Here is a 112832-nt window from a genome sequence, read left to right as displayed (position 1 = left end):
CGGTCCGGTCGGTCACCCGCACGTGGACGCTGCGGCGCCCCCCGCGCCCCAGCGTGGTGCGCACGGTCTGGCTGTGCCCCGTCGCGTCGTGCACCCTGCCCCCGAGGAACCCGCCGCGCTCGCCCACCCGGACCCGGGCGTCGGCCAGCAGGTCGCTGGCGCCGATGGTGAGCGTGAGGCGCTGGGGATGGCCGAGGCGGACGCCCTCGGAGGCGCGCAGGGCCAGGTGGATCTTCTCCTCGCCCTCCGGGACCGCGTCGTCGAGGACGGTCAGCGGGATCGTCCGGACCGACTCCCCCGCCCCGAACCGCAGGGTGCCTGGGGTGAGGGCGTAGTCCTCGCCGGGGGTGGCGGTGCCCCCGACCACGTCGTAGGCGACCGAGGACGGACCCGAGGACGCGAGCACCCGCACCGGCACCTCCAGCACCTGGCCGACCTCGCTCACCGTCGCCGCGGCCTGGTCGAAGGCGACCTCAGGTGCGCTCATCCAGTCGATCCGCTGGGTGAGCCACCGGTGGAGGAAGTCCACCTCGCCGTCGAAGTCCTCGGCGTGGACCGCTCCCGGGATGGCGGCGCCGGCGGTGTGCCACAACGACCAGTCGGCGAGCGCGGAGGGCCGCACCGCGTCGGCCACGGCCGGGATCTGCGCGACCAGCTCCTCCACCACGGGACGCAGCTGGAGGATCCGGTCCTTGACCTGACGCGAGAAGGCGGGGTCCTCCATCAGCCGGGAGATCCAGTGCCGACCCTCGCGGGTGTGCCACCCCTGGGGCGTGGTGGCGCCGTTCCACCGGGTGCCGGCGCTCTGGTCGAAGTCCCAGAGCGGACCCATCCCGATCAGGCCGTCCGGCGTCCAGGTGACGTAGACGCTGGAGTGGAAGTTTGAGTCCTGGTTGCGGAAGAGCTCCTCGACCACGTACCAGTCGACGAACGAGGCCACGTCGACCAACGGGGCGTAGCCGCGCACCGGGTCCGCGAAGTCGTCACCGTAGAGGACGTCCTCGAAGGCGTTGACGGCCTTCTTGACCCGCCGGCTCGCGCGCCGGGTCAGCTCGTCGGGGTCCTTGAACGAGATCGGCGTGCGACGGCGGGTCCGGAAGCCCGGGTCGCCGCTGGCCCGGAAGCGCTGGTCGACCTCGAGGAGGTGTCCCTCCTCGGCCAGCGCCACCCGGTCGGGCGACTGCTCGACCTGGTCGGTGAGGAGGTACAGACCCACCGGGCGGCCGTTGAGGACCAGGTCGACGAACCTCGTGTCGGGGGTCCAGGCGAGCCTGGTGCGCCGGCCAAGCTGGAACGCCAGGTGGTTGCGCAGCGCGCTGCGGTCCGCGTAGTCGGCCAGCAGCACCCACTCGTCGTGGGCCGGCATCCCGAGCAGGCTCGCGGGCGCCGAGAGCTTGATCTTGTAGGGCTTCTTGTCCCACTTCCAGGTGGAGTTGCCCCGCCCCTTGATCTCCAACTCGTAGGGGACACCGGCCAGCTGCATGGTCCCCTTGACGTAGTCGTCCTTGCTCACCACCGGCGCCCCGCCGCGGGTGTCGACGGCCAGGGGCTGGGGGGCCGCCGGAACCGCCCAGGCGGCGTCCGCCGCGTCCCGTCCCCCTGACGCCGCCCGCTCCCCCGGCACGGCGGCCGCACCGGCCGGGACTCCCAGGGCGAGGACCAGCAGGCCCGCCACCACTCCGCGGACCGGGCGTGATCGTCGTCCGAGCATGTTCTCCCCCTCGTGTCGCGCGCACCTCGACACGGGCGTCGGCTGCGGCAGGGCACACCCTGCTCCTGCGCCCCGGATCGCGCAAGAGGCCCCTCGTGCCGGTGGTCCTGCGAGACGCGTCGGACACACCCCGGGCACGCAGAGAGCCCCTGACCTGTGTGCAGGTCAGGGGCTCTCGTCGGCTCCCCCGGTTGGACTCGAACCAACAACCCTCCGGTTAACAGCCGAATGCTCTGCCAGTTGAGCTACAGGGGATCGGCCGCTCTGCGAGCGGCGCCAGAGAAGACTAGCAAGCCGGTCCCCACCGGGCGAATCCGGCCCCGGCCCCGCCGTTCAGTCCAGCCCGACCTCGGCCTGCATCCGAGCCAGGGCGTCCTGGGCGACCCTGCTGACCTCCGGGTCCTCGGGGTCGACCCCCTCGTCGAACTCGTAGACCCACTGCACCTGCGCGCGGCCACCCGGTGCGCGCCGGGCGATCACCCGGATCCCGCGGCGTCCCCTCACCGGGACGTGCCGCTGGAGCACCACGCTGGCCGTCACCCGCTCGCGCACGAGCTCGAGCAACCGCCCGGGCTCGGTCAGCGTGAGCTCGTGGGCGACCCGGGGCTCCCCCCAGGAGCCCACCTCGGTGAGGCGGAAGGTGTCGGACTCCGCGTCCCAGTCGGCGGCCTCGACCTCTTCCCACGCCACCCTGCGGGCCGGGACCGGCGACCCCGCACCGGTGGGGCCCTCGGTGAGGTAGAACGCGTCCCGGGTGCCGGCCGCGACGCGCCCGTCGGCGCTCACGGACCAGGCCAGGACCTTCTCGCCGGGGAGGACGCGGACCGCGACGGGAGGCCGTCGGCGCCGGGCGGGCTTCAAGGAGAGCTTCACCCGCTCAGGCTCCCACGGCCTTGTCGCGCAGCTCGCGACGGTGCTGCTCCAGCGCCACCAGCTCACCGAACATCCTGTTGTACTCCGTCGCGTGCTCGACCGGGTTGGTCCGCTGCAGGCGGGACTTGAGGTCGGCGATGCGGCGCATCGCGGTGAGCTCCCGCAGCCGGTAGACGTGGGCGTTGACGTAGGACTCCCCCGGCTCGCCCGCCGAGCGGACCGGCTCGACCCCCAGCTCGCTGATCGCCGAGGAGACCAGGGGGTTCTCCACCGCCCCGCGGAGCCGGGCCGCCCACCCGGGGTCGGTGGCGCCCTGGGACGCTCCCCCGGCCCCCACGATCGCCTCCCAGACGTGCCGGTAGGTCGGGTGGCTGAAGTCCTCGACGCCGATGCCGGCGACGGCACGGCCGACGGCCGAGGGGTGCTGGAGCACCAGCTTGAGGGTCTCGCGCTCGATCGAGAAGCGGGGGTCCCGCAGGTCGGGGACGTCGGGCCGCGGGCGGGCCGGACGGCCGCCGGCCCCTTCGCCCCGGACGCCGGCCTCCCCGCGCCGGTCGCCGCGGCGCTCACCCGACCGGTCGTCCGAGCGACCGCGGGCAGACGCCCGGCGGACCTCGGCCCGAGCCTCGTCCACGTCGATCCCGATCATCGCGGAGAGCTCCCGGGTGAAGGCCTCGACCTTGGACCGGTCGCGGATGCTGGAGACCAGCCCGGCCGCCTCGCGGAGCGCGTCGACCCTGCCGTCCGCCCGGTCCAGGTCGTAGCGGGAGGTGATGTTGCCCAGCACGAAGCGGTAGAGCGGCTGGCGGCGGGCGACCAGCTCGCGCACCGCGGCGTCCCCCTCCGCGAGGCGCAGGTCGCACGGGTCCATGCCCGAGGGCTCCACGGCCACGTAGGTCTGGGAGACGAAGTTCTGGTCGCCGCCGAAGGCACGCAGCGCGGCCTTCTGGCCGGCGGCGTCGCCGTCGAAGGTGAAGATCACCTCGCCGCGGAACTCCTCGTGGTCGTGCAGGAACCGTCGCAGCACCCGGGCGTGCTCGTCGCCGAACGCCGTGCCGCAGGTCGCGACCGCGGTCCCGACGCCGGCGAGGTGGCAGGCCATCACGTCGGTGTAGCCCTCCACCACCACCGCCTGGGAGCTGCGCGCGATCTCCCGGCGGGCCAGGTCCAGGCCGTAGAGCACCTGGCTCTTCTTGTAGATCGGGGTCTCGGAGGTGTTGAGGTACTTCGCCTCGATCCGGTCGTCGTCGAAGATCCGGCGGGCACCGAAGCCGATGGTGTCGCCGTTGGCCTCCCGGATCGGCCACATCAGGCGCCCGCGGAACCGGTCGTAGGCCGACCTGCCCACCGCCACCAGGCCGGAGACGGTCATCTCCTCCTCGGAGAACCCGCGCTGGCGCAGCAGCTTGGTCAGCTCCTCGCCGCCGCGCGGGGAGAACCCGACGCCGAAGAGCTCGGCCGCCTCCTGGTCGAAGCCGCGCTGGGAGAGGAACTGGCGCGCCGCCAGGGCCTCGGGGCGGGAGAGGTGGTCGGCGTAGAACTCCTGGGCGACCTTGTGCGCCTCGAGCAGCCGGCCCCGGGCCGGGCCTCGGGGGCGCTGCTGGGCCGGCCCGTCGCCATCCTCGCGGCGCAGCGCGACGCCGTACTTGTCGGCGAGCTGCTCGACGGCCTCGGAGAAGCCGAGCCCGTCGACCTTCATCAGGAAGCTGATGACGTCGCCGCCCTCCTGGCAGCCGAAGCAGTGGAAGAAGCCCCGTGACGGCGTGACGTGGAAGGAGGGCGACTTCTCGTCGTGGAAGGGGCACAACCCCTTGAGGGATCCGCCCCCGGCCTTGCGGAGCGTGACGTAGGAAGCGACGACGTCGTCGATCCGAGCCTTCTCGCGCACCTGCGCGATGTCGTCTTCTCGAATCCTGCCGGCCACGGGCGGAGTCTACGGGGTTTGACCCCGTGGAAGCCCGGGCACGGGGGGCTCATGACCACACCGCAGCCCCCCCAGGCTCAGGGGGCGAGCGCACCCGGGCAGCAGCCGGAGCCGACGCTCGGGGCACTTGTTCACGACCTCACCCAGCAGGTCCCCGACCTCATCCGCTCCGAACTCCGGCTCGCGCAGGCGGAGATGACCGCCAAGGGCAAGCAGGCGGGGATCGGCCTCGGCATGTTCAGCGCGGCGGGCCTGCTCGCCTTCTTCGGGATCGCCGCCCTGCTGACCGCGGTGACTGCCGCGCTGGCACTGGTCCTGCCCACCTGGGCCGCGGCCCTGATCGTCGCGGCCGTGCTCTTCGTCGCCGCGGGCGTCGCCGGCCTGGCGGGCAAGAAGAAGGTGGCCGGGGCGACCCCCGCCAAGCCCGAGAAGGCGCTGGGCGGGCTCAAGGAGGACATCGAGACCGTCAAGGGAGGACACCATGGTTGAGCAGGACGGCACCACCCACACCCCCTCCCAGGACGAGCTGGAGGCCGAGATCGAGCGCAAGCGGCTCGAGCTCGCGCGCACCCTGGACGAGCTGGGGACGCGGCTGGACGTGAAGAAGCAGGTGCGTGAGCGGGTCGAGCCGCAGCACCTCGCCATCGCCGGAGCCGTCCTGGTGGCCCTGGTGGCCCTCGTCGTCTGGCGGCGTCGCCGGTGAGCATGGACAAGCTCGATCGCCGCTCACTGAAGTACGTCCTCAAGCGGGCCTTCCGGGAGTTCTCCCGCGACCAGTGCACCGACCTGGCCGCCGCCCTCACCTACTACGCGGTGCTCTCGATCTTCCCCGCGGCGATCGCCCTGAGCGCGCTCCTCGGCGTCGTCGGGCAGGACCCCGAGAAGTCGGTCGACACGCTCCTGGAGGTCCTGGCCCCGCTCGTCTCGGACAGCATGCTGGGCTCGGTGGAGCCGACGCTGCGCGAGCTGGCCACCTCCCAGGGCGCCGGCCTCGCCCTGGTCGCGGGTCTCGCGGGCGCCCTGTGGACGGCGTCGGGCTTCGTGGGCGCGTTCTCGCGGGCCATGAACCGGATCTACGAGATCGACGAGGGCCGGCCGATCTGGAAGCTCCGCCCTCAGATGCTGCTGCTGACCGCCGTGCTCCTGGTGCTGATGGCGCTGGTGCTGGTCATGCTGATCGTCTCCGGCGACCTGGCGCGCTCGATCGGTGACGTCATCGGTCTCGGCGGCACGGCCGTGACGGTCTGGAACATCGCCAAGTGGCCGGTGCTCGCGGTGATCGTGATGGTGATGATCGCCCTGCTCTACTACTTCACCCCCAACGTGAAGCATCCCAAGATCAAGTGGCTCTCGCCCGGCGCCGTGGTGGCCGTGCTGGCCGGGGTGCTGGCCTCGGTCGGCTTCTCGTTCTACGTGGCCAACTTCGCCAGCTACAACAAGACCTACGGCTCCCTGGCCGGCGTCATCGTCGCGCTGCTCTTCCTCTGGATCATGAACCTCGCGCTGCTGCTGGGCGCCGAGATCGACTCCGAGCTCGAGCGCGGCCGCGAGCTCGAGGAGGGCGTGCCGGCGGAGGTCGACCTCCAGCTGCCGCTGCGCGACCACCGCAACGTGGACAAGGCCGCCGCCAAGGAGCAGCAGGAGATCGAGGAGGGCCGGGCCATCCGGCTCGCCTCCGGCGAGGACCCGCAGGAAGACCCTCATACCGAACCGGGCGTCCGGACCCGGGCCTCGGACTGACCCACACGAAAGGTGGAATCCACGATGAAGAAGTCCATGCTGCTGATCGCAGCCGGCGCCGGCTACGTGCTCGGCGCCAAGGCGGGGCGCGAGCGCTACGAGCAGATCCGCACCGGCTTCAACCGCTTCAAGTCCAACCCGCAGGTGCAGGCCGGGGCCCAGCAGGCCGCCGACCTGGCCAAGGAGAAGGCGCCGCTGGTGAAGGAGAAGGTCTCCGGGGTCGCTGGCGCCGCCGCCGACAAGGTCCGTCCCGGGGGCGGCAGCGACAGCGGCAAGGACGACCTGGTCGACCAGCTCAACCCGGACAGCACCGCACGCCAGGACGACCCCTACCCCAAGGGCGACCTGCCCTGAGCCGAACCGGTTCAGCTACCGGCCAGGGCGGCCAACCGTGAGACCGCGCTCGAGTCGGTCAGCGAGGCCACCTGGTCGATGACGACCCGGAGGCGGCCCGCCTCGTCGACCGCCCTTTCCCAGTCCTCGGCGAAAGGGCGGTCGAGTGCGTCCGGCCCCCGCGCCAGGAGGGTCTCGACGAGCTCGGCCATCAGCTCGCGCTGCCGGACCATCAGCGCGACCCGGTCGTCGGCGCTCATCACGTAGTGCGCGGCGATCCCCTTGAGCACGGCGATCTCGAGGCGGGTCCGCTCCGGCACCACCAGGTCGCCGCGGTAGCGCACGAACGGGCCCCCCGAGGCCGCGAACGTCGCCTGCTGGACGCTGCCGCAGAAGCGCCCGATCAGGTCGCTGGTGAGGTTCTTGAGCGAGGCCAGCCCGCGTCGGCCGTGGTCGTAGGCGGCGGTGGGCCAGCTCTCCTGGGCCCGCAGCCCCGCGAGCACGTCGTCGAGCACGTCGTCGGTGGCGTCCGGGGTGTACCACCCGCGCACGGTCTCCCAGAGCGCGTCGCGATCCAGCCGGGTCAGGTCGACCCGACCGGCGACCACGCCGTCCTCGACGTCGTGGACGGAGTAGGCGACGTCGTCGGCGAGGTCCATCACCTGGGCCTCGAGGCACTGACGGGTGCCGCTCACGCCTCGCCGCATCCACTCGAAGACCCCGAGGTCGTCGGTGTAGACGCCGAACTTGACCACCACCCGGGGAGTGCCGTCGCCGTGGACGCCGGCCGGCGGCTGGGCCGACTCGCGCGTCCAGGGATATTTGGTGCAGGCGTCGAGGGTGGCCCGGGTCAGGTTGAGACCCACGCTGGCCCCCTCGGCGTCGAAGGTCTTAGCCTCCAGCCGGGTGAGGAGCCGCAGCGTCTGGGCGTTGCCCTCGAACCCGCCGCATGCCTGGCTCAGCTCGGCCAGCACCCGCTCGCCGTTGTGACCGAACGGCGGATGGCCCAGGTCGTGCGCGAGCGCCGCGGTCTCGGCCAGGTCGGGGTGGCAGCCCAGCGCCTTGGCCAGGTCACGTGCCACCTGGGCGACCTCGAGGCTGTGGGTGAGCCGGTTGCGCACGAAGTCGTCGGTCTGCGGACCCATCACCTGCGTCTTGGCCGCCAGCCGTCGGCTGGCGGCCGCGTGCACCACTCGGGCGCGGTCGCGCTCGAAGGGCATGCGGACGGGGGCGTCGACCCTCTTGGGCGGCTCGGGAACGAGCCGCTCGCGCGCGGCTTCGTCGTACAGGTGCTCCATCGGACGCGACGTTACCGGCCGCCGCCGACGCACGACCCCGCGGGCGGGAGAGGCCGGGCGCGAGGCCGGCTCAGTAGACCGTGACGTGCACGTGGTCGTAGTGGTTGGCGGTGGTCGAGCCGCGGTTCGACATGCCCCGCCAGCCCTCGCCCGCCCGGTCCACCGACCAGATCTTCTGCGCGTAGATGAGGTACTCGATGCCGAGCCCGACGTAGTTGGCGCGCAGGTACTCCGCGATCTCCCAGCCGAGGGCACCGCTCACCATCACGTCGACGGCCCGGCCCTGGCCGTGCTCGCCGTCGCTGCGGAAGGTGCCGTAGGAGGTGATCTGCGGGAACCGGGCACACACGGCCTGGTGGACCTTCGTGATGTCGGGGTCGACCCCGGACGGCACCGAGGTGCCGTTGCGGCAGTCGCCGCCGATGCCGGCCACGGGCCTCTCCTCGTCGAGGTAGCCGGCGGTGACCCAGCGCGACGTGCCGTCGACGACGACCTCGACCCGGCCCTCCTGGGAACGTCCGGTGACCAGGACCCGCTCCCCGGAGTCCAGGACGCCCGTCTTCTCGGCGGATGCCCCGGCGTCGGTCCACAGGTTCAGGGCCTCGGTGGTCCACAGCCGGGTGTCGGCCTGCTGGACGGCCAGGGCCGTCACCTGGGCCTGGCGCTGGCGGGCCTGGGCGGCCCCCTTCCTCTGGTCCGCCTTGCGGGCCGCCCGCTTGGCGGCCTTCTTTGCGGCCTTCTTGGCCGCCTGCTTGGCCGTCTGAGTCCCGTCGCCGGTGCGGGACCCGCTGCGGGTGACCGGGGCGGAGCGCTCCGGGAGTTCGACGACACCGCCGATCGAGGTACCGGCGAGCAGGTCGCGGGACGGGTCGGGGTGCTGCGACACGACGCCGAGAGCGACAGCGGAGGTGGTGGTCAAGAAGGCGACCGGTGCCGCGAAGAGAGCGGCTCGGGCCAGGGGGGTGCGGGCATTGGTCTCCCGCTTGTGGCGATGCTTTGCCACAGCGTTTGTTCCTTTGCTGTTGCTGACAGGTCGTGCCGGCGTGCAGATCGTGCACGGGCGGCGCGGTCGATGAGTCAAGCACACTGTCGGCCAGATCTAGACATTTCAACTGCCTGTCTCAGGGTGTCTCCCCTCACCCTCCGCTATCCGGACGACGGACCCGCGCCACCGCTCACACCCGGCCCGGGCGTCACCCGCCGGTGGCCTCGTCGGCGTCCTCCCGGACGTGGCCGCCCCGTCCGTCGGTGTCGTCGAGCCAGCCCTCGGGAAGCACCACCCGCTTGCGGGGCGACCCCTGACGACCCCGCGGCGCCCCCAGCTCGGTGACCGGGAAGCGCTCGTCCGGGTCCAGCTCCTCGAGCAGCCGGTCGAGCGCGGCCAGGGAGTCGACCAGGGCCAGGGAGTGCCGAAGCGGCCCGCCGGCCCGGAAGCCCTTGAGGTACCAGCTGACGTGCTTGCGGAACTCCTTGCACCCGCGCTCCTCCCCCATGTGCTGGCAGAGCAGCTCCGCGTGGCGCCGCATCATCGTCCGCACCTCGCCGAGGGTGGGCAGCGTCGTCTCGACCGGCGTCTGGGAGAAGGCCGCGGCCAGGTCCCTGAAGAGCCACGGCCGCCCCAGGCAGCCCCGGCCCACGACCACTCCCGCCGCACCCGTCTCGCGCACCATCCGCACGGCGTCGCCCGCCTCCCACACGTCCCCGTTGCCGAGGACCGGGATGTCGACGTGCTCGACCAGGCGGGCGATGGCCTCCCAGTCGGCCGCGCCGGAGTAGGCCTGCTCCACGGTGCGCCCGTGGAGCGCGATCGCGGCCACCCCCGCCTCCTGGGCGATGCGGCCGGCGTCGAGGTAGGTGAGGTGGTCCTCGTCGAGCCCCTTGCGGGTCTTCATGGTGACCGGCACGCCGTACGGCGCGGTCGCCGCCACCGCGGCCTCGAGGATCTCCGCGAGCAGCCCCCGCTTCCACGGCAGGGCTCCGCCACCGCCCTTGCGGGTGACCTTGGGCACCGGGCAGCCGAAGTTGAGGTCGACGTGGTGCACGCCGTACTCGGCGCACAGGATCTCGGCGGCCTTGCCGACGTAGCCGGGGTCGGTGCCGTAGAGCTGGACCGAGCGGACCGTCTCCAGCTCGTCGAAGACCAGCATCTTCCGGGTCGTCTCGTCGCCCTCGACCAGCCCGCGGGAGGTGATCATCTCGCAGACGTAGAGCCCCGCCCCCTGCTCGGCGCAGAGGCGGCGGTAGGCGGCGTTGGTGATCCCGGCCATCGGGGCGAGCACGACCGGGGTCGCGATCCTGAGGTCCCCCAGGACCAGCTCGGTGGGCAGGGCGGGGTCGAGCACCGGGCCCTCCTTCCTCGCTGCGGTGGACGCGGTCGTCAGCAGCCGAGCAGCCGCTCGGCGAAGTAGCGGGTGATCCCGTCCAGGCTGATCCGCTCCTGGTTCATCGAGTCGCGCTCGCGCACCGTGACCGCGCCGTCCTCGAGGGTGTCGAAGTCGACGGTCACGCAGTACGGCGTGCCGATCTCGTCCTGGCGGCGGTAGCGCCGGCCGATCGCGCCGGAGTCGTCGAACTCGACGTTCCAGTTCTCCCGCAGCTCGGCGGCCAGGCCCTTGGCCTTGGGGCTCAGGTCGGCGTTGCGGCTCAGCGGGAGCACCGCGACCTTGACCGGAGCCAGCCGCGGGTCCAGCCGCAGCACGGTGCGCTTGTCCACGCCGCCCTTGGTGTTGGGCGCCTCGTCCTCGGCGTAGGCGTCGACCAGGAAGGTCATCAGGCTGCGGGAGAGGCCCGCTGCCGGCTCGATGACGTAGGGGACGTAGCGCTCGTTGGCCGCCTGGTCGAAGTAGCTCAGGTCCTGGCCGGAGTGCTGGGAGTGGGTGGTCAGGTCGAAGTCGGTGCGGTTGGCCACCCCCTCGAGCTCGCCCCACTCCGAGCCGGCGAACCGGAAGCGGTACTCGATGTCGACGGTCCGCTTGGAGTAGTGGCTCAGCTTCTCCTTCGGGTGCTCGAAGTGGCGCAGGTTGTCGGGGTTGATCCCGAGGTCGGTGTACCAGCGGGTGCGCTCGTCGATCCAGTACTGGTGCCACTCCTCGTCCTCGCCGGGCTTGACGAAGAACTCCATCTCCATCTGCTCGAACTCGCGGGTGCGGAAGATGAAGTTGCCCGGCGTGATCTCGTTGCGGAAGCTCTTGCCGATCTGGGCGATGCCGAACGGGGGCTTCATCCGGCTCGAGGTCACCACGTTGGCGAAGTTGAGGAAGATGCCCTGCGCGGTCTCGGGACGCAGGTAGTGCATGCCGGACTCGTCCTCGGTGACACCGAGGTGGGTCTTGAGCATCCCGGAGAACTGGCGCGGCTCCGTCCACGCGCCACGGGTGCCGCAGTTGGCGCAGGCGACCTCGCGCAGGTCGACGGCGTCGGGGTCGTCGAGGCCCTTCTTCTCCGCGTACGCCTCCTGGAGGTGGTCGGCGCGGTAGCGCTTGTGGCACGACTGGCACTCGGTCAGCGGGTCGTTGAAGGTGTCGACGTGGCCGGAGGCCTCCCAGGTCTGACGCGGGAGGATGATGCTGGAGTCGAGGCCGACGACGTCCTGGCGGCGCTGCACCACCGAGCGCCACCACTGCCGCTTGATGTTCTCCTTGAGCTCGACACCGAGCGGGCCGTAGTCCCAGGCCGACCGGGTGCCGCCGTAGATCTCCCCGCAGGGGTAGACGAAGCCCCGCCGCTTGGCGAGCGAGACGACGTTGTCGACGGGCGTGGGGGGCGGCTTGGCCACGGGTGAGCTCCTGAGCGCACGGCCGGCTGGCTGCCGACCTCGAAGGATCAGGGTATCGAGCGGCTCCGCGCCTCGTTGAGGGCGGCTCCCGGCAGCACGGTCTCGTAGGCGCTGGGCTCGTCGATGGCCCGGCTCAGCACCGGGACGGCGGTGAGCTTGACCTCGTAGGAGGAGAGCGCGCGGCGGTAGGAGCCCACGTCGCGCCACTCGCTGTGCAGCACCCACAGCTCCGGGTCGTCGAGGTTGCGGCCGACGCCGCCGCGGACGTAGCCCGGCCGCTGCGCCAGGGTCTCCAGCGCGCGCTGGAGGTCGTCGCGGAACTGCTCCGCGGCCTGGGCGGGCACCTGGAACCTGTTGATCACGATCACCGGGCCAGCCTAGGCGCCGGCCGACCCGGGGGTGGGGCCCGAGGTGGCACGCGCTGGCGACCGGTGTGAGAATGGTTCTCATGAACACTCGCACCACCCTCGCACTGCTGCTCCCGACCGCCCTCCTCGCCGCCGGGTGCGGCACCTCGGACGACCAGGGCCGGGCCGCGGACGCCCCCGTCGAGGTGGCCGCCGGGTTCTACCCCCTGGCCTGGGTCGCCGAGCAGGTCGCCGGAGACCGGGCCGACGTGGTCAACCTGACCAAGCCGGGCCAGGAGGCGCACGACGGCGGGCTGACGATCGAGAAGACCGCGGACCTCGCCTCGGCCGACCTGGTGCTCACCCACGCCGCCCTCCAGCCCGAGGTGGAGGAGGCGGCCGAGCAGAACGCCGAGGGCGCCGTCCTCGACGTCGAGGACGTCATCGACCTGGCCCCCGCCGCCGAGGGCCACGACCACGAGCACGCCGGCGACCACGCCGACCAGGGGCACGACCACGGCGAGGACGACCCCCACTTCTGGCTCGACCCGCTGCTGATGGCCGACCTGGGCGACGCCGTGGCCGACGAGCTCGCGCAGGTCGACCCCGAGGGCGCCGAGGAGTACGCCGCCGGCGCGGCTCGGCTCCGCAGCCGGCTGGAGGAGCTGGACCAGGAGTACGCCGACGGGCTGGCCGGGTGCGAGCGCAACGTGGTGGTGGTGAGCCACGACGCCTTCGGCTACCTGCGCAAGTACGGGCTGGAGTTCGAGCCGATCGCCGGCCTCTCCCCCGACGCCGAGCCCACGGCCGCCGACCTCCAGCACCTCCAGGAGCTGATCCGCGAAGAAGGACTCACCACCGTCTTCAGCGAGACCCTGGGCTCCGCGGCGCCGGCCCGCACCCTGGCCGAGGACACCGGGCTGACCACCGACACCCTCGACCCGATCGAAGGGCTGGCCGACAGCAGCGCGGGGGCCGACTACCTCTCCCTGATGCGCGACAACCTCGCGGCGCTCCGGCGGGCCGACGGATGCTGAGCGACCCCGGCCAGCCGCCGGTCGAGCTGCGCAACGTGTCGGTGTCCATCGACGGCCGCCCGGTGGTGCGCGGCGTCGATCTCACCGTGCGGACCGGGGAGTTCGTCGCCCTGATGGGCGCCAACGGCTCCGGCAAGTCCACCCTGGTGCGCGCCACCACCGGCCTGCGCCCCCTGGCCGCCGGCTCGGCGTCCCTGTTCGGCACCCCGCTCGCGACCTTCCGCGACTGGCACCGGGTGGGCTTCGTCCCGCAGCGCGCCGGGGCCGGCTCGGGCGTGCCCGCCTCGGTCTGGGAGGTGGTCGCCTCCGGCCGGCTCACCCGGCGGCGCCTCTTCCGGCCCCTGGGCCGCCACGACCGCCAGGTGATCGAGGACGCCCTGCAGGTGGTCGGCCTCGAGCAGCTGTCCCGCACCGGGATCACCGCCCTCTCCGGGGGGCAGCAGCAACGCGCGCTGATCGCCCGGGCGCTGGCCGGCGAGCCGGAGCTCTTCCTGCTCGACGAGCCGACGGCCGGGGTGGACCTGCCCCACCAGGAGGCGCTCGCCGACGCGCTGCGCACCCTTGCGCGACGCGGCGCGACGATCATCCTGGTCGCCCACGAGCTGGGCCCGATGCGCCCGCTGGTGGACCGCGCCGTGGTGATGCGCAGCGGCCGGATCGCCTACGACGGCGCCCCCCTGGACGACCACGAGGTGCACTCCCCCCATCTCGGCGAGGCGCACACCCACCACCACGTCGAGCCCCAGCAGGACCACGTCCCCTTCGTCGCCTCGCCCCTGGACCCGCCGGAGGGCGACCGATGAACGACCTTCTCGAGCTGTTCTCCCTGCCCTTCATGCAGCGCGCCCTGCTGGCGGCGATCTTCACCGGCCTCGCCGTCCCCGCGGTCGGCACCTACCTGGTGCAGCGCCGGATGTCCCTGATGGGCGACGGCCTCGGCCACGTCGCGGTCACCGGCGTCGCGATCGGCCTGGTCACCGGCTTCTCCCCGACCTGGACCGCGGTGCTCGCGGCCGTGCTCGGCGCGGTGGCGATCGAGGTGATCCGTGAGCGCGGCAACACCAACGGCGACCTCGCCCTGGCGCTGCTCTTCTACGGCGGGCTGGCCGGCGGCATCTTCGTGGCCGGCGTCGGCGGGGAGAGCACCGCGCGTCTGCAGCAGTACCTCTTCGGCTCCCTGCTCAGCGTCTCCCGCGGGGACGTCGTCTTCACCCTCGCCTTCGCCGTGGTGCTGACCGTGCTCTGCCTGGGTCTCTCACCCCAGCTCTTCGCCGTCTCCCAGGACCAGGAGTTCGCCCGGGTCGCCGGGCTCCGGGTCCGGGGCTACAACCTCCTCGTCGCGGTGCTGGCCGCGGTCTCGGTGACCGTCGCGATGCGCACCGTGGGCCTGCTGCTGGTCTCGGCGCTGATGGTGGTGCCGGTGGCCACCGCACAACAGCTGGCCCGCTCGTTCCGCGCCACCCTGGTGCTGGCGATGGGCGTGGGCCTGGCCGCCTCCTTCGGCGGCCTGGTGATCGCGGCCGCCGCCTCCTACCGCGCCGACGTGGCCCCCGGCGCGTCCATCGTGCTGCTGAGCCTGCTGCTGTTCGGGCTCACCTGGCCGGTCGGGGCGCTGCTGCGCCGACGCCAGCGGCTCCGTCTCCCCTTCGTCGACGAGGGGCCGGAGCCGCAGGACGCGGCCCACCTGCGCCCCGAGGACCACCCGCACCGGCACGGCGAGGGTTGCGGTCACCGCGGGGTGGCGCACGGCGACCACGTCGACTACCTGCACGACGGACACCGGCACGCACCGCACGAGGCCCACTATGACGAGCACTGACAGCACCCGGCCCGAGCCCGGCCTGCGCCCCACCCGGCAGCGGACGGCCGTCTCGGAGACCCTCGCCACGTTCGACGACTTCCGCTCCGCCCAGCAGATCCACGACCTGCTTCGGGCCCGAGGGGAGAAGGTGGGCCTGGCCACCGTCTACCGCACCCTGGCCGCCCTCGCCGACGCGGGCGCGGTCGACGTGCTGCGCAACGAGGACGGCGAGGCGATGTACCGGCGCTGCTCGGCCACCCACCACCACCACCTCGTCTGCCGCGGGTGCGGGGCCACGGTGGAGGTGGAGGGCCCGGCGGTGGAGCGCTGGACCCAGGCCATCGCGCGCGAGCACGGCTATGCCGACCTCAGCCACGAGCTGGAGATCTTCGGGACCTGCCCGGCCTGCCTGACCGCGCCGGCCGGCGACGACGACCACACCGGGTCCGGCGGCTAGGCTCCCGCTGTGCGTCCCGGTGCGAAGCGTGAGGTCCGACGTCCGACCCCCCATCCCTCGGGCGCCCGGCCCCCGGCCGTCCCGGCCGAGCTGGTGCCGCGTCACGTCGCGGTCGTGATGGACGGCAACGGCCGGTGGGCCAGGGAGCGGGGCCTGCCGCGCACCCGCGGCCACGAGCAGGGCGAGAGCTCCCTGTTCGACGTGGTCGAGGGCGCCATCGAGATCGGCGTGAAGGCGATCTCGGCCTACGCCTTCTCCACCGAGAACTGGTCCCGCTCGCCCGAGGAGGTGCGCTTCCTCATGGGCTTCAACCGCGACGTCATCCGCCGCCGGCGCGACGAGATGCACGAGCTCGGGGTGCGGGTCAGGTGGGCCGGCCGGGCCCCCCGTCTGTGGCGGTCGGTGATCAAGGAGCTGAAGACCGCCGAGGAGCTCACCCGGGACAACGACGTGCTGACGCTGACCATGTGCGTCAACTACGGGGGCCGGGCGGAGATCGCCGACGCGGTCCGGGCCATCGGCCGCGAGGTCGCGGCCGGCCGCCTCAACCCGGACCGGATCGACGAGCGGACCATCGCCCGCCACCTCTACGTGCCGGAGTGGTCGGAGGCCGACATGGTGTGGCGCACCTCGGGCGAGCAGCGTCTGTCCAACTACATGACCTGGCAGTCGGCCTACAGCGAGTTCGTCTTCTCCGACGTGCTGTGGCCCGACGTCGACCGGACCCACCTGTGGGCCGCCGTGGAGGAGTACGCCCGCCGCGACCGGCGGTACGGGTCGGCCTGACCTGGCCGCTCAGCGCTCCACGTGCTCCAGGGAGCGCAGTCCTCGCTCGACGTGCCAGGCCAGGTAGGCCGAGACCAGGCCGCTGGCCTCCCGCAGGTGACGCGGCTCGGCCGCGTGCACGACCGGCCAGTCGCCGGCGAGCAGCGCGCCGAGCAGCCGCAGGGTCTCCGGCGCCGGGGTCGCCGACCCCGGCAGCTTGCACAGGGTGCAGAGCGCGCCCCCGGCGGCGGGGCTGAAGAACCGGTGCGGACCCTCGGTGCCGCACCGCACGCAGTGGTCGAAGGAGGGCGCGTAGCCCGCCACCGACAGGGAGCGCAGGAGGTAGGAGTCGAGGACCTGCCCGGGCGCGTGCTCCCCCGACACCATCGCCCGCAGACCTCCCACCAGGAGCAGGAACTGCTGCACCGCCGGCTCCCGCTCCTCCACCACCAGCCGCTGGGCGGTCTCCAGCATGACGGTGCCCGCGGTGTAGCGGTCGTAGTCCAGCCCCAGCCGGGAGTGGAAGGGCGTCAGCGTCTCCGCCTGGGTGATCACGTCCAGCGAGCGTCCCTCGGCGAGCTGGAGGTCGACGTGGGTGAAGGGCTCCAGCCGGGAGCCCCACCGGGAGCTGGTCCGGCGTACGCCCTTGGCCACCGCCCGCACCAGCCCGTGCTGGCGGGTCAGCAGGGTGATGATGCGGTCGGCCTCCCCCAGCTTGTGGGTGCGCAGGACGACCGCCTCGTCGCGGTACAGGGGCACCGGACCATTGTGCCCGACGGGGCCGGTGATCAGCGGCTGCTGCTGCGCCTGCGGGTACGGCGCGTCCCGCGGGCCTCCCAGACGTCCAGCGCGAAGGAGAGCGCCTCGGCGTCCATCCGGGCGGGCTCGAGCCGCCACTCCCATGGGCCCCGGGTCCGCACCAGGCGGGCCTGGGGCAGCTCCTGGGTCAGCATCCGGGCGTCCGCCAGGGGCCTGGCCGGGTCGCCGCGGTGGGACAGGACCAGGGCCGGGGCGGTGACGGCCCGGCGCTGCGCGGCGTCCGGGGCGAGGCGGCCGAAGAGCACCCCGTGGAGCATTGCGGCGACCGAGTCGGCTCGCTGGTTGCCGGTGTCCAGGGCCACCCCCACCCAGAAGGGGACGAGGCCCCGGGGCACCGCCCGGCTCGCCTTGCGCACCCCCGAGAAGACCGCCGGCGCCACCCGCGCGCCGACCATCAGCGGCGCGAAGCAGGCCAGGGCGGCGGCGAACCCGTTGTCGAGCAGCGGCGCCTCCAGCAGCAGCCCCCGCACCCGCTCGGGTGCCTGCACCGCCACCTCCAGGGCCACGTTGGCCCCCAGGGAGACACCGCCGACCAGCGCCCGCGCGGCTCCGAGGTGGTCGAGCAGGGCCACCACCTGCTCGCCGAAGGCGGTCACCGAGTAGGCCAGGGGGTCTGCCGGCCGGTCGGAGCGGCCGTGGCCGAGCAGGTCGAGGGTGACCACGTGGAATCCCTCGGCCGCCAGGGTCCTGGCCAGGGGCTGGTGCATCCGCCGGGAGAGCAGCTCGCCGTGGAGCAGCACCACCCACCGCTCGCCTCCGCCGTACTCGGTGAACTCCAGTCGGTCCCCCGACGGCAGGAAGAGCTGACCGATCCGCTCAGAGACCAACATGAGGGCAATCTAGCGACCGTGGGCGCGAGTACCGAGGAATGCCCACCAACGGGCCGCCTGACTGGAACACTGTGCCCATGTCCACGCGAGTCCGCGAGCTCGAGCGGCGCAGCACCGTGCTCGGACTCGTCGTGCTCATCCTGGCCACGGGCATCCTGACCCTGACCATCTCGTCGGCCGGCTCGTCCGCGCTGGTCACCTGGTGGCCGCCGGTCGGCATCGCGTGCACCCTCGTGGTGGTGACCCCGCGTCGCTGGTGGTGGTGGACCGTCCCCCTGGTGGTGCTCGCCAACGCCGGCGCCAACCTGGCCGGTGACCGCCCGGTGCCCCTCGCCCTGGTCCTCAGCCTCCTGGTGGGGCTGGAGGCGGTCGTCTTCGCCCTGGTCATGCGCCTGCGTCACGGCGGGCTCGCCGTCCTCGCCGACCAGACCGACTTCCTGCGCCTGGTCGGGGCGACGGCCCTGACCAGCGCCGTGGGCGGGGTCGTGGCGGCGCTGATCGTGCCCCTGGCCGGCGGGGGCGACAGTCCGCGGCACTACCTGCTCGCGATCTGCTCCTCGCACGCGGCCTCGATCCTGGTGATCGCCCCCGTCCTGCTCAGCCTGCGCCTGCCCCTGATGCCGATCCGGCTCTGGGAGCTGGTCCTGCAGACCACCGGGGTCACCCTCGCGGCCCTCGTCGTCTTCGGCTTCGGCAACGTGCTGGCCATGACCTTCGTCCCGTTCCCCTTCCTGGTGTGGGCCGCCTTCAGGTTCGGGCTCCGGGTGGTCGCGGTCGAGGTCGTCGTGATGGCCGTGGTCGCCTCCGCGGCCACCACCCGGGGCCAGGGTCCGTTCGCCGTACGCATCGGGGGGCCCGCGCTCGACCGGATGGACGCCACCTCGCTCCTCCAGACCTTCCTCATCTGCCTGGTGCTCATCTGCGTGCCGCTGGCCCTCAACGTGGAGCAGACGCTGCGCCTGACCGAGCGGCTGCGGGCCAGCAGCGACCTCTTCCAGCGCAACTTCTCCGAGTCCCTGGTGGCGATGCTCGTCCTGCGGATGGACCGGGACCGCTTCACGGTCTACGACGCCAACCAGCAGACCACGACCCTGCTGGGCCTCGAGCGCGGTGAGGTGGTGGGGCGTCCCCTCGACAAGATCCTCCGCACCGAGACCTCCCTGACCGACATCGCCGCCCAGATGGCTGCCCCAGGAGTCACCGGGTGGCGGGGCGAGGGTCGCATCCGCCACCGCCCCGAGCGTCAGGTGCTGCTCAGCATCACCAGGCTCTCGGGCTCCTCCGGCGAGCCCATGTTCAACGCCCAGCTCCTCGACCTGACCAGCGAGCGGGAGGCGCGCGCCGACCTCGACGCGGAGCGGCGGCTCACCGACATCACCTTGGCCACCACCGCCTGCGTGATCGTGGTGAGCGACCTGCAGGGCACCCTGGTCCGGGCCAACCCCGCCCTCGGCAGGCTGCTGGGGATGCCCGTCGAGAAGCTGGTCGGGCGGCCGGTCTGGGACGTGCTCGTGATGCCCGAGCACCGCGACCTGGCACGCGAGCTGTTCTCGGGGGGCGGCCTGCCCGACGTCCCCGCCAGCATCGACGGGGTCCTGCTCGACGGGGAGGGGCGGGAGCGCCGGCTCGCCTGGACCAGCGGGATCGCCACCGACCCCGAGGGCCAGGCCTCCTACGTGGTGATGACCGGGATCGACATCACCGCCGAGCTCAACGCCTCCGAGATGACCCAGCACCTGCTCGCCGCGGCGCTCGACACGGCCATGATCGGGGTCGACCTCGAGGGTCGGATCACCCTCTTCAACGCCGGCGCGCAGAAGCTGCTCGCCGTGGCCCCCTTCGAGATGATCGGCACCCCCTTCGTCGACCTCCTCGTCCCCGACGAGCTCGCCGCCTGGGCGCACGAGCACGGCTCCTCCCCCTCGTTCCTGACCCTGCTGCACCAGCTCGTCGACGCGCCGTCGCAGGACTGGTCCTGGCGACGCTCGGACGGCAGCCGGGCCCTGGTCTCGATGTCGTTGACCCGGGTCACCGACCACAGCTCCTCGCTGATCGGCTACCTGTGCGTGGCCACCGACGTGACCGAGTCGCGCCGGACCCAGGAGATGCTGGCCACCGCCCTGGAGAAGGAGCGGATGGTCGTCGAGCGCCTGCGCAACCTCGACTCGGCCAAGGACGAGTTCGTCTCCACCGTCAGCCACGAGCTGAGGACCCCGGTGGCCAGCATCGTCGGCTACACCGAGCTGCTCCAGGACGGCGACTTCGGGGAGATCCCCGAGCAGCAGACCCCGGTGGTCGACGCGATCAACCGCAACGGCGAGCGACTGGTGACCCTCGTCGACAACCTGCTGGCCCTCAACGGCATCGCCGACGACGTACCCGGGTGGGAGCGGTCCAGGATCGACCTGGTCGACCTCGTCGACGCGCTCGAGCACAGCGCCGCCGCGTCGGAGGCCGCCCGGCGCCTCACCCTCTGCTTCGACCGCCCCGACGAGCCGGTGCTCGTCGACGGGGACTGGTCCCAGCTCGAGCGCGCCCTGGAGAACCTGCTCAGCAACGCGATGAAGTTCACCGAGGCGCGGGGACGGGTGACCTGCTCCCTGGCCGTGGAGGACGACACGGCCGTCCTCACCGTGGCCGACACCGGTCTCGGCATCCCGCGCGAGGAGCAGAGCAACCTCTTCACGCGCTTCTGGCGCAGCACGACGGCCCAGTCACGCCACATCCAGGGCACGGGACTCGGCCTGTCGATCGTCCACGCCATCGTCACCTCCCACGGGGGGACGGTGACGCTGGAGTCGGCGCACCTGGCGGGGACCACCGTCACGGTGCGGCTGCCCGTCAGCTCCCCCTGAGGCCGGGCCGCGCCGGCCCGGCCTGTGGGGGTGGCGCTCAGGCCCGGTTCACCGCGCTGATCACGGCCTTGAGGGAGGCGGTGACGATGTTGGCGTCCAGGGCGACGCCCCACAGGATCTGGTCGCCGACGGCGCACTCCACGTAGGCGGCGGCGATCGCGTCCCCGCCGGCGGAGAGCGCGTGCTCGTGGTAGTCCAGCACGCGCACGTCACCGCGGTCGGCGTAGTCGGGGTTGCCCTTGGCCTGCTCCTCGGCGACCAGGTCGTTGAGGGCGTTGGTGAAGGCGTTGATGGGCCCGTTGCCGATGCCCTCCAGGGTGCGCTCGGCGCCGTCGACGTAGACCTTGACGCTCAACCGGTCCTTCTCCCCCGCGGCGGAGGAGGTGTGGACGGAGTTGAGCGACAGCGGGGAGGTCCGGTCCAGGTACTCGCTGCGGAAGACCGACCAGATCTCGTCGGGCGTGACCTCGCCGCCCTCGGCGTCGGTGCGCTGCTGGATCACCCGGCTGAACTCGATCTGGGCGCGCCGCGGCAGGTCCAGGTTGTGCTCGGCCTTCAGCAGGTAGGCCACGCCGCCCTTGCCGGACTGGCTGTTGACCCGGATGACCGCCTCGTAGCTGCGGCCCACGTCCTTGGGGTCGATCGGCAGGTACGGCGCCTCCCACGGCATCTGCTGGACCGGGACGCCCTGCTGGGCGGCGCGGCGCTGGAGGTCCTCCAGCCCCTTCTTGATCGCGTCCTGGTGCGACCCGGAGAAGGCGGTGTAGACGAGGTCGCCGGCGTAGGGGTGTCGCGGGTGGACCGGCAGGTTGGTGCAGTACTCGACGGTGCGGCGCACCTCGTCGATGTCGGAGAGGTCGACCTGCGGGTCCACCCCCTGGCTGAAGAGGTTCATCGCCAGGGTGACGAGGTCGACGTTGCCGGTGCGCTCCCCGTGGCCGAAGAGACAGCCCTCCACCCGGTCCGCCCCCGCCATCAGGCCGAGCTCGGTGGCGGCCACCGCGGTGCCTCGGTCGTTGTGCGGGTGCAGGCTGATCGCGCTGTGCTCCCGGCGGGTCAGCCCGCGGGAGAAGTACTCGATCTGGTCGGCGTAGGTGTTGGGCGTGGACATCTCCACGGTCGCCGGCAGGTTGAGGATGATCTCGCGGCCCGCCTCCGGCTGCCACACGTCGGAGACGGCCTCGCACACCTCGAGCGCGAAGTCGGTGTCGGACTGGGTGAAGATCTCGGGGCTGTACTGGTAGCCGAAGCTCCCGGAGCCGACGACGTCCCCGAGCAGCTCCTCGGCGTACTTGACGACCAGCTCGGTCCCCCGGGTGGCAATGCTGCGGCACTCGTCGGGGGTGACCTGGAAGACCACCCGCTGGAAGAGCGGGGCGGTCGCGTTGTAGAGGTGGACGGTCGCCCGGTCCGCCCCGACCAGCGACTGCACCGTGCGCTCGATGAGGTCCTCACGCGCCTGGGTCAGCACCGAGATCTGCACGTCGTCCGGGATCCGGTCCTGCTCGATCAGCTCGCGCACGAAGTCGAAGTCGGTCTGGCTGGCGCTCGGGAAGCCGACCTCGATCTCCTTGTAGCCCATCTTGACCAGCAGCTCGAACATCGCGTGCTTGCGGGCCGGGGTCATCGGGTCGATCAGGGCCTGGTTGCCGTCGCGCAGGTCGGTGGAGAGCCACCTCGGGGCGCGCTCGATCTTGCGGGTCGGCCACGTCCGGTCGGGCAGGTCGACGGGGACGAACGGCCGGTAGCGCTCGAACGGCATCGGGGTGGGGCGCTGCCGGTTGTGGGTGTTGCTCAGGTCAGTCATGGTTTCTCTCTCGTCGCAGGAGATGGGGCGACCGGCACGCAGCACGCACTCCGCAACGAGGTGGCCGGTGGGTCAGGCCTCGTTGCGGCGGCGAAGGAGGAGAAGAGAGCTCGTCATGACGCCCACACCCTAGCCCATCGACCTCCCGGGGCGGGCGGTCGTCCTAGTCTCGGGCCCATGGCCCGCCTGCTGATCGTCCACCACTCCCCCACACCGTCGGTCCGTCGACTGACGGACGCCGTGGTGGCCGGGACGCGCGACGAGGCGATCGAGGGCGTCGAGGTGACGGTGCGTCCGGCCCTCGAGGCGAGCGCGGCCGAGGTGCTGGCCGCCGACGGCTACCTCCTGGTCACCCCGGCCAACTTCGGCTACATGTCGGGCGCCCTGAAGCACTTCTTCGACTCCGTCTTCCTCGAGGCCGGCGGCGCGCTCACCGACGACGGCGCAGCCGGTGCCGCGGAGGGCGGGCGGAAGCCCTACGGCCTACTGGTCCACGGGCGCTACGACACCACGGGGGCGGTCCGCTCGGTGCAGTCGATCGTCGGCGCCCTCCCCTGGCGGCAGGCGGCGGAGGTGGTGGAGGTCCTCGGCGACGTGGACGACGGTCATCGCGAGGCGGCCTACGAGCTCGGGGGAACGGTCGCGGCCCTGCTGATGGGCTAGGCAGGCGACGGGCTGGGAACGCCCCGCCGCCGGAGGGCGTCCGCGCTAGTGTCGGGAGCGGTGAACATCGTGACGACTCTCCCGCCCACGCGACACCCCGCACCGGTGCCGGTGGAGGCCGGATGACCCGCCGGGCGCTCACGGTCGGCTGCCTGCTGCTCCTGCTCCTGTCGGGCTGCTCAGGGGGCGGCGGGTCCGACCCGGCCGACTCCGACTCCCCCAGCGCTGCCGGCAGCGCGGCGGCGCAGGAACGACCCAAGCCGCCGCGGGCCGGCCGGTGCTACCGGCTGCGCCACCGCGATGCCCTGGCCGCGGTCGTCGACCGCCCCGCCGTGCCGTGCCGGCGCAAGCACACCTCGGTGACCTTCCACGTCGGCAAGCTCGACCTGCGCCACCGGGGCCGCCGGCTGCGGGTCGACGCACCCCGCGTCCAGCGCCAGGCGGCCCAGACCTGCTCGCGACGCCTGCGTCGCCACCTGGGCGGCACCGAGGAGCAGCTCCGGCTCAGCATGCTCACCACCGTGTGGTTCACCCCCACGGTGGAGGAGGCCGAGCGGGGTGCCCGCTGGCTGCGCTGCGACGTGGTCGCGCCCGGGCCCGACCGCTCCCTGGTCCCGCTGCCGGCCCCGGGCGCGCTGGCCGGGATCCTCGACGACCCTGGGCGGCGCGACGCCTTCGCCACCTGCGCCACCGCCGAGCCGGGCACCCGCGCGTCCCGGCGCGTCCCCTGCTCGCGCCGGCACACCTGGCGGGCGGTGGCCAGCGTCGACCTGGGCGACGGGCGCTATCCCGGGGCCGCCCGCACGAAGCGGCTGATGGACGGCCCGTGCACCGAGGCGGCTCGCGAGCGCGCCGACGACCCCCTGGACTTCTCCTGGGCCGAGGAGCGCCCGACCCGGGAGCAGTGGCGCGCGGGCCGGCACCACGGCCTCTGCTGGACCGCCGTCACCGACTAGGGGACCGTCGCGCCGGCAGCGGGACTAGAAGCCGAGCTTGCGCAGCTGCCTGGGGTCGCGCTGCCAGTCCTTGGCGATCTTGACGTGCAGGTCCAGGTAGACCGGGGTGCCGAGCAGCGCCTCGATCTGGAGCCGGGCGGCCCGGCCGACGTCGCGCAGGCGGGCGCCCTTGTGGCCGATCATGATCCCCTTCTGGGAGTCCCGCTCGACGTAGAGGTTGGCGTGGATGTCGAGCAGCGGCTTGTCCTCGGGCCGGTCCTCACGCAGGTTCATCTCCTCGACCGTCACCGCGATCGAGTGCGGGAGCTCGTCGCGCACGCCCTCCAGCGCCGCCTCACGGATCAGCTCGGCCACCAGGATCTCCTCCGGGGCGTCGGTCAGGTCGCCGTCGGGGTAGAGCTGCGGCCCTTCCGGGAGCAGCCCGACGAGCAGGTCGGCGAGGAGGCCGACCTGGCTGCCGGCGAGCGCCGAGACGGGGACGATCTCGGCCCACTCGGTGCCCGTCTCCTCGCCCAGCGCCTGGATGGCGAGCAGGTGCTCGCCGATCTGCTCGGGGGTGGCCAGATCGGTCTTGGTGGCGATGGCGACCTTGACGGTGCGCCTCACCTTGCCGAGCTCCTTGACGATGAACCGGTCGCCGGGGCCGATCTTCTCGTTGGCCGGGAAGCAGACCGCCACCACGTCCACCTCGGCCCAGGTCGTCTTGACCAGGTCGTTGAGGCGCTCGCCGAGCAGGGTGCGGGGACGGTGCAGTCCCGGGGTGTCGACCAGGATCAGCTGGGCGTCGGGACGGTGCACGATGCCCCGGACCACGGTGCGGGTGGTCTGTGGCTTGGAGGAGGTGATCACCACCTTGCTGCCGACCAGGGCGTTGGTCAGGGTCGACTTGCCCGCGTTGGGACGGCCGACGAACGACACGAAGCCGCTGCGGTGGGCCGGGGTGGTCTCTGTCATGTGTCCTCCCGGGCGGCGTCGTAGTCCGCCCAGATCTCCTGGTCGCTCTTGCCGGCGGCGATCCCCGCCCGGTGGATCGGTCCTGGGTCAACGGACCTCGGCTGGCGCCCGGCGGTCGACCGCCAGTAGCCCATCACGTCGTAGTGGCTCGAGGGCATCCGCACCACGCGCATGAGGTGCTTGCGGATCGCCCGCATCTGGGCGGACTCCCCCGCCATCCAGAAGTAGCCCTCACCCGGGGGCCATTCCAGGGACTCGACCACGCTCGCCAGCCGGCTCTCGCCCTCGGCCGGCGGGGCGAGCCAGGTGACGTGCACGTGAGCGGGCAGGTAGTCGGCCAGGTCGTCGGAGACCTCGGCCAGGACGTGGGTCTGAAGGTCCGGCCGCGACTCCGCGATCCGCGCAATCGCCGGCACGGCCGTCAGGTCGCCGGCCAGCACCAGCCACTGCGCGCCCGGCGGCGGGGCGAAGGACGCCTTCGGCTCGGTGACGGTGACGGTGTCGCCCGCGCAGTCGCCCCGCGCCCACTCGGTGACCAGTCCCGTCTCGTGCACCACCACGTCGAGCACCAGCTGGGAGCCGTCCCAGGACCGGACCGTGTAGTAGCGGCTCTGGAACTGGCCGGGCACCACCAGGCCCACCCACTCGTCGGGGACCCCGGTGGTCTCGAAGCCGGCCAGCCCCGGGCCGCCCAGCACGAGACGCACCAGGTGCGGCGAGAGCTGCTCACGGCTCAGCACCTGGGCGGTGTAGTGCTCGGCGCGGGTGCTCACCCGCTCAGGCTAGTCACCAGTGGGACCCCAGCCCCAATCCCCCGGGGGCACTGGGCTCGGTGCGGGTGAGCAGCGCCTGGTGCAGCTCGACGGTGTTGCGCTCGAAGCCCAGCCGGGACCCGGCCATGTAGAGGCCCCACACCCGCGCGGTGCCGGCGCCGGACTCCGCGACGCACTCGTCCCAGTGCTCGCGCAGGTTGGCGCACCAGTCCCGCAGCGTCAGGGCGTAGTGCTCGCGCAGGTTCTCCACGTGCTGCAGCTCCAGGCCGGCGTTCTGGGCCTCGGTGACGATGCGCCCCACCCCCGTCAGCTCCCCGTCGGGGAAGACGTAGCGGTCGATGAACGCCCCCGTCTCGGCGCGCCGGTTGTGCGGCCGGGTGATGCAGTGGTTGAGGAGCCGCCCCCCGGGCCGCAGCCGGTCGTGCAGGTGACGGAAGTAGGACGGGTAGTTGCGCACGCCGATGTGCTCGGTCAGGCCGATGGACGAGATCGCGTCGAACCCCGTCTCGGAGACCTCGCGGTAGTCCTGGTGCCGCACCTGTACGAGGTGACCGAGACCGGCCTCCTCGACGCGGTGACGTGCCCAGGCGGCCTGCTGCGCGGAGAGCGTCACCGCCAGGACGCTCACCCCGTGCTCGCGGGCGGCGTGCATCGCCATCCCGCCCCACCCGCAGCCGGTGTCGAGCAGCCGCTGGCCCGCGGTGAGCCCCAGCTTGCTCGCCACCAGCTCGTGCTTGGCCGCCTGTGCCTCCTCCAGCGTCGAGGTGGCCTCCGGGTAGAGGGCGCAGGTGTAGGTCATGGAGGGGCCGAGCACGCTCTCGTAGAAGCGGTTGGAGACGTCGTAGTGGTGCTCGATGACCGCGGCGTCCCGGGCCCTGGTGTGCCGCAGTCCCTCGACGGCCCGGCGCCACCGGGGCAGGTGCTCCTCCGGCGGCGGCTTGGGCGGGACCAGGTGGGCGAGCCCGAGGGAGCGGAGCAGCGGCATCCTCTCGGTCGCTCCGGGGACGCGGAACCCGGTGCGGTCCAGCAGCAGCGCGAGCAGGTCGTAGGGGTCCCCCGGATGGACACCCTCCATCTCGAGGTCCCCGGCGACGTAGGCGCGGGCCAGACCGAGGTCACCGGGCGCCGTGAGGAGGTAGGAGAGCCCGCGCTCGGCGCGCAGGTGCAGGCCCAGCGGCGAGTCCTCGGGCCCGGTCGCGCTGCCGTCGTAGGCGGTGAACCGCAGGGGGAGCTCGTCGCGCATCAGCGACTCGACCGCCTCGGCGATCGTCATGGTGCGGGGCATGGTCGCAGTCATCGTCGTCGTACCGCCTTGTCGTACAGGGGGGTGAGCCGGTCCTGTGGGTCGTACGTCGCCTTCACGGCGGCGAGCACGTCGCCCCCGTAGAGGCTGTCGAACGTCTCGCGGTCGTAGAACGCCTCGGAGTAGAGGGACTTGTGGCCGCCCAGCTCCGCGACCGCCCGCTCCACGGCGCGGTTGACCGGGGCCTCGGCGGCACCCGGACCCACCGGGACGGTCCCCCAGAAGCCGAGGTTGACGTACGTCGTGCCCGGTCGCAGCGGATAGGTCGGCCAGGGGCGCGGGGAGCGCAGGCGCAGCGGGCAGAGCCAGACCGGCCGCATGCCCACCTCGGCGTCGAACCAGCCGAGGAACTCGCCGAGGCGCTCGAGCGGGACCTCGACGTCCTGGACCACCCGCTCCCGGGCCGGCCGCCCCGCCCGACGGTCCAGCCGGTCCACCACCCCGTAGCGGCGGTCCAGCGCGACGAGTCGCTGGTAGACGTCGGAGCGGCGCAGGCGACGGGGCCAGAGCCGGCGCACCCACGGCCGCTCCAGCCCGAACGCGGCCGAGCACCAGAACCAGTCGGTGTCCCAGCGCCACAGGTAGTCGTGGGCGGTGAGGAGGTCGGCCGAGCGGCCCCGCACGGACCGGTAGTAGACCGCCTCCCGGGTGTAGTCCGAGGTGGGCCCCGGCTCCGCGTCGTAGCGGGCCAGCGTGAGCCGCAGGTCTCCGGGCGCGAAGGCGACGCCGTCCATGGCGTCCACCTGCTCGCCCTGCCACTGCCGGGTGCCCACCACCTCCGCCACCGCCGCCGCGAGGTCGTCGACGGAGTGGAACCGGACGTGGCGCAGGGCGACGAACCCGCCCACCCGCTCGAGCTCGATCTCCAGCCGGGTGGCGTAGCCGAGCGAGCCGTAGGAGTTGGGGAAGGCGTCGAAGAGGTCGTCCCCCGGCCGGACCGTGACGATCTCCCCGGCTCCGGTGAGGACGTCCATCTCCGTGACCGACTCGTGGGGCAGGCCGTTGCGGAAGCTGGTCGCCTCGATGCCGAGGCCGCTCACCGCCCCGCCCAGGGTGATGGTGCGCAGCTGGGGCACCACCAGCGGCGCCAGCCCGTGCGGCAGCGTGGCGGCGGTCAGGCGCTCGTAGGTGCACATGCCCTGCACCTGGGCGGTCATGCCGGCCGCGTCGACCGCGAGGACCCCGTCCAGGCCGGAGACGTCGAGCCCTTGGGAGGCGCCGTCGCGGGGGCGGAAGAGGTTCGTCGTCCTCTTGCTCAGCCGCACCGGGGCGTTGGGTGGCAGGGCCGCCCAGGAGGCCCGCAGTCGGTCGACCGCGGCCTGGTGCCTGCGCCCCTCGGAAGGAGCCACGAGAAGGCTCACCTACGACAGGCTAGGGCGCTCCGGCCCCGCGCGACAGCCCCTGACCACCGCCTGACCGTGTCAGGCGCCCGGCACCGTGCCCAGCTCCGCCGCGGCGCCGCTGGCGCTGACCGTGCCCCGGATGTCGCCCAGGTGGACGACGACCTCGGGCGAGGCGAACTCGACCAGGACCGCGCGGTCCTCCTCGCCCAGCGAGTCGGCTCCGAGCAGGACGGCGGCCTCCAGGCCCCGCGAGCCCGAGGAGTGGGCCATCGCCACCGCGACCTGCAGCGCACTGAGCCGCAGCGACCGCAGCTCGACGCTGGCGGCCGCGTAGGTCCGGCCGTCGGTGTCGCGCACCGCGGCGCCCTGCGCGGCACCCACCCGAGCGCGGGTGGCCCGGGCCAGCGTCACCAGCTTGGCGTCCTCGGCCTCCAGCACCTGTCCGCCGCCGTTCTCAGCCATCGGATCCACCCTCGCTCCCGGCCGCCACGGCCGACTCGTCGTCCTCGTCGTCCTCGTCCGCCACCCGGTTGACCAGGACGGTGCCCACCTTGTTCCGACGCCCCGAGGGCCCCTCCGCCTCGAAGCGCAGGCCGTGCACCTCGACCGCGGACCCAGGGATCGGGACCTTGCCCAGGTGCTTGGCCATCAGTCCCCACACCGTGTCGACGTCGTCGTCGATCACGTGGATCCCGAAGACCTCCCCCAGGTCGCCCACGGGGAAGCGGGAGGAGACCCGGGTGCCGTGCGGGGTGCTCTCGACCTGCACCTCGGCCTCGTCGTACTCGTCGGTGATCTCACCCACGATCTCCTCGAGGACGTCCTCGATGGTGACCAGGCCGGCGGTGCCGCCGTACTCGTCGACGACCACCGCGATGTGCTGGCGCGAGGCCTGCATCTCCGCGAGCAGCGCGTCCGCGGGCTTGGAGTCGGGCACGTGGTAAACCGGCCGCATCAGCTCGTCGATGCGCTGGGTCGTCTCCACGTCGGGGTCCTCGAAGTCCCGCCGCACGATGTCCTTGAAGTAGGCGATCCCCACGATGTCGTCGAGGTTCTCCTCGATCACCGGGACCCGCGAGTAGCCGCTGCGCAGGAACAGCGACATCGCCTGGCGGAGGTTCTTGTGCCGCTCGAGGTAGACGATGTCGGGTCGGGGCACCATCACCTCGCGGGCGATGGTGTCGCCGAGCTGGAAGACGGAGTGGATCATCTTGCGCTCCCCCTCCTCGATCACCGAGGAGGCCTCCGCCAGGTCGACGAGCTCGCGCAGCTCGGTCTCGGTGGAGAAGGGGCCGCGACGGAAGCCGCGCCCCGGGGTGATCGCGTTGCCCAGCAGGATCAGCAGCTGGGGCACCGGGCCCAGGATCCGGGTCACCAGCGCCACCGGCCCGGCCAGGGCGAGACCCACGCTGACGTGGTGCTGGCGCCCCAGCGTCCGCGGCGCGACGCCGATGACGACGAAGGAGATCAGCAGCATCGTCCCCAGGGCCGAGAGCAGGGTGGGCCACCACTCGCCGTCCCAGAAGTCGTGCAGCAGCAGGGTGACCACGACGATCGCGCCGACCTCGAAGAGCAAGCGCAGCATCAGCACGGTGTTGAGGTAGCGCGGGGAGTCGTCGAGGATCTGCAGCACCCGCCGGGCCCGCGTCCGCCCCTCGGCGAGGAGCTCCTCCGCGCGCGCCCGGGAGAACCCGCTCAGCGCCGCGTCGGCGGCCGAGAAGACCCCGGCCAGCAGCACCATCGCGGCGGCCCCCAGCGCCCAGGCGAGCTCGGTCATCGTGGCACCCCCGCTGTGGCGGCGCTCACCGGTCGGCAGGCGCGGTGCGCCAGCGGTCCAGGAGCTGGGCCTGCAGGTCGAACATCACCTTGTGCTCCTCGGGCTCCGCGTGGTCGTAGCCCAGCAGGTGGAGGATGCCGTGCACGGTCAGCAGCTCGATCTCGTCGGTGGTGCCGTGGCCGGCGGCCTCGCCCTGGCGCTCGGCCACCGCCGGGCAGAGCACCAGGTCGCCCAGCACCCCCTCCTCCGGCTCCTCGTCGACCAGGCCGGGACGCAGCTCGTCCATCGGGAAGGCCAGCACGTCGGTCGGGCCCTCCTTCTCCATCCACTTCTCGTTGAGCTCGGCGATCGTGGCCTCGTCGACGGCCTTGATGCAGAGCTCGGCCATCGGGTGCACCCGCATGCTGTCCATCACGAAGCGGCTCAGGGAGGCCAGGCGCTGGACGTCGAGCTCGTGACCGGACTCGTTGAGGATCTCGATCGTCACGAGCGGCGCTCCTTGCCCGAGGCGTGCGGCGCGCTCTCGACACGGGCGTCGAACTCGTCGTAGGCCGCGACGATCTTGCCGACGAGGCGGTGGCGCACCACGTCGTGGCTGGTGAGCCGGTTGAAGACGACGTCCTCGACCCCGGTCAGGATGCTCTCCACGACCTTGAGCCCCGACTTGACCCCGCCCGGCAGGTCAACCTGGGTGACGTCACCGGTGACCACGATCTTGGAGCCGAACCCGAGGCGGGTCAGGAACATCTTCATCTGCTCCGGGGAGGTGTTCTGGGCCTCGTCGAGGATGATGAACGCGTCGTTCAGCGTCCGGCCGCGCATGTAGGCCAGCGGTGCCACCTCGATCGTCCCGGCCGCCAGCAGCTTGGGGATGGTCTCGGGGTCGATCATGTCGTGCAGCGCGTCGTAGAGCGGCCGCAGGTAGGGATCGATCTTCTCGCTGAGCGTGCCGGGCAGGTAGCCCAGCCGCTCGCCGGCCTCCACCGCGGGACGGGTGAGGATGATCCGGGTGACCGCCTTGGTCTGCAGGGCCTGGACCGCCTTGGCCATGGCCAGGTACGTCTTCCCGGTGCCGGCGGGGCCGATGCCGAAGGTGATCGTGTGCTTGTCGATGGAGTCGACGTAGCGCTTCTGGTTGAGCGTCTTGGGGCGGATGGTGCGACCGCGGTTGGAGAGGATGTTGAGCGACAGCACGTCGGCCGGGCGCTCGGTGGTCTCCTGACGCAGCATCGAGACGATGCGCTCGATGGTCTCGATGGTCACGCCCTGGCCGGTGCGCAGGATCGCGACGACCTCGTCCAGGAGCCGCTCGGCCAGCGCGATCTCGGCGGCGTCGCCGTGGAAGGTGACCCGGTTGCCGCGGACGTGGACGTCGGTGTCGAAGGACTCCTCGATGAAGGCGAGGTGCTCGTCCCCCGGACCCAGGACGCTGACCATGTTGATGCTGTTCGGCACCACGACGGTGTGCTTGGTGATGAGCGGTGAGTCAGTCATGGATCCCCTGTGGGGCGACCTTCCGGGACGACGAGTGGGCGGCACCCATGCTACGCCGAGCATGGGTGCCGCCCCCAGTCACTTTCTCCCGAGCGGCGGGAGCCGGGGTCACGGCTTGCTGACCGTCAGCATCCCCAGGCACATCTCGTCGGTCGTCCCGTCGCCCCACACGACGTACCGGTCCGGCTGGCCCTCGAACGACGGCAGCTGGTCGCGGAGCTCCTGGCTGTGCCGGCAGCTGACCTTGACCTCGTCTCCCGGGGCGATCTTGACCGGGTCGATCGGGATCCCGCCCTGGTCGTCGAAGTCCCACACCCCGATGTCGAGGATCGTCCGGGCACGTGGCGTCCCCGGATTGACCTCGATCTTGATCTCCTTGCCCAGCAGGTGCATGTGACCGGCGACGCCGTGGACGGTCATCGGCTCCCGGAAGGTGCGCACGCACTCGGTGCGCTCGCCGGCCTCCCAGTCGTCGCCGCACAGCAGGTGGAGCAGGTTGGCCGTCCGGTCGCCGTCGGGCCCGATCCGGTTGCGCAGGTCCAGCATGGACAGGCTCCGGTCGCAGAACCGGCCATCGGCATGCTCCGGACGGCACGGCATCTCCACCGGTGCCGGCAGCAGCACCGTCTGCAGCCCGGTCATCGACTCCGAGACGGGCTTGAGCCGCAGCTGGGTGGCGCTCACGTCGGGCTGGGGGCCGGCGAGCAGGTTGTAGTGCACCTGCATGATCACCCGCGTCCCCTTCTCCAGGCGCACGCCGTGTCCCGGCTTGGTCACCGACTCCTCGCCACCGGGCGCCCACGCGGCGAGCCAGCCCGCGTCGGTCAGCTGGTCGGCCGGCGCCTGGAGGCCGGAGCCGCCGAAGCAGGTCCAGCCGGGGCCGTCCTCGGCGGCGTCCAGGTCCTCGGCGCGCGGCACGTCCGAGGGCTCCACCTTGAAGAGGATGACGTGGTGCACGACCTCGGGGTTGCCGGGCAGCACGTGGGTGCCGGTCAGGAACTCCGGCTTCTCCAGGCCGGGGTCGATGAGGAAGCACCGGTAGTCGTCGGTGCCCTTGCCGGTCGGGGACGAGGGCGTGTAGGTCTCGTCCATGGAGACGGTGACCCGGCGCTCGTCGGGACGCAGCTTCTTGGCCGCGACCGCCTCGGCCCCCTCGTGGTGGTCGTCGCCGGCGGTGGCCGCGTCGCTCGGCTCGACGAGCCGGTCGGCGGGCGTGCCCGCGTCGGGGGCGTCGTCGTCGGCACACGCGCCCAGCATCGTCAGCGAGAGCGCCAGGGCGGCCAGCGAGGCCAGTCGTCGCCTCATCCGGGCGGCCAGCTCAGCGGGCGGCCACCGAGGACGTGGAGGTGGGTGTGGAAGACGACCTGGCCGGCACCCGCCCCGGTGTTGAAGACCAGGCGGTAGTCACCGGCGAGCCCGTCGGCCTCGGCCACCGCGTCGGCCATCCGCACCAGGTCGGCGAGCCCCTCGGGGTCCTGGGTGGCCAGCTCCACGGCGTTCGCGTGGTGGGCGCGGGGCACCACCAGGACGTGGGTGGGGGCCTGGGGATTGACGTCGCGGAAGGCCACGGAGCGGTCGGAGGCGTCGAGCACCTCGGCCGGCACGTCGCCCGCCACCAGCCGGCAGAACAGGCACTCGGCCGTGTGGCCGGGATCACTCGATGGGCTCATGGCAGGACTCTCCCACGGGAGACAGAGAGCTGTCTCGCCTCCGCTCAGCAGGGGAGACACGGTCCGTGCGGCGCGCCGGGTAAACCCCGCGGCTGCGGCGCGCGTCCCACTAGCGTGACGACCGATGCTGCTCTCCCCTGCCGGGCGGTGCACCACATGAGCCGGCCCCTGGACGCCGACGAGGCGCTGGAGCACCTGTACGCCCACCACTGGCACGCGTTGGTCCGTCTCTCCACCCTGCTGGTCCGCGACCAGGGCACCGCCGAGGAGGTGGTCCAGGACGCCTTCGTCGCGATGCACCGGCACTGGGACCGGATCCGCGACCAGGGCGCCGCACCGGCCTACCTGCGGCGCAGCGTGGTGAACGGGTCGAGGTCGGCGCTGCGGCACCGGGTGGTCCGCGCTCGCCACGCCCACCGTGAGGCGGTGCCGGCGACTCTCCCCGACGTGCTCGACTCCCGGGCGGAACGGCTCTCCGAGCGCGCCGCCGTGACCGAGGCGCTCGCAGCCTTGCCCGGACGGCAGCGGGAGGTCCTGGTGCTCCGTCACTACCTGCAGCTCTCGGAGGCGGAGATCGCCTCCACCCTCGGCATCTCCAGGGGCGCGGTGAAGAGCCACGCCTCCCGCGGCAGCGCCGCGCTCCGGGAGCTGCTCGAGCCCTTCGTCAAGGAGCAGGCATGACCCACGACCACGAGCACCCGCGCCAGCACGACGCCGAGCTGCGGCGGCTGCTGACCGCTGCCGCCGCGGACGTCGAGCCCACGGACCGCCTTCCGAGCATCCGGGCCCGTACGGCGGGCCGCCGGCCGGGAGACGCCCGGCGCACCTGGCCCCTGACCCTGGCGGGCGCCGCCTCGGTGGCCGCCGTGGTCGCCGGCGTCGTCGCGTTGGGCGGCTTCCTCGACGGGCCGACGGAGGAGACCGTCGCGCCGGCCTCCCCACCGGCTGCTTCCCCGACTGCCTCCCCGCCTGTCTCCCCGACCGCTCCGGAGACCGCTCCCCCGGTCGAGAGCGCGACCGAGATGCCCACCGGCTCCCCCGGTCGCCGGACGATGGCGCTGCCGATCTACTACCTGGTGGACACCGAGCGGGCCGGGGTCCGGCTCGTCCGCGAGTTCCGCGAGGGCGAGCCCGCACGACGGCTCGGCGACGCGCTCGCCCTGCTCACGGGTCCCGCCCTCGACCCCGACTACCGCACCGCCTGGCCCGAGGGGTCGCTGCTCGGGTCCAGCTTCGACGGGATCGGCGACGACGGTTCGTTCGGAGTCACCGTCTCCGAGAAGGTCCTCGACCGCCCCCCGGGGATGTCGGACCAGGAGGCCAGGGCCGCGGTCGAGCAGGTGGTCCGCACCCTGCAGGGCGTGAGCCAGTCCAGCGCACCGGTGCGGTTCTCCCTGCCCGGATGGGTGGAGGCGCCCCGGCTGCTCGGCGTCCCGCTGGAGGGGCCGGTGAGCCGGGGCTCGACGCTGGAGATGCTCAACCACCTCAACCTGACGACTCCGGAGCAGGGGCAGGTCGTGGAGGCGACCCTCCGGCTCTCCGGCGTGGCCAACAGCTTCGAGGCCTCCGTGTACTGGGAGATCCGGCAGGGTGAGAGGGTCCTGCTCAGCGGCCCCGCGGCGACGGGCTGGATGGAGGACCGGCTCTACCCCTTCGAGGAGGAGATCGACGTGAGCAACCTGCCACCGGGCGACTACACGGTCTGGGCCACCACCGACGACCCCACCGCCGGCACCGAGGGGTCCGGCGCGATGACCGACACGAAGGAGTTCACGATCCGATGAGGCACCGCTCCCCCGCTCCCGGCTCCGCGGCCCTGGTCCTGGGGTGCCTGCTCGTCCTGGGCGGCTGCGGCGACGCCGACACCACGGCCACCGGCGGCACGCCGGGCGCCGACACATCCGGCTCCGGGAGCACCCCGACCGCCTCCCCCACGGACTCCACGGACCCCACGGCCCCCTCGTCCCCTGGCGGGCCCGTCCCGACGGCCACGCCCACCGGCTCGGCTGGCGGGCGCAGCACGGTCGCCGCGTACCTGGTCGGCGAGACCCCGCAGGGGCCGCGCCTCTACCGCGAGTTCCGCGCCGTCGGGTCCGACGACGCCCTGAGCGCGGCGGTCGCGCTGGTCACCACCGGCGACACGCTCGACCCCGACTACCGCTCCCTCTTCCCGACGGGCTCCTTCGCCTCGGTGGTCCACGACCGGGGCGCCGGACGGGTGGTGGCCGAGCTGGCCGACGACGCGTGGGTCGCCCGCCCGGACGGGATGAGCGCGCGGCAGGCGCGCCTCGCCGTCCAGCAGCTGGTGCACACCGCCCAGGCGGTGGTGCAGGAGCGGGTGCCGGTCGTCGTGACGCTCGGGGGCACGCCGACCAGCCTCTTCGGCGTGGACACCTCCGACGGGGTCGGCAATGACGACCCTCTCGACGTGCTGGCGCTCGTCAGCGTCACCGCGCCCGAGCAGGGCGCCGTGGTGAGCGGCTCGTTCCGCGCCAGCGGGGTCGCCAGCGCCTTCGAGGCCACCGTGCCCTGGGAGCTCCGGCGCGGGGACGAGGTCGTGCTGGAGGGCTTCGCCACCGCCGAGGGATGGATGGACCGGCTCTACCCGTGGCAGAGCGACGAGATCGACGTCTCCGGGCTCGAGCCGGGTCGCTACACCTTCGTGGCCACCACCGGGGACGTCTCGGACGGCGAGGGTCCGGGGCCGACCACCGACAGCAAGGAGATCGAGATCCGCTGACGCCCCACCGGGGTCGGCTCCCGAGGAGCGCGCGGCCCGGTCAGGACCAGCGCGCCGTCCGCGCCATCAAGGCTCCCACGGCGACGACGCCGGCGGTCGAGGTGCGGAGCACCTCACGACCCAGCCGCACGGGCCGGGCCCCCGCGGCCTCGAAGGCGGCGAGCTCCTCGGGCGAGACCCCGCCCTCGGGGCCGACCACCAGCGCCACGTCGCCGGCCGGCACCTCCAGCGCGGAGAGCGGGGTGGTGGCGTCCTCGTGGAGCACCAGGGCGAGGTCGGCGGCACCGAGCAGGTCGCACACCTGCGCGGTGGAGCTCAGCGCGGCGACCTCGGGGAACCAGGAGCGGCGGGCCTGCTTGGCAGCCTCCTGGGCGGTGCTCACCCAGCGGGCGTGCGAGCGGGCGGCCCGCTCCCCCCGCCAGACCGCCACGCTGCGCGAGGCGGCCCAGGGCACGAGCCGGTCCACGCCGACCTCGGTGAGGACCTCGACTGCCAGCTCGCCGCGTTCGCCCTTGGGCAGGGCCTGGACCACTGTGAACGACGGCACGGGTCGCTCGGCCCGCTCCACCTCGGCCACCTCCACCGAGAGCAGCCGCTTCCCGGTCGCGGTCACCTCGCCGACGACCCGGGTGCCGCGACCGTCGGTGAGGGCGACCCGCTCGCCGGTCCGCAGGCGCCGGACGGCGACGGCGTGGTGGCCCTCGTCCCCCGTCACGTCCACGACGTCCCCGGGACGCGCGCGCTCCAGCGAGGGCACCCAGTGCACGGGCAACGACACGGGGCCTCCGCTCAGCCGCCGTGGAAGGCGTCGCGCAGCCGGCCGAAGACCGACTTGCCCGAGGAGCGGACGGTGCCCTCGGGGGACTCCTCCCCGCGCAGCTCCGCGAGCTCGCGGAGCAGCTCCTCCTGACGGTGGTCGAGCCGGGTCGGCGTCTCGACCACGATGGTGACGACCAGGTCACCGCGTCCGCCGCGCAGGCCGGGCACGCCGCGGCCCTTGAGCACCTGCTCGGTGCCCGACTGGGTGCCGGGACGGACCTCCAGCTCGAGCGAGCGCTCCGCGTCGCTCTCGTCGTCGTCGAGGTCCGCCTCGAGCATGGACAGGGTGAGGGTGGTGCCGAGCGCCGCCGCGGTCATCGGCAGGGCGACCGTGCAGTGCAGGTCGTTGCCGTTGCGGATGAAGGTGGGGTGCTGGGCCACCCGGATCTCCACGTAGAGGTCGCCGGCGGGGCCGCCGCCCGGCCCGACCTCCCCCTCGTGGGCGAGCTGCACCCGGGTGCCGTCGTCCACGCCCGGCGGGATCTTGACCGTGAGGGTGCGGCGGGACCGTACCCGCCCGTCTCCGGCGCACTCCCGGCAGGGGTCGGCGATGATCGACCCGAAGCCGCGGCAGGCCGCGCAGGGGCGCAGGGTGCGGATCTCACCCAGGAACGACCGCTGCACCTGGGCCACCTCGCCGGCCCCGCGGCAGGTCTCGCAGGTCTGCGGGTGGGTGCCGGGGGCGGTGCCCTCGCCGTGGCAGGTCGAGCAGACCACCGCGGTGTCGACCTTGATCTCCTTGGTGACGCCGAACGCGGCCTCGGCCAGCTCGACCTCGAGCGCGATCAGCGCGTCCTGGCCCCGCCTGGTCCGCGGCCGGGGCCCCCGCCCGCCGCCGCCGGCCGCGCCGCCACCGGGGCCCTGGCCGCCGAAGAAGGCGTCCATGATGTCGGTGAAGGAGAACCCGGCACCCTGGCCGAAGCCACCGGCTCCCCCGAAGGGGTCGCCGCCCCGGTCGTAGTGGGCGCGCTTCTGGGGGTCCGAGAGCACCTCGTAGGCCCCCGTCACCTCCTTGAACCGCTCCTGGGTCTCCGGGTCCGGGTTGACGTCCGGGTGGAGCTGGCGGGCCAGCCGGCGGTAGGCCTTCTTGATCGTGTCGGCATCGGCGTCCCGGGGAACACCGAGCAACTCGTAGAGGTCCTGGCTCAACTTCGTCCTTCGTCTTGGTGGGGGTGCGAGGCCGCTCAGGCCTCGTCGAGGATGCGGGAGACGTATCGGGCGACCGCACGGACCGCCGCCATGCTGCCGGGGTAGTCCATCCGGGTCGGGCCCACGACACCCAGGCTCGCCAGCGCGTCCTGCCCCGGGCCGTACCCGGTGGCCACGACGCTGGTCCCGGAGAGCTCGGTGTAGGGCCCCTCGTGCCCGATCCTGACCGTCACGGCACCGGCGTCGGCGGCCTCGCCCAGGAGCCGCATCAACACGACCTGCTCCTCCAGGGCCTCCAGCAGCGGCCGCACGGCGGTGTCGAAGTCCTGACCGAACCGGGCCAGGTTGGCCGCGCCGCCGACCGCCACCCGCTCGTCGCGACGGTGGTCGGACATGGCCTCGGTGAGGCTCTCGACGACCGCACCGGTCAGGGCAGCGTCGGTGTCCGGGACCTCCTCCGCCAGGGCGGTCAGCGCGCTGGCGGCCTCGGCGATCCGTCGTCCGGAGGTCGCGCGGCCGATCCGGTTGCGCAGGGCGACGAGCTGCTCGTCCCCGATCTCGTCGGACTCCGGAGGCAGCTCGACGAGCCTCTGCTCGACCCGGCCCGTGGAGAGGATCAGCACGACCAGCAGCCGACCCGGCGCCAGCACGACGACCTCGACGTGGCGCACGGTGCTGCGCGACAGCGTCGGGTACTGCACGACGGCGACCTGACGGGTCAGCTGGGAGAGCGTCCGCACGGAGCGCTGGACGACGTCGTCGAGGTCCACGGCGCCGTCGAGGAAGGAAGCGATCGCCCGCCGCTCGGCGCTGGACATCGGCTTGACCGTGCTGAGCCGGTCGACGAACAGCCGGTACCCCTTGTCGGTGGGGACCCGTCCGGCGCTGGTGTGCGGCTGGTGGATGAAGCCCTCGTCCTCGAGGGCCGCCATGTCGTTGCGCACGGTCGCCGGGGAGACACCCAGCTGGTGCCGTTCCACCAGCGCCTTCGAGCCCACCGGCTCCTCGGTGGCGACGTAGTCCTCGACGATGGCGCGGAGAACGGCGAGCTTGCGTTCCTCCGACATGGGCTCCTCCGTTCGGATCGTTCGTGCGTGCTTGGAGTTCTCGGATGGCAGGCTGGCACTCCAGACCCCCGAGTGCCAAGTCTACAAGGAAGGATCCCGCGGGCTAGGCTCGCGTACATGCCGGAGTTCCAGCAGGTCGCAGACCGGGTCTGGGTGGCACGGTACGCCGCCCACGACGTCAACGTCACCGTGGTCGGAGGTGCCCGGGGAGCGCTGGTCGTCGACACCGGGGAGTCCGAGGAGGCCGGCCGCGAGCTGGTCGAGCAGGTGCGGGCCCTCGACGTCGGCGAGGTGGTCGCCGTGGTGAACACCCACGACCACGTCGCCCACGTCGGCGGCAACGACGCCCTCGTCTCCGCCTTCCCCGACGCCGCGGTGGTGGCACACGAGGACGCCGACGTGCCGGAGGTCACCCGGACCTTCTCCTCGGTGCACGTCGTCGAGCTCGGCGACCGGGTCGTCGAGCTCTTCCATCCCGGGCGCGCCCACACCGGGGGCGACCTGGTGGTACGGGTCGGCGACGCCGACGTCCTGGTCGTCGGCGACCTGGTGACGGAGTCCACCGCCCCCTGGTACGGCGACGACTCGTGGCCGATGGAGTGGCCGGTCGCGCTCGACCTGGTGCTGGGTCTCACCACACCCGGCACCGTCGTCGTCCCGGGCCACGGGGCCCCGGTGGACCGCGACTTCCTCGAGCAGCAGCGCGGCGACATCGGCACGGTCGCGGAGACCCTGCGCGACCTGGCCGGACGCGGGGTGCCACGCACCGAGGCGCTCGCCGCGGCCAGCTGGCCCTTCCCGCTCGAGCACGTGGCCCCGGCCGTTGACCGGGCCTACGACCAGCTGCCCCGGTCGCAGCGTCAGCTCCCCCTGGTGTGAGGCACCGCCGGCCGCCGTGCCGACTGCCCCGCCGCCTCCCGGCCCGGCACCTCTGCCGAGCATTCCAGGTGTGACTCGACTCACCCGCGGGTACGCCGAGGCCATGACCGACACCTCCGAGACCCCCGACCTGCCCCAGGCGCACAGCACCACCAGCGAGGCCGACGCCGACCACGGCTCGGACGACGCGGCCCCGCAGGACCGCTCGGTCGCCGGCATCTCCGACGAGCAGCTGCCCGACGACCTCAAGCCGGGCGAGGACAACCCCCTCGCCGAGCCGTTGGACCCCGACGACCCGGCCACCAAGTCGCAGGAGGAGCTCGCGGTGCTCGAGGAGGGCGACGACGCCGACCGGTCCGGGGCCGACGACGCGGACGAGCCCGCCACCGACGCGGAGGCGATGCAGGACTCCGGCGACCAGGGTCAGGCCGGGATCAGCGGCGGATGATCTGGACGGCTCCGCGCGTCCTCACGCCGGGCGGACCCCCGGCGTCCTAGCGTGGACCGGTGCCTTCCCCCACCGACCGCTACGGTTCCGACGTCCTCTCCGGCGACTGGCGCGCCCCCAAGCGGGGTCGCGCCCAGGAGCGGGCCGCCGAGCTCGGCCTCGTGGTCGAGGAGGTCACCACCGAGTGGTGCGGCGAGATCGTCGCCATGGACCGCGACCTGCGGACGATCACCCTGGAGGATCGCCGGCGCAAGCGGCGGACCTTCCCGATGGGCCCCGGCTTCCTGCTCGAGGGCGCCCCGGTGGTCCTGACCCCGCCGGTCCAGCGCGCCGCCCCGGCCAAGGCCACCCGGACCGCCTCGGGGTCGGTGGCGGTCCACGGAGCCAAGGCCCGGGTCGCCCGGCAGAGCCGGATCTTCGTGGAGGGCCGGCACGACGCCGAGCTCGTCGAGAAGGTCTGGGGCGACGACCTGCGCATCGAGGGCGTCGTGGTGGAGTTCCTGGGCGGCGTGGACGACCTGGCCGACCACCTCAAGGACTTCAAGCCCGGACCCGAGCGCCGCGTCGGCGTGCTGGTCGACCACCTGGTGCCCGGCTCCAAGGAGAGCCGGATCGCCCAGGGGATCATGCGCTCGCCGGTGGGCAAGCACGTGCTGATCGTGGGGCACCCGTTCATCGACATCTGGCAGGCCGTCAAGCCCGAGCGCCTCGGCTTCACCCGCTGGCCCGACGTGCCGCGCTCGATCGACTGGAAGAAGGGCACCTGCCAGCAGCTGGGCTGGCCGCACCGGGACCAGGCCGACATCGCGCGCGCCTGGAAGCACGTCCTCGGCGGTGTGCGCGGCTTCCAGGACCTTGACCCCGCCCTGCTCGGCCGGGTCGAGGAGCTGATCGACTTCGTCACCGCGCCCTGAGAGCGGCTCCCGGACCGCCGTCGGGCGGGCTCAGTCGACCAGCAGGTCGCGGACGACCGCGTCGGCCAGCAGCCGTCCGTCGCGGGTGAGGACCAGCCGGTCCCCCGACTCCACCGCCAGCCCGCGGGCGACGACGTCGGGGACGCCGGCCCGCTCGGCCGCCGAGAGCACCTCCAGCGGCAGGCCCTCACGCAGCCGCAGCTCCAGCAGGACCCGTTCCACGTGCTGGTCGGCGGCGGTGAGCACCTCACGCCCCTGTGCCGGACTCAGGCCCGCGGCGAGCCGGGTGGCGTACGCCGCGGGGTGCTTGACGTTCCACCAGCGCACGCCGCCGACGTGGGAGTGGGCGCCCGGGCCGACACCCCACCAGTCGGCCCCGCGCCAGTAGAGGAGGTTGTGCAGGCACCGGCTCTCGGGCCGGCGGGCCCAGTTGGAGACCTCGTACCACTCCATCCCGGCCGCGCTGAGCCGCTCGTCGGCCCTCAGGTACTTGTCGGCGAGGTCGTCGTCGTCCGGCATCGGCACCTCACCGCGCCGCACCCTCCGCGCCAGTGCCGTGCCCGGCTCCACGATCAGCGAGTAGGCCGAGACGTGGTCGGGCGCCGAGGCCAGCGCCGACTCCAGCGAGACCTCCCAGTCGTCCTGGCTCTCCCCCGGGGTGCCGTAGATCAGGTCGAGGCTGACCTCCTCGAAGCCCGCCGCCCGCGCCCACTCGACCGCGAGCGGGACGCGCGCCGGGTCGTGCGTCCGGTCCAGGGTGGCCAGCACGTGCGGGACGGCCGACTGCATGCCGAAGGAGATGCGGGTGAAGCCGGCCTCCCGCAGCTGGGCCAGCCCCTGCGGGGTGACGCTGTCGGGGTTGGCCTCGGTGGTGACCTCCGCGTCCGGCGCCAGCCCCAGCTCGGTGCGGACCGCACCGAGCATCGCGGCCAGGTCGCCGGCCGGGAGCAGGGTGGGGGTGCCGCCCCCCACGAAGACGGTCGTGACCTCCCGGGCCGCCTCCCCCAGCACCCGGCGCGCCAGCTTGATCTCCGCGACGACCTGGTCGGCGTAGGAGGCCATCGAGGTGCCACCCACGTCGCCCAGCTCGGAGGGGGTGTAGGTGTTGAAGTCGCAGTAGCCGCACCGCACCCGGCAGAAGGGCACGTGCAGGTAGACGGCGAGGGGACGGTCCTGCGCCCCCGCCAGGGCGTGGAGCGGGAGCGACCCGTCCTCGGGGGCCGGTTCACCGGCTGGCAACGCTGATGGCACCCGCCCATCCCACCACGCCCCTGGGCGCGGGGCGGAAACGCCGAGCAGGGCCCCGCGGTCACCGCGGGGCCCTGCTGGTCGTCCTCGGCGCGCGTCGCGCCGGGGCGAGGGTCAGACGTACATCTTCTCGATCAGGTCGCTGTAGTTGCCCTCGACGACGTTGCGCTTGACCTTCATCGACGGGGTCAGCTCGCCGGACTCCACGCTCAGGTCGTGGTCGAGCAGCTCCCACTTCTTGATGGTCTCCCAGCGGTTGAGCTGGGAGTTCATCTCGTCGACGTAGCCCTGGACCATCTCGCGGACCTTCGGGCTGCGCACGATCTCGGTGTAGGAGGCGCCGGCCATGTCGTTCTCCTCGGCCCAGGTCACCATGGCGTCCGGGTCGAGGGTGACCAGCGCGACGCAGTAGTTGCGCTCGTCACCGAAGACCATGAACTGGCTGGCGTAGGGGCAGACGGCCTTGAACTTCGACTCGATGGCCGGCGGGGCGATGTACTTGCCGCCGGAGGTCTTGAAGAGCTCCTTGATCCGGCCGGTGATCTTGAGGTGCCCGTCCTCGTCGAGCGTCCCCTTGTCACCGGTGTGCAGCCAGCCGTCGGGGGTGAGCGCCTTGGCGGTCTCCTCCGGCAGGTTGTGGTAGCCCTCCATCACGCCGGGGCCCTTGATGAGGACCTCGTCGTTCTCGCCGAGCTTGACCTCGGTGCCGGGGAACGGGGGGCCCACCGTGCCGAACTTGTTCTGGTCGGGGTGGTTGACGAAGGTACCGGCGGAGGTCTCCGTCAGGCCGTAGCCCTCGAGGATGGTGATCCCGGCGGCGCCGAACCACTCGGCGATGTCCTGGTTGAGCGCGGCCGCACCCGAGATGAAGAAGCGGACGCGTCCTCCGAAGCGGTCGCGGATCTTGGCGAAGACCAGCTTGTCGAGCACCTTGTGCTTCAGGCCCAGGCCGAAGGGGATCGGGCGGCCCTCGGCCCGGAGGCGGTCGACCTCGATGCCGACCTCGAAGGCCTTCTTGAAGATCTTCTCCTTGGCACCGCCCTCGGCGGCCTGCATGGTGACGATCTTGCCGTGGGCCTTCTCGAAGATGCGGGGGGCCGCACCCATGAAGGTCGGCTTGACGATGCCGAGGTTCTCCACGATCTTCTCGACGCGGCCGTCGATGGCGGTCGGGAAGCCGCACGCCATCTGGGTCGAGAGCAGCACCTTGCCGAAGGAGTGGGCCATCGGGAGCCAGAGGAACTGCAGGTCGTCCTCGCCGAGGATGCCCAGCGAGGCGATGGCGCTGCCCTCGTAGACCCACGACTCGTGGCGCAGGCGCACGCCCTTGGGACGACCGGTGGTGCCGGAGGTGTAGATCAGGGTGGCCAGCTGGTCGGGGCGGATCGCCTCGGCCTTCGCCTCGAGCACGCCGGGGTTGGCAGCCAGGTAGGCCTCACCGAGGGCCGAGAGGTCGTCCAGGTTGATCACCCAGTCGCCGTCGGTCTTGCCCTCGAAGGTGATCACCTTGGCCACGTAGGGCAGCTCGGACTTGCGGTTGACCAGCTTGGCGATCTGGACGTCGTCCTCGGCGAAGACGAGCCGGCTCTCGGAGTCGGAGAGGATGTAGGAGGTGTCCTCCTCGTTGGTGGTCGGGTAGACCGTCGTGGTGGCACCGGCGGCACACATGATGGCCAGGTCGGCGAGGACCCACTCGTAGCGGGTGCTCGACGCGATGCCGACTCGCATCTCCGGCTGGAGACCCAGCGAGAGCAGGCCTCCGGCGAGGTTGCGGACGATCTCCCCAGCCTGGGCCCAGGTGACCGACTCCCACGCCTCCGACTCGGTCGGGTACCGGAACGCCTCGCGCTCGGGCGACTTAGCGACGCGGTCGTAGAACTGGACCGCGACATTGGGGTGCATGTTCGCCATGAAGCTGGTGTCGTTGTTCGGCATTTCTCCCTGACTTCGTTCGTGGCGCGTGCATACGCCGGCTGACTGCTTGGGAGTAACGTAGATCACTAAGTGACCCACGGGTAGCCGTATGCCCCGTTTGAAGACGGTTTTGGGCGTTTCGCCCCTCCGGGGTGGTCGCCGTACCCGTCCGCGGGTCCGGCGCTCAGCGCACCCCGGCCATCAGGCGCCGGATGGGGCCCTTCGCCGCGAGCACGGCCAGGCCTACCGCGACCGAGACCGCCCCGACGATCAGGAAGAACCCGGTGTCGTCGTCCGGGTCGTAGTAGCCGGCCAGGGTCCCGGCGATCGCCGAGCCCAGCGCCACCGAGAGGAAGAAGAGAGCGACCATCTGGGTGCGGTACTTCGCTGGTGCCAGCTTGGTGGAGACCGAGAGGCCGACGGGCGAGATGAGCAGCTCCGCGACCGTGAAGAGCAGCAGGATGCCGACCAGGCCGAGCAGGGGCGCCGCGGCCTCGCCCTGGGGCATCGCGAGGAAGGCGAGGAAGGCCACGCCCATCACCACCGCGGCGAGGCCGAACTTGACGGGCGTGCTGGGGGCCCGGGCGCCCAACCGGGTCCACAGGGCCGCGAAGGCGCCGGCCAGCGCGATGATGAAGACGGGATTGATCGACTGCACCCACGAGATCGGCATCTCCCAGCCGAACAGGTCGCGGTTCAACCGGTCGTCGGCGTAGATGGTCACCACGGTGAACTGCTGCTGGTAGAGCGACCAGAAGACCGCGCTGCAGACGAACAGCGGGATCATCGCGAGCACCCGGCTCCGCTCCGCGCCCACCACCGACCGGTCGAGGAGCATCAGGGCGAACAGGGCGAGGGTGGAGACCAGGGTGACGCCGATGACCAGGTCGTCCAGCCGGTCGGCGGTGATCACCCCGGCAGCGACCAGGACGCCGACCAGGGCCAGGACCACGACGCCGGCCACCAGGTAGCGCGGGAGGCGGCCGGGCGGCAGCGGGTTGGGGACGTGGTGGGTCTCGGCGGGCAGCCGGCCGCGACCCCGGGCGTACTGCAGGAGACCGAAGGCCATCCCGATGGCGGCCAGGCCGAAGCCGAAGTGGAAGCCCCACTCCTTCTGGAGCACCCCGGTCAGCAGCGGTCCCACCAGGGCGCCGATGTTGATCCCCATGTAGAAGATGGAGAACCCGGCGTCCCGGCGCTCGTCGTGCTCGCCGTAGAGCGAGCCCACCAGCGACGTGGCGTTGGCCTTGACGCCGCCGCTGCCGAGCGCGATCAGGATCAGGCCCACCCCGACGCCCACCAGCCCGGGAAGCAACGCGAGGGCCACGTGGCCTGCCATCACCAGGACCGCGGCGTAGAACAGCGTCCGCTCGGCGCCGAGGAGCCGGTCGGCGAGCCAGGCTCCGAGGATGGTGGCGAGGTAGACCGATCCCCCGTAGGCGCCGACGATCCCGGCCGCGACCCCACGGTCGAGCCCCAGCCCGCCGTCGGCGACGCTGAAGTAGAGGTAGATCAGCAGGATCCCCTGCATGCCGTAGAAGCTGAACCGCTCCCACAGCTCGACTCCGAAGAGGTTGGCCAGGACCCGCGGCTGACCGAAGAACGAGTCGTCGCGGCTCTCCCGTGTGGTTCCAGGGCGAGATGTGCTCACTCATTCAAGGGTACCTCCGCCCGACCACCCGGATCAGCGGGCGTGGTGGGTGCCCGCCTTGCGCCGCAGCTCCTCGGCCAGGTCGTCGACCACCAGCAGCTCCGGCAGCAGCGCACGCTCGGTGGTGACGGCCCGGAAGGCCAACCCGATGGTGACGCCGTGGTCGGGTCGGTGCACCACGGTGAGGCCGTCGCCGCGCTCGACCGCCCCCTCCTCCAGCACCCGCAGGTAGGCGCCGGGCCGCCCGTGCGCGGTGAAGCGCTTGGCCCACGAGGTGTCGTCGAAGCCGGTCAGCCCCATCCAGCTCGCGAAGACCCGGCAGGGTGTCCGCACCGTCGACACCTCGACGAGAGCCGCCCCCACCCGCCAGCGCTCACCGAGGAGCGCGGCGTTCAGGTCGATCCCGGAGGTGGTGAGGTTCTCGCCGAACTGCCCGTCGGGAACGGGCCGGCCGAGCTCGCGCTGCCAGTGGTCGAGGTCCTCGCGGGCGAACGCGTAGACGGCCTTGTCCGGGCCGCCGTGGAACTTGCGGTCACAGACCGAGTCACCCGCCATACCCGTCCGGCGCGCCATCACCGGACCTTCCACGGGCAGCTTGCGGATGGCGCTGCGCCCGACCCGCCCCGTCCAGGGGCCGGTCTCGGGCCGGCCGACGTTGACCGCCAGCACCTGCGCTTCCACCCGCCCCCCTCTCAGTCCTGCACGGCCTTGGCGACCGCGACGCAGGTGGTGAGCTGCTCCCGGGTCCCACGCCGCGCCAGGTCCGGATCGTCCGACACGCACCACAGGGCATTGTGCAGCATCCGGACCACCACCCAGTCCCGCGCGCGCTCCTCGTCGAACCCCGCCGCGTCGACCACGGCGTGGAAGCGGCGGCGGACCCCGGCGCGCACGTCTCCGGTCAGCTCCTCCCAGCGGTTCCACAGCAGCGGCGCCACCTCGTAGTGCGGGTCACCCGCCAGCGGCTTGGGGTCGATCACCAGCCAGGGCTCACGGGTGCCGGCGAGCACGTTGGCGTAGTGCAGGTCGGTGTGGAGCAGCCGGGCCGGGGAGGCGTCGTCGGCGACGAGGTCCCGCCCCAGCGAGACGGCCTGCTCGACGAGGCGCCGGGGCAGCGGCACTCCGGGCCCCAGCCGGGCGAGCGCCTCGGTCCACCTCGCCACGCTGGAGGCCAGCAGGCCGACCTGGGGCGGCGCGGGCAGGTGCAGGCGGGCGTAGCGCTCACCCACGACCTCGCAGGCCGCCACGTCCCAGACGCTCTCCAGGCTCTCGGGCCCGAGCCGCTCCAGCAGCATCGCCCGGCGCGCCGGGTCGGCCCGGACGAGTCGGACCGCGCCCTCACCCGACCAGCGCTGAAGCGCCAGCGACTCGTGGCGGGACTCCTCGTCGGGCAGCCCGAGCTTGAGGACGCGCCGCTCGCCGTCCGGGTCCCGCACGGGGAGCACCAGGGAGCACCAGCCGTGCTGGGCGTCCCCGTCGTGGCTCAGGCCCCACTCGGCGACGACCTCGCCGGCCAGCCGGGGCAGCGCGTCCAGCCAGGAGACCCACGGCTCGCCCAGGGCGCGGCGGGCCTCGAGCCCGTCCGGGACCCGGACCACGCCACGCTGGGTCACGGCCTACTTCTTGGACTTCTCCGACGGCTGGGTGGTGGAGAGCGCGGCGACGAAGGCCTCCGGCGGCACCTCGACGGTGCCGATGTTCTTCATCCGCTTCTTGCCCGCCTTCTGCTTCTCCAGCAGCTTGCGCTTGCGGCTGATGTCACCGCCGTAGCACTTGGCCAGCACGTCCTTGCGGATGGCGCGGATGTTCTCCCGCGCGATCACCCGGGCTCCGATCGCCGCCTGGATCGGCACCTCGAACTGCTGGCGCGGGATCAGCTCCTTGAGCTTGCCGGCCATCATCACGCCGTAGCCGTACGCCGCGTCGCGGTGCACGATGGCGGAGAAGGCGTCGACGGGCTCGCCCTGCAGCAGGATGTCGACCTTGACCAGGTCGGCGGCCTGCTCGCCGGAGCGCTCGTAGTCGAGCGAGGCGTAGCCCTTGGTCCGCGACTTGAGCTGGTCGAAGAAGTCGAAGACGATCTCGCCCATCGGCAGCGTGTAGCGCATCTCCACGCGGTCCTCGGAGAGGTAGTCCATCCCCTGGAGGCTGCCGCGCTTGGTCTGGCACAGTTCCATGATGGTGCCGATGTAGTCGCTGGGGCTGAGGATCGTCGCCTTGACCACCGGCTCGCGGACCTCGGAGATCTTGCCCTCCGGGTACTCGCTGGGGTTGGTCACCGTCAGCTCGGAGCCGTCCTCCATGACGACCTGGTAGACCACGTTGGGGGCGGTCGAGATGAGGTCGAGGTCGAACTCGCGCTCGAGGCGGTCGCGGGTGATCTCCATGTGGAGCAGCCCGAGGAAGCCGATCCGGAAGCCGAAGCCCAGGGCACCCGAGGTCTCGGGCTCGAAGGTCAGCGCCGCGTCGTTGAGCTGGAGCCGCTCGAGCGCGTCGCGCAGCGTCGGGTAGTCGTCGCCGTCGATCGGGTAGAGCCCGGAGTAGACCATCGGGTTGGGGTGCTTGTAGCCGCCCAGCGCCTCGGTGGCGCCGTGGTGCTGGCTGGTGACGGTGTCGCCGACGCGCGACTGCCGGACGTCCTTCACCCCGGTGATCAGGTAGCCCACCTCGCCCACGCCCAGGTCTCCGGCCTTGACCGGCTCCGGGCTGATCACGCCGACCTCGAGCATCTCGTGGACCGCGCCGGTCGACATCATCTTGATCCGGTCGCGGTGGGTCAGCTTGCCGTCGATGACGCGGACGTAGGTCACCACACCGCGGTAGGTGTCGTAGACGGAGTCGAAGATCAGGGCCCGCGGCGGCGCGTCGGCGTCGCCCACGGGGGCCGGGGTCTGCTTGACGATCTCGTTGAGGAGCCCCTCGACGCCCACACCGGTCTTCGCACTGACCCGCAGCACGTCCTCCGGCTCGCACCCGACCAGGCCGGCGAGCTCTGCCGCGTACTTCTCGGGGTTGGCGCCGGGGAGGTCGATCTTGTTCAGGACCGGGATGATGTGCAGGTCGGCGCCCATGGCCAGGTAGAGGTTCGCCAGGGTCTGCGCCTCGATCCCCTGGGCGGCGTCGACCAGGAGCACCGCGGCCTCGCAGGCCTCGAGCGAGCGCGAGACCTCGTAGGTGAAGTCGACGTGGCCCGGGGTGTCGATCATGTTGAGCACGTAGGTGCCGGGCTCGGCCAGCTCGTCGTTGTCGGCCGGGACCGTCCACGGCATGCGGACGGCCTGGCTCTTGATCGTGATGCCGCGCTCGCGCTCGATGTCCATCCGGTCGAGGTACTGCGCGCGGGCAGCGCGCTCGTCCACCACCCCGGTCAGCTGGAGCATCCGGTCGGCGAGGGTCGACTTGCCGTGGTCGATGTGGGCGATGATGCAGAAGTTCCGGATGATCGACGGGTCGGTCTGTCCGGGCTTCGGGGCGCTCTTGGAGGACACGGATGACTTTCGGGTACGACGTGGGGTGCGGGTGGGGCCATTGTTCCACGGGGCCGACCGCTCCCGGGATTCGCGACAGGTCCCGTCGCCCGCGGTGCCACCCCGTGTCCGGCGCCGGTGGTGGATGATGCGCTCCGTGCCCCACTCGCCGACCCCCGCCTACCCCGCTCCGCCCGACGCCACGGCGCTGCGACTGGGATGGCCGTTCCTGCCCCCGGGCATCCGGGCCTGGGTCGAACGCCGGTGCGGCTCACCGGTGGTGGAGGCGATCTCCTGCGATGCCGGCTTCACCCCGGGCTTCGCCTCGGTGCTGGTCTGCGAGGACGGGTCGCGGCACTTCGTGAAGGCGGCCTCGGCCATTGCCCAGCGCGCCTTCGCCGACTCCTACCGCGAGGAGGCGCGCAAGCTCTCCGCCCTTCCCGCCTCGGTGCCGGCGCCCCGGCTGGCCTGGCACCTCGACGACGACTGGGTGGTCCTCGGCATCGACCACCACCCCGGCGTCAACCCGCCGCGCCCCTGGAGCCGGCCCCACCTGGACGCGACCCTGGACGCGCTCGAGGTGGTGGCCGCGGCCGCCACCCCGCCCCCCGAGGAGCTGGCTCTCGACCCGCTGGTGGTCGAGCTGGCCGACTGGCCCTCGCACTGGGAGGCGGTACGCCGCTCACGCCCCGGCACGAGGTGGCTCGACGAGGCGGCCGCACTGGCCGCCGGCTTCGCCTCGGGCGCCGACGGCGAGACCCTGGTGCACACCGACGTCCGGGCCGACAACGTCCTGGTCGACGAGGAGGGCAAGGCGTGGCTGTGCGACTGGAACTGGCCGGTGCGGGGCGCCGCCTGGGTCGACTCCCTGATGGCGCTCGTCGGCCCCCGCGGCGACGGGCTCGACGTGGAGCAGGTCATCTCCACCCGGCCGCTGCTGCGCGACGTGCCGGCCGAGCACCTCGACTCCTTCCTCGCACTGCTGACCGGCTACTTCCTGCGGATGGCGGCCGAGCCGGTCCCGGCCTCCTCCCCCTGGCTCCGGGCCCACCAGGGGTGGCAGGGTGAGGTCTGCTGGCAGTGGCTGTGCGAGCGGCGGGGCTGGACGGGCGAGTGATTTGGGTGGGCGGCGAGCCCACTGGTAATCTCTTGCCCGCATGTCCGGCGCCCGACCCTCCATGGGGTTGCCAGGCAGCCGACACACCTATTCTTCTTTTCCAGTCCAGACCGAGACCGAAGGTTGCTCAGTGGCGAACATCAAGTCCCAGATCAAGCGCAACAAGCAGAACGAGAAGCGGCACGAGCGCAACAAGGCGGTCAAGACCGGCCTCAAGACGGCCGTCCGCAAGTTCCGCGAGGCTGCCGAGACCGGCGACAAGGACACCGCCATCACCCTCGGTCGTGACGCCGCGCGCAAGCTCGACAAGGCCGCCTCCAAGGGCGTCATCCACAAGAACCAGGCCGCGAACCGCAAGTCGGCCATCGCGAAGAAGTCCGCCGCTCTCTGAGCCAGGACCAACCGTCGAGGCGCCGTGCTCCCTGGGAGCGCGGCGCCTTCGTCATTTCAGCCTTCGTCGTCTCAGGAGCGCCACGACGAGCCGGGTCGGTCGCCGTGTCCCTCCCCCGGCTCAGCGGGAGCGCAGCGCCACCACGCTCAGCACCAGCCGCTCCAGCGTGTAGCTGGCGTCGTGAGCGGCACCCTTGATGTCGGCGTCGGCGCGCGCGACCTCGCGCAGCGCCCGGGCGATGCCGCGGTCGTCCCAGCTGCGTGCCTGCGCCCGGACGGTCTTGACCTTCCAGGGCGGAACCCCGAGCTCTCGGGCGAGGTCGCCCTCGCGCAGCCCACGGGGCGCGCCGAGGAACCGGGCCACCCCCCGCACCGACTGCCCGACCGCGGAGGTGACGAGCACGGCCGGCGTCCCGCCGTCGAGCGCCCACCGCAGCTCCTCCAGCGCCTGGGCCGCCTCACCGGCCATCGCGGCGTCGGCCACGGCGAACGACTTCGCCTCCGCCCGGCCACCGAAGTAGCGCTTGACCAGCTCGAGGCTGACCTGCTCGCCGGGGAAGTCGCTGGTGAGCTGGTGGGCCGCGGCGGCCAGTGACCGGAGGTCGTGACCGACCGCCTGCACCAGGAACTCGCTCGCCTCCGGCGTGACGCGGGCGCCGAGCTGACCGAACTCGCCGCGGACGAACTCCTGGAAGCCGGCGGCGTACTTCACCTCCGCCGCCTTGACCTCGGTCACCGCGGACTGCTTGCGCAGCTTGGCCAGCAGGCCGCTGCCCCGCGCGCCGCCCCCGTGCATGAGCACCAGCGCCACGCCCTCGACCGGCTCGGTGGCCCGGGACAGGACGTCGTCGTAGAGGTCGTCGGGCAGCTCCTCCAGGCCCCGCACCAGCGCGCACCTGGTGGAGGAGAAGAGGGAGGGGGCGCACATCTCGTCGAGGGAGGCGGCGGTCAGATCGGCCGCTGAGGACTCGGAGAACTCGGCGTCGGCGTCGTAGGCGCTCACCGCGCGCCGCACGGCCGTGACGGCCCTCTCGTTGAGGAACTCCTCCTTGCCGGTCACCAGGGTGACGCGGCCGAGGACCTGGGATGCGCTGGGACCCTGAGCCATGGTGCGCACCAGCCTGCCACATCCCACCGACCGGTCCGGCGCCGCCGTCGGCCCCCGCCGGCGCGCCGCCGGTCCGGCCGCTCAGTCCAGCGAGGCGGTGTGCAGCACGCCGTCCCGCTCCAGGACCAGCAGGTCCCCGGAGGTGTCGGTGCGCAGCACCCGGGCGCCGTTGCGCTCGAGCATGGAGAGCAGGTCGGGGGCCGGATGACCGTAGGTGTTCTCCGCTCCGACGGGCACCAGCGCCACCCGGGGATGCAGGGCGGCCAGGAACCGGCTGTCCTGGTGCCGGCTGCCGTGGTGCGGACCTTGAGCACGTCCACCGTCACCCCCGCCAGGAGGCGGGCGACCTGCCGTTGGGCCTCGGGCTCGATGTCTCCGGTCAGCAGGATGCGCACGCCCCGGACCTCGACCAGCAGCACCAGGCTGGCGTCGTTGGCGCCCTCGTCGCCCCGCACGTGCGTGGGTGGCGACGAGCCGTCCGCCGGCCAGACCTGCTGCACGGTGAGCGGGCCAAGCTCCTCGGTGGCCGGGTGGGAGGCCACCGTCGGCGCGAGACCCGCCCGAGACAGCTCCCGGGTCACCTGACGGACGCCCTCCGCCGGCGCTCCGAGCGGAGAGACGCGGACCTCGCCGACCTGTCGGTCCGACAGCACCCCGCGCAGCCCGCCGACGTGGTCGGCGTGGAAGTGGGTGAGCACCAGCAGCGGGACCCGCTCGACGCCGAGACGCGCCAGGCACCGGTCGACGGCCGCGGGCTCGGGTCCGGCGTCGATCACCAGCGCCGACCTCTCCCCCTCCCGGACCACCAGCGCGTCCCCCTGGCCCACGTCGCAGACGGCCAGCAGCCAGCCTTCGGGCGGCCACCCCGGAGTGGGTGGTCGGAGGACGACCACCGCGAGCACGGCCGCGCACAGGGCGAGCGTCAGCCAGGCGCGACGCAGCAGGTGGGGCGCGGCCACCGCGATCGCTCCGCACAGCACCGTCAGGAGCACCAGCGCTCCCACCCCGGTCCCCCAGCCGATCGCCGGGGTCGGCAGCGCGGAGCCCCACCGGGCGACCGCGACGATCCAGGCCACCGACCAGGCCGCCGGGAGCGCCACGACCTGGCCCAGCGCCGGCCACAGGGTGGCGCAGAGCCCGCCGGCGAGTCCCAGGACGGTGGCCGGGGCGACCGCCGGGGCGACCAGCAGGTTGGCCAGCACCGCCACCAGGCTCACCTGCCCCGAGATCGCCGCCACCACGGGCGTGCAGGCCAGCTGCGCGGCGGCCGGCACGGCGACCGCCGCGGCGGCGCCGCGGGGCAGCCACCTTTGCGCGGACTCCTGCCACCTCGGCGCGAGCAGGAGGATGCCGGCGGTGGCGAGGACGGAGAGGGCGAACCCCACCGAGACCGCCAGCCGGGGATCCCAGAGCAGCAGGGCCACCACGGCGGCACCCAGCGTCCGGATGCCTCTGTCCCGCCCGTTGCTGGTGAAGGCCATCAAGGCGATGGAGCCCATCGTCGCGGCGCGCACGACGCTGGGCTCGGTCCGGGCCAGGAGGACGAAGCCGACGATCCCGGCCGCCCCCAGGGCGTAGCGCCACCGGCCCCGCACCCCCAGCCACCGGCCGGCCAGCAGCAGGAACCCGACCATCAGGGTGAGGTTGGTGCCGCTGACCGCGAGCAGGTGGGTCAGCCCGGTCGTCCGGAAGTCCTCGGCCAGGGCGGGGTCCAGCCCGGCGTCGTCCCCGACCACCAGCGACGGCACCAGCACCCGTTGGGCCTCGGGCCGGGGAGCCACCGCCACCCTGATCCCCGCTCGCACCGTCGCGGCGCCCCGCCACCACACGTCCGGCTCCTCGAGCCGCTCCGGGGGCCCGTCGCGCACCCGCAGCAGCGCCGCCACCTCCCCCTCCGCGGGCAGCAGCCGGCCGTCGGTCCGCACCCGCGCACCCAGGGGCACCTCCCGCCAGCCGGGCCCGGCGAGCACCACGACCGGAGTCCGCACCTGCCACCGCCCTCCCCGCCCGGCGACCTGCCGGACGAGGCCCCGCACCACCACCTGCTCGCCGTGCTCGCCCAGGGTGGGGCGCGGGTCGGAGGCGACCTCCAGCTCGACCTCGGCCCAGGCTCCGGACGCCGCCAGGTCGGCCACCGGCCCCGACGACGTCTGGGAGGCGCGAGCCCAGCCCGAGAGCAGGACGGCGGCCGCGACCAGCGCCACGGTGGCCACCGCGACCCCGCCACCCCGAACGCCGGGGACGCCGGGAACGCCGGGAACGCGGGGAACGCCGGGAACGCGGGGAACGCGGGGGACGCCGGGAACGCGGGGGACGCCGGGAACGCCGCGGGCGCGCAGGGAGACCAGGAGGACGGCAGGGAGCACCGCCAGGAGCACCGCCAGGGTGAGCGCGACCACCCAGCCGGACGCCCGGAGACCGATCAGCCCGCCGGCCCACGCCGCGACGCCGAGCGCCGCCGTGCGCAAGTCACGGGGAGCCGGCGGGGCGCCGGCTCGCGGCATGGCGCTCACACGGTGACGAGGGGGGCGAGCTCGGCGAGCGTCACCTCACCGATGCCGTTGACCTCCAGCAGCTCCTCCACCGCCGTGAACCCGCCGTGCTCGGTGCGCCAGGCCACGATCGCCGCCGCGGTCACCGGCCCGACGCCGGGCAGGGTGTCGAGCATCGCCTCGTCGGCCGTGTTGAGGTTGACCAGGCCGGGCGGCACCGGCGCCGCTCCGCCCGGCCCGCCGGGGCTCGGCGGAGCGAGCGGGGCGGCGGGGGCGCGGACCCCGACGAGCAGCTGCTCCCCGTCGACCAGGACCCGGGCGAGGTTGAGGCTCACCAGCTCGACGCCCGGCCGGGGTCCGCCGGCCTCCGCCAGGGCGTCGGCCACACGGGAGCCTGCGGGCAGGACCACCAGCCCCGGACGGCGCACCCGGCCGGCGACGTCGACGACCACCTCGGCTCCGCCCGGCCCGCCGGGGGCGGCCGCACCCGGGACGCCGTCCTGGGCTCCCCCGACCGGCCCGGTGGCGCCGGTCGCCCCCGTGGTGTCGCCCGTGGCCACGGGCGGGGTCGCGGCCACCGGCGACGGGTCGACCGACAGCTCCGGGACCGCGCTGGTGCGAGGCTCGCTCGCCACCACCCACCACGTCGTCCACCCCAGGCCCAGCGCCACGAGCACGGCCACCACAGCGAGGTGTGCCGGCTGGAGCCTGATCCCGGCGGGCACCCTCGGGTCGAGCCGCCACCCGGCGACCCCGCGGCGCGCGGCATGGCGGCCGGGGTGCGGCAGCGCCGGCACCGTCTGCGCGGGTGCCGTCTGCGGGGGTGCCGTCTGCGCGGCAGTCATCTCCGCGCGCACCGGTGCCGCGACGACCGGGGCGCCCGGCCACTGCTCTGCCACCGGGGCCACCGGGGCCACCGGGGCCACCGGGGCCACCGGGGCCACCGGGGCCACCGGGGCTGGGAGCCCACGGATCCGGGTGTGCTGGTCGCCCCAGGCCCACACTCCCGCCCCGTCGCCCGTCTCCCCCCCTGCTGGGTCAGCGGGCTCGGCCGCGGCGGCCGCCTGCTCGGCGCGCACCGCGGCCAGCTCCGCCGACAGCAGGGCCAGCCGGCGCGCGACCGCCTGTTCGTGCTCGGGGCTGGGACGACGCGGGCGCATGCCCCGACGCTAGGGAAGTCCGCGCTCCGCCGCGCGCGCCTGCCGGCGGCCTGTGGAGAACCGGGGCGCTACAGGCGCGGAGACAGGGCGGCGGCCACCATCCCGGGGCCCACGTGGGCGCCCAGGACCGCACCCAGCTCGGTGCACCACACCTCGCCGCCGGCCAGCTGGTCGCCGAGACGCTCGGCCAGCCGGGTGGCCAGGTGATCGGCCCGCTCCGGGTTGGCCAGGTGGGCCACGCAGACGTCGACCGGCCCGTCCGGCGCCGCGGCGACCACCAGGTCCTCGAGACGCTGGAGCGCCCGGCCCGCCGTCCGCACCCGCTCGAGCGAGCTGACCTTGCCGTCCCGGATCTCCAGGAGCGGCTTGACCGAGAGGGCACCCCCGAGCAGGGCCGCCGCGGCCCCGATCCGCCCGCCCCGGCGCAGGTACTCCAGGGTGTCGACGTAGAACCACGAGTGGGAGGCGGCCGCCCGTGCGGTGGCGGCCGCGGCCGCCTCCTCGAGGCTGCCGCCGGCGTCGAGCACGTCGGCCGCCGCCAGCGCTGCGAAGCCGGTGGCGGCCGCGACCTGGCGGCTGTCGACCGCGATCACCGGGATCGACGCCTCGCGGGCCGCGAGCTGGGCGGACTCGAACGTGCCGCTCATGTCGCCGGAGAGGTGGACCGACAGCACCGACTCGGCGCCCTGCGCGGCCACCTGCTCGTAGACCTCGAGCAGCGCGGCCGGCGCCGGGCGCGACGTCGAGACGGGCACGAAGTCGCGCAGCGCCTGGGCCACCATGTCGGGGGTCGCCCCGCCCGGCCCCTCGTCGTGCACCTTGGCGCCGATCACCACCTGCAACGGGACCACGACGATGCCGCGGGCGGCGGCCACCTCGGGTGGCAGGCTGGCGGTGGAGTCGGTGACGATCACGGTCCCGGGCACGGACGAAAGGCTAGCGAAGTCCGGTCCCGGCAGGGGTGCATCTCCGGGCGCGGACGGCCGGACCGGGACTCAGACGACGATGTTGACCAGCTTCGGCGCGCGGACCACGACCTTGCGCACGGGCCGCCCGTCGATCGCCCGGAGCACGGCCTCGTCGGCCATCGCGGCCGCCTCCAGGTCGTCGGCGGTGATGTCCGGGGAGACCTCGAGCCGGGCCCGGACCTTGCCAAGGACCTGCACCACCGCCGTCACGGACTCCTCGACCAGCAGCGCCTCGTCGACGACCGGCCAGCCGGCCCGGGCCACCGTCGGCTCGTGGCCCAGCCGCTCCCACATCTCCTCCGCGACGTAGGGGGCCACCAGCGAGAGCAGGATCGCCACCGCTTCCACGGCCTCCCGGACCGCTGGGTCCGCCGGGCCGCAGCCGGAGTCGATCGCCTTGCGGGTGGCGTTGACCAGCTCCATGGTGCGGGCGACCACGACGTTGAAGCGGTGCGACTCCACCAGGGTCTCGGCCTCGCGCACGGTGCGGTGGGTGACCCGCCGCAGCGCCTCGTCGCCGGCCGCCGGGTCGGCGCCCGGGTCGCTGGTGACGTCGCCGCTGAGCCGCCAGGCACGCTGCAGGAAGCGCATCGCGCCGCCGGGCGAGACGTCGGCCCAGTCGATGTTGTCCTCCGGCGGGCTGGCGAAGACCAGGGTCAGCCGGACGGCGTCGACCCCGAAGAGCTCCAGCTGCTCCCCCAGGTTGACCCCGTTGCCCAGCGACTTGCTCATCTTCCGGCCGCCGTTGATCACCTTGCCCTGGGAGAGATAGGCCGAGAACGGCTCGTCCCAGTCGATCAGGCCCAGGTCGCGCAGCGCCTTGGTGAAGAACCGGGCGTAGAGCAGGTGCAGGACGGCGTGCTCGTCGCCGCCGACGTACAGGTCGACCGGCCCCCAGGCGTTGGCCAGCTCGCTGTCGAAGGCCTGCTGGTCGTCGTGCGGCGAGACGTAGCGCAGGAAGTACCAGGAGGAGTCGACGAAGGTGTCCATCGTGTCGGTGTCGCGGCGGGCGGGCCCGCCGCAGGTCGGGCAGCTGACCTCGACCCACTCGGTGGCGGCGCCCAACGGCGAGGTGCCCTTCGGCTTGAGGTCGGCACCCCGCAGCTCGGGCAGCTCCACCGGGAGCTGGTCCTCCGGCACCCGGACCTCGCCGTCGACCGGGCAGTGCACGATCGGGATGGGGGCGCCCCAGTAGCGCTGCCGGGAGAGCAGCCAGTCGCGCAGCCGGAAGTTGACCGCGCCGGTGCCCCGGCCCTCGGCCTCCAGGCGCTCGATGATGGTGCGGATGCCGCTGGCCCGGTCGGCCAACCCGTCCAGCGGACCGGAGTTGACGTAGGTGCCGTCGCCGGTGGTGGCGATCCCGGTCTCCTCCGGGTTCTCCTCCCCCGTGTCGATCACGCGACGCACCGGCAGGCCCATCGCCCGGGCGAAGTCGAGGTCGCGCTGGTCGTGGGCCGGGACGGCCATGATCGCGCCGGTGCCGTAGTCGGCCAGCACGTAGTCGCTGGCCCAGACCGGGACCTGCTCCCCGGAGACCGGGTTGGTGGCGGTGACGCCGAGATCGACGCCGGTCTTCTTCCGCTCGGTGGAGAGCCGGTCGATGTCGCTGGCCTTGCGCACCTCGGCGAGGTAGTCCTCCAGCGCCTGGCGACGCTCGGGCGCCACGACCTCGGCGGCCAGCGCGGCGTCGGCGGCGACCACCATGAAGGTGGCGCCGTAGAGGGTGTCGGGGCGGGTCGTGTAGACGTCCACGTCCCGCGGTCCGTCGGCGGTCGCCAGGGTGAAGGTGACGTGGGCTCCCTCGGAGCGGCCGATCCAGTTGCGCTGGGCGTTGACCACCTTGTCCGACCAGGTCGGCTGGAGGTCGTCGAGGGAGTCCAGCAGCTCCTGGGCGTAGGCGGTGGTGCGGAAGTACCACTGGGTCAGCTCGCGCTTGGTCACCTCGGCTCCGCACCGGTCGCAGGCGCCGTCGACGACCTGCTCGTTGGCCAGCACCGTCTGGTCCTGCGGGCACCAGTTGACCGGCGAGTTCTTCCGGTAGGCCAGCCCCTTCTCGTGCAGCTTCAGGAAGAGCCACTGGGTCCAGCGGTAGTACGACGGGTCGGAGGTGTTGAACCGACGCGTCCAGTCGAAGCTCACGCCGTAGCGCTGGAAGGACTCCAGCTGGGTCGCGATGTTGCCGTAGGTGTAGTCGGCCGGGTGCGCGTCGTTGCGGATGGCGGCGTTCTCGGCCGGCAGGCCGAAGGAGTCCCAGCCCATCGGGTTGAGCACCTCGTAGCCGCGCTGCCACCAGTAGCGCGCGATGACGTCGTGCAGCGCGGTGACCTCGGCGTGACCCATGTGCAGGTCGCCGCTGGGGTAGGGGAACATCGTCAGCGCGTAGCGCTTCTCCTTGCGCCCGGAGAGCACGGCCTCGTCGTCGGCGCGGAACGGCTGGAGCTCGGCCCAGACCTGCTGCCACTTCCTCTCGACGGCCGCGACGTCGTACGACGTCTCGCGCTCCTCGTCGCGCTCGGTCCCGGTGGTCTTCGGCTGGTCGCTCATGGTCTCTCCTGGTCGGCTCCTGCGAGGCACAAAAAAACCCTCCGGACGAGGGAGGGTGGCCGCGCGATCGGGGTGATCAGCGCGGCTGGCCAAGAAGGAGGGCGGTACGCACGCGCTCATCCTACCCCGGTGCTCGCCGGCGTCGGCGACGGGCGCGGCGACCGCCGACCGGTCAGCGCACGAACTGCGGCGTGAACGGCGGGCTCCACCACTCGCCCTTGTTGGCCTTCATCGCGCCGATCAGGTGCATGACGAAGGCATAGACCAGCGCCGCCGGGTAGGTGAGGAACCCGACGAGCAGCAGCATCAGGGGGAAGGAGACCAGCAGCACGATCCCGGTGAGGATCTGCACGTTGAGCGAGTTGGCCGCGTGGGCCCGGACGAACGGGCCGCGGTCCTTGTACATCAGGTAGATCACCAGGGAGCCGACGAAGCCCAGCAGTCCGGCCGACAGGACCATCGCCACCAGGGGCACGACGTGGGCGCCCGTCCCCCAGCTGCGCTCCTGCGCGGGTGAGATCGGGGTCCGCGGCGCGGTGTAGTACTCGTCCATCTCTGCTCCTCTCCGAGCGGCGCTGACCGCTGGTGTTCCTGCTCCACTCAACCACGCCCGGGCGCCGAACGTTCCCGCCGGAGGCTGGTTCAGGGAAACCCCGGGGGCGGCGCAGGGTCGAGATCCGGGTGGGACCGGGGTGGCCCCGTCGCGCGCGGGAGGGCCGGGCGTCAGCGCGGTGTCGCCTCGAGGCTCGGCCGGAAGCCGGAGCAGAGCACCCGGAGGTAGGTGAGCCGACTCGCCTCGGTTCGGTAGTAAGCCTGCTGCTCGACCGTGTGAGGGCCGGCGGCGTTGGTCAGGGCGAACCGGTAGGAGAGGCGCCGCACGTCCTCGACGTCCTCCCCGTGCTGGAGGGAGAGGACCGAGTCGACCCGGTCGCCGTCCTCGAACCACTCGTCGAGGAACACCCCGACCACCTCGTCCGCCGTCGTCGCCTCCCAGGAGCGACCGGGCGTCAGCCCGCGGAAGTCCACGTCCGGGGCGAGCAGGTCCCGCAGGGCGGCCCGGTCGTGCTCGACGACCGCCCGGACGAGGCTCTCGGCGATCGTGGTCTCCTGGCCGGGCGGCCCGGCCCCAGGCGCCCGGCCACGGTCGGGACCTCGTCGACCTGGTTCCATGTCGCTCCTCTCGGCGCTCTCAGAGGCGCCCGATGAGCCGGGACAGCTCGCGGCGGACCAGCGCCGTGGCATGACCCGGGATGGTCGCCACCGAGCCGGTCCACCGGGAGCCGGGCGGCGCGAGAGCGCCCGTCATCTCCTGGCCCAGCTCGCCGGGCAACGGTCGTCGCCCGTGGACTCGGATGAAGTGGTGGACCGCGCTGCGGTCCGAGGGATCTGATTCAGGGAGAGGGAGAGGCCGTCGCATGTGGGCTCACCTTCACGGGCAGGACGGTGGGCGCCGCTGCTTGACGCCTGCCTACCCGTACCCGGATGTGGCCCAGATCATCCCGCCGGCGAGCGGGCCGGCGAGCGGGGCCACGAGCCCTGCGGACGCCCCCGGGGGCACCGAGAAATGGCCGAAGGCCATACCGGCCCCCCTGCGGGACGCCGTCATGGCCTCTGACCTGCTACTTCGGTGGAGCTGAGGGGACTCGAACCCCTGACCCTCTGCTGTCGAGCAGGACCATTTGACGATTCGAGCCGCCTCGGACGAACTCGTTTTCAGGGCTCACGAGCGAAGTTTGTCGGGCTTTGCGTCTGCCATCCTACGTCTGGTCTCGACCCGATTCGACCCAGATCGAGGCCCGCACGCAGACAAAGTGGCAAATTTATGGCTACCCACATGCGCGGGTTACCTCCGGCGACAATACGGGCAATCGGGTGGGGCACTGCGGTGCGCTCTAGTCGTGTCACCGTTCAGCGGAGCTTGTACTCCTTGAGCATGCTCCGCCCGATGATCATCTTCTGGATGTCGGAGGTCCCCTCACCGATCAGCATGAAGGCCGCCTCCCGGTAGAGACGCTCGATCTCGTACTCCTTGGAGTAGCCGTAGCCGCCGTGGATGCGGAAGGAGGCCTCGACCACCTCGTTGCAGTACTCCGAGGCGAGCATCTTGGCCATCCCGGCCTCGACGTCGTTGCGCTGGCCCGAGTCCTTCTTGCGCGCGGCCTTGACCATCATCGCGTGGGCGGTCTCGACCTTGGTCGCCATCTCCGCGATCCGGAAGAGGATCGCCTGGTGCTCGGCGATCGGCTTGCCGAAGGTCTCGCGCTGCTGGGCGTAGGCGACCCCGAGCTCGAAGGCCCGGTTGGCGATGCCGCAGGCGCGGGCGGCGACGTTGACCCGGCCGACCTCGACGCCGTCCATCATCTGGTAGAAGCCCTTGCCGGGCTCCCCGCCGAGGATCTGGTCGGCGGAGATCTTGTGGCCCTCGAAGATCATCTCCGTGGTGTCGATGCCCTTGTAGCCCATCTTGTCGATCTTGCCCGGCACGGTCACGCCCTGGGCGGTCTCGCCGAAGCCCGGCTCCTTCTCGACGAGGAAGGTGGTCATGTTCTTGTAGACCGAGTCGGCACCCTCGTCGGTCTTGACCAGCACGGCCACCAGGGTGGAGGAGCCACCGTTGGTCAGCCACATCTTCTGGCCGGTGATCTCGTAGCCCTCGTCCGTCTTCGTGGCCTTGGTCGAGATCGCGGAGACGTCGGAGCCCAGCGACGGCTCCGACATCGAGAACGCGCCCCGGACCTCGCCGGTCGCCATCCTCGGCAGGTACTTGCGCTTCTGCTCCTCGGTGCCGTGCTTCATCAGCATGTAGGCCACGATGAAGTGGGTGTTGATGACACCCGAGACGCTCATCCAGCCGCGGGCGATCTCCTCCACGCACAGCGCGTAGGTCAGCAGCGACTCGCCGAGACCGTCGTACTCCTCGGGGATCATCAGCCCGAAGATGCCGAGCTCCTTGAGGCCCTCGACGATCTCGGTGGGGTACTCGTCGGCGTGCTCGAGCTCGGTGGCCACCGGGAGGATCTTCTCCTCCACGAAGGTCCGCACTGCCTTGAGGATCTCGGTCTGGTCCTCGGTGAGGTCCTCGGTCTGGCAGAGGCGAGGCATCATCGTTCGCCGTTCGCCTGGGTGGCGAGGCGGATGACGCCTCGGTCGACGAGTCCGCCGATCTCGTGGTCGGCCAGGCCCAGCACGTCGGCGAGAGCCCATACGGTGTCGCCGCCGAACCGTGGCGCCGGGCGAGCCTCGGCGTATTCGGTGTCCCAACGCAGCGGCGAGGTCGCGGTCAGCATCGATTCTCCCGACTGGTGGATCTCGGTCAGCACCGGCGACTCCTCGCCGCGCCGGTATGCATCCACCACCTCCTTGGGCGACCGGAACTCGCCCACCATCACGCGTGTACCACCTGCCGCCTTGATCACTTCGGCAGCCGCCCTTCGAGAAAACCAGGGGGCCAGTACGGCTTCGATGAGAGCCCGGTGCTCGAATCTTTCACCCTCCACGTCGAAATCAGCCCCCGTGCTCGTGGCGAGCGCGTCGAAGACCGCCCGCGTCTCGGTCAACTGGACGAGGTCATGCCACTGCTGACGGGTGATGGCGACGGCGATGACCCGCCGACCGTCCGCGCAGGCGAAGTCCACGCCGAAGGCCCCGAACATGTGGTTGCCCAGGCGGGGCCGGTCCCCGCCGCGGTCGGCCGCTTCGGCCAGCCACCCCAGATGCGCCACGTGCGCGGCGGCCACGTCGGCCAAGGCAAGGTCGATCCGTGAGCCCGAGCCGTCCGCGTGACGACGCTGGAGCCCCGCCAGGAGGCCGGAGACGGCAAGGAGCCCCGTGGCGATGTCCCAGGCCGGGAGCACGTGGTTGACCGGGCGATCGATGTCGACGTGGCGGGTGAGCATCGGTACGCCATAGAGTGGGTTGACGGCGTAGTCCATGGCTGGCCGCCCGTCGGGATGCCCCTGGATGTGAACGTGCACGAGGTCAGGGCGCTTTCGGCTCAAGGTCTCGTAGGCGAAGAAGTCTCGCCCGATGGTGTTGTCGACGAAGAGCCCCGCCCCGTCTCCTGGGGCAGTGATCAACGTGCTGGCGAGTTCTTGCCCCTCGGGGGTACGGAAGTCGAGGGCCACCGAGCGCACGCCCTTGTTGAGCCCGGACCAGAACAGGCTTTGCCCGTGGCGATCCAGGGGCCACCGTCCAGCGTCGGCAGGTCCGCCGACCGGATCGAGGCGGATGACCTCTGCACCCATCTGCGCCAGGGTCATACCGGCGAGGGGCCCTGCTACGAAGCTCGTCGACTCCACCACACGGAGGCCCTCCAGGGGTCGTCTAGCTTGCATGCTGCTGTGCTCCATTAACTGCTAGAACGGTGAGGCGCCAGTCGAGCACCGGTCGTGGTTCCCCTTGGCCGTCAAGGTCGTCTGCTTCCACCAGTGAGCGGAGCTCCACCAGGTGGGTGTCGCTGGGGCCCGGTCGAGCGGACTCGACGGTGATACGGCTACGCAGAGTGTCGCCCTCGTGGACTGGCCCCGTGTGGTCGCAAGACCTCCAGCCAAGGTGCAGCACGACCCCAGGAAGGGCGCGGCTGACCTGGGCGGCAGCGAGGCCGATGGTGTGGCCGCCATACACGAGCCGACGCCCGCCAGCGGCCTTCGCGTCGTGGTGCACCTGGGCGACGTTCAACGTGAGACGCGCCAGCTCCGGGGCACTGGTGACCACGTCCCCGCCGACCGGCTCGATCGTGGTGCCGACGGCGGCCAGCTCGAACTTCTGTGGCAGCGCCTGGAGGTCGAGCTCTTCGAGCGCGACCCAGTCTGCGCTGGCCTCCGCCCCGATCTGGGTCAGGTCGTCGGCATGCCCGGTGGGCTGGGCGTCCGGCGTGAGCGGGATCATCGCGCATCGATGGAAGTCCAGGACCGGTGTCCCGTGTTGGTCCACGGTCGTGATGCGCAGTGCCGCCAGACCGGTCAGAGGCCGGCCCTGGCGGGGCGTGTTCTGCTTGAGTCCGACCACCGTCGTGGTGGTGCTGAGGGTGTCTCCCAGCACGGGAAAGCGTCGGAACGCCAGGCCCCGATAGAAGAGGTTGGCCCGGACGAAGTGGGTCGCCACGGTGGACTGTCCGATGGCCACGTCCCAGACGTACGCGGGGTGTGCCAGGGGTCCCCTTCCACTCAGGCGGCTACCGAGCTCGTGGTCGGTGGCGGTCGCGAGGCGGTCGCCGAGGATGGCCTGGTGCAGCGCAGCTCCGCCTGATGTGAGGGTCACCCCCGGGGCACTGTCGAACACTTGGCCACGTTCGAGATCGTCGAAGTACGGGCCGCGGGCGGCGATCACGCTCACAGCTTCTCCCCCGCCCGGGCCAAGATCGACCTTGCGCGGATCGCCACGGCCTCGTCAAGCATCTGTCCCCCGAGCGCGACGGCGCCAGCGCCTCGTGCAACCGATTCCTCGAGAGCGGACAGCACCTGCGTGGCCCACGCGATCTCCTCCGTCGACGGCGTGAAGACACGAGTGGCTTCGGCGATCTGGGCCGGATGGATCACCCACGTGCCGTCGAACCCGAAGGCACGGGCCCGTTCCCTGTCTCGAGTGAACGCTGTGTCCACGGCCGTGGAGAGCCAGGGCCCGTCCAGAACCGCCCGTCCAGCCGCGCGGGCCGCGGCCACGACCTGATGCCGTACGCCGTCCCAGATCGTCGGTTCTCCGGTGGGGTCTCGACCGAGATCGGCGCCGAGATCGGCATACCCCACCACCACGGCTCGCACGAGGTCGCTGGCGGCCACCACGGCGTGCAGGTCCCGCAACGCCGGCGCCGACTCGACGAGGATGTCGAGCTGGAGCTGCAGCGAGTCCCCCGGCCGGTCAGCCAGGGCGCCCCGTACGAGCCGATCGACGAAGCCGACGTCAGCAGGCGTCTCGACCTTGGGGACTACCAGGGTCACTGGATCAGCACCGGCGACCGCGGCCACCGCCAGGATGTCGTGGTGGCACCAGCGCGTACCGATCTGGTTGACCCGGACCGCCAGTCCCCTGCCCGGATTGGCGCTGATGACCGCGACGGCGTGAGCGCGGGCCTCATCCTTGGCCGCAGGAGCCACGGCGTCCTCGAGGTCGAGGACGATCTCGTCCGCGGCGGTCCCGAGCGCCTTGGCCAACATGAGGGAGTTGGAGGCGGGCACCACGAGACACGACCGGGGCGCTATCTGCGATTGCGGAGCGCTCGTCGCTGCTGATGGCATGAATGCTCCCAAGAGGTGATGATCGGTGGCCGGTGCAAACGAGTGTCCATCGGCATGACGGGATCGTGCGGAGTCCAGTCCTGGTGATTCGGGCGACACCGACGCTAATTGTAAGACTTTGACAGGATTGGTCAAGTAGTCAGGCTTGAGGCGGGTGCCTGCGCCCTCTGAGGCCGGCTCGGACGCTAGGTCTACTCCTTCGGAGTCCTCAGCACCGCTCCAGCACTCGAGGCCAACAGGAGGCCCAGCATCCAAAACACCATGGCCGCACCTCCCAGACCCACGAACAGCGCCGCGGCCCCCGGCAGCAGCACCTGACCGAGTCGATTCCCCATCAGGCGTACCGCGATGGCGGTGCCCCGCTCATCCGCGGGCACCACCGAGACACTCCAAGCCAGGCTCACCGGCTGCCCGGCCCCCAGCCCGAGCCCGAGCAACGCCATGACGACGATGAGTGCGGGGGCAGCATCGAGCAGGGGCAGGACGCTGATGAGAACGGCGCCGAGGGAGACACTGGCGACAAGCACGAACCGGCGGGAATAGTGAGCCATCACCACACCCAGACCCAGTCTGGAGAGCATGGACACTCCGGCCCGCAGCGCCAGGAGCACACCGACAAGGCTCGGCGCCCAGCCTCTCTCCTCGCCCAGCACCGGGAGGTACACCGAAAGCAGGTCGATGACCGAGAGCACGACCAGGCTGATGTAGATCGAAGCGGTAGCCCCGGGCCGCGAGAGCATCGCGAGGATGTTGGGCCTGGGCGCCGCGCCTTCCGAGGGGGAGTCGGGGAGACGGACCGGCCCGCCGCGGACGAGCAGCACGGTCACCAAGAGCCCCAGACCGGCAGCGGCTGCCGAGACGAGCACCGCGACCGTGGTGCCGGATAGGTTCTGGCCGTAGCGCTCGAAGGCCAGCGTGCCGGCCAGCGGGCCGATGAGCTGGCCCAGGGAGGACCCCGCGGACATCCAGCCGTAGTTCCGATCGTAGTCACGGTCCCGGGACTCCTGTGCCACCAGTGACTGGTAGGCGATCATCTGACCCAGGTTTCCGGCCCCGAGCACGATGCTGGCGCCAGCCAGGTGCCACACCTGCTCCCCGAACGCCAAACCCACGCAGCCCAGGGCGAGAAGAGCACATCCTCCGAGCGCTAGGGATCCGACACCTCGCCCCCCGGCCATCCTGCCAGCGGGAAGCACGAGCGCCAGCGGCACCACGGCGTACAACGCGGAGATCCAACCGACCATCGAGGCCGACTCACCGAGCTCCAGCAGTCGGTAGGAGGTCATCGGGCGTGCCAGCGAGAGAGCCAGCTGGGACAACATCAAGCACGTCGCCAAGACCAGCAGGCGCCGAATGTTCACGCCTTGCCACCCCCAGTTCATGGCAGCTTGTCCGCCGTTGACACCTTTGCACGTGTATAGCATCCTGGCAATTGTCAGAGCATTAGTGCTCCGTCCCGATGGTGTCATTGCCGCGGCGGATTCGCGCCCCCTGAAAGGCTTCACATGAAGATCTGGTTCCAGCTCATGGCTTCCGAGACACGAAGCCCGGGTTTCATCTCGGCAGTGCAGGCGCAACTCGAGCAAGTGGTGAGCCCGGGCGTCGAAATCCTGGTCCGCGGCACCACTCACGGCGCGTACGCCGACCAGTACCGACTGCTGTTCCACTACGACGAGCGCGAGATCATCGCGCTCGGGATGCAGGCCCAGGCCGAGGGGTACGACGTGTTCGCCTTGGGCAACTCTCTAGACCCCGGCGTGGTGGCGCTGCGTGAAGTACTGGACATCCCGGTAGTGGTCCAGATGGAGGTCTCCACGTCGGTGGCCTGCATGACCGGAGAGAAGTTCGGCGTCGTCGCCACCAACGCCAAGGCGATCCCGCGCTACCGGGAGATCGTCCGAAGTTACGGTTACGAGAGTCGCCTGGCCGGGGTCGACTCGGTCCAGTTCGACCACCTGCCTCGCATCCACGAGGGGTTCACCGACCCGGAAGTGGCAGCCGCCGTCGTCGAGGCCTATCGGGCCTCCGCGCGTCGCCTCATCGCCCAGGGAGCCGACACCATCATCGGCGGAGGTGTGCACACGACGATCGCTGCAGCCGCCGGACTCCGGGAGGTCGACGGGGCCATCATCCAGGACACCTACGCCTTGGTCGCACGCTTCGCCGAAGCGGCTGCCGCCATCCACCAGCACACGGGGCAGTGGACCAGTCGCGGTCCCCTCTACGCCAAGCCGCCGACCGCGATCCTGCAGCGCGCGGCCGAGATGTACGACATTCCGGTCCTGCCGCGGCTGATCGCGGATCAGGGCGGGGAGAGGTCATCATGAGCGAAGTGGAGAAGTTCGACCTGGTCGTCCTTGGTGGAGGAATGGCCGGTATGTCTGCGGCCACCCAAGCAGCGGAGGAGGGCGCTCGCGTCCTGGTGTGCGAGGTATCGGACGCTCTCGGGGGCACCGCGGTGCTCTCGACCGGGAACGTCTGGACCGTGCAGACCCCCGCGGCGTTCAGCGCGACCGACCCGGATGGTGACGTCGCTCTCTGGCAGGCTGTCCGCGATGACCTGGACAGCTCGCTGTCCTGGCTCACCAGCCTGGGCGTGCCCGTCCGCGAGCGCCACCGCGCCTCCTCGAGCTCGACCTACGACCCCCCGCCGATCGGCATGAACGTCGACGTCGAGAGCCTGATGACCCGCGGGAGGCGCGCGGTCGAAGCCTCGGGGGGCTGGGTGCTGAACGGCAGCTCCATCAGCCGCTTGCTGACCCGGGACGGCGCTGTCGTGGGTGCCCGGATCGTCGACAAGGCCTCCGGCGAGGAGCTGGAGGTGGCCTGTCGCGCGGTCGTCCTGGCCACCGGCGGCTTCCAGAACAACCGCGAGCTGCTGGATCGCTACCTCGGCGAGACGGTCTCCCGGTCGGTGCGGCTCCGCAGCAACCCCTTCAGTGCGGGAGCCGGCCTGCTGCTCGGTCTCGACGCGGGAGCCAGCACGTCGCACCGCATGGACACTTTCTACGGAGTGCTCCTGCCCGCCCTCGACGACTCGATCTCCGAAGGTGACTTCCGAGGCCTCGTCCTGCACTCCGCCGTCTACGGCGTCGTGCTCGGACCTGACGGTCACCGGCTGACCGACGAGTCGCTGGGCGCCGTGCCGCTCGCGAACCATGTGGCGCGGGTGGGACGCGCGGTGCTCGTGGTCGGCACCGAGATGCTGCAGAAGTCCGAGGACCAGCTCGGTATCGACCTCCTCGACGTCATGCGGCAGGCCGGCCGCCGCGGCGCCCGCCTGCTCGTCGACGGGACCCGTGCCGAGGTCGGCGCGGCGCTCGAGGAGTGGGGGTACGCGGGACGAGAAGCAGCCCACACGCTCTCCACGTACGACGCGACGCTGGCAGCTGACGGCGACCCCGCTCCCACCCGTGGACGGCACCGGTTGGCGGTCGGTGAGGAGCACCTCGCCATGCTCGAGGTCCAGGCCGCGATGACCTCGACCTTCGGCGGCCTGCGCACCGACGTCCATGGCCAAGTCCTCCGCCCCGACGGGGACCCGGTCCCGGGTCTCTTCGCCGCGGGTGTCGACCAGGGCGGCTACAACGTGAGCGGGTACGTCGGCGGCCTGTCGCGCGCACTCATCTTCGGCCGTCGCGCCGCCAAGCGCGCCCTGCAGCACAGCCTCACCTGAGCGCACAAGACCCAGGGACCAGCCAGGAACCACCCTCCTTCTCCCATCAGGCCCGTCAACAGATCGGCACTCACATGTCACCTCTGCGGGTTCACACTCCACCGTCGGCCGCAGGCCCCTGCGGCGACCTCCTCGGAGGTTCGACGCGATGACAGACGGAACGAGGCGACTGACCGACCGGGTCGCCGTGGTCACCGGGGCGCCTCCGGCCTGGGGAAGGTCATTGCGACCCGTCTCGCACGCGAGGGGGCGCGAGTCGTGGTGGCGGATGCCAATGCGACTGCCGGCGACTCCCTCGTCGACGAGCTCACGGAGATGGGGCTGTCGGCGGAGTCCCTGGAGCTGGACGTCCAGGACCGTCGGCTGGTGCACGAGAGCACGCAGGCCCTGCGAGAACGCCATGGCCGTGTGGACATCCTGGTCAACAACGCTGGCGTCACCCGCTACCGACCATTTGCCGACATCACCGACGAGGACTGGGACCAGGTGCTGGGCGTCGACCTCAAGGGCGTCTTCTTCTGCTCCCAAGCCGTCGCTCCCCACATGGTCGAGCAGGGCTACGGCAAGATCGTGAACATCTCCTCGGCGATGGGGACCGGCACCACCCCGCACCACACAGCCGGCTCGCCTGGAGGCAGTTCCGCGTACGCGTCGGCGAAGGCGGGCGTCATCCAGCTCACGAAGACGCTGGCACGAGAGCTGGGACCCCACGGTGTCAACGTCAACTGCGTCGCCCCCGGCTTCTTCCTGACGGCCCTGACCGGCTCGACGAGGACTCCCGAGCAGGTGGCGGAGCACATCGAGTTCCGACGCAGGGCCACGGTCCTGGGCCGTGCCGGCGACCCCATCGAAGTGGCCAACGCCGTGCTCTTCCTGGCCTCGGACGACGCCAGCTTCATCACCGGGCACACCTTGTACGTGGACGGCGGACGGACCGACCGGATGTAGCCGGCAGCCGCCCACCACGGATGAGCGCGGTGCGGCGGTCGAGCCGCCGCGGCAGCCGCAGCAGATCAGGCAGGACCCGAACCCCAGGTACCAGGGTTCGGGTCCTGCTTTTTGCGTACCCGGATCGGGCCGACCTGTCGACGCCGGTGAGCGCCCCGACCGGCGCCCTGGTCGTGGGCCGACGACACCACTGCCTCGACCTGAGCACCGGCGAGTCCATCGCTCCGCGATCCCGATCCCGCCTGGGCCCACCTGTGGTGGCACAGTCAAAGAGCCCCCCGGCCGATGGCCGGGGGGCTCTTTGACTGTCACACGTGTCTCGACGGGGTGTCACCCGTGTCGCGGACTCTCTCACACCTCGTCGGGTCAGTCCTTGGCGTTGTCGAACATCGACGCGAACATGTTCGACAGCTCTTCGTACTTCTCGTCCACCAGGGCTTCGTCGGTGGGCCTGCGGTCCTCCGGGGTCTCCCACCAGTCAGCGTCGACCACCGGGGTGTCGAACCCCTCGCGGCGGGCCGCGAAGGCGTAGGACTCCTGAACAGCCGCCTGCCCCGCCTCGGAGAAGAGCCAGTTGATGTAGAGCTTGCCCGCGGCCGCGTTGGGGGCGTCCTCCACCAGGCCGGCGGCGAACGTGTAGAACGGCGCGTACTCTCCGGTGACGCACTCCATGGGAGCACCGTCGCGGTACGCTTTGGCACCGAACAGCGTGAGGCTGTTGAACACCACGTCGTACTCCCCCGCCATCATCTGCGGACCCGCGATGCCTGCCCCGGTGTAGACGGTCGGGTCGATGGCCGCCAGGCGCTCGAGCCACTTCTTGCCCAGCTCAGGATCCTGGTAGACCCAGTGCGTCAACCCGAACCGATAACCGAATCCGTCCGGATTGACGATCGCCGCCCTGCCCTTCCACCTGGGATCCGTCCACCCTTCGTAGGACTTGAGAAGCTCGATCTCCTCCTCGGTCACGTTCGCAGGGTTGTAGCAGGCCGCGTTGTACAGGTTGGAGTACGAGTAGGCCACGTCCTCGAGGTAGGTCCCCTCGTCCCGAGGGAACTTGTCGAGATCCTCGGGCGAGAACTTGGCCATGAATCCCTCCTTGTCCACTCGCTCGAAGGCCGACATGGAGGGCATCACCAGGACGTCGGCGTTGTCGAGGCCGGATCGCTTCTCGGTCACCAGTCGTTCGATCACCTCTTCCCCGATCCCGGAGACGTAGCTGATCTCGATGTCGGGGAAGGTCTCCTGGAAGATCTGGATACTCCGGTCCGTGGCCTCGTTGTCAGAGGTGCCGAGGAAGACACTGAGCTCCCCGCCGTTGGAGACCGCCTCCTCGTAGAGCGCCTTCTGGGCCTCGGACACCTCTCCGAGGCCCTCCCCACCATCGTCACCGCCGCAACTCGTCATGCCGAGCGCGATGGTGGCCGCCACCGCGAGTGCCACCATCGGTCGTACACGCGCACGAACGTTCATGAGCTTCTCCTCGAATCCCGTCAGGCCATGCGCCTGCATCGGTTGGAAATGTCAGATTATTAACAGACATGACCGTTGTCAATGTAAATCTGCTGCTAAGACGCTGCTACTAGAAGACGATGACGCCCTTGCCCGCACGCTGGAGATCGAACTCCTCGTAGGCGTCCACCACTTGGTCGAGGCTCCAGCTGTGACTGAACAGGTCGTCGACAGGCAGGTCGTGGCGGACGATGAAGTCGGCGCAGTCACGCTGGCCGATGAGCGACATGGACCAGGACGTCATGACGGTCAGCTGACGCCGCAGGTACGGATGCACGCCGAGCCGGACCTCCGCGCCGACGCCGACGAAGCAGCCCCGCCCCCATCGGGCCAGCGAGTCCAGCACGTTGGTCGCCGCCTCGGTCTTGCCCGAGGTCTCCATCCCGAGGGGGACGCCATCACCGTCCACCAGCTCCCGAATGGCAGACGGCACGTCCTGACCCCTGGGGTCGAGGGTGGCGAATGCCCCGAAACGGGTGGCCTGCTCGAGCCGGGCGGGCTCAGGATCGACCGCGATAACCCGGGCCCCACGCGCGGTCGCGAGCATCGTCGCGGAGAGTCCCACGGGCCCCTGACCGAAGATGGCGATCGTGGCGCCCCCGACATCACCGAGGCGCTCCAGCGCTCCCCAGGCCGTCCCCGTGCCGCACGCGATGGCAGCACCCGCCTTGAAGCTGAGCGCGTCGTGCAGGGGCACGAGCGTGGAAGCCGGAACCTTGAGATAGGGCGCGTGTCCACCATGCGCGTTGCTTCCCATCACCTGGACCACCTGCTCCAAGCACATCTGGGTCCAGCCCGTGCGGCAGTGGTTGCACCGCCCGCAGCCCACGTAGTGGTGGATCATGACGCGGTCGCCGACGGTCGCGACCTCAGGCGGGACGCCGGGACCCACCTCGTGGACCACACCCGCCGGCTCGTGACCCGCGACGAAGCCGGCGGCGGCGCTGGCGGAGCGGTAGTAGTTGAGGTCACTCCCACACAGACCGGAGGCTCGGATCGCTACGACGACCTCGCCGGCTCCCGGCCGCGGATCCGCGAACTCGCGCAGCTCGACCTTGCGGTCCCCCAGATAGACGGCTCCCAGCATGCGTTCTCCTCACTCGAACTCGGTTCAACCCCGTGGGTCGTCAAGGGACCTCGCGGTGGCCAGCGTCGAGTCGACGCCAGTTGACAGATTGTCACACAAATACAATACTGGCAATTGTCAGAGTTTAAGACGGGTGCGAGCGATCTGCACCGCGCCGAAGAGGAGTCGAAGAGTGATCAATCGAGTGGGTTTCATCGGCGTAGGAGCCATGGGCTCGGCCATCGCGGGACGACTGGTGGGGTCGACCGACCTCTTCGTCAACGACCTCAATCCTCGCGCCGCTGACGAGCTGGTGGCAGCCGGCGCCACCTACGCCTCCCTCGAGGAGATCGCCGACAGCTGCTCGGTGGTCTTTCTCTCCCTGCCCACGCCGGCGAACGTGCTCGACCTGCTCTTCGGTCCGAGCGCCCTGGCCGAGAAGCTCGCCCCGGGGACGATGATCATCGACACCACCTCGAGCACTCCGGCGGTCGACGGGGACATCACCAGCCGTCTCGCCGACAGGCAGATCCGCTTCGTCGACTCCCCCATCGCCGGCGGCGTCCGACGTGCCCGCACGGGCGATGCGACGCTCATGGTGGGAGCGACAAAGGAGGACTTCGCCGCCGTGGAGCAGCTGTTGCTCACCGTGACGTCCAACGTCTACCACGTGGGCGACGTGGGCGCAGGCCACGCCATGAAGCTCGTGAACAACCTGATTAATGCCTGCCACCGCTTCGCCGCGCTCCAGTGTGTGCAGCTCGCCGTGGAAGCCGGAATCGACGAGTCGATGGCCATCGAGGTGCTGAACAAGAGCACGGGTCGCAGCTACGTCACCGAGTACACCTATCCCGAGCTGATGCACAAGAACCAGCTGCAGGGATTCACCATCGAGCTGATGCGCAAGGACGTACGGCTGGCCAACGAGCTGGCACGCAGCCTTGACCACGACACGGGCATCGGGCAGCTCGTCGAGACCTACATGGATCAAGCCGTCGACCGGCTCGGCTCTGACGCTGACCAGACCGAGATGATGCTGGCGTGGCACCAGGACCGCGCCTGATCGTCGCAGACCACCGCGGAACCTGATCCAGCAGGCCGAGGAGCCGGGCCGGCGCCGACAGGCACACGAAGGCCTCCGCCTGTGGAGCGAACTGGAGACAGCTCGCTCCGCAGGCGGAGGCCTTCGTGTGCCTGTCAGACAGGCTTACCGATGCTCCGCGGTACGACCTCCGCGGACCTCACGCCCAGGACGGGTCCCCGTCGATCGCCGAGGCTGCCGCGTTCGACAGACCGAAGGACTTGAGCTCGACGTACGCGTCCAAGCCCTCGGGGCCGTTCTCGCGACCGATCCCGCTGGCACCGACGCCGCCGGCGGGCGCGATGTAGCCAGCGGCGTTTCCGTCGATCTCGACCGTGCCGGTCCGAATCCGGCGGGCCACCGCCAGGGCATGCCTCTCGTCCGACGAGAAGACGGCACCGTTGAGGCCGTACTCCGTGGCGTTGGCCAGCGCGACTGCCTCGTCCTCATCGCGGTAGGTCAGGACTGAGAGCACAGGCCCGAAGATCTCCTCCCGGGCGATCCGCATGTCCGGCGTCACATCCGTGAACACCGTGGGCCGCACGAACCAGCCGCGGTCGAGACCGGAGGGGAGGTCGCGGCCCGTCACCAGGGTGGCTCCCTGTTCCTCCCCGGAGGCGATGTAACCCTCGACCACGCTTCTCTGCCTGGCAGTCACCATCGGACCGATGTGCGTGTCCGGGTCGCTCGGGTCCCCCACCTTCATCGACTCGACCATCGCGACCAGCCGATCGACGAGGCCCGCCTTGTTCTTCTCCGAGACCAGGATCCGGGTCTTGAGGCTGCACACCTGTCCGCTGTTCCGCAACGAGCCGAACCGCAGTGACTCGACGGTCCTGTCGAGGTCTGCGTCGTCCAGCACGATCGCCGCGGACTTGCCGCCCAGCTCCAGGGTGACGCGACGAAGGTCGTGACCACAGAGGCTGGCAATACGCCGCCCCACACTGGTCGAGCCGGTGAACGTCACCTTGTCGACACCCGGGTGGGTCACCAGGTGCTCGCTGGCCTCCCGATCGGCTGTGATGACGTTGACCACTCCCGGGGGGAGTCCGGCCTCCGACAGCAGCTCCGCAAGGAGGAAAGCGTCGAGTGGTGTCTCAGGAGAGGGCTTGAGCACGACAGTGCACCCGGCCAGGATGGACGGCGCGATCTTGAGGATGTTGATCGTCATCGGCACGTTCCACGGGGAGATGGCCGCGACGACGCCGACCGGTTCACGCAGCACCAGCGCGTTGGTCTCCTCGGAACGCCGCAAGGACCGGAACGGATAGTCAGGTGCGACTGCGATGTAACCCCCGAGCGCCTTCACCGCACTGCCTGCCTGGATGGTCCGCGACTGGGTGATCGGACACCCCATCTCGGTGGTGATCAGCTGCGCCACGTCCTCGCGCGACGCGTCGAGCAGCTCGTGGAGCCGGCGCAGGATCGTCAGCCGGTCCTCCAGGGTCGTGTGGCGCCAACCGCTGTGGTCGAAGGCCTCACGCGCCGCCGCGACGGCCCGGTCCACGTCGGCAGTCGTGGCGGACGGCACCCGAGCCAGGACCTCCTCGGTGACGGGAGAGATCACCTCGAGCGTGTTCCGTCCGGTCGACGGCACCCAGTCGCCACCGATGAAGAGCCTGTTGCCATCTACTTCGCGAGTCATGTGCGAGTTCCTGTCTGATCGGTATTCGCCTGCGCCGGACGCGAGGACCAGCAGCGGACCCCGGATCCGCCGTCGGAGGGGCCGTGCGTCAGGCCCGTGGATTGAACGGGTCCTTGATGACGCTGCCGGTGTCCACCCACGCGGTCTTGACCTCCGTGTAGTGCTGGATGGCGTCAGCACCGTTCTCGCGCCCCACGCCGCTCTCCTTGAAGCCTCCGAACGGAGCGACATAGTTGAGCTTGCGGTAGTTGTTGATCCACACGGTCCCGGCCCGAAGTCGACGGATCATCCGGTGAGCAAGGCCGACATCCCGGGTCCACACGCCCGCAGCGAGGCCGTAGTCGGTGTCGTTCGCGATCCTCACCGCGTCGTCCTCGTCCTCGAAACGGATGAGCACCACGACCGGCCCGAACACCTCTTCACGGGCGATGCGCATGTCGTTGGTGACGTCGGTGAACACCGTGGGCTCGATGAACAGGCCCTTCGCGAGGGCAGGCGCGTCCGGGTGCTTGCCCCCGTGAGCCAGATGGGCACCCTCGGCCTGGGCGATCCCGATGTAGTCGAGCACCTTGTCGTACTGGCCCTGGAAGGCAACGGTCCCCATCTCGGTGGTGGGGTCCATCGGGTCGCCCAGCTTGATCTCGCTGGTGCGCTCGACGAGGGCTTCGCTGACCTCGTCGTAGACATCGGTGTGGACCAGGACCCGGGATCCTGCCAAGCAGGTCTGCCCCGTCGCCGCGAAGACACCCGCGAGCACCCCGTTGACCGCGTTCGGCAGATCCGCATCGGGGAAGATGATGTTCGGCGACTTGCCGCCGAGCTCCATCGTCACGCGCGCCATGCGCTCGGCAGCCTTGGCCGCGATCTGCTTGCCCGTCGCGCTGGATCCGGTGAAGGAGATCTTGTCCACCCCGCGGTGTGCGACGAGCGCCGCACCGATGTCACCGGCGCCGGTGACGACGTTGACCACCCCGTCGGGGAATCCGGCCGCCTGGATGAGGCGCGCCAGCACGAGCGTCGAGACCGGAGTGACCTCCGAGGGCTTGATCACCACGGTGCAGCCCGCGGCCAGCGCCGGGCACAGCTTGGACATGAGGAGGGCGAGCGGACTGTTCCACGGCGTGATCGCGGCGACGACGCCGACGGGCTCGCGCACCGTGAACGCCTGCATGTGAGGAACGCTCGTGGCCAGCGTGACGCCCGTCGGGGATTCCGCGATGCCGGCGAAGTAGTAGCACTGGCTCGCCAGTGCCTTTGCCTGAGAGCTCAGCTCACGCATGAGCTTGCCGTTCTCTCGGACCTGGACCATGGCGAGCTCTTCGGCGTTGTCACTGATCAGGTCGCCGAGCGCTCGCAAGAGGCTTGCCCGTTGAGCAGGTGTCGAACGGGACCAGGGCCCGTCCTCGAAGGCGACCCGCGCGGCCAGGACGGCGGCGTCCACGTCCTCGACCGTGGCCGAGGGCACCTCCGCCCAGACCTCGCCGTTGAACGGGTTGCTCGAGGAGAACGTGGCAGCATCCGAGCTCGCCCGCCACTCCCCGCCGATCATCATCGAGTACGACTCGACTGACATGTGGATTCCTCTGTTCGAAAGATGGTTGCTGAACATGACATGGAGGGATGGCTCGTCGCCTGGGCCATCCGGGTGGCGTCGCGCCAGGACGGCTCAATCCACCTCGGCGAGCGCTACTGCCGGGGCCGAGTCGTCTGCGGATGCGGTCTCCTCAAGGCACTCCTCGTCGACCTCATCGCGAACCGGCCAGACATCGGCGGCATCGAAGACGATCTCGACTCCGCCCCCGATCTGCATCCGATCGAACTCCGAGGGCATCACCTGGGCTCGGATCGGGGTCCCGTCCAGGTCCAGGAACACGTCGCACAGGTTCCCGGTGTAGACCACGTCCACCACCGACGCCGGCAGTGCCCCGGACCCCGGGCCCGTACCGGTCGCCGTCCCCCGCGGCAGGACCCGGATCGACTCCGGCCGCACCGAGAGCATCACCCGGTCACCGGGCCTCATGCCAGGACGGATCCGCCCCACCACGGGTGGCTGTCGCGCCCCCACCAGCTCGAAGGAACCGAGGCCGTCTCCGGCATCGACCGATTCGATGCGCGCCGGCAGCAGATTGCTGAAGCCGAGGAACTTCGCCGCGAACACCGTCTCCGGCGTCTCGTACAGCTCCTTGGCCGTGCCCTGCTGGACGATCTCTCCGTGGTTCATCAGGACGATGCGATCCGAGATCACCATCGCCTCGGCCTGGTCATGGGTCACGTACACCGCGGTCGTGCCGACACTCTTCTGGATCCGACGGAGCTCGAACCTCATCGTCTCGCGAAGCTTCGCATCCAGGTTGCTCAGAGGCTCGTCGAAGAGCAGCACCGCCGGCGCAGCCGCGATGCTCCGGGCCACCGCCACACGCTGCATCTGACCGCCACTGAGCTGCGACGGCAACCGCCCCTCGAGACCTTCCAGCCCGACCACGTCCAGGACCTCGGTGACCCGCTTGGCGATGTCCTGCTTGTTCCAGCCGTTCAGCTTCAGCCCGTACGCGATGTTCTTGAACACCGTCATGTGGGGCCACAAGGCATAGGACTGGAAGATCAACCCCACATGCCGCCGCTCCGGGGGCATCGTGTACTTGTCCTTCGACAGCACCTTCCCGTTCACCGAGATGGTGCCGCCCTGAATGTCCTCCAGGCCCGCGATGGACCGCAGCAGACTGGTCTTCCCACAACCACTGGGACCGAGCAGTGAGACGAACTCACCTTCAGCCACGTCCAGGGATATCCCCCTCAGCGCCAGGAAGTCCCCGTACTCCTTCTTGACGTTCTCGATCTGGATGTACGACATCAATTCACCCTTCTCAGGTCTCTTTCGCGGGACTACTTGCGCTGGAACAGGTTGACTCGAAGGACGAGCGCGGCGATGACGACGACGCCGAGGATGATGCTCGACTCGACGATGGCGAGGATCGCGGCCTTCTGGTACGAGCCGCCGTTCATCTCGCTCCACATGAGGACCGGGAGGACGACCGACTTGCTCGTGTAGACCATGATCGCGACGTTGAGCTCGCGGGTGGCGTAGATGAGCAGCAGCAGCCAGCTCGACAGGGCAGCCGGCTTGAGCAGCGGAAGGGTGATGGTGGCGATGGTCCGCGGGACTCCCGCGCCCGCCACCCGGGCCGCTTCCTCGAGCCCACGGTCGATCTGCATCATGCCCGAGGAGATCACTCGAAGAGCGTGAGGCAGGAACCTCGCACAGTAGGCGATCATCAAGAGCCAGATCGTCCCGTACACCGGGGTGCCGACATATGCCCACAGGACCCCCACGCCGAACACGATCCCCGGGATCGCGATGGGCAGCATCCCCACCGTCTCGACGGTCTCCCGGAAGGGAGCCCTTGTCCGGTTCCGGACGAACGCCATGGCGAAGGCGATGGCGACCGCGACGGTCGGGGTCAGTGATCCGACGAGCACGGTGTTGCGCACGGCAGTCTTGAACTGCGACGAGTCGAGTGCCCGCGTCCAGTTGTCCAGCGTGAGCAGGTCCATGGTCACTTCGGGTGTGAAGTAGCGCATGAAGGTGGTGAGCAGCAGTGCTGCGGCCGGCAGGATCACGCCCAGCAGGACGTAGATGGCAGGAATGAGGAAGGCGACCCAGCGCCAACGTCCGAGCTTCAGTGTGACCGGTCGAGCGCCCTTGCCGCTGATCGTGACGAAGCGGGCGCTGGCCTTGGTCGCGCGGGACTGCAGGATCATCCCGAGCATCATGATGAGCAGCAGCGCGAGCCCCGCTGTGGCGGCGCCTCCCCAGTTCGCCGGCGACGACGTCGTGTTCTGGTAGATGAAGAAGGGCAACGTCCGGTAACCCGCCGCAGTGCCGATCAGGCCCGGGATGGAGAACATCTCCGCCGCCAGCACGAAGACCATGAGGGCCGCAGACATGATCCCGGGCACGACCACCGGGAGGGTGACCTTGAACATGGTCCGAAAGACGGAGGCGCCGGCCACCCGGGAGGCCTCTTCGAGACTGCCGTCCATGTTCAGCATCGGACCCAAGGTGAACAGGTAGGCCAGGGGCGCGAAGGAGAGCGTCATGACGAAGACAAGGCCGGGGAACGTCATGATGTTGAGGAATCCCGCGGAGTCTCCGAACAGGTTCCTCAGCACTCCGTTGATCAGGCCCGACTTCTCGGAGCCGAGCAGCACCCAGGCGATACCGCCCGCGAAGGGGGACAGGAAGATCGGCAGGGACACGAGTACCGAGAGGCTCCGGCGAAAGGGAACATCGGTGCGGCCCAGGATCCAGGCGAACGTGACCCCGAGTGAGACAGCGAAGAAGCTCACGAGAACACCGAGCCACAGAGAGTTGCGGAGCGCCTCCCAGTAGGCAGGCTTGTTCGCCACGTCCCGCAGGTTCTGGAGAGTGAACTCCGTGGTGGGCGAACCCGGCGATCCCGACTGCAGCGCGGCATAGACCAGGTAGCCCAACGGCAACGCCACCAGCGCCACCATCACGGCGTAGATCGGCAGCGCGACGGTCAGGTCGGATCGGCTCCTCACCCGCTCCACGAAGCCTGTAGTTGTGTCAGTCATGGTCGTCACCGTCCTTCGGTGCTTGGGTCGGGGAGTCGCGGGACCGTGGACCGCGATTCGTCGTTGCGGAGCACGTCCATCACTCCGTGGCGCCGTCGAAGAGCTTCGTGAAGGTCGCCGAAAGGTCGTCATGGTTCTCGTTCACGACGGCTTCGTCCGTGGGGCGGGTGTCCTCGGGGATGTCCCACCAGTCCGCGTCCACCACGGGGGTGTCAAGGCCCTCACGTCGTGCGGCGTAGGCGTAGCTGTCCTGGATGGCCAGCTGGCCTGCCTCGGAGAACAACCAGTTGATGTAGAGCTTGCCGGCTGCCGCGTTGGGTGCATCGCTCACGAGTGCCGCACCGAACGTGTAGTAGGGGGCGTACTCACCGGACTTGCACTCCAAGGGCGCTCCTTCGCGGTGCGCCCGAGCTCCCTGCACCGAGAGCCCGTTGAACAGGACGTCGTACTCACCGGCGATCACCTGAGGTGCGGCGATGTTGGCGCTGGAGTAGACAGTGGGGTCCAGGGCCGCGAGGCCCCCGAGCCAGTCCTTGCCGAGGTCCGGGTCCTCGTAGGCCCAGTGCGTGAGGCCGAACCTGTAGCCGAACCCGTCCGGGTTGACGATCGCGGCTCTGCCCTTCCACACGGGGTCGGTCCACCCCTCGTAGCTGTCGAGCAGCTCCTGCTCCTCAGCGGAGACATTCGCCGGGTTGTAGCAGACCATGTTGTAGAGGTTCCCGAAGGCGTGTGAGATGCCTTCGAGCGAGACCGCGGGATCCTGCTCGTAGAGCTCGAGGTCCTCAGGCGTGAACTCCGCGAGATAGCCCTCGTCATTGATGTGCTTGTAGGCCGAGATCCCAGGGAGAAGCAGGACGTCGGCGTTGTCGAGGCCGGCGCGCTTCTCCTGGAGGAGCCGCTCGACGACCTCTTCGCCGATGCCGGACACGTACTCGACGGACACGTCGGGGAAGGTGTCGTTGAAGAGCTCGACCATGCGGTCGGTCTCCTCATTGCCTGAGGTTCCGAGGAAGAGACTCACCTCTCCCCCGTCCTCGACCGCCTGCTCGTAGAGGGCCTGCTGTGCCTCGGAGATCTCCGCGGCCTCACCTCCCGAATCAGAGCCGCCGCAACCGGCGAGCACGAGGCCCAGCGTCATCACTGCAGCCAAGGACCCAGCTCTCGCACGCGTCTTCCCCACTCGGGCTCGTGCACTGGTCATCGCAACCATCTCCTTAGACTGGGGCACAGGTAGTGATCGCCCTCACAGCGGAACTTATAGACATCTGACTGACAGGTCAACTGTCTTACGATTAATGATTTGTCTGGTTGCCCGGGGCGCCCAAGGTCGGTCCAGATCGGTCTCGCCGTCCACGCGCCCCTGAGGACGGCGTGAAACTCATCGGATTATTCTTGCCAGTAATCCAAATGTCTGACAGAGTCGGCGTCCGACAGACCCGCCCGATCAAGGACGTGAGACGTGACCATGACCTCTCCCCATTCCTCGGCCTCGCGCCAGACAGCCCTCGTCATCGGCGCCGGCTCCGGCATCGGACGCGCCACCGCCATCCGCCTGGCGGACGACGGACACAAGGTGCTGACCGCCGACATCTCCCCCTCGGCGGTGCGCGCGCTGACCGAGGAGGACGCCAGGCTCGTCGCCCTCGGCTCCCGCGCGTACGACGCCACCGACCCCGACGCTTGCACCGCCCTGATGGACGACGCCGCCGAGGCGTCCGGTCCGCTGGACATCGTGGTCTCCACCGTCGGCTGGACCGCGATCACCCCGTTCCTGGACGAGACGCCCGACTACTGGCGCAAGGTCATCGACGTCAACCTGCTCTCGGCCATCTACCTCTCGGCCGCCGCCGGTCGTGCGATGCGCGGCCGAGGAGGCAGCATCGTGCTGACCTCGTCCGAGGCCGGCAAGGTGGGGACGTCGGGCGAGACCGTCTATGCCGCAGCCAAGGCCGGCGTCATCGGCCTGGTGAAGTCCCTCGCACGCGAGCTGGCGCGTGACGGCATCCGGGTCAACGCCGTGGCTCCGGGCATCACGCAGACGCCCCTGCTCACCGCACAGATGGGTGAGTCCGAGGGAGTCCTGGACAAGATCGTCCGCGGCGTCCCGCTGCGTCGCCTCGGACAACCCGAGGAGATCGCGGCTGCCATCGCCTTCCTCGCCCAGGGCGACGCCAGCTACATCACCGGCCAGACGCTGGCCGTGGGCGGCGGCCTGACCATGGGGTCCTGACCGAGCCACTGTCCCGCCCCTTCTCGACGAAAAGGTATGAAAATCATGGAGCTCTCCAACAAGACCGTCCTCATCACCGGTGCCTCGCGGGGCATGGGCAAGGGACTGGCCGTCAGGCTGGGACGCGAGCGCGCCAACGTCGTCGTCAACTACCGCCGTGACGAGGAGGCCGCCGCGGGCACCGTGGCCGAGGTCCAGGCACTCGGCGGCAAGGCGATCGCCGTGCAGGCCGACGTCGCCGACCCCGATGCGGTCGCGACGCTCGTGACGCGCGCCTGGGAGGAGTTCGGCTCACTCGACGTGATCGTGGCCAACGCTGCCGCCAGCGCGTTCAAGCCCCTGTCCGAGATCCACCCGCGCCACGTGGCGAAGACCATGGGGATCACCGTGGAGGGGTTCCTCGAGCTGGTCCGGCTCTCCACGCCGCACATGAACCGCGGGGGCCGTATTCTCGCGGTTTCGGGCTGGGACAGCTTCCGCGTCCTCCCCGGGCACGGGCTCCTCGGCGCCGCCAAGGCAGCGATGGAAACCCTCGTCAAGTACCTGGCCGTCGAGCTCGGTCCCGCTGGCCTCACCGCTGTCGGCGTCTGCCCCGGCCCCATCGACACGGACTCGTTCCGGTACTACGCCGGCGACAAGTGGGACGACTACGAGAAGAACTGGCTCGGCCAGACCCCCTCGGGCAAGTTCCCCACCCCGGATGAGGTGGCCGAGGTGATGGCCTTCTTCTGCTCCCCCCTCAGCGCGGGCGTCAACGGACAGACCATCGTCGTGGACGGGGGCCTGTCCCTGGCCACCATGCCCCGGTCCTTCGGCTGACCGCCGTGAAGCGCACCTCCTGGAGGAACACGTGAAGCGACAGCAGTCAGCGGCCGGCGCGGTGGACACGGTCGCCCAGCTCATGCGGCAGGTCGAGCGGAGACCGGCGTCGTCCATCGCGGTCGAGAGCGCGGCCGGCGCGGTCAGCATGGAGGTCCTGCGCGCTCAGTCGAGCCGACTGGCCAACGCCTTCCTCGGCCTGGGTCTGCGACCCGGCGACCGCGTCGCCTACGTGGCCCAGAACCACCCCGAGTACGTCGTCCTCGAGTTCGCCCTGCTCAAGGCCGGGCTGACCAAGGTGCCGCTCAACTTCCGCCTCACGCCGACCGAGCTCATGCGGAGTCTCGAGCTCGCCGACGTCAGGCTGGTCGTGGCGGACGCGCAGTCGGCCACCGCCCTGGAGTCCGTGCTGCCCGGCGAGGATGACATCGCCCGTGTGGCGATCGGCGCCGTTCCCGGATGGCGCTCCTTCGAACAGCTCATGTCGTCCGCCTCCGACCAGGACCCGCGAGTCCGGGTGGGCCCCGAGGACATCTACCACATCCGCTTCAGCTCCGGCTCGACAGGAACACCCAAGGGCATCGCGATCTCTCAGCGAGCCGCACGCTCCGCGATCCTCGGCAACACCTGGATCATGTCGACAAGCTCAGCGGCACAGCGACCGCGCACCCTCCAGGTCGCCCCGCTTGTGTACGCCGGAGGGTGGAGCGTGTTCCCCACGCTGCTGCGCGGCGGGACGAACGTGGTGCTGCAGCGCTTCGACGCGGACGAGACGCTGCACGTCCTCAGCACCCTGGGGATCGACTGGATGTTCGCGGTGCCCACCATGCTCCGCAGGATGGCGGCCTCCGACTCCGTCGCCCTGCTCCGCGATGCGCCACTCTCCTGCCTGATGCTGGCCGGCGAGCCAGCGGCGCTCCCGGCGATCGAGGCGGTCAGCGACTACACGGACGCCCTGATCCAGTGCTGGGGTCAGACCGAGGCGCCCGCGTCGACGACGCTCGTCACCCGCGAGGAGATGCGGGACCCCGCTCTCTGGTCCTCCATCGGCACACCCATCCCGGGAGTGGAGTTCTCCCTCCTCCACGAGGGGCAGGTGCTCGACGAGCTCGTCCCCGGGCTGGAGGGCGAGCTCGTGATCCGGTCCAACACCGTCACCTCCGGACTCCTGGGTGCCGAGAACGAGTACCACGACCGGCTCCTGGACGACGGCTGGTGGCGCACCTCGGACCTTGGTCGCTTCGACGAGAACGGGCGTATCGCCATCGTCGGCAGGGCCAGCGAGACGATCATCACCGGCGGCACCAACATCCAGCCGATCGAGATCGAGCGTCTCCTCGAGCAGCGCGACGACGTCCTGGAAGCGGTCGTCGTGGGGGTGCCCGACGAACAGTGGGGCGAGACCCCAGCCGCGCTGGTGTACGCGCCCACGTTGGTCGGCGCCAACGCCTCGCAGCTGACCCCGTGGCTGCGCGAGCACCTGGCTGGCTTCAAGCGCCCCCGCCACCTGTACATCTCCTCGGACCCCATCCCCCGGCTCTCGGGCGAGGCGAAGGTGGCGCGAGGACAGATGAAGAAGATCCTGTCGGAGTGGGTCTGCTCCCCCGACACCGTGCCCGCACATGTGAAGAAGGTGGATCAACGATGACTGACACACTTGCGACCGAGGTCGTGGTCGAGGTGACCGGACCGGTGGGCGTCGTACGCCTCAACCGTCCGGGTCGCGGCAACTCCGTCACCCCCGAGGTCGTCACCGAGATGGGACGGGCCGTCGAGGAGCTCGGAGACACCGACTCGGTGCGCTCCGTCGTGCTGACCGGCACCGGATCGACCTTCTGCGCCGGCGCGGACGTGCAGGAGATGTACGCGGTGCACCAGGCAGACGGCGCGGACGGTCTCGTCGCCTACCTGGGGGACGTGTGGATGCCTGCGGTGCAGGTGGCCGTGCGCGCCCTCTGGGGCGCACCCAAGCCCCTCGTGGCCGCGGTCAATGGAGCGGCCACCGCCGGCGGTCTCGACTTCAGCCTCGCCTGCGACACTCGGGTTGCCGCCCGCTCGGCTCGTTTCGCCGAGAGCTACGTCAACCTAGGCATGGTGCCGGTTGCCGGAGGGGCCTACCTGCTCCCCCGAACGGTCGGGCACTCCGCGGCCTTCGACATGCTCGCCTCCGGCAGGCTCATCGACGCTGAGCGAGCGCTCCACATCGGACTCGTCGACGAGGTGTGCGACGAGGAGGACCTGATCACTCTCGCCACCGCCACGGCGGAGCGACTCGCGCACGGTCCGCACGCCACGGTCGCGCGGCTCAAGACCCTCGCGCGAGGATCGGCTACGACCGAGTTCCACGACGCTCTTCGCCAGAGCCTCCAGGCGAACGTGGACCTGCTCCAGGATCCGGCGGTGCGCGACCGCGTGGTCCAGGTGATGGAGCGGTTCGCGAAGTAGCCACGGACACCCCTGCACGCAAAAGACTCCCGGGCCGTCACGACGAGGGCCCGGGAGTCTTTTGTGTCTGGAGTTGAGCGAGGCGAGCTCAGTCGGGCGGCGCGTCGGAGAAGCGCGACACGTAGTCGAGGTGCTCTTCCATGGCGGCGGCCGCCCCTTCGGCGTCACCGGCCTCCAGCTTGGCCAGGATCGCCATGTGCTGCTTGACCGTCTCGCGGCCCACCTCGGGCGTCACGAACAGGAACTGGGCCGGATGAGTCGTCTCGTGGACCGCGTCGATGAACGACGCGAGCAACCGGTTGCCCGACGCCTGCCCCACCGTGGAGTGGAACTGCAGGTCGTACAGCGGGATGTCCGGGTCGTCGATCGTCGTGTCGCGCTGTTGCGCCACGATCTCGCGAAGCCTTTCCAGCTGCTGCTCGTCGCGGTTCCCGGCCGCCCACTTCGCCGCCGGGACCTCGAGCAGCTTGCGCACCTGGGTGAGCTCCTGCACGTCCAGAGCTCCCAGACGCAGGATCGTGTCCATCGACTCGTGGAGCAGCTGACTCAGTGAGTCCGGGGTCACGCTGTTGACGAAGCTGCCCCCGGCCACGCCGGGGATCTTCCGGATGAGTCCGGCCGAGACCAAGGCGCTCAGCGCCTCGCGGATGGTGGGCCGGCTCACGCCGAACTGCTCCGCCAAAGCGGTCTCGGGGGGGAGCTTGTCGCCTTGTCCGAACTGGCCGGACAAGATGGCTTCCTTCAGCTGGGCCTCCACCTGCGCGCGTGGGCGCAGGACCGCCTGAGCCTTGAAGGTCTCAGACTTCGTGCTGGGGGAATCCGTGGTCATGGTGGCCTCTCGAGTGTCTACTAGCCAGTATGCGTGATCCGATACCCGGCCGTCATACACATGATGACGAATGTCAGACATCGAAACCAGGGTCAGCGACCGCTTTCAGGATCGGGTTAACAGTTGCCGGCGCGGCGCCTGCAACGCCTCCGGAACAAACTCGACCGAGGAGTTGCACAGGTGCTCGATGCGGTCGTCCCGGACTGTGAAGATGAACCGGACAGTCACCGAGCGACCGTCGTCATAGTCCATCTGCGTGAACACCATGAGCCGCGGACCTTCTTGGACCACGTCGCTGACCAGGTCGATCGAGCGACGGGGTCGTGCGTTCATGAACTCCTCGATGGCGGCAGCCCCGACGCGATGCCCACCCCGGTAGTCGTCTATGACGCCGTCCTCGACGAAGAGCGCCCGTACCGCGGCACCGTCGCCTGTCCCCATCGCCGTGAGGTACTCCTCCACGATCTGCTTGTCGGCCATCATCCTAGCCCTCTCGGTGAGTCGTCGTGTGGTCTGCGTCGCCCGCGAGCCGGGCGAGTGCGGGGAGGTCGTAGCTCTCGGCGTACTCCGCGGCCGCGCCGGCGATCACGGGACCGGGAGCCTTGGCGTAGAGACGGCGCCTGCTGACGAACTCCCCCGCTGTCGACCGGATGCGCACGGCTGCCTCCGTCATGGCAAGCAGGGTCGCGGTCCCGTCCAGGATCGGCGCCCCGTCGACCTGACGGATGCCGTTGGCATTGAGGAACGCCGTGAGTCGGCCGCCGGCGGGGATGATGACCTCCGAGCCGGCGTCGAGGGTGGCCCGAGCGACCTGCTCGAAGAGGTCGATGGCCCGCTTGCGCGCGTCCGGGTCGGAGAAGCAGGCGTCGAGCTCGTGCGGAGTGAGGTTCATGAACTCCACTCCGGCCAGGCGCTCCTTCATGCCGTACCTGGCCACGTTCTCCTCGAACCGGCCACCGAAGAACGGGTTGACTCCGACCAGCGAGAACTTGCTGCCCATCATGCAGGCAGTGAGCATGGAGGTCTCCCCGATGCCCAGCACCGGGATGTCGACCATCGAGCGGCCGTCGCGCATGCCGGGATCGAGGATGTTCCCGATCGCAACCGCGTCGAAGCCGGACTGCTCCGCCTCGAGGATGGAGTCGAGGACCGAGATCGTGTCGAGCGTCTCCCAGAAGCGGAAGCTGTCGATGCGACCCACCCGTGCGCCACGCAGGACCACCTCGGTGTCGGGGCTCGAGACGGAGTCCACGTAGCCCTGGAGGTAGGGGAAGTAGTTGGGCGAGTACTGCTCGTTGGAGAGGCTGAGATACAGGATCCGTGTCATCGCACAGACTCCTGGTGCCACTCGATGACTGCTCGGAGCCCGTCTTCCAGGGACGTCGTCGTCTCGAGCCCCAGGACGCTGCGCAGACGCTCGGTGTCGGCTCTCTGGTAGCGGGCGCGGTCCTCGAGCCAGTCGATGAGCTCGGGATCCTTGCCGTAGAGCCGCACCAGGGTGGAGTAGATCTCCTCGGCCCGCAGGGAGGGCCCGACGACGTTGACCGCGATGCGCTCCTCCTCGGTGTCCAGCGCACGGAGGACGGCGCGCGCACAGTCGCCGACGAAGACCAGCGAGTGCCTCGTTTCCCGGGTCCATGGCACCTGCGGGCGTTCTCCCCGGTCGAGGGCTCCGAGGATCGAGAGCAGGATCCCGCTCGTGGAGTCGATGTTGGCGCGCGGGCCGTAGATGACCCCGAACCGCAACGACACGTACGGCGACCCTCCCTCGTTCGAGAAGGCCTCCGCGAGCGCCTCTGCGGCCAGCTTGGAGGCGCCGTACATGCTCAGACCACGGCGGACCGCGCCATCGGCCTCGGTGAAGGTGGCCTCGGGGTCCTCGAAGGCTCCGTAGACGCTGTGGGTCGAGCCGACCACCACGCGGTCCAGGTTGTGCTGGCGCGCCATGGAGAGCAGGTCGAACGCGGCCCCCACGTTGATGTCGAAGGCGTCACGGGGTCGGTTCACGGCCGCCCTGGTGCGCACCGCGGCGAGGTGCACCAGGGCGTTCGAGCGCTGCACCATCGTGTCGACGGCCTGGGTGTCGCGCAGGTCGGCCACCTCGAACGTGACACCGGGAAGCGTGCCCAGCTCCTTGCCGCGCTGGGAGCTCACGACGTCGGTGGCCAGCACGTCGAACTTCCCCTCGGCGCTCAGGAGCTCGACGACGTGCGAGCCGAGGAAGCCCGCGGCTCCCGTCACGAGGACCGTCCGTCGTGCCTGGGGTGCTGCCGAGGTGGTTCCCTCGTCCTGAGTCATGGTGCTCTCCTGAGATGGGTTCGCGGACGCTGTGGCGGACATGAGGAGCTCAGCTCCCGACGCGCTCGAAGATGGCGGCCAGACCCTGACCGCCCCCGATGCACATCGTCTCGATGCCGAAACGTGCCTGCCGCCGGTCGAGCTCCCGCAGCAGGTTGGCCAGGATGCGGCCGCCGGTGGCACCGATGGGATGACCGAGCGAGATGCCGGAGCCGTTGACGTTGACCCGCTCGAGATCGGCGTCGGAGAGCTCCCACGCCCGGAAGCAGGCCAGGACCTGGGCAGCGAACGCCTCGTTGAGCTCGATCAGGTCCATGTCCTGCATCGTCAGGCCTGCTCGTGCCAGCGCCTGGTTCACAGCCGGCACCGGGCCGATACCCATCCGGTGGGGCTCCACGCCCGCCAGAGACCAGCTCACGAGTCGGGCGTAGGGGCGCAGTCCCAGCGCCTCCGCCCGCTCCGGTGTGGTCACGATCGCCACCGCTGCCGCGTCGTTCTGACCGCTGGAGTTGCCCGCAGTGACGGTCGCGTCGGGGTCGGATCGGCCCAGGATCGGCTTGAGCCTGCCCAGGCTCTCGACGGTGGTCCCAGGTCGGGGGTGCTCGTCGGTGACGACTTCCCGCTCCTCCTTGGTCCTGGGATCCTTCACCGTGACCGGGATCGTCTCCTCTTCGAAGAGGCCACGCTCGATCGCCGAGACCGCCCGCTGGTGGGAGCGCACGGCCCACTCGTCCTGCTCCGTGCGTGCGATGCCGAACTCGCGGCGCAGGTTCTCCGCGGTCTCGATCATGCCGCCGGCGACGGGGAACCTGGAACCACCCGAGTTGCGCCGAGGCTCGGCCAACCGGTCCCGCAGCTTCGGGAGCCCGCCCTGGTTCCAGCGGGCGTCGGGCAGGTAGAGCTCGGTCTGGCTCATGCTCTCGGCGCCGCCCGCCAGCACGAGCTCCGATCCGCCGGTCACCACCTGCATGCAGGCGTTGAGCACGCTCTGCAGGCCGGAACCGCACCGGCGGTCGAGCTGCATTCCGGGCACCCGCACGTCGAGGCCGGCGTCAAGGGCCGCGATGCGCCCGAGGGCCGCTGCCTCACCGTTGGCGTAGCCCTGACCGAAGATGACGTCGTCGATGCTCTCCGAGGTGATCCCGGTCCGCTGGACCAGCCCGCGCACCACCGTCGAGGCCAGCTGGGCGACCGGGACATCCCTGAAGACGCCGCCGTAGCGGCCGACGGGTGTACGGACGGGCTCACAGATGACTGCTTCGCGCATGCTTAGGCTCCTGGGATCCGGTCGGTCAGACGCTGGACTCGCCACCGTCGACGGCGAGCGTCTGACCGGTGAGGAAGTCGGGGGCGTGGAGGGCGAGGTAGGTGACGACGTTGGCCAGCTCGTCGGGCTGGCCCATCCTTCGGACGGGGATCCGCTTGAGGACTCCGGCCACCGCCTGCTCGTTCTCACGGAGCTCGGCGTTGATGTCCGTGGCGAAGTAGCCCGGCGCCACGGCGTTCATCTGGGCCCCGAACCGCGCCCACTCCGCGGCGACGGAGCGGGTGAAGTTGATGACGGCCCCCTTGGAGGCGCAGTAGGCACTGAAGCCCGGGCGCCCGAGCAGTCCGAAGACCGAGGCGACATTGACGGCTCGCCCGGAGCCGGCGCTCTGGAAGTGGCGCGCGGCGGCCCGGCTGCACAGGAACATGCCCTTGACGTTGGTGTCGAAGATCCGGTCCCATTCGGCCTCGTCGAGGTCGTGGAGCTTGGTCTGACCGGTCACTCCCGCGTTGTTCACGAGGATGTCGAGACGCCCGTGCTCGTCGAGGCAGCGCTTGAACAGCGCCTCGACCGAGCCGAGATCCGTCACGTCGGTCTGGACGACCGTGGCGACGCCGCCGGCCTTCGTGATCTCGTCCGCCGTCGCCGACAGCTGGGACTGCGTCCGACCGGCCAGCACGACGGCCACTCCCTGCCGGGCGAGGTCGAGGGCGATGGCACTGCCGAGGCCGCGGCCGGCGCCGGTGACGATTGCGGTAGAGGTTCCAGGCATACGGGTAATATGTCTGACAACTATCCTTTTGTCAATCCCGGACAGGCGCGGCAGCGGCGTCCTTGCGCACCTCACGGGCCACGAGCATGCTCTGGACCTGGTTCGTGCCGTCGTAGATCTCGGTGATCTTGGCGTCGCGCAACCGTCGCTCGACCCCGAGGTCCGTGCGATCCGCATCCGGTCCGAGCAGCTCGAGACATCGTGCTGCGACCCGCACGCCCAGCGTCGTGCAGTGCATCTTGGCCATCGAGACCACCGGCGTCGGGTCCCCGATGCCCGTGTCCACGACCCGGGCGGCCTCGAGCAGCATCGCTCGACCGGCCTGGATCTCAGCTCGCAGGGACGCCAGCGCGAACTGGAGGTCCTGGGCAGCGCGGTTCCTCGACTGCAGCAGGCCGTCGGAGACGAAGTGCGCCACCGTGGCGTCGAAGGCCCCTGCCGCGAAGCCGACACCCTGGGCTGCCGCACTGATCCGGGAGACCAGCACCGACTGGAGAAGCAGCGGATATCCGGCGCCCTCGTCCCCGAGGCGTGCCGTCGCGGGAACTCGGCAGTCCTCGAAGGTGAGCGCCACGGTGGAGGCGCCCTTCTGCCCCAGCTTCTTCATCGGCCGTCCGGCCTCGAAGCGCTGCAGGCCCGCCGTCTCCACCAGGAACGCGGTGATGCCGTCCTTGCCGCGCCCGGGATCCACCGTCGCAAAGAGCACGATCACGTCGGCCACGTCGCCGTTGGAGATGAAGATCTTGCTGCCGTTGATGACGTAGGAGTCCCCGTCCAACCGGGCTGTGGTCCTCATCGAGGCCACGTCGGAGCCCGCCTCAGGTTCCGTCAGCGCGATCGCGCCGACGGCATCCGCCGAGCACAGGGCGGGGATCCAGCGCCGCTGCTGGTCCTCCCGACCCTGCAGACGGATCGGATGAGCGCAGTGCATCTGCGTCATGTAGACCGTGGAGGTGGACCCGCAGGCAGCCGTGATCCGTGCCACCGCCTCGGCGTACAGCTCTGTCGGCGCCTGAAGTCCGCCCAGCTCGCGCGGCATCAGCAGGCCGCCGAGGTCCGCCTTGGCCAACGCCTCGATGCTGCTCCGGGGGAACTCGGAAAAGCGATCGACGTGCACTGCTCCCGGCTCTACGGAGTCCCTGATCACGGCGTCGAGCAGCGCCAGCTGCCGAGCGAGCTCCGGCGGAGTCTGCGGCCCTGTGGAGAGAGTGGGCATGGTCGGTCTCCTTATTTGAAGCGCGGGGAGCGGCGGTCGGCGAAGGCGGCAATGCCCTCCTGGCCGTCCGCGGAGGCGATGGCGAGCGCGGCGAGCGCGGCCTCGTGCTCGAGCGCAGCAGGACGCACGGCTCGCCGGGTCGCCTCGAGGATGTTGGTGTTGGCGGTGAGACTTCCGGCAGCGATCTTCCGGGCCAGTCCCTCCACGAAGTCGGTCAGCTCGTCCGCGGGCTGCGGAGGCACTGAGAGGACCCCGATCTCCCACGCACGCTGGGCGTCGACCCGCTCCCCCGAGAGGAGGAGATGGAAGGCAGCCGCGCGGCCCGCGTTCCGCAACAGGCGCTGAGTGCCACCGAATCCTGGGATGCACCCGATCTTGGCCTCGGGCAGGCCGAAGCTGCTGCGGTCCGAAGCCACGACCAGGTGGCAGGCGAGCATCAGCTCGAAGCCGCCCCCGAGAGCGAACCCGTCGACCGCCGCGAGGACGGGGATCGACGAGCCGTCGATGGCGTTCATCGCCGCCTGCCCCCGCCGGATGAACGTGTGCGCCTGGTCCGAGTCGAGGCCGTGGATCTCACCGAGGTCCGCACCGGCACAGAAGGCGCGCTCGCCGGCGCCGAGGATCACCACGGCCCTCGCGCCGCTCGAGGGCGCGTCCAGGACCTCACGGGTCAGCTGCTCCAGGACCGCACTGTTCAACGCGTTGAGCTGGTCCGGGCGGTTCAGGGTGAGGTAGCGGACCCCGTGCGCATCCGTCGTCCCGATCAGTTCATCCATGTCACACCAGCCTGGTTCAGTTCGTCGATCTCGGTCTCCGTCAGACCCAAGCCCACCAGGATCTCGCGCCCGTGCTGACCCTTGAGCGGCGCGGGCGCGGCCGGGGCGGGCCGGAAGTCCTGGGAGGCCAGCCGCCACGGGTGGGTGGTCCCTTGGAACTCCCCCGCCACCGGGTGGTGCTGGGTGGTGATGACCTCACGGTCGATCACCTGGGGATCCGTGACGACCTCCGACAGCGAGTTGATCTTCGAGCACGGGATGCCGGCGCCCTGGAGTGACTTCAACGCCTCGTCGGCGGACAAGGTGCGGAAGACCCGCTGGAACTCAGCCACGACCTCGGTGCGGCGGGCCCTGCGCCCGGCGTTGCTCGCCAGGTCCTGCTGCTCGAGCAGGTTCTCCAGGCCGAGGACACGGCAGGCCCGCTCCCAGTGGCGGTCGTTCCCGACGGCGACCACGATCGGGCGGTCGGCGGTCTCGAACTTCTGGTAGATGGCGACGACCGAGTCCGTCCCGGCACACGGTGACGGTTCGGGGTCCCCGGCCAGAAAGCTCGCGATCCGAGGCGACATGAAGGACAGGTCGGCGTCCATCAGGGCGATGTCGATGACCTCACCCCTCCCGGTCATCTGCTGCCGCACGAGAGCCGACGCGACGGCGAACGCAGCGACAGTTCCCGCGGCAACGTCGGAGAGCGCGGTGCTGACCCGTTGCGGGACGCCGTCGATCCCGGTGACGCTCATGAGGCCCGAGCGCGCCTGCGCGATGAGGTCGTATCCCGGCAGGTCTGCGTCCGGACCTGTCAGGCCGAAGCCGGACACCGCGCAGATGACGAGCTTGGGGAACCGCTCAGCCAGCTTCTCGAGTCCGAGACCATGCTTCTCGAGCTTCGCGGGGTTGAGGTTCTCGATGAACACGTCGGCTGACTCCAGGAGCCGGAACAGCAGCTCCTGACCCTCCGGCTTCCGGATGTCCAGGCACAGGCTCTTCTTGTTCCGGCTCACCGAGAGGAACCAGGCAGCCTCGCCGTTGAGGAAGGGCGGCCCCCAGAACCGGGCGTCGTCGCCCCAGAGCGGCTCGATCTTGATGACCTCCGCTCCCATGTCGCTGAGGAACATCGACGTGGTCGGGGCCGAGTAGGAGGACGAGATGTCGACCACCTTGACGCCGTCGAGAGGTCCTGTCGCCTTGATCATGAGGCCGCCTTCTGTCCAGTGGTAGCGCCGAAACGTTCCCGTCCGATGGCCTCGACCGCGCCCCTTCGCGGAAGGCTCCGCGCTCGTACGCTGATCGCATCGCGCACCAGGCCGGCGATCGGGTACTCGTCGATGTAGCCGTAGCCGCCGTGCACCTGCACCGCATCGATGCAGCTGTCGACCGCGGCCGTGCTGGCCGCCGCGACAAGTGGGAGATGGCTGCCCGGTGTGCTCCCCTCGTCCAGCGCGTGGTCCAGCAGCGCCCGGACCGACGAGATTCGCAGGTCCATCTCGACCAGCATCGCCCGCAGCCCGGAGAACTCGACCAGGCTGGACCCGAACTGCCGGCGCTCCGAGGCGTACGCGTCGGCGGCGGATCGTGCCGCCTCGGCGATGCCCAGCGCGGTCGAGGAGGTCAGCAGGCACCAGTCCCGCAACGCGGCTGCGGCGACCGGTGCCCCCAGATCCACAGCGGTGCTGCTGAGCAGCAGATCCCGGACCAGCGCGTCGCCCAGACCGGTGCGTCCGACGGAGTCGTCCTCTGCCCAGCCGTCCTGAGCGACGGTGAGGCAGGCTTCTCCGGTCGCAGCCACGAGCACCACCTGGGTCGGCTCGAGGAGGAACGGGACGGTCCCCGCCGAGGCGCCGGTCGTGAGTCCTGCCGTCGCATGCTCGGGCGGCTCCGCGCCGCTCGACTGCAGCGCACGATGGGCGGTGTACTGCCCGGCCAGGGCGAACGCCACGGATGGCGAGAACCGGGCGACCACGCGCGTCACCTCGCAGAGCCAGCGACTCGAGTCGTCCATGTCGACCGTTGCCGAGGCGAGCCCGGTGATGTCGGCGGCCGCCAGCGCACGCTTGAGCGCGGCGCTCGACGCGGTGTCACCCACGGGCTGTCCTGGCGAGGCGTGGGCGCTCATCAGACGTGAGACGGAGCCGAGGAACTCCGTCAGCTCAGATCCACTCATCGGTTGAACTTCCCGCGATCAGGACTCCGACGTTCCTCGAAGGAGGAAGACATCTCCTCTGCTTCCTGGCTGCCCCGGTACGCCGTGAGCAGGAGGTCGTGAGCCATCCTCGCCTGCCCCGCCACGCCGGTGTGCTTGCCGGCGAACGCGGTCTTGAGCGCGGACAGGGCGAAGGGACCCCGCAGGCGCAGCTCCTGCGCGACCTCCTTGGCGCGGGTCAGGACGTCTGCACCCTCCTCGACCACCTCGTTGACGAGGCCCATCGCGAGGGCCTGGTGAGCGGAGTACTTCTTGTTGAGGTACCACATCTCCTTGGCACGCTTGCGGCCCACCGTCTCCTCCAGGTACCACGTGCCGTACCCCGCGTCGAAGCTCCCGACCATGGGTCCGACCTGACGGAAGACCGCGTGCGGCGCGGCGATCGTCAGGTCGCACGTGACCTGGAGAACGTTGCCTCCACCCACGGCGAACCCGTTCACCGCGGCGATCACCGGCTTGGGCATGGTGTCGATGAGCTCGTACAGGTCGATCACGGGCATCACGCTCGAGTAGTCCGTGGACTCCAGCTCCTCGTGCTCTCCCCCGATGCAGAAGAACTTGTCCCCCTCGCCAGTGAGGATCGCGACGTCGAGCGCGGGATCGACCCTGACCCTGCGCAGCGCGTCGGCCAGCTCGAGGGCGGTCTGGAACCGGAGCTTGTTCGCGTTCTCAGGCCTGTTGATCGTCAGGACGGCGACTCCGTCGTCGACGGTGAACCGGATGTCTTCGTAGTCCATGGCGATGCTCCATCTCAACTGGCTCCGGCCGGCTCCGCGAGGCAGCCACCACCCCGCAGCTCGGGGTGACGGCGGGCCGTAGACGGCTCTTGGTCTGTTACTTCCCAGAGTGTACATTGTCATACTGTTAACAAGTCAAGGTCTCATCTGCACCCAAGGAGCACCCGATGGCCGAGTTCCCGACCGCCCCTTCCGCGCAAGGTGACCACGTGTGTGTGATCGGCGCCGGCACCATGGGCCGCGGCATAGCCCAGGTGGCACTCCAGGCCGGGCATCAGGTGAGCCTCGTCGACCCCGCCCCGGCGCAGCTGGAGGCCGCTGCCACCGACATACGGAAGCGACTGGCGCGCCGACACCCCCGCGTGGCCGAGACCCTCGACAGCCGCCTCATCACGGCGACCTCCATCGCCGGCACGCCCGCGACCCCCGGCACCGTCGTCATCGAGGCCGTCCTGGAGAGCCTCGCCATCAAGCAGCAGGTCTTCACCGAGGCCTTCGAGCACTACGGATCGGCCTGCATCCTTGCCACCAACACGTCGTCCCTGTCGATCACCGCGATCGCCGCGGGGACCCCCGCCCCCTCCCGCGTCGTGGGGATGCACTTCTTCAACCCCGTGCCGGTCATGAAGCTGGTCGAGGTGGTGCGAGGGCTGGACACCGCACCGGAGGTGGAGGAGCGCATCGCAGCCCTGGCCGAGAGCTGGGGGAAGCACGTAGCGCACGTCGACTCGGCTCCGGGATTCATCGTCAACCGCGTGGCCCGCCCCTTCTACGGTGAAGCACTGCGCCTCCTCGAGGAGCAGGCGACAAGCATCGAGATCATCGACGAGGTGATGAGGACGAGCGGCTCGTTCGCGATGGGGCCCTTCGAGCTGATGGACCTCATCGGGGTCGAGGTGAACAACGTCGTCACGAGGACCGTGTGGGAGGCCTTCAACTTCGACCCCCGCTTCGCGCCGTCGCGGATCCAGGGGGAGCTGGTGGCCGCCGGACGCCTCGGTCGCAAGTCAGGTCGCGGCTTCCACCGCTATGACGACGACGTCTCGCCCCAGGCGCCAGCCTGCGCGTTGCCGACCATGCCTGCTCCCAAGGCGCCGGTGCTCCACGGGCACTGCCACGAGCTCGGCGTCCTGCTCCGGAGGGCGGGGATCAAGGCGACGCCCGGTGACCCGGACGGCGCTCCCTCGGTAGAGGTTCCGGGACACGGATTCGTGTTGCTGACGCGTGGGCGGACCGCCGCGGAGGAGTCGAGGCTCCTCGGCAGCCCGGTCGCCCTCCTGGACCGGTGCCTGGACCCCGAGACGGTGGACGCCCTCGCGCTGACCGCCACCGACCAGGACCTGCTGGAGGTGACCGTCGCGCTCCTGCACGCGGCACAGGTACGGGCGTTCCCGATACGGGACGTGCCCGGCCTCCTGGTCGCGCGGGTCGTGAGCATGATCATCAACGAGGCGTGGGACGCCTTCCATCTGGGGGTCGCGACGAAGCCGGACATCGACTCGGCCATGGAGCTCGGCACCAACTACCCGATGGGTCCCTTCGCCTGGGGGGAGCGGTGGACGACCCCGGTGGTTCTGCAGCTCCTTGACGCCCTGCACGCCGAGTACGGGGACACCCGCTACCGGGCCAGCCAACGACTCCGCGCCGACGGTTCGGTGGAACCGCGGCACACGGCAGCAGGGGCACCCGGCAACAATCGCTAGCACTGCAGATCGACGAGCCCCGCTGCGACCGCGCAGCGGGGTCCAGTCCATTTTAGCGGGACGACTCGTTCGTCCAGCTCCCCTCGGACCCACGATCAAAGACCCCGCTGCGGCATGCGCAGCGGGGTCGTGGGTCTTACGAGCATCTAGGCCGAGGCCTGCTCTCCAGCGATCTTGCCAGTCACCACGGCTGGCGCGAGCCCACCCATGTAGCCGCCGGCGTTGATACCGCCGATGTCCGCACCCGCGGCGAAGAGCCCGGGAATCGTCACTCCGAGCACGTCGTTCATCCCGTTCATGGGTCCATGGAGCAGGGACGCGCTGCGAGAGCGCTCCAGCACCCGCATGTCCTCGTCGACGGCGATCCCGCCCATGGTGAACGTGAGGCCCGACTGGACACCAACGGCCTGGAACGGCGGCTCGGCCAAGGTGTAGGGGTCGCCCGAACGCGGCGGAACGAGGTCGCCCCGACGCCCGCTGCCCATTGTCTCGTTGTAGTCCGTCAGGGTCTGGAGTGCACCTGCCCCGGAGACGCCCAGCTCGCCCAACCGGTCGCACAGCTCTTCGAGCGTGTCCCCCTTGGCGTAGGGCGCGCCATAGGCGATCGCTCGGTCGATCGTGGCCTGGATCTTCAAGCCCGGTCCGGCAATGGCGGCGGCAAGCGCCGCGTCGACCACGTAGAAGCCCCGGCCGCCTGGCTGCCGACCCAGCGCGGCATTGACGTGCTCCTCACCGCTGCCACCGGCTTCGTCGACGAAGCGCTGGCCGTCTCGGTTGATCGCGATCCCCATGCTGCCGTAGAACTGGCTGGCCTCCCGCATGTGCTCCGGAGGGAAGGCAGCGGGGGGCGCGGCCAGAGCGTGACCGTAGTACGTGCCCAGGGCCGGAGTGAGGGCTGCGCCGACGCTTTGTGCGGCCAGCAGCCCATCGCCCGTGCTCCAACGGTTGGACCGCAGCTGGACGTCCTCGGGGCGGACACCGAGGAGTCGACGCACCAGCTCAGCATTCCCCTGGAAACCCCCGGTGGTGAGGATGACAGCATCCACCTCCAGGGTGCGGCGATGACTCTGCTGCTCACCGGAGACGACCCTCACCGCACGGACGGCTCCGGTGTCCTCGTCGCGGACGAGGGACTCCAGTCCGCACTCGAGCTCGATCTGGCCCCCAGCAGACTTCAATGCCGTGGAGAGCGCCGAGATGAGCTGCGACGGAGTGATCTCGCGGCCCATGCTGTTCCTTCGCGGCGACACCTCGCGGCCGACCTCGACACCCTGAGCCTTCAACCAGTCAAGGGCGTCCATCAGGCCGTTGACCACCAGCGCCTGGAGTGTCGGATCCCCCTCCGGCACGAGCCGTTCAGCGGTTTCCTCGTCCTGGTAGGTCCAAACCAGTGAGCCCGAGAGCCGCATGGAACCGCCGAGGACGCGTGACTTCTCCAACAGCGTGACGTGCGCTCCACTCGCGCTGGCGGCGACCGCCGCGCACAATCCTGCCATTCCGCCACCCGCGACTACGACCCGTGCGCCTGCCATCCGTGTTCCTTCCACCGAATCGTCACTGCCCGCACGATTGCCCGGGCGCACCAAATGTTCACACCTGGTGACGAAGCGTCCTACGCCTCTTCGAAGCCCAGCTCGTCGTGAATCCAGTCGAGAGCCTCGACCACGGGCACCAGGCCGAGACTCGTCGCCAGCAGGAAGAGGACCACCTGCTCCAGCTCCTTGATGGTCGCGCCCGCCGCATGGGCCCTGTTCACGTGGACCCGGAACCCGGGCTCGTTGCGAGTCGCCGCGAATCCTGTGATCAAGATGAGCTCACGCTGCTTGGTGTCGAGCGGCCCGAAGTCCTCAATGACCTGCCTGAACGCCCGAAATCCGGTGGCCACGTCCGGCGCAACGGCGCGGAGCTTGTCCAGGTTCGTCACGAATTCCGCCTGCTTGCTGATGGGGTACATCTGGGCCTCTCCATTGACTAATGAATGTCCGAACCATACTGTCTGACATATATCTCTCTGTCAATGATAGTGCGTGACTGATCGACTCAGTGGTCTCGTTGGAGCAAGGCTCAGCCGACCATCTGCCGTGGAAGGTGACCTCATGACACGTGCCGGATCCCAGCCGTCGGCGCCGTTCACCCTCCCTTCGGGGAGCGTCCTGAACGACGACGAAGCACGCGCGCGACTCGAATCCGGGGAGTGGTCGATCACCTCGCTTGTGCGCTTCCTCGATGACGCCGCGGCGCAGCATCCCGATCGATTGGCGGCTGTGAGCGTCGACCATCACGGCCGAGTGGTTCGCGAAATGACCTACGCCGAGGTCGACATCATGAGCAGGCAGGTGGCGGCGGGACTCCAAGCTCGAGGCGTCCAGCCCCGTGACGTCGTCACGGTCATGATGACGAACTCGGCAGAGTTCCTCGCCATCGTCTATGGCATCTTGCGGGCGGGAGCCACCTATTCGGGGATCCCGATCACCTACGGCCCCCACGAGGTTGAGCTCATGACTCGCCAGACCGGGAGCAAGACCATCCTGGTGTCGCAGTCGGAGGGTGAGCGGGACGTTGTGGCGACCGCCATTCCCGACCGGGTACTGCAGAACCTGGACGTCATCATCGTGGGAGGCTCCGGCGACGCTCCGAGTCTGGAGACCATGCTGCGACCGGTCGAGGACTTTGTGCCGGTGCCGGTCGATCCCTTCACGATCGCTCAGCTCGCCTTCACCTCCGGCACCACAAGTGGCCCCAAGGCGGTCATGAACCTGCACGCAACTCTGGACGTCGTTGTGCGGGGCTGGGCAGAGCACGTGGGACACGAGGCGTTCGGACGGCCCCTGCGCAACCTGGTCATGTCGCCCGTTGGCCATTCCACCGGATTCATGTGGGGAGCGCTGCTGACGGTCCACCTCAGTGGTACCGCGGTCTTTCTGGAGAAATGGAGTCCAACGACCGGAGCGCAGATCATTGAGAGCGCCGCAATCACGTGCATGGTGGGCTCCCCGACGTTCCTTATCGACTTGCTGGGTCGCGCCGGGCTCAACGAGGAGAGCGGAAGCAATCTCGAGCTGGTCGTCGTCGCGGGTGCACCGATCCCCCGTCCACTCATGCGGAAAGCGGAGGAGACCCTCGGGTGCTCGGTGATCCCGGCCTGGGGAATGACGGAGTTTGGTATCGCCGTCTCCGGGCGACCTGGCCTCGGAGACGTAAACCGCGAGACCGACGGCCTACCACTGGCGAGCAGCGAGGTGAGCATCCGTCAGGTCGATGGGCACGAGTGCCCGGACAACACTGAGGGAGCCTTGTGGCTGCGAGGCAGCGGGCTGTTCGTCGGATACTTCGGACAGGAGGAAGCCACCAGGAGTCAGTTCGACGGCAGCGGCTGGTTCGCAACCGGGGACACCGCCGCCCGTAATCAAGCGGGGGCGATCACCATCACGGGACGCACAAAGGACATCATCATCCGTGGTGGTGAGAACATACCTGTCAGCACAGTGGAGAGCCTGGTCTTCCAGCATCCGTCGGTCATCGAGGTCGCCGTCGTCGCCTTCCCGGATGACCGGTTGGGCGAGAGGGCATGCGCCGTCGTCCGATGCCATCCCGGGGACCCGCTCGACCTGAAGTCCTTGAGCACGTTCCTCACCGACATGGGCCTGGCGAAACGCTACTTTCCCGAGCGCGTGCTGGTGCTCGACGACCTTCCCAAGACCATGAGCGGGAAGATCAGAAAGGTTGAACTGCGGAGCATGATGAGCCAGCAGCAAGATAGCGCTCCTCATAGCGGTGCCTGAGCGACCCGCCTGCGCTCGGTATGACCACGGCGGCGCACTCACACTGGATATCGAGGTCGTCGGCCAGCACTTGAGTGTCAACGGCGCTCGGCGCGAGATCGACGCCGCCCTGCCCATTCTCCCTGGCCTGAAGGTGCTCATTCGGTTCCGCGGCCTCGAGTTGGCGCCGGTCTGTCCACAGGCACAGACCTAAGGAGCCCCGCCTCCGCGGATCTCCAGGTCGGCCAGCCACAACTCAGCGAGGTCGGCGAAGGGGCTAGCCAGCGCGAGCACCCCTCCGTGCCCGAAGCCCGGGCGCGGACGAGCTTGATCTTGAGCAGGGCCGTGGCCGCCCGGGCGCTGTTCCCGGCGGCGGTGACCCGGCGTAGCCGACCGTGTGCGTCCCGGTACCTGGTCGAGGCCTGGTACCGCACCGACGTAAGACGATCGCCGGACGACAGTTGCTTGGAGTGGATCTCCCCGAAGGTCCCGATCGCGGTGCGCGGCGGGCCGCTCATCGGTGGCCCCCGTCAGGCTTCCGGCGGTCGTCGGCCTCCTCGATCCCGGTCAGCCAGACCTCGATCTCGGTCTTGCGGAAGTGGAGGCACCGGCCGACTCGGAACCCACGTGGGCCGCCCCCTTTGGTCCGTAGGTCATAGAGGGTCTGCACAGGCACGTCCAGGTACGCGGCGAGCTCGGCGAGGGAGGGGACCGGTTCGAACAAAACCATGGGTAGAGGCATCCCGGCTGCGCCCCTGTGGCCGTCGCTGTGGGCGCCGCTGCTGCGGTCTTGATCAGTCCAGAGAGGAGTTGAGTGGTCGTGACACAGAGGGGGCCAACCGCCCCGAGGGCGTTCGAGCCGAGCCGAGAAGGCGGCGCCGTGACTCGATGGCCGACATCAAAGTGGCCACTAAATGGCCAATGGCCATGTCGGCCCCTATTGCTAGGACGCCGTCATGGCCTCTGACCTGCTACTTCGGTGGAGCTGAGGGGACTCGAACCCCTGACCCTCTGCATGCCATGCAGATGCGCTACCAGCTGCGCCACAGCCCCATCGTTTCCACCGCGAGCGGTGGCAACTCGCAGAATGTTAGCCAATGGCCCGCCGGGATGCGAATCGGGGGTCACGCGTGACGGTTCCAGGCCACCAGACGCCGCACCGGCGCCGCGGTCTCGGGGTCGGTCGACTCCTGGACCAGGGCCCAGTGGCAGTTGCCGAGGGCGCCGAAGAGAAGCCCGGCGCCCGGCGGCAGCCCCACCCACTGCGCGACCGTGACCCGGAGCGCAGCGCCGTGGGAGACCACGATGCCCAGGCCCCCGTCGGGCAGCGCGGCGACCGCCTCGTCGAGGGCGGGCAGAGTACGTGCCAGCAGCGCTCCGAGCGTCTCCGCGCCGGGAGCCGCGTCGTACTCACCGGCCCTGAACCGGGCGAACTCCTCGGGGTGGGCGGCGCGGTACTCCTCGTGGGACCAGCCGCTCCGCTCCCCCAGGTCGAACTCGCGCAGCCTCGGGTCGGTGGTCACCGGAAGGCCTGCCGCCGCGGCCACCACCTCGGCGGTGGCCCTCGCCCGGACGAGGTCGGAGGAGCGTACGAAGTGCGGCCCGAGACCGGCCAGCAGGTCGGCGACCTGGTCGGCCTGCCGCTCGCCGACCCGGTCCAGCGGCACGTCGTGCTGACCCTGGATCCGCTTCTCGGCGTTGTAGGCCGTGCGTCCGTGCCGGAGCAGCAGCAGCGTGCGCGGCTCAGGCATCCTCGTGGTCGTCCGCGTCGCCGTCACCGGTCACGCGGGTCCCACCGGTCTCCACGGCCGCGTCGGCGTCCGGCACCTGCGCGGCTGAGGCACCGAGGTCGCCGAGGTCGATCGCGGGACAGTCGCGCCACAGCCGCTCGAGGGCGTAGAACTGCCGCTCCTCCTCGTGCTGGACGTGGACGACGAGGTCGCCGTAGTCGAGCAGCACCCAGCGCCCGTCGCGCTCGCCCTCGCGACGGATGGGCTTGGCGCCGATCTCGCGGAGCTTGTCCTCCACCTCGTCGACGACCGCGCGGACCTGCCGGTCGTTGCGGGCCGAGGCGATCAGGAAGACGTCGGTGATCGCCAGCTGCTCGCTGACGTCGAAGGCGATGATCTGGGTGGCGAGCTTCTCCGAGGCCGCAGCGGCTGCGGTGCGAGTCAGCTCGAGCGCATGGTCGGTGGCGGTCACGAGGTCTCCTGGTGCTGGTGGAGCGGGATGGGTGTGTCGAGGTAGAGGTGGTGCTTGGCGATGTACTGCACGACCCCGTCGGGGACGAGGTACCAGACGGGCTCACCGCGCCGCGTCCGCCGGCGGCAGTCGGTGGAGGAGATCGCCAGGGCCGGGATCTCGACCATCTCCACGCGGTCGGCCGGGATCGCGGAAAGGGTCTTGGCGTCCATCTCGTAGCCCGGCCGGGTGCAGCCCACGAAGCTGGCGAGCTCGAAGAGCTCCTCGGCGTCACGCCAGGTGAAGATGTCGGCGAGGGCGTCGGCGCCGGTGATGAAGAAGAGCTCGGCGTCCGGCAGCTCGACGCGCAGGTCGCGCAGGGTGTCGATGGTGTAGGTCGGGCCGGAGCGGTCGATGTCGACCCGGGAGACGCGGAAGCGTGGGTTGGAGGCCGTCGCGATGACGGTCATCAGGTAGCGGTGCTCGGCCGGCGAGACGGCTCGCTCGGACTTCTGCCACGGATCGCCGGTGGGCACGAAGACCACCTCGTCCAGGTCGTACCACGCCTGCACCTCGGAGGCGGCCACGAGGTGGCCGTGGTGGATGGGGTCGAAGGTCCCGCCCATCACCCCGACCCGGCGTGGGCCACGCACGCTCAGCTGTGCTCGCGTCCCGCGCCGAAGGCGATGAGAGCGCCCAGCAGGGCGAGGAAGACGACCAGGGTGATGACACCCACGGCCCAGGGGTTGACGCCGGCCCAGGTGTGGGACTCGGCCGCCGCGAGGAGAAGGTCGTTGTGCGCCATGTCGTCGATCCTAGCGGCACCCTTCGGGGCACCCGTCAGCGGACGTGCCCGGCCCCGGTGACGACGTACTTGGTGGAAGTCATCTCCGGCAGGCCCATGGGCCCGCGGGCGTGCAGCTTCTGGGTGCTGATGCCGATCTCGGCCCCGAAGCCGAACTCGCCGCCGTCGGTGAAGCGGGTCGAGGCGTTGACCAGGACCGCAGCCGAGTCGACCCGCGCCACGAAGCTCCGGGCGGCGTCGATGTCGTCGGTGACGATCGCGTCGCTGTGCCCGGTGGAGAAGCGGCGGATGTGCTCCACCGCCTCGTCGAGCGACCCCACCACCCGGGCCGAGATGTCCAGGGAGAGGTACTCCGCCCCGTGGTCCTCGTCGGTGGCGGCCTGCACACCGTCGAAGTCGGCGAACGCCTCGTCGCCGTGGATGGTGACCCCTGCGGCCTGCAGGGCCTCCACCACGCGCGGCAGGAAGACCCCGGAGACGTCCTCGTGGACCAGCAGCGACTCGGCGGCGTTGCAGACACTGGTCCGGTGCGTCTTGGAGTTGAGCACGATCGCCAGCGCACGGTCCAGGTCGGCGGCGCGGTCGACGTAGACGTGGCAGTTGCCGGTGCCCGTCTCGATCACCGGCACCGTCGACTCCTCCACCACCGACCGGATCAGGCCGGCCCCTCCTCGGGGGATCAGCACGTCGACCAGTCCCCGGGCCCGCATCAGCACCTTGACGCTCTCGTGGCTCTCCCCCGGCACCAGCTGGACGACGTCCGCGGGCAGGCCGGCGCTCGCGACGGCGTCGCGCAGCACCGCGACCACCGCGGCGTTGGAGGACCTGGCGCTCGAGGAGCCGCGCAGCAGCACCGCGTTGCCGGACTTGAGGCAGATCCCCGCCGCGTCGGCCGTGACGTTGGGCCGCGCCTCGTAGATCATCGCCACGACGCCGAAGGGGACGCGCACCTGGCGCAGCTCGAGCCCGTTGGCCAGCGTGGAGCCCCGCACCACCTCGCCGACCGGGTCCGGCAGACCGGCGACGTCACGCAGCCCCTGGGCCATCGCCCCCAGACGGTCCCGGTCGAGGCGCAGGCGGTCGATGATGTTCTCCGGGGTGCCGTTCTCCCGGGCGCGGTCCACGTCGGTCCCGTTGGCGGCGAGCAGCTCGGCGGAGCGCTCCTCCAATGCGTCGGCCATGGCGTGCAGCGCCCGGTCCTTGACCTCGCGGGTGGCCAGCGCCAGGTCGTGGCTGGCGACCCGGGCGCGGAGGGCGACCTGCTGGAACTCGTGGGTGTCGCTCATGGCGCCCACCCTAGATCGACCGCCATGATGGCGGATGCCGGTCTTGCAGGACGGCGCCACCGCAGGACGACGGCAACCAGGGGGACGGACATGTCGACGACGCGACGAGGCAGGACCGGCGCGGCGGTGGCCGGGGCGGTGGCCGCGGCAGTGACGGCGGTGCTCGGCACGGGCCTGGTGGCCGTGGAGGCAGGGGGCGCGAGCGCCGAGCAGCACCCCGCGGGCGCCGCCGCGGCCGACGAGGCGGCGCCCTTCACGCTGTGGGCGCCCCGCCTCGTGGAGGCCACCACCGAAGGGCCCCGCGACCGTGTCTGGGCCGACCTCGGCGTCCGCGCCGTCGCCGGCTCCTCGCCCCTGGAGGTGCGCACGCACCGCCGCGGCTGGGACGAGCCGATCTCCGGCACCTGGACGGCGGGCCCGCTGAGCGGCACGGTGCCCGCGGGCCTGCAGCGGGACTTCCAGGGCCTCTCCAACTTCCTCCGGGTCGAGTACCGCGACCGCCGGGGACGCCTGGTGGAGACCCGTCGGGTGGACGCGTGCCTCAACAACGGGGGCGAGCGGGCCCACCCCGAGGCCCCGGCCACGTCGCCCTACCCCCTGGGCTGTCCGTGGAACCCGTTCACGGTGGGCTCGGTGCAGGGCGTCCAGGCCGGGTGGGCGGCGCCGTTGACCTGGGACACCCGGGCCGTGCGCCTGGCACCGGGCCGGTACGACGTGGCCATCCGGGTCAACCGGCGCTGGGCCGACGCGTTCGGCCTGCCGTCGGCCTCGCGCCGGCTGACCACCACCCTGAAGGTGAGGCGCGGCGGGGAGCACCAGCACGAGCACGACGCGCAGGCGGGCGGACAGCGCACGGCGTCCCGGGGGGTGCCGCTCCCGGCGCCGACCAGGCCCGCCACCGAGGCGGCGGGCAGCGCGGCGGGGCCCCGCCCCGACCTGCGCTCCCTCCCGGCCTCCGGGATCGAGCTCAACGGCAGGAGCACGCACCTGCGGTTCTCCGCCACGGTCTGGAACGCCGGCGACTCGCCCCTGGTCGTCGACGGCTTCCGGCGGGGCCAGCAGGACGTGATGGACGCCTACCAGTACTTCTTCGACACCGAGGGCAACCAGGTCGGCCACCAGGTGGTGGGCGAGATGAAGTTCCACCGGGCCAACCACCAGCACTGGCACTTCCAGGACTTCGCCCGCTACCGCCTGCTGCGGGCCGACCGGTCGCCGGTCGCCACCTCCGGCAAGGTCTCCTTCTGCCTGGCCAACACCGACGCGATCGACTACACCGTCCCCGGCGCCGACTGGCAGCCGGAGGGCACCGACCTCAGCACCGCGTGCGGCACCCCCGGCTCGCTGGCCGTCCGCGAGGTGCTCGCGGCCGGGTCCGGGGACACTTACATGCAGTACCGCGCCGGGCAGGCCTTCAAGATCGAGGGCCTGCCGAACGGGTGGTACTGGATCGCGGTGGAGGCGAACCCGTCAGGCCGGCTGGTCGAGCACGACACCGGCAACAATGTGAGCATGAGACGCATCCACCTCGGCGGGCGCCCGGGGGCCCGCACGGTGAAGGTCCCTCCGGTCGGGTTGGTCCGCGAGGACGTGGTGGGGTGAGTCCGGCCCGGATCCTGCTCCTCGGCGACAGCCACCTCGCACGACTGGGCAGCAGGGTCCCCGCACTCGGCGCCGACGTGCTCAACCGGGCCCGCGGCGGCGCCTTCACCTCCGACCTCCCGGCCCAGGTCGAGGGCGTCGACGTGGCCGGGTGCGGTGCGGTGGTGATCTCGGTCGGCACCAACGACGCGGCGCCGTGGAAGCGGGTTCCGGTCGCGGACGGCGCGGCGGCGCTGGCCGCGGTGGTGCGCGCGCTGGTGCGACCCGTCGTCCTGCTGGCACCCCCCGGAGTGGACGAGGCCCGGCTGCGTCGTGCTGCGGACCGCACCAACGCTGGAGTCGAGACCTACCGCGCGACGTTCGCCGAGGTCGTGCTCGGCGCCGGTGGCACGGTGGTCGACTCCGCTTCCCTGCTGCGGCCGCTGGGACCGCGGGCCTTCCTCGACGACGGCGTTCACCTGACGCCCGCCGCCTACGAGGTGCTCCTGCCCGAGGTGGCGACGGCCGCCGGGCTCACGTCCAGTGGCGGCGCACGACGGTCGTGACCGCGAAGGGGTCGCTCCCGTGCTGGGCTGCCAGCACCCCCGCCCCCTCCGGCGAGCCCGTGTAGACGAGCCGGTCGCCACCGATCCAGTGGTCCCAGGCCCGGGCGAACTGCCGGGCGCGCTCGGCATGGGTGCCCAGCACCGTGGGGACGCTGTGCCAGACGACCCCCTCGGGACGGAGCCGCCCCAGGCGACGCTGCGCCCCCCGCGCGGTGAGGACGGGTCCGAGGGGGTTCTCGGGGGTCCGTCCGACGTACCGCGCCAGCACGTAGCGGGGCGTCCCCATGGGTCCCAGCGCCTCGTCCAGCGCCTCGGCGAAGAGCGCCGCCTCCTCGGTGGTGGCCCCCGAGAGCCGGCACCGGTGCTCGCCCCCGGGATGCGCCTCCACGACCACCTCCGCGGAGCCGCTGCGGACCGCACCGACCCCCTGCAGGGCCTCGGCCACGACGCACGCCACCCGGTGCACCGAGGGGACGCCGTAGGCGAGCGTGAGCTGCTCGCGGGCCCGACGGTTGAGGTCGCGACTGCGACCGCGGCCCACCTCGGCCAGCGCCCCCGCTCCTCCCAGGCCGACCGCGGCGAAGACCCCGGCCGCACCGAGAGCGCCCTCGCCGGTGGCGACCAGGCCGCCGCCGACCCCGCTGACCAGTCCGATCCCACCGAGCGCGAGCAGCCCACCCGATCGCGGGCCCGGGGACGCCGACGACGAGCGGAGGACGACGCCCTCGGCCGTCGGCACGACTCGCGCCGGGTCAGGTCGGGGCAGCCGCACCACGGCGTCCCCGGCGGGGACCGGGGCGACGGGTCGGCCCGACCCTGCCCGGTCGAACCCGGACACCACCCGCAGCGTCGGGACCACCCGGTCCTGGTACGGCGTCCCGACCTGCCAGCGCGCCGCGATCTCCGGGCGCCGGCCGCTGCGCCGCCGCATCCGGGCGTTGACGTCGGCGAACTGCGCGACGGGCGGCGGGGCGAAGGCCGAGAAGGACGAGTCCAGGTGCGCGACCCCGTCGACCACGTCGCCGTCCTCGTCGACCCCGTGGAAGCCCTGGTGCTTGCGGACCAGCCGGGCCCAGTCGTTGTCGCCCTTGGGGTGCGCCTCCGAGACGCACACCACCGACCAGTTGACCGCCACCTTCTCGGGCCACGCCGGGTCCGTGCGCAGGGCGCGGCCCCTCGTCTGCACCACGGCGGTCAGCGTGGTGGCGGTGGTGAGGTCGACCAGCCCGGTCACCCGCCGCGCGTCCCACCCCTCCCCCAGCAGGCCGCGGGTGCCGACCAGCACCTGGCAGTGCCCCTCCTCGAAGAACGTCGTGACGTGCCGGACCCAGCGTCGGGCGCTCCAGCCTCCGACCAGCGCACAGAGATCGGTCTCCTCGAGCGGCTCGAGGACGAGCCGCCGGGCGAGCTCCGGCTCGGTCCGCGCCACGTGGTCGCGCAGCGCCTCCACCGTCTCGGGGGCGGCCGCGACCGTCGAGCCGGTGACCAGCACCGGGGCGAGCAGGCGCGTCGCCCCGTCCCCGGCCAGGGCGGCCAGGGTGGCGACCGCCGAGCCCGACTGCTGGGCGATCACCCCGTGCAGCCCGCTGGGCAGCGTCGCCGCCGCCCGCTCGTGGTCGCAGAGCACCAGCATCCGCAGCCGCTCCCCGAGCTCCGCCGACTCCGTCGCCACGATCTCCACCGCTGCGCGGGTCTTCGCCTCGGACCGGGCCAGGACCCGGTCCACGCCCGAGCGCCCACGCCGGATCCCGTTCCGGGTCCACACGTGCCCGACGGCCGGGAGTGCCGACCGCACCACCTCGGCCGCCTCACGGTCGCGGGGGTCCGGGCTGGGGACGACCTGCTTGAGCAGCCAGTCCTGGAGGAGGAGCATCCAGTCCTCCACGCTCGGGGGTCGCCGGTGCTCCTCGAGCAGCCGGGCGCCGGCGGGCCGGGCGAGGAGACCGGCGTGGTGGAGGCGCAGGGCGGCGCGCGCGAACCCCGGCTCCCCCTTGGCCAGGGCCGCCCACGACATCACCTCGGGGACGGGGACGACGGCGCGCAGGTCCATCCAGGTCAGGAAGGAGACGGAACCGAACGTAGGGTCGGTCAGCCGCGTGGTCAGCTCCGCGAAGCGGACGGCCTCCTCCGCGAGCCACTGCTCCTCGTGCTCGGTGGGGGTCGTGAGCCAGGCCAGCTCGGCGAAGGGTGCGAGATCGCCCTCCCGCACCACCGACGGCACGCCGGCCGCGAAGACGGTGGAGCCGAAGAGCTCGTCGACGAGCTCGGCCTGGTCGCCCCGCAGCGCCTCGGGGGGCGTCGCGGTCAGACCCAGCACCCGCGCTCCCGGGAGCAGCTCGAGGAGCTCTGCCAGCAGACGCCCCCACACCTCGACGAGGTGGTGGCACTCGTCCAGGACCAGCAGCAGACCGTCCTGGCCGGCCAGCCTCCCGACCAGCTCACGGCCGCGGGGATGGAGACGGTCGAGCAAGGGGCCCGGCGCGGCGCGTGAGCCGGGCGTCCGGGGCCCGGGGTCGTCCGGCTGCTCCGGGTCGTCACCGACCTCCGCGTCGGGGTCGAAGACCGCCAGGGACTGGTAGGTCAGCGAGGTGAGCCGACCGGGGAGCTCGCGGTCCGTCCCTGCCTCGAGATCGTGCGAGCGTGCCGCTCGCACCCACTGATCCTGGATGGCGGTGTTGGGGCTGAGCACCACCACGTGGCTCACGTCTCCCGCGGCGAGGTGCCGGGTCGCGGTCTCCAGCCCGACCCTCGTCTTGCCCGCTCCGGGTGGCAGCACCACCCAGGCACGGCGTCGTCCCAGCGACCACGCCTGCTCGAGGGCTTCCAGTGCCTTCCGCTGGTGGGTGCGCAGCGGCGGCGGGACCGTCATGGCCGACACGCTAACCGCCCCGTCACCGAGGCCGGGGCACGGGTCGGGGCACGGGTCGGGGCGCCGGTCGGCGACCCCGGAACGGCACGACGCCCCGTCACCCGGAGGTGACGGGGCGTCGTGGACGCGTGCGGTCGATCAGCCCTTGCGGGCGTTGATCTGCTCGGTCGCGGCCGGCAGGACCGTGTGCAGGTCGCCGACGACGCCGAAGTCGACCAGCTCGAAGAGGGGCGCCTCCTCGTCCTTGTTGACCGCCACGATGGTCTTGGAGGTCTGCATGCCGGCCCGGTGCTGGATCGCACCGGAGATGCCCGCGGCCACGTAGAGCTGCGGGGAGACCGTCTTGCCGGTCTGACCGACCTGGAAGGTGTGCGGCTTCCAGCCCGAGTCGACGGCGGCACGCGAGGCACCGACCGCGGCACCGAGCGCGTCGGCGAAGTTCTCCACCGGCTCGAAGTTGCCACCGGTGCCACGGCCGCCCGAGACCACGATCGCGGCCTCGGTCAGCTCAGGACGACCCGACGCCTGACGGGGCTGCGAAGCCACGATCTGGGCGGTCTTCGCTGCGTCGGAGATCGTCGCCGAGAACTCCTCGACGGCGCCGGCGCCGGCCTTCTCCTCCGGGGCCGCGGAGTTGGGCTTGACGGTGATGATGGGCGTGCCCTTGGTGACCTTGGCGGTGACCGTGTAGTTGCCGGCGAAGACCGACTGCGTGGTCACCGGACCCTCCTGGACGTCGACGGCGTCGGTGATCAGCCCGGACTGGGTCTTGATCGCCAGTCGTGCCGCCACCTCCTTGCCCTCGACGGAGGAGGGGATCAGCACCGCGACCGGAGAGGTCTTCTCCACCAGCTGCTGGAGCGCCTCGGCCTTGGGCGCCACCAGGTAGCCCTTGATCTGCGCGTCGTCGACGACGTAGACCTTCTCGGCACCGTACTTCTTGACGGCCTCGGCGACCTCGGCACCCTTGTCGGCTCCACCGATGAAGACCGCGGAGGGCTCACCAAGGCGCGCGGCGATGGTGAGCAGCTCGTAGGTCGGCTTCTTGACCGCACCGTCGACATGGTCGACGACAACGAGAACTTCAGACATGGCTCACACGCTCCTCAGATGAACTTCTTCGAGGCGAGGAAGTCGGTCAGCGCCTTGGCGCCGGTCCCGTCCTCGTCCTTGACGATCTCGCCGGCGGTGCGCGGCGGGCGGGCAGTGGTCTCCTCGACGGCCGACCAGGCCACCGAAAGGCCGACCTCGCCGGCGTCGACGCCGAGGTCGCTGAGCGAGAGGGTCTCCAGCGGCTTCTTCTTGGCCGCCATGATGCCCTTGAACGACGGGTAGCGAGCCTCCCCGGACTGGTCGGTCACCGAGAGGACCAGCGGCATGGTGGCACCGATGACCTCCGTGGCGGCGTCGCCGTCGCGCTTGATCCGGACCTGGTCGCCCTGGGTCTCCACGACGGAGGCCTGGGTCACCTGAGGCAGGTTGAGCCGCTCGGCGAGCATCGCCGGGACGACGCTCATGGCGCCGTCGGTCGAGGCCATGCCGCACATGACGAGGTCGGCGGGGCCGATCTTCTCCACGGCCTTGGCGAGAACCAACGAGGTGGCGATGGCGTCGGAGCCGGCGATCGCGTCGTCGACCACGTGCACGCCCTTGTCGGCGCCCATCTGCAGGGCCTTGCGGACCGCGTCGACCGCCTTCTCCGGGCCCACGCAGAGCGCGGTCACCTCCACGCCGTCGCCTGCCTTCTCCTTGATCTGGAGGGCTTGCTCCACGGCGTACTCGTCGAGCTCGGACAGCAGGCCGTCGACACCTACGCGGTCGACGGTCTGGTCGGACTCGAACTGGCGATCTGCAGTTGCGTCGGGGACGTACTTCACACAGACAACAATGTTCATGGTGTGTGGCCCGAAGGCCCCTCCTGTGCACTCGAATGTGATCGCGAGGTTACAACCGCGAGACCCCACCGTGGAACTCGGTCCACGGTGGGGTCTCTCACACCGCCCGGTGAGGCGGTGTCACGGGTGTCAGCTGATCAGCACCTGAAGATGCGGCAGGCCAGCTTCTTCAGGGCGTTGAGCAGCTGGGTGAACCAGTCGCCACCCGGGTTGGGGGTGGGCGACGGGGTCACCGACGGGGTCGGCGTCGGGGTCGGCGTGGGCGTCACCGACGGGGTCGGGGTGGGGGTCGGCGTCGGCGTGGGGGTGGGGGTCGGCGTCGGAGTCGGCGTCGGTGTCGGCGTCGGGGTCGGGGTCGGCGTCGGGGTCGGCGTCGGCGTGGGGGTCGGGGTCGGCGTCGGGGTCACGGAGCCCTGGTAGGTGCCCGTGCCGCTGCTGGCCTTGTAGCCCTCGGCGTTG

104 protein-coding genes and 2 tRNA genes (1 of these 106 running past the window's edge) are annotated in these 112832 nt (G+C 71.0%); 32 read left to right on the top strand and 74 right to left on the bottom strand.

Going from position 1 to position 112832, the window contains the following annotated elements:
• The 4 genes from AC4BGE_RS17395 to dnaG form a co-directional block, all read right to left on the bottom strand.
• Window positions 1–1711, bottom strand: partial view of a CotH kinase family protein gene (locus tag AC4BGE_RS17395; RefSeq protein ID WP_490576091.1) — the 5' portion only. The gene continues 278 nt to the left of window position 1, outside the view; 1711 of the gene's 1989 nt are visible here — the first part of the coding sequence; the start codon lies at window positions 1709–1711; its stop codon lies off the left edge, out of view.
• 182 nt (window positions 1712–1893) lie between these two features.
• Window positions 1894–1966, bottom strand: a tRNA-Asn gene (locus AC4BGE_RS17390).
• A gap of 78 nt (window positions 1967–2044) precedes the next feature.
• A complete protein-coding gene (locus tag AC4BGE_RS17385) occupies window positions 2045–2584 on the bottom strand; it encodes a hypothetical protein (RefSeq protein WP_490572402.1) in 540 nt (179 codons plus the stop codon).
• 4 nt (window positions 2585–2588) lie between these two features.
• The gene (gene dnaG, locus AC4BGE_RS17380) at window positions 2589–4508 is read right to left on the bottom strand and encodes a DNA primase (RefSeq protein WP_490576090.1); all 1920 of its coding nucleotides are present in this window, start codon (window positions 4506–4508) and stop codon (window positions 2589–2591) included.
• A 51-nt stretch (window positions 4509–4559) separates the two neighbouring features.
• Between dnaG and AC4BGE_RS17375 the strand changes: the two genes are divergently transcribed.
• From AC4BGE_RS17375 to AC4BGE_RS17360, 4 genes are read left to right on the top strand one after another with little or no spacing between them, the layout of a single operon-like run.
• Window positions 4560–4997: a phage holin family protein gene (locus AC4BGE_RS17375; protein WP_490576089.1), complete on the top strand. Its 438-nt coding sequence runs from the start codon at window positions 4560–4562 to the stop codon at window positions 4995–4997.
• Window positions 4990–5211, top strand: coding sequence for a DUF3618 domain-containing protein (locus tag AC4BGE_RS17370; protein WP_490576088.1), 222 nt, complete (start codon window positions 4990–4992; stop codon window positions 5209–5211). The genes AC4BGE_RS17375 and AC4BGE_RS17370 overlap by 8 nt, the downstream gene beginning before the upstream one ends.
• 2 nt (window positions 5212–5213) lie before the next feature.
• Window positions 5214–6248 (top strand): YihY/virulence factor BrkB family protein, encoded by a 1035-nt coding sequence (locus AC4BGE_RS17365; RefSeq protein WP_490572406.1) that lies wholly within the window; start codon window positions 5214–5216, stop codon window positions 6246–6248.
• A 24-nt stretch (window positions 6249–6272) separates the two neighbouring features.
• Window positions 6273–6602, top strand: a complete 330-nt coding sequence (locus AC4BGE_RS17360; RefSeq protein WP_490572407.1) for a hypothetical protein — start codon at window positions 6273–6275, stop codon at window positions 6600–6602.
• A gap of 11 nt (window positions 6603–6613) precedes the next feature.
• Here the strand turns inward: AC4BGE_RS17360 and AC4BGE_RS17355 are convergent, their stop codons facing one another.
• The 5 genes from AC4BGE_RS17355 to AC4BGE_RS17335 all read right to left on the bottom strand — a co-directional run bounded on the left by AC4BGE_RS17355 (window position 6614) and on the right by AC4BGE_RS17335 (window position 12022).
• Window positions 6614–7879, bottom strand: a complete 1266-nt coding sequence (locus AC4BGE_RS17355) for a deoxyguanosinetriphosphate triphosphohydrolase (RefSeq protein WP_490576087.1) — start codon at window positions 7877–7879, stop codon at window positions 6614–6616.
• A 70-nt stretch (window positions 7880–7949) separates the two neighbouring features.
• Window positions 7950–8882, bottom strand: coding sequence for an SH3 domain-containing protein (locus tag AC4BGE_RS17350; protein WP_490576086.1), 933 nt, complete (start codon window positions 8880–8882; stop codon window positions 7950–7952).
• A 190-nt stretch (window positions 8883–9072) separates the two neighbouring features.
• Window positions 9073–10221, bottom strand: coding sequence for a tRNA dihydrouridine synthase DusB (gene dusB, locus AC4BGE_RS17345; protein ID WP_490572410.1), 1149 nt, complete (start codon window positions 10219–10221; stop codon window positions 9073–9075).
• 35 nt (window positions 10222–10256) lie between these two features.
• Window positions 10257–11654 carry a glycine--tRNA ligase gene (locus tag AC4BGE_RS17340; RefSeq protein ID WP_490576085.1) on the bottom strand — a complete coding sequence of 466 codons (1398 nt, stop codon included), beginning with the start codon at window positions 11652–11654 and terminating at the stop codon, window positions 10257–10259.
• A gap of 47 nt (window positions 11655–11701) precedes the next feature.
• Complete coding sequence (locus AC4BGE_RS17335) at window positions 11702–12022, bottom strand: antibiotic biosynthesis monooxygenase family protein (RefSeq protein ID WP_490576084.1); 321 nt, start codon at window positions 12020–12022, stop codon at window positions 11702–11704.
• 80 nt (window positions 12023–12102) lie between these two features.
• Here AC4BGE_RS17335 and AC4BGE_RS17330 point away from each other — a divergent pair, with 80 nt between their 5' ends.
• Genes AC4BGE_RS17330 through AC4BGE_RS17310 form a run of 5 tightly spaced genes read left to right on the top strand, consistent with a single transcriptional unit; the run spans window position 12103 to window position 16082 of the window.
• Window positions 12103–13038 carry a metal ABC transporter substrate-binding protein gene (locus AC4BGE_RS17330; RefSeq protein WP_490576083.1) on the top strand — a complete coding sequence of 312 codons (936 nt, stop codon included), beginning with the start codon at window positions 12103–12105 and terminating at the stop codon, window positions 13036–13038.
• Window positions 13032–13841, top strand: coding sequence for a metal ABC transporter ATP-binding protein (locus AC4BGE_RS17325; protein ID WP_490572414.1), 810 nt, complete (start codon window positions 13032–13034; stop codon window positions 13839–13841). Before AC4BGE_RS17330 ends, AC4BGE_RS17325 begins: the two co-directional genes overlap by 7 nt.
• Window positions 13838–14857: a metal ABC transporter permease gene (locus AC4BGE_RS17320; protein ID WP_490572415.1), complete on the top strand. Its 1020-nt coding sequence runs from the start codon at window positions 13838–13840 to the stop codon at window positions 14855–14857. The genes AC4BGE_RS17325 and AC4BGE_RS17320 overlap by 4 nt, the downstream gene beginning before the upstream one ends.
• On the top strand, window positions 14844–15296 hold the full coding sequence (locus AC4BGE_RS17315; RefSeq protein ID WP_490572416.1) for a Fur family transcriptional regulator: 453 nt from the start codon (window positions 14844–14846) through the stop codon (window positions 15294–15296). Before AC4BGE_RS17320 ends, AC4BGE_RS17315 begins: the two co-directional genes overlap by 14 nt.
• A 9-nt stretch (window positions 15297–15305) precedes the next feature.
• A complete protein-coding gene (locus AC4BGE_RS17310; protein WP_490576082.1) occupies window positions 15306–16082 on the top strand; it encodes an isoprenyl transferase in 777 nt (258 codons plus the stop codon).
• A gap of 9 nt (window positions 16083–16091) precedes the next feature.
• Here AC4BGE_RS17310 and recO read toward each other — a convergent pair whose 3' ends face one another.
• Together recO and AC4BGE_RS17300 are read right to left on the bottom strand one after the other, a co-directional pair.
• On the bottom strand, window positions 16092–16820 hold the full coding sequence (recO, locus tag AC4BGE_RS17305; protein WP_490576081.1) for a DNA repair protein RecO: 729 nt from the start codon (window positions 16818–16820) through the stop codon (window positions 16092–16094).
• Window positions 16821–16849: 29 nt separating this feature from the next.
• On the bottom strand, window positions 16850–17710 hold the full coding sequence (locus AC4BGE_RS17300; RefSeq protein WP_490572419.1) for an alpha/beta fold hydrolase: 861 nt from the start codon (window positions 17708–17710) through the stop codon (window positions 16850–16852).
• A 77-nt stretch (window positions 17711–17787) separates the two neighbouring features.
• On the opposite strand from AC4BGE_RS17300, the gene AC4BGE_RS17295 reads away from it, so the two are divergent.
• On the top strand, window positions 17788–20565 hold the full coding sequence (locus tag AC4BGE_RS17295) for a PAS domain S-box protein (protein ID WP_490576080.1): 2778 nt from the start codon (window positions 17788–17790) through the stop codon (window positions 20563–20565).
• A 37-nt stretch (window positions 20566–20602) separates the two neighbouring features.
• Here the strand turns inward: AC4BGE_RS17295 and leuA are convergent, their stop codons facing one another.
• Window positions 20603–22372 (bottom strand): 2-isopropylmalate synthase, encoded by a 1770-nt coding sequence (leuA, locus tag AC4BGE_RS17290; protein WP_490572421.1) that lies wholly within the window; start codon window positions 22370–22372, stop codon window positions 20603–20605.
• 177 nt (window positions 22373–22549) lie between these two features.
• On the opposite strand from leuA, the gene AC4BGE_RS17285 reads away from it, so the two are divergent.
• Window positions 22550–23035: a flavodoxin family protein gene (locus AC4BGE_RS17285; RefSeq protein WP_490572422.1), complete on the top strand. Its 486-nt coding sequence runs from the start codon at window positions 22550–22552 to the stop codon at window positions 23033–23035.
• A 122-nt stretch (window positions 23036–23157) separates the two neighbouring features.
• On the top strand, window positions 23158–23991 hold the full coding sequence (locus AC4BGE_RS17280) for a septum formation family protein (RefSeq protein WP_490576079.1): 834 nt from the start codon (window positions 23158–23160) through the stop codon (window positions 23989–23991).
• A gap of 24 nt (window positions 23992–24015) precedes the next feature.
• On the opposite strand, the gene era is transcribed toward AC4BGE_RS17280, so the two are convergent.
• The 10 genes from era to AC4BGE_RS17230 all read right to left on the bottom strand — a co-directional run bounded on the left by era (window position 24016) and on the right by AC4BGE_RS17230 (window position 33305).
• Entirely contained in the window at window positions 24016–24945 is a 930-nt protein-coding gene (era, locus tag AC4BGE_RS17275; RefSeq protein WP_490572424.1) for a GTPase Era, read from the bottom strand.
• Window positions 24942–25718, bottom strand: coding sequence for a siderophore-interacting protein (locus tag AC4BGE_RS17270; protein WP_490576078.1), 777 nt, complete (start codon window positions 25716–25718; stop codon window positions 24942–24944). Before AC4BGE_RS17270 ends, era begins: the two co-directional genes overlap by 4 nt.
• Before the next feature lie 13 nt (window positions 25719–25731).
• On the bottom strand, window positions 25732–27015 hold the full coding sequence (locus tag AC4BGE_RS17265) for a class I SAM-dependent methyltransferase (protein ID WP_490576077.1): 1284 nt from the start codon (window positions 27013–27015) through the stop codon (window positions 25732–25734).
• Window positions 27012–28382: an FAD-binding oxidoreductase gene (locus tag AC4BGE_RS17260; protein WP_490576076.1), complete on the bottom strand. Its 1371-nt coding sequence runs from the start codon at window positions 28380–28382 to the stop codon at window positions 27012–27014. The genes AC4BGE_RS17265 and AC4BGE_RS17260 overlap by 4 nt, the downstream gene beginning before the upstream one ends.
• Before the next feature lie 60 nt (window positions 28383–28442).
• Entirely contained in the window at window positions 28443–28826 is a 384-nt protein-coding gene (locus tag AC4BGE_RS17255) for a cytidine deaminase (RefSeq protein ID WP_490576075.1), read from the bottom strand.
• Window positions 28819–30141, bottom strand: coding sequence for a hemolysin family protein (locus AC4BGE_RS17250; protein ID WP_490572429.1), 1323 nt, complete (start codon window positions 30139–30141; stop codon window positions 28819–28821). Before AC4BGE_RS17250 ends, AC4BGE_RS17255 begins: the two co-directional genes overlap by 8 nt.
• A gap of 25 nt (window positions 30142–30166) precedes the next feature.
• The gene (gene ybeY, locus AC4BGE_RS17245; protein WP_490572430.1) at window positions 30167–30628 is read right to left on the bottom strand and encodes an rRNA maturation RNase YbeY; all 462 of its coding nucleotides are present in this window, start codon (window positions 30626–30628) and stop codon (window positions 30167–30169) included.
• Window positions 30625–31635, bottom strand: coding sequence for a PhoH family protein (locus AC4BGE_RS17240; protein ID WP_490576074.1), 1011 nt, complete (start codon window positions 31633–31635; stop codon window positions 30625–30627). Before AC4BGE_RS17240 ends, ybeY begins: the two co-directional genes overlap by 4 nt.
• Window positions 31636–31743: 108 nt before the next feature.
• Window positions 31744–32940 carry a hypothetical protein gene (locus AC4BGE_RS17235; protein ID WP_490576073.1) on the bottom strand — a complete coding sequence of 399 codons (1197 nt, stop codon included), beginning with the start codon at window positions 32938–32940 and terminating at the stop codon, window positions 31744–31746.
• On the bottom strand, window positions 32937–33305 hold the full coding sequence (locus tag AC4BGE_RS17230; protein WP_490572433.1) for an HIT domain-containing protein: 369 nt from the start codon (window positions 33303–33305) through the stop codon (window positions 32937–32939). Before AC4BGE_RS17230 ends, AC4BGE_RS17235 begins: the two co-directional genes overlap by 4 nt.
• Before the next feature lie 156 nt (window positions 33306–33461).
• On the opposite strand from AC4BGE_RS17230, the gene AC4BGE_RS17225 reads away from it, so the two are divergent.
• The 3 genes from AC4BGE_RS17225 to AC4BGE_RS17215 are packed head-to-tail and all read left to right on the top strand — an operon-like array spanning window position 33462 to window position 36045.
• The gene (locus AC4BGE_RS17225; protein WP_490572434.1) at window positions 33462–33986 is read left to right on the top strand and encodes a SigE family RNA polymerase sigma factor; all 525 of its coding nucleotides are present in this window, start codon (window positions 33462–33464) and stop codon (window positions 33984–33986) included.
• Window positions 33983–35089 carry a Gmad2 immunoglobulin-like domain-containing protein gene (locus AC4BGE_RS17220; RefSeq protein WP_490576072.1) on the top strand — a complete coding sequence of 369 codons (1107 nt, stop codon included), beginning with the start codon at window positions 33983–33985 and terminating at the stop codon, window positions 35087–35089. Before AC4BGE_RS17225 ends, AC4BGE_RS17220 begins: the two co-directional genes overlap by 4 nt.
• On the top strand, window positions 35086–36045 hold the full coding sequence (locus AC4BGE_RS17215) for a Gmad2 immunoglobulin-like domain-containing protein (protein WP_490576071.1): 960 nt from the start codon (window positions 35086–35088) through the stop codon (window positions 36043–36045). The genes AC4BGE_RS17220 and AC4BGE_RS17215 overlap by 4 nt, the downstream gene beginning before the upstream one ends.
• Window positions 36046–36085: 40 nt before the next feature.
• On the opposite strand, the gene AC4BGE_RS17210 is transcribed toward AC4BGE_RS17215, so the two are convergent.
• The 3 genes from AC4BGE_RS17210 to hrcA are packed head-to-tail and all read right to left on the bottom strand — an operon-like array spanning window position 36086 to window position 39080.
• Entirely contained in the window at window positions 36086–36823 is a 738-nt protein-coding gene (locus AC4BGE_RS17210; RefSeq protein ID WP_490572437.1) for a 16S rRNA (uracil(1498)-N(3))-methyltransferase, read from the bottom strand.
• An 11-nt stretch (window positions 36824–36834) separates the two neighbouring features.
• Complete coding sequence (gene dnaJ, locus AC4BGE_RS17205; RefSeq protein WP_490572438.1) at window positions 36835–38013, bottom strand: molecular chaperone DnaJ; 1179 nt, start codon at window positions 38011–38013, stop codon at window positions 36835–36837.
• A gap of 35 nt (window positions 38014–38048) precedes the next feature.
• Window positions 38049–39080 carry a heat-inducible transcriptional repressor HrcA gene (gene hrcA / locus AC4BGE_RS17200; protein WP_490572439.1) on the bottom strand — a complete coding sequence of 344 codons (1032 nt, stop codon included), beginning with the start codon at window positions 39078–39080 and terminating at the stop codon, window positions 38049–38051.
• Between the two features lie 117 nt (window positions 39081–39197).
• Here hrcA and AC4BGE_RS17195 point away from each other — a divergent pair, with 117 nt between their 5' ends.
• The 3 genes from AC4BGE_RS17195 to AC4BGE_RS17185 all read left to right on the top strand — a co-directional run bounded on the left by AC4BGE_RS17195 (window position 39198) and on the right by AC4BGE_RS17185 (window position 41321).
• The gene (locus AC4BGE_RS17195) at window positions 39198–39959 is read left to right on the top strand and encodes an MBL fold metallo-hydrolase (protein ID WP_490572440.1); all 762 of its coding nucleotides are present in this window, start codon (window positions 39198–39200) and stop codon (window positions 39957–39959) included.
• A gap of 70 nt (window positions 39960–40029) precedes the next feature.
• Window positions 40030–40407: a hypothetical protein gene (locus tag AC4BGE_RS17190; protein WP_490576070.1), complete on the top strand. Its 378-nt coding sequence runs from the start codon at window positions 40030–40032 to the stop codon at window positions 40405–40407.
• Window positions 40408–40466: 59 nt separating this feature from the next.
• The gene (locus AC4BGE_RS17185; protein WP_490572442.1) at window positions 40467–41321 is read left to right on the top strand and encodes a DUF3097 domain-containing protein; all 855 of its coding nucleotides are present in this window, start codon (window positions 40467–40469) and stop codon (window positions 41319–41321) included.
• A 30-nt stretch (window positions 41322–41351) separates the two neighbouring features.
• On the opposite strand, the gene hemW is transcribed toward AC4BGE_RS17185, so the two are convergent.
• From hemW to lepA, 6 genes are all read right to left on the bottom strand, one after another.
• Entirely contained in the window at window positions 41352–42572 is a 1221-nt protein-coding gene (hemW, locus tag AC4BGE_RS17180; protein ID WP_490576069.1) for a radical SAM family heme chaperone HemW, read from the bottom strand.
• A 111-nt stretch (window positions 42573–42683) separates the two neighbouring features.
• A complete protein-coding gene (locus AC4BGE_RS17175; protein ID WP_490572444.1) occupies window positions 42684–44504 on the bottom strand; it encodes an AMP-dependent synthetase/ligase in 1821 nt (606 codons plus the stop codon).
• 163 nt (window positions 44505–44667) lie between these two features.
• Window positions 44668–46134: a peptide MFS transporter gene (locus AC4BGE_RS17170; protein ID WP_490572445.1), complete on the bottom strand. Its 1467-nt coding sequence runs from the start codon at window positions 46132–46134 to the stop codon at window positions 44668–44670.
• Window positions 46135–46167: 33 nt separating this feature from the next.
• Window positions 46168–46815, bottom strand: a complete 648-nt coding sequence (locus AC4BGE_RS17165; protein ID WP_490572446.1) for an MOSC domain-containing protein — start codon at window positions 46813–46815, stop codon at window positions 46168–46170.
• Between the two features lie 11 nt (window positions 46816–46826).
• Window positions 46827–47747, bottom strand: coding sequence for an aminoglycoside phosphotransferase family protein (locus tag AC4BGE_RS17160; RefSeq protein WP_490576068.1), 921 nt, complete (start codon window positions 47745–47747; stop codon window positions 46827–46829).
• A gap of 3 nt (window positions 47748–47750) precedes the next feature.
• Complete coding sequence (gene lepA / locus AC4BGE_RS17155; RefSeq protein WP_490572448.1) at window positions 47751–49622, bottom strand: translation elongation factor 4; 1872 nt, start codon at window positions 49620–49622, stop codon at window positions 47751–47753.
• Window positions 49623–49758: 136 nt separating this feature from the next.
• Between lepA and AC4BGE_RS17150 the strand changes: the two genes are divergently transcribed.
• Both AC4BGE_RS17150 and rpsT read left to right on the top strand, forming a co-directional pair.
• Window positions 49759–50718, top strand: coding sequence for a phosphotransferase family protein (locus AC4BGE_RS17150; protein WP_490576067.1), 960 nt, complete (start codon window positions 49759–49761; stop codon window positions 50716–50718).
• A gap of 130 nt (window positions 50719–50848) precedes the next feature.
• Complete coding sequence (rpsT, locus tag AC4BGE_RS17145; protein WP_490572450.1) at window positions 50849–51109, top strand: 30S ribosomal protein S20; 261 nt, start codon at window positions 50849–50851, stop codon at window positions 51107–51109.
• 120 nt (window positions 51110–51229) lie between these two features.
• On the opposite strand, the gene holA is transcribed toward rpsT, so the two are convergent.
• From holA to AC4BGE_RS17085, 12 genes are all read right to left on the bottom strand, one after another.
• Complete coding sequence (gene holA / locus AC4BGE_RS17140; RefSeq protein ID WP_490576066.1) at window positions 51230–52216, bottom strand: DNA polymerase III subunit delta; 987 nt, start codon at window positions 52214–52216, stop codon at window positions 51230–51232.
• A complete protein-coding gene (locus AC4BGE_RS17135) occupies window positions 52165–54720 on the bottom strand; it encodes a ComEC/Rec2 family competence protein (protein WP_490576065.1) in 2556 nt (851 codons plus the stop codon). The genes holA and AC4BGE_RS17135 overlap by 52 nt, the downstream gene beginning before the upstream one ends.
• A gap of 5 nt (window positions 54721–54725) precedes the next feature.
• Window positions 54726–55868, bottom strand: coding sequence for a ComEA family DNA-binding protein (locus AC4BGE_RS17130; protein WP_490576064.1), 1143 nt, complete (start codon window positions 55866–55868; stop codon window positions 54726–54728).
• Between the two features lie 68 nt (window positions 55869–55936).
• Window positions 55937–56794, bottom strand: a complete 858-nt coding sequence (locus AC4BGE_RS17125) for a DegV family protein (RefSeq protein WP_490576063.1) — start codon at window positions 56792–56794, stop codon at window positions 55937–55939.
• A gap of 69 nt (window positions 56795–56863) precedes the next feature.
• Window positions 56864–59380, bottom strand: coding sequence for a leucine--tRNA ligase (gene leuS, locus AC4BGE_RS17120; RefSeq protein WP_490572455.1), 2517 nt, complete (start codon window positions 59378–59380; stop codon window positions 56864–56866).
• A gap of 172 nt (window positions 59381–59552) precedes the next feature.
• Window positions 59553–59933 carry a DUF4870 domain-containing protein gene (locus tag AC4BGE_RS17115; RefSeq protein WP_490576062.1) on the bottom strand — a complete coding sequence of 127 codons (381 nt, stop codon included), beginning with the start codon at window positions 59931–59933 and terminating at the stop codon, window positions 59553–59555.
• A 170-nt stretch (window positions 59934–60103) separates the two neighbouring features.
• On the bottom strand, window positions 60104–60550 hold the full coding sequence (locus AC4BGE_RS17110) for a hypothetical protein (RefSeq protein ID WP_490576061.1): 447 nt from the start codon (window positions 60548–60550) through the stop codon (window positions 60104–60106).
• Window positions 60551–61288: 738 nt separating this feature from the next.
• The gene (locus AC4BGE_RS17105; protein ID WP_490569185.1) at window positions 61289–62482 is read right to left on the bottom strand and encodes an acyl-CoA dehydrogenase family protein; all 1194 of its coding nucleotides are present in this window, start codon (window positions 62480–62482) and stop codon (window positions 61289–61291) included.
• Window positions 62482–63714, bottom strand: a complete 1233-nt coding sequence (locus tag AC4BGE_RS17100; RefSeq protein ID WP_490576104.1) for a CoA transferase — start codon at window positions 63712–63714, stop codon at window positions 62482–62484. Before AC4BGE_RS17100 ends, AC4BGE_RS17105 begins: the two co-directional genes overlap by 1 nt.
• The gene (locus AC4BGE_RS17095; RefSeq protein WP_490576060.1) at window positions 63704–64714 is read right to left on the bottom strand and encodes a MaoC family dehydratase; all 1011 of its coding nucleotides are present in this window, start codon (window positions 64712–64714) and stop codon (window positions 63704–63706) included. The genes AC4BGE_RS17100 and AC4BGE_RS17095 overlap by 11 nt, the downstream gene beginning before the upstream one ends.
• Complete coding sequence (locus tag AC4BGE_RS17090; RefSeq protein ID WP_490576059.1) at window positions 64711–65613, bottom strand: HpcH/HpaI aldolase/citrate lyase family protein; 903 nt, start codon at window positions 65611–65613, stop codon at window positions 64711–64713. The genes AC4BGE_RS17095 and AC4BGE_RS17090 overlap by 4 nt, the downstream gene beginning before the upstream one ends.
• 191 nt (window positions 65614–65804) lie before the next feature.
• Window positions 65805–66974: an MFS transporter gene (locus AC4BGE_RS17085; RefSeq protein WP_490576058.1), complete on the bottom strand. Its 1170-nt coding sequence runs from the start codon at window positions 66972–66974 to the stop codon at window positions 65805–65807.
• A 144-nt stretch (window positions 66975–67118) separates the two neighbouring features.
• Here AC4BGE_RS17085 and AC4BGE_RS17080 point away from each other — a divergent pair, with 144 nt between their 5' ends.
• From AC4BGE_RS17080 to AC4BGE_RS17070, 3 genes are read left to right on the top strand one after another with little or no spacing between them, the layout of a single operon-like run.
• The gene (locus AC4BGE_RS17080) at window positions 67119–67940 is read left to right on the top strand and encodes an aspartate/glutamate racemase family protein (RefSeq protein WP_490576057.1); all 822 of its coding nucleotides are present in this window, start codon (window positions 67119–67121) and stop codon (window positions 67938–67940) included.
• Window positions 67937–69289, top strand: coding sequence for an FAD-dependent oxidoreductase (locus tag AC4BGE_RS17075; RefSeq protein WP_490576056.1), 1353 nt, complete (start codon window positions 67937–67939; stop codon window positions 69287–69289). The genes AC4BGE_RS17080 and AC4BGE_RS17075 overlap by 4 nt, the downstream gene beginning before the upstream one ends.
• Window positions 69290–69334: 45 nt before the next feature.
• Complete coding sequence (locus AC4BGE_RS17070; protein WP_490576103.1) at window positions 69335–70237, top strand: SDR family NAD(P)-dependent oxidoreductase; 903 nt, start codon at window positions 69335–69337, stop codon at window positions 70235–70237.
• Window positions 70238–70603: 366 nt separating this feature from the next.
• Here AC4BGE_RS17070 and AC4BGE_RS17065 read toward each other — a convergent pair whose 3' ends face one another.
• Together AC4BGE_RS17065 and AC4BGE_RS17060 are read right to left on the bottom strand one after the other, a co-directional pair.
• Window positions 70604–71749 carry an extracellular solute-binding protein gene (locus AC4BGE_RS17065; protein WP_490576055.1) on the bottom strand — a complete coding sequence of 382 codons (1146 nt, stop codon included), beginning with the start codon at window positions 71747–71749 and terminating at the stop codon, window positions 70604–70606.
• A gap of 70 nt (window positions 71750–71819) precedes the next feature.
• On the bottom strand, window positions 71820–72836 hold the full coding sequence (locus AC4BGE_RS17060) for a zinc-dependent alcohol dehydrogenase family protein (RefSeq protein ID WP_490576054.1): 1017 nt from the start codon (window positions 72834–72836) through the stop codon (window positions 71820–71822).
• A 172-nt stretch (window positions 72837–73008) separates the two neighbouring features.
• Between AC4BGE_RS17060 and AC4BGE_RS17055 the strand changes: the two genes are divergently transcribed.
• The gene (locus AC4BGE_RS17055; protein ID WP_490576053.1) at window positions 73009–73878 is read left to right on the top strand and encodes an NAD(P)-dependent oxidoreductase; all 870 of its coding nucleotides are present in this window, start codon (window positions 73009–73011) and stop codon (window positions 73876–73878) included.
• A gap of 178 nt (window positions 73879–74056) precedes the next feature.
• On the opposite strand, the gene AC4BGE_RS17050 is transcribed toward AC4BGE_RS17055, so the two are convergent.
• The 5 genes from AC4BGE_RS17050 to AC4BGE_RS17030 all read right to left on the bottom strand — a co-directional run bounded on the left by AC4BGE_RS17050 (window position 74057) and on the right by AC4BGE_RS17030 (window position 81275).
• Window positions 74057–75541, bottom strand: coding sequence for an aldehyde dehydrogenase (locus tag AC4BGE_RS17050; RefSeq protein WP_490576102.1), 1485 nt, complete (start codon window positions 75539–75541; stop codon window positions 74057–74059).
• An 88-nt stretch (window positions 75542–75629) separates the two neighbouring features.
• Entirely contained in the window at window positions 75630–77114 is a 1485-nt protein-coding gene (locus AC4BGE_RS17045) for an aldehyde dehydrogenase (protein ID WP_490576052.1), read from the bottom strand.
• Window positions 77115–77207: 93 nt separating this feature from the next.
• Entirely contained in the window at window positions 77208–78392 is a 1185-nt protein-coding gene (locus AC4BGE_RS17040) for an ABC transporter ATP-binding protein (protein ID WP_490576051.1), read from the bottom strand.
• A gap of 32 nt (window positions 78393–78424) precedes the next feature.
• Window positions 78425–80137, bottom strand: coding sequence for an ABC transporter permease (locus AC4BGE_RS17035; protein ID WP_490576050.1), 1713 nt, complete (start codon window positions 80135–80137; stop codon window positions 78425–78427).
• Between the two features lie 79 nt (window positions 80138–80216).
• Window positions 80217–81275: an ABC transporter substrate-binding protein gene (locus AC4BGE_RS17030; RefSeq protein WP_490576049.1), complete on the bottom strand. Its 1059-nt coding sequence runs from the start codon at window positions 81273–81275 to the stop codon at window positions 80217–80219.
• A 327-nt stretch (window positions 81276–81602) separates the two neighbouring features.
• On the opposite strand from AC4BGE_RS17030, the gene AC4BGE_RS17025 reads away from it, so the two are divergent.
• The 4 genes from AC4BGE_RS17025 to AC4BGE_RS17010 are packed head-to-tail and all read left to right on the top strand — an operon-like array spanning window position 81603 to window position 85631.
• Complete coding sequence (locus AC4BGE_RS17025) at window positions 81603–82367, top strand: SDR family NAD(P)-dependent oxidoreductase (protein WP_490576048.1); 765 nt, start codon at window positions 81603–81605, stop codon at window positions 82365–82367.
• 45 nt (window positions 82368–82412) lie between these two features.
• Window positions 82413–83186, top strand: a complete 774-nt coding sequence (locus AC4BGE_RS17020) for an SDR family oxidoreductase (RefSeq protein WP_490576047.1) — start codon at window positions 82413–82415, stop codon at window positions 83184–83186.
• A gap of 31 nt (window positions 83187–83217) precedes the next feature.
• On the top strand, window positions 83218–84834 hold the full coding sequence (locus tag AC4BGE_RS17015) for a class I adenylate-forming enzyme family protein (RefSeq protein WP_490576046.1): 1617 nt from the start codon (window positions 83218–83220) through the stop codon (window positions 84832–84834).
• The gene (locus AC4BGE_RS17010; protein ID WP_490576045.1) at window positions 84831–85631 is read left to right on the top strand and encodes an enoyl-CoA hydratase/isomerase family protein; all 801 of its coding nucleotides are present in this window, start codon (window positions 84831–84833) and stop codon (window positions 85629–85631) included. Before AC4BGE_RS17015 ends, AC4BGE_RS17010 begins: the two co-directional genes overlap by 4 nt.
• Before the next feature lie 88 nt (window positions 85632–85719).
• Here AC4BGE_RS17010 and AC4BGE_RS17005 read toward each other — a convergent pair whose 3' ends face one another.
• The 11 genes from AC4BGE_RS17005 to AC4BGE_RS16955 form a co-directional block, all read right to left on the bottom strand.
• On the bottom strand, window positions 85720–86541 hold the full coding sequence (locus AC4BGE_RS17005; RefSeq protein WP_490576044.1) for a FadR/GntR family transcriptional regulator: 822 nt from the start codon (window positions 86539–86541) through the stop codon (window positions 85720–85722).
• Window positions 86542–86565: 24 nt separating this feature from the next.
• Window positions 86566–86943 (bottom strand): nuclear transport factor 2 family protein, encoded by a 378-nt coding sequence (locus tag AC4BGE_RS17000; RefSeq protein ID WP_490576043.1) that lies wholly within the window; start codon window positions 86941–86943, stop codon window positions 86566–86568.
• A 1-nt stretch (window position 86944) separates the two neighbouring features.
• The gene (locus AC4BGE_RS16995; protein WP_490576042.1) at window positions 86945–87787 is read right to left on the bottom strand and encodes an aspartate/glutamate racemase family protein; all 843 of its coding nucleotides are present in this window, start codon (window positions 87785–87787) and stop codon (window positions 86945–86947) included.
• On the bottom strand, window positions 87784–88758 hold the full coding sequence (locus AC4BGE_RS16990; RefSeq protein ID WP_490576041.1) for an NAD-dependent epimerase/dehydratase family protein: 975 nt from the start codon (window positions 88756–88758) through the stop codon (window positions 87784–87786). Before AC4BGE_RS16990 ends, AC4BGE_RS16995 begins: the two co-directional genes overlap by 4 nt.
• Before the next feature lie 49 nt (window positions 88759–88807).
• Window positions 88808–90025 carry an acetyl-CoA C-acetyltransferase gene (locus AC4BGE_RS16985; protein WP_490576040.1) on the bottom strand — a complete coding sequence of 406 codons (1218 nt, stop codon included), beginning with the start codon at window positions 90023–90025 and terminating at the stop codon, window positions 88808–88810.
• Between the two features lie 25 nt (window positions 90026–90050).
• Window positions 90051–90797: an SDR family NAD(P)-dependent oxidoreductase gene (locus tag AC4BGE_RS16980; RefSeq protein WP_490576039.1), complete on the bottom strand. Its 747-nt coding sequence runs from the start codon at window positions 90795–90797 to the stop codon at window positions 90051–90053.
• Between the two features lie 31 nt (window positions 90798–90828).
• Entirely contained in the window at window positions 90829–92013 is a 1185-nt protein-coding gene (locus tag AC4BGE_RS16975; RefSeq protein WP_490576038.1) for an acyl-CoA dehydrogenase family protein, read from the bottom strand.
• A gap of 11 nt (window positions 92014–92024) precedes the next feature.
• Window positions 92025–92789, bottom strand: coding sequence for an enoyl-CoA hydratase/isomerase family protein (locus AC4BGE_RS16970; protein ID WP_490576037.1), 765 nt, complete (start codon window positions 92787–92789; stop codon window positions 92025–92027).
• Window positions 92777–93982, bottom strand: coding sequence for a CaiB/BaiF CoA transferase family protein (locus AC4BGE_RS16965; RefSeq protein WP_490576036.1), 1206 nt, complete (start codon window positions 93980–93982; stop codon window positions 92777–92779). The genes AC4BGE_RS16970 and AC4BGE_RS16965 overlap by 13 nt, the downstream gene beginning before the upstream one ends.
• Window positions 93979–94872 carry an acyl-CoA dehydrogenase family protein gene (locus AC4BGE_RS16960; RefSeq protein ID WP_490576035.1) on the bottom strand — a complete coding sequence of 298 codons (894 nt, stop codon included), beginning with the start codon at window positions 94870–94872 and terminating at the stop codon, window positions 93979–93981. Before AC4BGE_RS16960 ends, AC4BGE_RS16965 begins: the two co-directional genes overlap by 4 nt.
• Before the next feature lie 74 nt (window positions 94873–94946).
• Window positions 94947–95726, bottom strand: coding sequence for an enoyl-CoA hydratase-related protein (locus AC4BGE_RS16955; protein WP_490576034.1), 780 nt, complete (start codon window positions 95724–95726; stop codon window positions 94947–94949).
• Between the two features lie 167 nt (window positions 95727–95893).
• Here AC4BGE_RS16955 and AC4BGE_RS16950 point away from each other — a divergent pair, with 167 nt between their 5' ends.
• A complete protein-coding gene (locus AC4BGE_RS16950) occupies window positions 95894–97429 on the top strand; it encodes a 3-hydroxyacyl-CoA dehydrogenase NAD-binding domain-containing protein (protein WP_490576033.1) in 1536 nt (511 codons plus the stop codon).
• Window positions 97430–97575: 146 nt separating this feature from the next.
• Here AC4BGE_RS16950 and AC4BGE_RS16945 read toward each other — a convergent pair whose 3' ends face one another.
• Together AC4BGE_RS16945 and AC4BGE_RS16940 are read right to left on the bottom strand one after the other, a co-directional pair.
• Entirely contained in the window at window positions 97576–98961 is a 1386-nt protein-coding gene (locus AC4BGE_RS16945; protein ID WP_490576032.1) for an FAD-dependent oxidoreductase, read from the bottom strand.
• Between the two features lie 80 nt (window positions 98962–99041).
• On the bottom strand, window positions 99042–99383 hold the full coding sequence (locus tag AC4BGE_RS16940; protein WP_490576031.1) for a carboxymuconolactone decarboxylase family protein: 342 nt from the start codon (window positions 99381–99383) through the stop codon (window positions 99042–99044).
• 142 nt (window positions 99384–99525) lie between these two features.
• Between AC4BGE_RS16940 and AC4BGE_RS16935 the strand changes: the two genes are divergently transcribed.
• Complete coding sequence (locus AC4BGE_RS16935; protein WP_490576030.1) at window positions 99526–101211, top strand: AMP-binding protein; 1686 nt, start codon at window positions 99526–99528, stop codon at window positions 101209–101211.
• Window positions 101212–101704: 493 nt separating this feature from the next.
• Here AC4BGE_RS16935 and AC4BGE_RS16930 read toward each other — a convergent pair whose 3' ends face one another.
• The 7 genes from AC4BGE_RS16930 to AC4BGE_RS16900 form a co-directional block, all read right to left on the bottom strand.
• On the bottom strand, window positions 101705–101920 hold the full coding sequence (locus tag AC4BGE_RS16930) for a helix-turn-helix transcriptional regulator (protein ID WP_490576101.1): 216 nt from the start codon (window positions 101918–101920) through the stop codon (window positions 101705–101707).
• 250 nt (window positions 101921–102170) lie between these two features.
• Window positions 102171–102243: transfer RNA gene (locus AC4BGE_RS16925), tRNA-Ala, on the bottom strand.
• A gap of 71 nt (window positions 102244–102314) precedes the next feature.
• Entirely contained in the window at window positions 102315–102941 is a 627-nt protein-coding gene (locus tag AC4BGE_RS16920) for a histidine phosphatase family protein (RefSeq protein ID WP_490572458.1), read from the bottom strand.
• Complete coding sequence (gene rsfS, locus AC4BGE_RS16915) at window positions 102934–103392, bottom strand: ribosome silencing factor (protein ID WP_490576029.1); 459 nt, start codon at window positions 103390–103392, stop codon at window positions 102934–102936. Before rsfS ends, AC4BGE_RS16920 begins: the two co-directional genes overlap by 8 nt.
• Window positions 103389–104030 (bottom strand): nicotinate-nucleotide adenylyltransferase, encoded by a 642-nt coding sequence (gene nadD, locus AC4BGE_RS16910; RefSeq protein ID WP_490572469.1) that lies wholly within the window; start codon window positions 104028–104030, stop codon window positions 103389–103391. The genes rsfS and nadD overlap by 4 nt, the downstream gene beginning before the upstream one ends.
• Complete coding sequence (locus AC4BGE_RS16905; RefSeq protein WP_490572460.1) at window positions 104027–104176, bottom strand: hypothetical protein; 150 nt, start codon at window positions 104174–104176, stop codon at window positions 104027–104029. The genes nadD and AC4BGE_RS16905 overlap by 4 nt, the downstream gene beginning before the upstream one ends.
• Before the next feature lie 35 nt (window positions 104177–104211).
• A complete protein-coding gene (locus AC4BGE_RS16900; protein WP_490576028.1) occupies window positions 104212–105462 on the bottom strand; it encodes a glutamate-5-semialdehyde dehydrogenase in 1251 nt (416 codons plus the stop codon).
• Between the two features lie 90 nt (window positions 105463–105552).
• Here AC4BGE_RS16900 and AC4BGE_RS16895 point away from each other — a divergent pair, with 90 nt between their 5' ends.
• Together AC4BGE_RS16895 and AC4BGE_RS16890 are read left to right on the top strand one after the other, a co-directional pair.
• Window positions 105553–107064: a lysyl oxidase family protein gene (locus tag AC4BGE_RS16895; protein ID WP_490576027.1), complete on the top strand. Its 1512-nt coding sequence runs from the start codon at window positions 105553–105555 to the stop codon at window positions 107062–107064.
• Window positions 107061–107609 carry a GDSL-type esterase/lipase family protein gene (locus AC4BGE_RS16890; RefSeq protein WP_490576026.1) on the top strand — a complete coding sequence of 183 codons (549 nt, stop codon included), beginning with the start codon at window positions 107061–107063 and terminating at the stop codon, window positions 107607–107609. Before AC4BGE_RS16895 ends, AC4BGE_RS16890 begins: the two co-directional genes overlap by 4 nt.
• On the opposite strand, the gene AC4BGE_RS16885 is transcribed toward AC4BGE_RS16890, so the two are convergent.
• The 4 genes from AC4BGE_RS16885 to AC4BGE_RS16870 all read right to left on the bottom strand — a co-directional run.
• Window positions 107578–110478, bottom strand: a complete 2901-nt coding sequence (locus AC4BGE_RS16885) for a DEAD/DEAH box helicase family protein (protein ID WP_490576025.1) — start codon at window positions 110476–110478, stop codon at window positions 107578–107580. The two genes, AC4BGE_RS16890 and AC4BGE_RS16885, sit on opposite strands and share 32 nt — an antisense overlap.
• A gap of 138 nt (window positions 110479–110616) precedes the next feature.
• Window positions 110617–111570 carry an electron transfer flavoprotein subunit alpha/FixB family protein gene (locus tag AC4BGE_RS16880; protein WP_490576024.1) on the bottom strand — a complete coding sequence of 318 codons (954 nt, stop codon included), beginning with the start codon at window positions 111568–111570 and terminating at the stop codon, window positions 110617–110619.
• Between the two features lie 14 nt (window positions 111571–111584).
• Window positions 111585–112355, bottom strand: a complete 771-nt coding sequence (locus AC4BGE_RS16875) for an electron transfer flavoprotein subunit beta/FixA family protein (protein WP_490572466.1) — start codon at window positions 112353–112355, stop codon at window positions 111585–111587.
• Between the two features lie 155 nt (window positions 112356–112510).
• The coding region (locus AC4BGE_RS16870; protein WP_490576023.1) for a hypothetical protein at window positions 112511–112832 on the bottom strand (322 nt) is incomplete at its 5' end.

The organism is Nocardioides sp. Z50_6 (assembly GCF_058215755.1).
This window is presented reverse-complemented; position numbering and strand designations above follow the sequence as displayed.

Excerpts from the sequence above, each read along its gene's own strand:
- AC4BGE_RS17280 (WP_490576079.1), top strand. The coding sequence starts at position 23,158 with ATGACCCGCCGGGCGCTCACGGTCGGCTGCCTGCTGCTCCTGCTCCTG.
- AC4BGE_RS17365 (WP_490572406.1), top strand. The coding sequence starts at position 5,214 with ATGGACAAGCTCGATCGCCGCTCACTGAAGTACGTCCTCAAGCGGGCC.
- AC4BGE_RS17000 (WP_490576043.1), bottom strand. The coding sequence starts at position 86,943 with ATGATGGCCGACAAGCAGATCGTGGAGGAGTACCTCACGGCGATGGGG.
- AC4BGE_RS17295 (WP_490576080.1), top strand. The coding sequence starts at position 17,788 with ATGTCCACGCGAGTCCGCGAGCTCGAGCGGCGCAGCACCGTGCTCGGA.
- AC4BGE_RS16895 (WP_490576027.1), top strand. The coding sequence starts at position 105,553 with ATGTCGACGACGCGACGAGGCAGGACCGGCGCGGCGGTGGCCGGGGCG.
- AC4BGE_RS17175 (WP_490572444.1), bottom strand. The coding sequence starts at position 44,504 with ATGCCGAACAACGACACCAGCTTCATGGCGAACATGCACCCCAATGTC.
- AC4BGE_RS16885 (WP_490576025.1), bottom strand. The coding sequence starts at position 110,478 with ATGACGGTCCCGCCGCCGCTGCGCACCCACCAGCGGAAGGCACTGGAA.
- AC4BGE_RS17250 (WP_490572429.1), bottom strand. The coding sequence starts at position 30,141 with ATGACCGAGCTCGCCTGGGCGCTGGGGGCCGCCGCGATGGTGCTGCTG.
- AC4BGE_RS17240 (WP_490576074.1), bottom strand. The coding sequence starts at position 31,635 with ATGACTGACTCACCGCTCATCACCAAGCACACCGTCGTGGTGCCGAAC.
- AC4BGE_RS17050 (WP_490576102.1), bottom strand. The coding sequence starts at position 75,541 with ATGACTCGCGAAGTAGATGGCAACAGGCTCTTCATCGGTGGCGACTGG.
- era (WP_490572424.1), bottom strand. The coding sequence starts at position 24,945 with ATGACAGAGACCACCCCGGCCCACCGCAGCGGCTTCGTGTCGTTCGTC.
- AC4BGE_RS17285 (WP_490572422.1), top strand. The coding sequence starts at position 22,550 with ATGGCCCGCCTGCTGATCGTCCACCACTCCCCCACACCGTCGGTCCGT.
- AC4BGE_RS17005 (WP_490576044.1), bottom strand. The coding sequence starts at position 86,541 with ATGTCTGACATTCGTCATCATGTGTATGACGGCCGGGTATCGGATCAC.
- AC4BGE_RS16950 (WP_490576033.1), top strand. The coding sequence starts at position 95,894 with ATGGCCGAGTTCCCGACCGCCCCTTCCGCGCAAGGTGACCACGTGTGT.
- AC4BGE_RS16930 (WP_490576101.1), bottom strand. The coding sequence starts at position 101,920 with ATGGTTTTGTTCGAACCGGTCCCCTCCCTCGCCGAGCTCGCCGCGTAC.
- AC4BGE_RS17220 (WP_490576072.1), top strand. The coding sequence starts at position 33,983 with ATGACCCACGACCACGAGCACCCGCGCCAGCACGACGCCGAGCTGCGG.
- AC4BGE_RS17080 (WP_490576057.1), top strand. The coding sequence starts at position 67,119 with ATGAAGATCTGGTTCCAGCTCATGGCTTCCGAGACACGAAGCCCGGGT.
- AC4BGE_RS17065 (WP_490576055.1), bottom strand. The coding sequence starts at position 71,749 with ATGCAGGCGCATGGCCTGACGGGATTCGAGGAGAAGCTCATGAACGTT.
- AC4BGE_RS17235 (WP_490576073.1), bottom strand. The coding sequence starts at position 32,940 with ATGAGGCGACGACTGGCCTCGCTGGCCGCCCTGGCGCTCTCGCTGACG.
- holA (WP_490576066.1), bottom strand. The coding sequence starts at position 52,216 with ATGGCTCAGGGTCCCAGCGCATCCCAGGTCCTCGGCCGCGTCACCCTG.
- AC4BGE_RS17355 (WP_490576087.1), bottom strand. The coding sequence starts at position 7,879 with ATGGAGCACCTGTACGACGAAGCCGCGCGCGAGCGGCTCGTTCCCGAG.
- AC4BGE_RS16935 (WP_490576030.1), top strand. The coding sequence starts at position 99,526 with ATGACACGTGCCGGATCCCAGCCGTCGGCGCCGTTCACCCTCCCTTCG.
- AC4BGE_RS17300 (WP_490572419.1), bottom strand. The coding sequence starts at position 17,710 with ATGTTGGTCTCTGAGCGGATCGGTCAGCTCTTCCTGCCGTCGGGGGAC.
- AC4BGE_RS17045 (WP_490576052.1), bottom strand. The coding sequence starts at position 77,114 with ATGTCAGTCGAGTCGTACTCGATGATGATCGGCGGGGAGTGGCGGGCG.
- leuS (WP_490572455.1), bottom strand. The coding sequence starts at position 59,380 with ATGAGCGACCAGCCGAAGACCACCGGGACCGAGCGCGACGAGGAGCGC.
- AC4BGE_RS17255 (WP_490576075.1), bottom strand. The coding sequence starts at position 28,826 with ATGGCTGAGAACGGCGGCGGACAGGTGCTGGAGGCCGAGGACGCCAAG.
- AC4BGE_RS17100 (WP_490576104.1), bottom strand. The coding sequence starts at position 63,714 with ATGCAAGCTAGACGACCCCTGGAGGGCCTCCGTGTGGTGGAGTCGACG.
- AC4BGE_RS16920 (WP_490572458.1), bottom strand. The coding sequence starts at position 102,941 with ATGCCTGAGCCGCGCACGCTGCTGCTGCTCCGGCACGGACGCACGGCC.
- AC4BGE_RS16990 (WP_490576041.1), bottom strand. The coding sequence starts at position 88,758 with ATGACTCAGGACGAGGGAACCACCTCGGCAGCACCCCAGGCACGACGG.
- AC4BGE_RS17020 (WP_490576047.1), top strand. The coding sequence starts at position 82,413 with ATGGAGCTCTCCAACAAGACCGTCCTCATCACCGGTGCCTCGCGGGGC.
- AC4BGE_RS17320 (WP_490572415.1), top strand. The coding sequence starts at position 13,838 with ATGAACGACCTTCTCGAGCTGTTCTCCCTGCCCTTCATGCAGCGCGCC.
- AC4BGE_RS17375 (WP_490576089.1), top strand. The coding sequence starts at position 4,560 with ATGACCACACCGCAGCCCCCCCAGGCTCAGGGGGCGAGCGCACCCGGG.
- AC4BGE_RS17115 (WP_490576062.1), bottom strand. The coding sequence starts at position 59,933 with ATGGACGAGTACTACACCGCGCCGCGGACCCCGATCTCACCCGCGCAG.
- AC4BGE_RS16945 (WP_490576032.1), bottom strand. The coding sequence starts at position 98,961 with ATGGCAGGCGCACGGGTCGTAGTCGCGGGTGGCGGAATGGCAGGATTG.
- leuA (WP_490572421.1), bottom strand. The coding sequence starts at position 22,372 with ATGACTGACCTGAGCAACACCCACAACCGGCAGCGCCCCACCCCGATG.
- AC4BGE_RS17040 (WP_490576051.1), bottom strand. The coding sequence starts at position 78,392 with ATGTCGTACATCCAGATCGAGAACGTCAAGAAGGAGTACGGGGACTTC.
- AC4BGE_RS17330 (WP_490576083.1), top strand. The coding sequence starts at position 12,103 with ATGAACACTCGCACCACCCTCGCACTGCTGCTCCCGACCGCCCTCCTC.
- AC4BGE_RS17315 (WP_490572416.1), top strand. The coding sequence starts at position 14,844 with ATGACGAGCACTGACAGCACCCGGCCCGAGCCCGGCCTGCGCCCCACC.
- AC4BGE_RS17110 (WP_490576061.1), bottom strand. The coding sequence starts at position 60,550 with ATGGAACCAGGTCGACGAGGTCCCGACCGTGGCCGGGCGCCTGGGGCC.
- AC4BGE_RS17090 (WP_490576059.1), bottom strand. The coding sequence starts at position 65,613 with ATGCCATCAGCAGCGACGAGCGCTCCGCAATCGCAGATAGCGCCCCGG.
- AC4BGE_RS17195 (WP_490572440.1), top strand. The coding sequence starts at position 39,198 with ATGCCGGAGTTCCAGCAGGTCGCAGACCGGGTCTGGGTGGCACGGTAC.
- AC4BGE_RS16970 (WP_490576037.1), bottom strand. The coding sequence starts at position 92,789 with ATGGATGAACTGATCGGGACGACGGATGCGCACGGGGTCCGCTACCTC.
- AC4BGE_RS17025 (WP_490576048.1), top strand. The coding sequence starts at position 81,603 with ATGACCTCTCCCCATTCCTCGGCCTCGCGCCAGACAGCCCTCGTCATC.
- AC4BGE_RS17135 (WP_490576065.1), bottom strand. The coding sequence starts at position 54,720 with ATGCCGCGAGCCGGCGCCCCGCCGGCTCCCCGTGACTTGCGCACGGCG.
- AC4BGE_RS16940 (WP_490576031.1), bottom strand. The coding sequence starts at position 99,383 with ATGTACCCCATCAGCAAGCAGGCGGAATTCGTGACGAACCTGGACAAG.
- AC4BGE_RS17225 (WP_490572434.1), top strand. The coding sequence starts at position 33,462 with ATGAGCCGGCCCCTGGACGCCGACGAGGCGCTGGAGCACCTGTACGCC.
- AC4BGE_RS17035 (WP_490576050.1), bottom strand. The coding sequence starts at position 80,137 with ATGACTGACACAACTACAGGCTTCGTGGAGCGGGTGAGGAGCCGATCC.
- hrcA (WP_490572439.1), bottom strand. The coding sequence starts at position 39,080 with ATGTCGGAGGAACGCAAGCTCGCCGTTCTCCGCGCCATCGTCGAGGAC.
- AC4BGE_RS17075 (WP_490576056.1), top strand. The coding sequence starts at position 67,937 with ATGAGCGAAGTGGAGAAGTTCGACCTGGTCGTCCTTGGTGGAGGAATG.
- AC4BGE_RS16995 (WP_490576042.1), bottom strand. The coding sequence starts at position 87,787 with ATGACACGGATCCTGTATCTCAGCCTCTCCAACGAGCAGTACTCGCCC.
- AC4BGE_RS16955 (WP_490576034.1), bottom strand. The coding sequence starts at position 95,726 with ATGGACTACGAAGACATCCGGTTCACCGTCGACGACGGAGTCGCCGTC.
- AC4BGE_RS17360 (WP_490572407.1), top strand. The coding sequence starts at position 6,273 with ATGAAGAAGTCCATGCTGCTGATCGCAGCCGGCGCCGGCTACGTGCTC.
- AC4BGE_RS16965 (WP_490576036.1), bottom strand. The coding sequence starts at position 93,982 with ATGATCAAGGCGACAGGACCTCTCGACGGCGTCAAGGTGGTCGACATC.
- AC4BGE_RS17325 (WP_490572414.1), top strand. The coding sequence starts at position 13,032 with ATGCTGAGCGACCCCGGCCAGCCGCCGGTCGAGCTGCGCAACGTGTCG.
- AC4BGE_RS16980 (WP_490576039.1), bottom strand. The coding sequence starts at position 90,797 with ATGCCTGGAACCTCTACCGCAATCGTCACCGGCGCCGGCCGCGGCCTC.
- AC4BGE_RS17030 (WP_490576049.1), bottom strand. The coding sequence starts at position 81,275 with ATGACGCTGGGCCTCGTGCTCGCCGGTTGCGGCGGCTCTGATTCGGGA.
- AC4BGE_RS16985 (WP_490576040.1), bottom strand. The coding sequence starts at position 90,025 with ATGCGCGAAGCAGTCATCTGTGAGCCCGTCCGTACACCCGTCGGCCGC.
- AC4BGE_RS16975 (WP_490576038.1), bottom strand. The coding sequence starts at position 92,013 with ATGCCCACTCTCTCCACAGGGCCGCAGACTCCGCCGGAGCTCGCTCGG.
- AC4BGE_RS17060 (WP_490576054.1), bottom strand. The coding sequence starts at position 72,836 with ATGCTGGGAGCCGTCTATCTGGGGGACCGCAAGGTCGAGCTGCGCGAG.
- AC4BGE_RS17215 (WP_490576071.1), top strand. The coding sequence starts at position 35,086 with ATGAGGCACCGCTCCCCCGCTCCCGGCTCCGCGGCCCTGGTCCTGGGG.
- AC4BGE_RS17230 (WP_490572433.1), bottom strand. The coding sequence starts at position 33,305 with ATGAGCCCATCGAGTGATCCCGGCCACACGGCCGAGTGCCTGTTCTGC.
- AC4BGE_RS17105 (WP_490569185.1), bottom strand. The coding sequence starts at position 62,482 with ATGCCTCGCCTCTGCCAGACCGAGGACCTCACCGAGGACCAGACCGAG.
- AC4BGE_RS17265 (WP_490576077.1), bottom strand. The coding sequence starts at position 27,015 with ATGACTGCGACCATGCCCCGCACCATGACGATCGCCGAGGCGGTCGAG.
- AC4BGE_RS17370 (WP_490576088.1), top strand. The coding sequence starts at position 4,990 with ATGGTTGAGCAGGACGGCACCACCCACACCCCCTCCCAGGACGAGCTG.
- AC4BGE_RS16905 (WP_490572460.1), bottom strand. The coding sequence starts at position 104,176 with ATGGCGCACAACGACCTTCTCCTCGCGGCGGCCGAGTCCCACACCTGG.
- AC4BGE_RS16880 (WP_490576024.1), bottom strand. The coding sequence starts at position 111,570 with ATGTCTGAAGTTCTCGTTGTCGTCGACCATGTCGACGGTGCGGTCAAG.
- AC4BGE_RS16900 (WP_490576028.1), bottom strand. The coding sequence starts at position 105,462 with ATGAGCGACACCCACGAGTTCCAGCAGGTCGCCCTCCGCGCCCGGGTC.
- AC4BGE_RS17010 (WP_490576045.1), top strand. The coding sequence starts at position 84,831 with ATGACTGACACACTTGCGACCGAGGTCGTGGTCGAGGTGACCGGACCG.
- AC4BGE_RS17130 (WP_490576064.1), bottom strand. The coding sequence starts at position 55,868 with ATGCGCCCGCGTCGTCCCAGCCCCGAGCACGAACAGGCGGTCGCGCGC.